General features: G+C 73.0%; 116 protein-coding genes, 4 tRNA genes and 1 pseudogene (2 of these 121 running past the window's edge). 92 read left to right on the top strand and 29 right to left on the bottom strand.

The window, feature by feature from the left end; translation table 11 throughout:
* The 5 genes from AC6CH9_RS08195 to htpX all read left to right on the top strand — a co-directional run.
* Positions 1–664: the 3' end of a type VII secretion EssC family protein gene (locus AC6CH9_RS08195; protein ID WP_498154418.1), read on the top strand. Its footprint begins 3,815 nt before the window's first position; only the last 664 of its 4,479 coding nucleotides appear in the window; its start codon lies off the left edge, out of view; it ends in the stop codon at positions 662–664.
* Positions 665–799: 135 nt separating this feature from the next.
* Positions 800–1,072, top strand: coding sequence for a WXG100 family type VII secretion target (locus AC6CH9_RS08190; RefSeq protein WP_021482523.1), 273 nt, complete (start codon positions 800–802; stop codon positions 1,070–1,072).
* A 180-nt stretch (positions 1,073–1,252) separates the two neighbouring features.
* Positions 1,253–1,726, top strand: a complete 474-nt coding sequence (locus AC6CH9_RS08185) for an LpqN/LpqT family lipoprotein (protein WP_498154417.1) — start codon at positions 1,253–1,255, stop codon at positions 1,724–1,726.
* A gap of 217 nt (positions 1,727–1,943) precedes the next feature.
* Positions 1,944–3,356 carry an FAD-dependent oxidoreductase gene (locus AC6CH9_RS08180; RefSeq protein ID WP_498154416.1) on the top strand — a complete coding sequence of 471 codons (1,413 nt, stop codon included), beginning with the start codon at positions 1,944–1,946 and terminating at the stop codon, positions 3,354–3,356.
* Positions 3,357–3,546: 190 nt separating this feature from the next.
* Positions 3,547–4,431, top strand: a complete 885-nt coding sequence (gene htpX, locus AC6CH9_RS08175) for a zinc metalloprotease HtpX (protein ID WP_498154415.1) — start codon at positions 3,547–3,549, stop codon at positions 4,429–4,431.
* Between the two features lie 53 nt (positions 4,432–4,484).
* Here htpX and AC6CH9_RS08170 read toward each other — a convergent pair whose 3' ends face one another.
* Genes AC6CH9_RS08170 through rarD form a run of 4 tightly spaced genes read right to left on the bottom strand, consistent with a single transcriptional unit; the run spans position 4,485 to position 8,936 of the window.
* Positions 4,485–6,338, bottom strand: coding sequence for a hypothetical protein (locus AC6CH9_RS08170; RefSeq protein WP_498154414.1), 1,854 nt, complete (start codon positions 6,336–6,338; stop codon positions 4,485–4,487).
* 37 nt (positions 6,339–6,375) lie between these two features.
* Positions 6,376–7,344, bottom strand: coding sequence for an HAD family hydrolase (locus tag AC6CH9_RS08165; protein WP_498154441.1), 969 nt, complete (start codon positions 7,342–7,344; stop codon positions 6,376–6,378).
* Positions 7,345–7,358: 14 nt separating this feature from the next.
* The gene (locus AC6CH9_RS08160; RefSeq protein WP_064317053.1) at positions 7,359–7,853 is read right to left on the bottom strand and encodes a YajQ family cyclic di-GMP-binding protein; all 495 of its coding nucleotides are present in this window, start codon (positions 7,851–7,853) and stop codon (positions 7,359–7,361) included.
* Positions 7,854–7,910: 57 nt separating this feature from the next.
* Positions 7,911–8,936, bottom strand: a complete 1,026-nt coding sequence (gene rarD, locus AC6CH9_RS08155; protein WP_498154413.1) for an EamA family transporter RarD — start codon at positions 8,934–8,936, stop codon at positions 7,911–7,913.
* A gap of 141 nt (positions 8,937–9,077) precedes the next feature.
* Here rarD and AC6CH9_RS08150 point away from each other — a divergent pair.
* The 6 genes from AC6CH9_RS08150 (at position 9,078) to AC6CH9_RS08125 (ending at position 10,791) form a co-directional block, all read left to right on the top strand.
* Positions 9,078–9,159 (top strand) — tRNA-Tyr (locus tag AC6CH9_RS08150).
* 242 nt (positions 9,160–9,401) lie between these two features.
* Positions 9,402–9,474, top strand: a tRNA-Thr gene (locus AC6CH9_RS08145).
* A 62-nt stretch (positions 9,475–9,536) separates the two neighbouring features.
* Positions 9,537–9,613 (top strand) — tRNA-Met (locus tag AC6CH9_RS08140).
* A gap of 86 nt (positions 9,614–9,699) precedes the next feature.
* Positions 9,700–9,870: a 50S ribosomal protein L33 gene (gene rpmG, locus AC6CH9_RS08135; RefSeq protein WP_021482899.1), complete on the top strand. Its 171-nt coding sequence runs from the start codon at positions 9,700–9,702 to the stop codon at positions 9,868–9,870.
* A gap of 28 nt (positions 9,871–9,898) precedes the next feature.
* Entirely contained in the window at positions 9,899–10,360 is a 462-nt protein-coding gene (locus tag AC6CH9_RS08130) for an FAS1-like dehydratase domain-containing protein (protein WP_389279029.1), read from the top strand.
* Entirely contained in the window at positions 10,357–10,791 is a 435-nt protein-coding gene (locus AC6CH9_RS08125) for a MaoC family dehydratase (RefSeq protein WP_498154412.1), read from the top strand. Before AC6CH9_RS08130 ends, AC6CH9_RS08125 begins: the two co-directional genes overlap by 4 nt.
* Positions 10,792–10,880: 89 nt before the next feature.
* Here AC6CH9_RS08125 and AC6CH9_RS08120 read toward each other — a convergent pair whose 3' ends face one another.
* Complete coding sequence (locus AC6CH9_RS08120) at positions 10,881–11,912, bottom strand: hypothetical protein (RefSeq protein ID WP_498154411.1); 1,032 nt, start codon at positions 11,910–11,912, stop codon at positions 10,881–10,883.
* The gene (locus tag AC6CH9_RS08115; protein ID WP_498154410.1) at positions 11,909–12,562 is read right to left on the bottom strand and encodes a SigE family RNA polymerase sigma factor; all 654 of its coding nucleotides are present in this window, start codon (positions 12,560–12,562) and stop codon (positions 11,909–11,911) included. Before AC6CH9_RS08115 ends, AC6CH9_RS08120 begins: the two co-directional genes overlap by 4 nt.
* A 161-nt stretch (positions 12,563–12,723) precedes the next feature.
* Here AC6CH9_RS08115 and AC6CH9_RS08110 point away from each other — a divergent pair, with 161 nt between their 5' ends.
* Positions 12,724–14,259, top strand: a complete 1,536-nt coding sequence (locus AC6CH9_RS08110; protein WP_498154409.1) for a Tat pathway signal sequence domain protein — start codon at positions 12,724–12,726, stop codon at positions 14,257–14,259.
* A 20-nt stretch (positions 14,260–14,279) separates the two neighbouring features.
* Here AC6CH9_RS08110 and AC6CH9_RS08105 read toward each other — a convergent pair whose 3' ends face one another.
* Positions 14,280–15,419, bottom strand: coding sequence for a LacI family DNA-binding transcriptional regulator (locus AC6CH9_RS08105; protein WP_498154408.1), 1,140 nt, complete (start codon positions 15,417–15,419; stop codon positions 14,280–14,282).
* Positions 15,420–15,491: 72 nt separating this feature from the next.
* Here AC6CH9_RS08105 and AC6CH9_RS08100 point away from each other — a divergent pair, with 72 nt between their 5' ends.
* The 3 genes from AC6CH9_RS08100 to AC6CH9_RS08090 all read left to right on the top strand — a co-directional run bounded on the left by AC6CH9_RS08100 (position 15,492) and on the right by AC6CH9_RS08090 (position 20,088).
* On the top strand, positions 15,492–17,156 hold the full coding sequence (locus AC6CH9_RS08100; protein WP_498154407.1) for an MFS transporter: 1,665 nt from the start codon (positions 15,492–15,494) through the stop codon (positions 17,154–17,156).
* Positions 17,153–18,460, top strand: coding sequence for an MFS transporter (locus AC6CH9_RS08095; RefSeq protein WP_498154406.1), 1,308 nt, complete (start codon positions 17,153–17,155; stop codon positions 18,458–18,460). Before AC6CH9_RS08100 ends, AC6CH9_RS08095 begins: the two co-directional genes overlap by 4 nt.
* Positions 18,461–18,840: 380 nt before the next feature.
* Positions 18,841–20,088: a UDP-N-acetylmuramate dehydrogenase gene (locus AC6CH9_RS08090; protein WP_498154440.1), complete on the top strand. Its 1,248-nt coding sequence runs from the start codon at positions 18,841–18,843 to the stop codon at positions 20,086–20,088.
* An 80-nt stretch (positions 20,089–20,168) separates the two neighbouring features.
* Here the strand turns inward: AC6CH9_RS08090 and AC6CH9_RS08085 are convergent, their stop codons facing one another.
* From AC6CH9_RS08085 to AC6CH9_RS08075, 3 genes are all read right to left on the bottom strand, one after another.
* Positions 20,169–21,203 (bottom strand): L,D-transpeptidase family protein, encoded by a 1,035-nt coding sequence (locus tag AC6CH9_RS08085; RefSeq protein ID WP_498154405.1) that lies wholly within the window; start codon positions 21,201–21,203, stop codon positions 20,169–20,171.
* A gap of 243 nt (positions 21,204–21,446) precedes the next feature.
* Entirely contained in the window at positions 21,447–21,848 is a 402-nt protein-coding gene (locus tag AC6CH9_RS08080; RefSeq protein ID WP_498154404.1) for a GntR family transcriptional regulator, read from the bottom strand.
* Positions 21,835–22,812: a hypothetical protein gene (locus AC6CH9_RS08075; RefSeq protein WP_498154403.1), complete on the bottom strand. Its 978-nt coding sequence runs from the start codon at positions 22,810–22,812 to the stop codon at positions 21,835–21,837. Before AC6CH9_RS08075 ends, AC6CH9_RS08080 begins: the two co-directional genes overlap by 14 nt.
* 131 nt (positions 22,813–22,943) lie before the next feature.
* On the opposite strand from AC6CH9_RS08075, the gene AC6CH9_RS08070 reads away from it, so the two are divergent.
* Both AC6CH9_RS08070 and AC6CH9_RS08065 read left to right on the top strand, forming a co-directional pair.
* Positions 22,944–24,305 carry a phosphotransferase family protein gene (locus AC6CH9_RS08070; protein ID WP_498154402.1) on the top strand — a complete coding sequence of 454 codons (1,362 nt, stop codon included), beginning with the start codon at positions 22,944–22,946 and terminating at the stop codon, positions 24,303–24,305.
* A gap of 64 nt (positions 24,306–24,369) precedes the next feature.
* Positions 24,370–24,783: a hypothetical protein gene (locus AC6CH9_RS08065; RefSeq protein ID WP_498154401.1), complete on the top strand. Its 414-nt coding sequence runs from the start codon at positions 24,370–24,372 to the stop codon at positions 24,781–24,783.
* 101 nt (positions 24,784–24,884) lie between these two features.
* Here AC6CH9_RS08065 and AC6CH9_RS08060 read toward each other — a convergent pair whose 3' ends face one another.
* The 8 genes from AC6CH9_RS08060 to AC6CH9_RS08025 form a co-directional block, all read right to left on the bottom strand.
* Positions 24,885–25,553, bottom strand: a complete 669-nt coding sequence (locus AC6CH9_RS08060; RefSeq protein WP_498154400.1) for a response regulator transcription factor — start codon at positions 25,551–25,553, stop codon at positions 24,885–24,887.
* On the bottom strand, positions 25,550–27,244 hold the full coding sequence (locus AC6CH9_RS08055) for a sensor histidine kinase (RefSeq protein WP_498154399.1): 1,695 nt from the start codon (positions 27,242–27,244) through the stop codon (positions 25,550–25,552). Before AC6CH9_RS08055 ends, AC6CH9_RS08060 begins: the two co-directional genes overlap by 4 nt.
* On the bottom strand, positions 27,241–27,582 hold the full coding sequence (locus AC6CH9_RS08050) for a hypothetical protein (protein ID WP_498154398.1): 342 nt from the start codon (positions 27,580–27,582) through the stop codon (positions 27,241–27,243). Before AC6CH9_RS08050 ends, AC6CH9_RS08055 begins: the two co-directional genes overlap by 4 nt.
* A 51-nt stretch (positions 27,583–27,633) precedes the next feature.
* Positions 27,634–28,653, bottom strand: coding sequence for an adenosine deaminase (locus AC6CH9_RS08045; protein ID WP_498154397.1), 1,020 nt, complete (start codon positions 28,651–28,653; stop codon positions 27,634–27,636).
* 98 nt (positions 28,654–28,751) lie between these two features.
* Positions 28,752–29,423: a response regulator gene (locus AC6CH9_RS08040; protein WP_498154396.1), complete on the bottom strand. Its 672-nt coding sequence runs from the start codon at positions 29,421–29,423 to the stop codon at positions 28,752–28,754.
* Positions 29,420–30,739, bottom strand: coding sequence for a sensor histidine kinase (locus tag AC6CH9_RS08035; RefSeq protein WP_498154395.1), 1,320 nt, complete (start codon positions 30,737–30,739; stop codon positions 29,420–29,422). The genes AC6CH9_RS08040 and AC6CH9_RS08035 overlap by 4 nt, the downstream gene beginning before the upstream one ends.
* Complete coding sequence (locus AC6CH9_RS08030) at positions 30,726–31,598, bottom strand: ABC transporter permease (RefSeq protein WP_375810081.1); 873 nt, start codon at positions 31,596–31,598, stop codon at positions 30,726–30,728. Before AC6CH9_RS08030 ends, AC6CH9_RS08035 begins: the two co-directional genes overlap by 14 nt.
* On the bottom strand, positions 31,595–32,611 hold the full coding sequence (locus AC6CH9_RS08025) for an ABC transporter ATP-binding protein (protein ID WP_498154394.1): 1,017 nt from the start codon (positions 32,609–32,611) through the stop codon (positions 31,595–31,597). The genes AC6CH9_RS08030 and AC6CH9_RS08025 overlap by 4 nt, the downstream gene beginning before the upstream one ends.
* A gap of 205 nt (positions 32,612–32,816) precedes the next feature.
* Here AC6CH9_RS08025 and AC6CH9_RS08020 point away from each other — a divergent pair.
* The 5 genes from AC6CH9_RS08020 (at position 32,817) to rplA (ending at position 35,627) form a co-directional block, all read left to right on the top strand.
* Positions 32,817–32,889, top strand: a tRNA-Trp gene (locus tag AC6CH9_RS08020).
* A 160-nt stretch (positions 32,890–33,049) separates the two neighbouring features.
* Positions 33,050–33,277: a preprotein translocase subunit SecE gene (secE, locus tag AC6CH9_RS08015; RefSeq protein ID WP_052877722.1), complete on the top strand. Its 228-nt coding sequence runs from the start codon at positions 33,050–33,052 to the stop codon at positions 33,275–33,277.
* 117 nt (positions 33,278–33,394) lie between these two features.
* Positions 33,395–34,210: a transcription termination/antitermination protein NusG gene (nusG, locus tag AC6CH9_RS08010; RefSeq protein ID WP_498154393.1), complete on the top strand. Its 816-nt coding sequence runs from the start codon at positions 33,395–33,397 to the stop codon at positions 34,208–34,210.
* A 98-nt stretch (positions 34,211–34,308) separates the two neighbouring features.
* The gene (rplK, locus tag AC6CH9_RS08005; protein ID WP_047233799.1) at positions 34,309–34,740 is read left to right on the top strand and encodes a 50S ribosomal protein L11; all 432 of its coding nucleotides are present in this window, start codon (positions 34,309–34,311) and stop codon (positions 34,738–34,740) included.
* A 170-nt stretch (positions 34,741–34,910) separates the two neighbouring features.
* Positions 34,911–35,627 carry a 50S ribosomal protein L1 gene (gene rplA, locus AC6CH9_RS08000; RefSeq protein ID WP_034653773.1) on the top strand — a complete coding sequence of 239 codons (717 nt, stop codon included), beginning with the start codon at positions 34,911–34,913 and terminating at the stop codon, positions 35,625–35,627.
* Between the two features lie 99 nt (positions 35,628–35,726).
* Here rplA and AC6CH9_RS07995 read toward each other — a convergent pair whose 3' ends face one another.
* Complete coding sequence (locus AC6CH9_RS07995; RefSeq protein WP_498154392.1) at positions 35,727–37,004, bottom strand: glycosyl hydrolase family 18 protein; 1,278 nt, start codon at positions 37,002–37,004, stop codon at positions 35,727–35,729.
* A 453-nt stretch (positions 37,005–37,457) separates the two neighbouring features.
* Between AC6CH9_RS07995 and AC6CH9_RS07990 the strand changes: the two genes are divergently transcribed.
* From AC6CH9_RS07990 to AC6CH9_RS07780, 43 genes are all read left to right on the top strand, one after another.
* The gene (locus AC6CH9_RS07990; protein WP_237841950.1) at positions 37,458–38,093 is read left to right on the top strand and encodes an RNA polymerase sigma factor; all 636 of its coding nucleotides are present in this window, start codon (positions 37,458–37,460) and stop codon (positions 38,091–38,093) included.
* Entirely contained in the window at positions 38,090–38,587 is a 498-nt protein-coding gene (locus AC6CH9_RS07985; RefSeq protein ID WP_313664069.1) for a hypothetical protein, read from the top strand. Before AC6CH9_RS07990 ends, AC6CH9_RS07985 begins: the two co-directional genes overlap by 4 nt.
* Before the next feature lie 145 nt (positions 38,588–38,732).
* Positions 38,733–40,553 carry a S8/S53 family peptidase gene (locus AC6CH9_RS07980; protein ID WP_498154391.1) on the top strand — a complete coding sequence of 607 codons (1,821 nt, stop codon included), beginning with the start codon at positions 38,733–38,735 and terminating at the stop codon, positions 40,551–40,553.
* 174 nt (positions 40,554–40,727) lie between these two features.
* On the top strand, positions 40,728–43,148 hold the full coding sequence (locus tag AC6CH9_RS07975; RefSeq protein WP_498154390.1) for a CHAT domain-containing protein: 2,421 nt from the start codon (positions 40,728–40,730) through the stop codon (positions 43,146–43,148).
* Positions 43,149–43,742: 594 nt separating this feature from the next.
* The gene (gene rplJ / locus AC6CH9_RS07970) at positions 43,743–44,273 is read left to right on the top strand and encodes a 50S ribosomal protein L10 (protein ID WP_021483443.1); all 531 of its coding nucleotides are present in this window, start codon (positions 43,743–43,745) and stop codon (positions 44,271–44,273) included.
* Between the two features lie 114 nt (positions 44,274–44,387).
* Positions 44,388–44,777, top strand: a complete 390-nt coding sequence (gene rplL / locus AC6CH9_RS07965; protein ID WP_021483444.1) for a 50S ribosomal protein L7/L12 — start codon at positions 44,388–44,390, stop codon at positions 44,775–44,777.
* 522 nt (positions 44,778–45,299) lie between these two features.
* Positions 45,300–48,812 (top strand): DNA-directed RNA polymerase subunit beta, encoded by a 3,513-nt coding sequence (rpoB, locus tag AC6CH9_RS07960; protein ID WP_498154389.1) that lies wholly within the window; start codon positions 45,300–45,302, stop codon positions 48,810–48,812.
* Positions 48,813–48,928: 116 nt separating this feature from the next.
* Positions 48,929–52,810, top strand: coding sequence for a DNA-directed RNA polymerase subunit beta' (locus tag AC6CH9_RS07955; RefSeq protein WP_498154388.1), 3,882 nt, complete (start codon positions 48,929–48,931; stop codon positions 52,808–52,810).
* Between the two features lie 454 nt (positions 52,811–53,264).
* Positions 53,265–53,639, top strand: coding sequence for a 30S ribosomal protein S12 (rpsL, locus tag AC6CH9_RS07950; protein WP_021479869.1), 375 nt, complete (start codon positions 53,265–53,267; stop codon positions 53,637–53,639).
* On the top strand, positions 53,639–54,109 hold the full coding sequence (gene rpsG / locus AC6CH9_RS07945; RefSeq protein ID WP_047233808.1) for a 30S ribosomal protein S7: 471 nt from the start codon (positions 53,639–53,641) through the stop codon (positions 54,107–54,109). Before rpsL ends, rpsG begins: the two co-directional genes overlap by 1 nt.
* Positions 54,110–54,226: 117 nt before the next feature.
* Complete coding sequence (fusA, locus tag AC6CH9_RS07940; RefSeq protein WP_498154387.1) at positions 54,227–56,329, top strand: elongation factor G; 2,103 nt, start codon at positions 54,227–54,229, stop codon at positions 56,327–56,329.
* A gap of 128 nt (positions 56,330–56,457) precedes the next feature.
* A complete protein-coding gene (gene tuf, locus AC6CH9_RS07935) occupies positions 56,458–57,654 on the top strand; it encodes an elongation factor Tu (RefSeq protein ID WP_047233810.1) in 1,197 nt (398 codons plus the stop codon).
* Positions 57,655–58,144: 490 nt separating this feature from the next.
* The gene (gene rpsJ / locus AC6CH9_RS07930) at positions 58,145–58,453 is read left to right on the top strand and encodes a 30S ribosomal protein S10 (RefSeq protein WP_012867945.1); all 309 of its coding nucleotides are present in this window, start codon (positions 58,145–58,147) and stop codon (positions 58,451–58,453) included.
* Positions 58,454–58,467: 14 nt separating this feature from the next.
* Positions 58,468–59,130: a 50S ribosomal protein L3 gene (gene rplC / locus AC6CH9_RS07925; protein ID WP_047233811.1), complete on the top strand. Its 663-nt coding sequence runs from the start codon at positions 58,468–58,470 to the stop codon at positions 59,128–59,130.
* A 5-nt stretch (positions 59,131–59,135) separates the two neighbouring features.
* Complete coding sequence (gene rplD / locus AC6CH9_RS07920) at positions 59,136–59,840, top strand: 50S ribosomal protein L4 (RefSeq protein WP_047233829.1); 705 nt, start codon at positions 59,136–59,138, stop codon at positions 59,838–59,840.
* The gene (rplW, locus tag AC6CH9_RS07915) at positions 59,837–60,127 is read left to right on the top strand and encodes a 50S ribosomal protein L23 (protein WP_021479876.1); all 291 of its coding nucleotides are present in this window, start codon (positions 59,837–59,839) and stop codon (positions 60,125–60,127) included. The genes rplD and rplW overlap by 4 nt, the downstream gene beginning before the upstream one ends.
* A gap of 31 nt (positions 60,128–60,158) precedes the next feature.
* Positions 60,159–60,995: a 50S ribosomal protein L2 gene (gene rplB / locus AC6CH9_RS07910; RefSeq protein WP_047233812.1), complete on the top strand. Its 837-nt coding sequence runs from the start codon at positions 60,159–60,161 to the stop codon at positions 60,993–60,995.
* A 15-nt stretch (positions 60,996–61,010) separates the two neighbouring features.
* On the top strand, positions 61,011–61,292 hold the full coding sequence (gene rpsS, locus AC6CH9_RS07905; protein ID WP_047233813.1) for a 30S ribosomal protein S19: 282 nt from the start codon (positions 61,011–61,013) through the stop codon (positions 61,290–61,292).
* A 58-nt stretch (positions 61,293–61,350) separates the two neighbouring features.
* Positions 61,351–61,722, top strand: a complete 372-nt coding sequence (gene rplV, locus AC6CH9_RS07900) for a 50S ribosomal protein L22 (protein WP_021479879.1) — start codon at positions 61,351–61,353, stop codon at positions 61,720–61,722.
* Complete coding sequence (rpsC, locus tag AC6CH9_RS07895) at positions 61,722–62,567, top strand: 30S ribosomal protein S3 (RefSeq protein WP_047233814.1); 846 nt, start codon at positions 61,722–61,724, stop codon at positions 62,565–62,567. The genes rplV and rpsC overlap by 1 nt, the downstream gene beginning before the upstream one ends.
* A gap of 3 nt (positions 62,568–62,570) precedes the next feature.
* Positions 62,571–62,990 carry a 50S ribosomal protein L16 gene (rplP, locus tag AC6CH9_RS07890; protein ID WP_047233815.1) on the top strand — a complete coding sequence of 140 codons (420 nt, stop codon included), beginning with the start codon at positions 62,571–62,573 and terminating at the stop codon, positions 62,988–62,990.
* Positions 62,990–63,226 carry a 50S ribosomal protein L29 gene (gene rpmC, locus AC6CH9_RS07885; RefSeq protein WP_021480429.1) on the top strand — a complete coding sequence of 79 codons (237 nt, stop codon included), beginning with the start codon at positions 62,990–62,992 and terminating at the stop codon, positions 63,224–63,226. The genes rplP and rpmC overlap by 1 nt, the downstream gene beginning before the upstream one ends.
* An 11-nt stretch (positions 63,227–63,237) precedes the next feature.
* Complete coding sequence (rpsQ, locus tag AC6CH9_RS07880; protein WP_047233816.1) at positions 63,238–63,528, top strand: 30S ribosomal protein S17; 291 nt, start codon at positions 63,238–63,240, stop codon at positions 63,526–63,528.
* A 205-nt stretch (positions 63,529–63,733) separates the two neighbouring features.
* Complete coding sequence (gene rplN, locus AC6CH9_RS07875) at positions 63,734–64,102, top strand: 50S ribosomal protein L14 (RefSeq protein ID WP_021480431.1); 369 nt, start codon at positions 63,734–63,736, stop codon at positions 64,100–64,102.
* Positions 64,103–64,104: 2 nt separating this feature from the next.
* Entirely contained in the window at positions 64,105–64,446 is a 342-nt protein-coding gene (gene rplX, locus AC6CH9_RS07870; protein ID WP_021480432.1) for a 50S ribosomal protein L24, read from the top strand.
* A complete protein-coding gene (gene rplE, locus AC6CH9_RS07865; protein ID WP_047233817.1) occupies positions 64,446–65,015 on the top strand; it encodes a 50S ribosomal protein L5 in 570 nt (189 codons plus the stop codon). The genes rplX and rplE overlap by 1 nt, the downstream gene beginning before the upstream one ends.
* A gap of 1 nt (position 65,016) precedes the next feature.
* Positions 65,017–65,202, top strand: coding sequence for a type Z 30S ribosomal protein S14 (locus tag AC6CH9_RS07860; protein ID WP_021480434.1), 186 nt, complete (start codon positions 65,017–65,019; stop codon positions 65,200–65,202).
* 82 nt (positions 65,203–65,284) lie between these two features.
* The gene (rpsH, locus tag AC6CH9_RS07855; protein ID WP_021480435.1) at positions 65,285–65,683 is read left to right on the top strand and encodes a 30S ribosomal protein S8; all 399 of its coding nucleotides are present in this window, start codon (positions 65,285–65,287) and stop codon (positions 65,681–65,683) included.
* An 18-nt stretch (positions 65,684–65,701) separates the two neighbouring features.
* Entirely contained in the window at positions 65,702–66,238 is a 537-nt protein-coding gene (gene rplF, locus AC6CH9_RS07850) for a 50S ribosomal protein L6 (protein ID WP_047233818.1), read from the top strand.
* Positions 66,239–66,240: 2 nt separating this feature from the next.
* Positions 66,241–66,612, top strand: coding sequence for a 50S ribosomal protein L18 (gene rplR / locus AC6CH9_RS07845; RefSeq protein ID WP_047233819.1), 372 nt, complete (start codon positions 66,241–66,243; stop codon positions 66,610–66,612).
* 40 nt (positions 66,613–66,652) lie between these two features.
* Complete coding sequence (rpsE, locus tag AC6CH9_RS07840; RefSeq protein WP_021480438.1) at positions 66,653–67,309, top strand: 30S ribosomal protein S5; 657 nt, start codon at positions 66,653–66,655, stop codon at positions 67,307–67,309.
* Positions 67,309–67,491, top strand: a complete 183-nt coding sequence (rpmD, locus tag AC6CH9_RS07835; protein WP_021480439.1) for a 50S ribosomal protein L30 — start codon at positions 67,309–67,311, stop codon at positions 67,489–67,491. Before rpsE ends, rpmD begins: the two co-directional genes overlap by 1 nt.
* Before the next feature lie 2 nt (positions 67,492–67,493).
* Positions 67,494–68,060 carry a 50S ribosomal protein L15 gene (gene rplO, locus AC6CH9_RS07830; protein WP_082379566.1) on the top strand — a complete coding sequence of 189 codons (567 nt, stop codon included), beginning with the start codon at positions 67,494–67,496 and terminating at the stop codon, positions 68,058–68,060.
* Positions 68,061–68,369: 309 nt separating this feature from the next.
* Complete coding sequence (gene secY / locus AC6CH9_RS07825; protein WP_047233820.1) at positions 68,370–69,668, top strand: preprotein translocase subunit SecY; 1,299 nt, start codon at positions 68,370–68,372, stop codon at positions 69,666–69,668.
* A complete protein-coding gene (locus AC6CH9_RS07820; RefSeq protein WP_290444891.1) occupies positions 69,665–70,276 on the top strand; it encodes an adenylate kinase in 612 nt (203 codons plus the stop codon). Before secY ends, AC6CH9_RS07820 begins: the two co-directional genes overlap by 4 nt.
* Positions 70,277–70,316: 40 nt before the next feature.
* The gene (map, locus tag AC6CH9_RS07815) at positions 70,317–71,153 is read left to right on the top strand and encodes a type I methionyl aminopeptidase (RefSeq protein ID WP_498154386.1); all 837 of its coding nucleotides are present in this window, start codon (positions 70,317–70,319) and stop codon (positions 71,151–71,153) included.
* Positions 71,154–71,430: 277 nt separating this feature from the next.
* Positions 71,431–71,652: a translation initiation factor IF-1 gene (gene infA / locus AC6CH9_RS07810; RefSeq protein ID WP_012867920.1), complete on the top strand. Its 222-nt coding sequence runs from the start codon at positions 71,431–71,433 to the stop codon at positions 71,650–71,652.
* A 95-nt stretch (positions 71,653–71,747) separates the two neighbouring features.
* Positions 71,748–71,861 carry a 50S ribosomal protein L36 gene (rpmJ, locus tag AC6CH9_RS07805; RefSeq protein WP_003956441.1) on the top strand — a complete coding sequence of 38 codons (114 nt, stop codon included), beginning with the start codon at positions 71,748–71,750 and terminating at the stop codon, positions 71,859–71,861.
* A 237-nt stretch (positions 71,862–72,098) separates the two neighbouring features.
* Positions 72,099–72,473 (top strand): 30S ribosomal protein S13, encoded by a 375-nt coding sequence (rpsM, locus tag AC6CH9_RS07800; protein ID WP_021479758.1) that lies wholly within the window; start codon positions 72,099–72,101, stop codon positions 72,471–72,473.
* A 113-nt stretch (positions 72,474–72,586) separates the two neighbouring features.
* Positions 72,587–72,991, top strand: a complete 405-nt coding sequence (rpsK, locus tag AC6CH9_RS07795) for a 30S ribosomal protein S11 (RefSeq protein WP_021479759.1) — start codon at positions 72,587–72,589, stop codon at positions 72,989–72,991.
* Positions 72,992–73,208: 217 nt separating this feature from the next.
* On the top strand, positions 73,209–74,228 hold the full coding sequence (locus AC6CH9_RS07790; protein ID WP_021479760.1) for a DNA-directed RNA polymerase subunit alpha: 1,020 nt from the start codon (positions 73,209–73,211) through the stop codon (positions 74,226–74,228).
* 74 nt (positions 74,229–74,302) lie between these two features.
* Positions 74,303–74,866, top strand: a complete 564-nt coding sequence (gene rplQ / locus AC6CH9_RS07785; protein ID WP_498154385.1) for a 50S ribosomal protein L17 — start codon at positions 74,303–74,305, stop codon at positions 74,864–74,866.
* A 226-nt stretch (positions 74,867–75,092) separates the two neighbouring features.
* Positions 75,093–75,908 carry an alpha/beta fold hydrolase gene (locus AC6CH9_RS07780; protein ID WP_498154384.1) on the top strand — a complete coding sequence of 272 codons (816 nt, stop codon included), beginning with the start codon at positions 75,093–75,095 and terminating at the stop codon, positions 75,906–75,908.
* Between the two features lie 5 nt (positions 75,909–75,913).
* On the opposite strand, the gene AC6CH9_RS07775 is transcribed toward AC6CH9_RS07780, so the two are convergent.
* Entirely contained in the window at positions 75,914–76,684 is a 771-nt protein-coding gene (locus tag AC6CH9_RS07775) for an ROK family protein (protein ID WP_498154383.1), read from the bottom strand.
* 146 nt (positions 76,685–76,830) lie between these two features.
* Between AC6CH9_RS07775 and truA the strand changes: the two genes are divergently transcribed.
* Positions 76,831–77,736 (top strand): tRNA pseudouridine(38-40) synthase TruA, encoded by a 906-nt coding sequence (gene truA, locus AC6CH9_RS07770; RefSeq protein WP_498154439.1) that lies wholly within the window; start codon positions 76,831–76,833, stop codon positions 77,734–77,736.
* A gap of 19 nt (positions 77,737–77,755) precedes the next feature.
* Here truA and AC6CH9_RS07765 read toward each other — a convergent pair whose 3' ends face one another.
* A complete protein-coding gene (locus AC6CH9_RS07765) occupies positions 77,756–78,157 on the bottom strand; it encodes a DUF5709 domain-containing protein (protein ID WP_498154382.1) in 402 nt (133 codons plus the stop codon).
* A gap of 137 nt (positions 78,158–78,294) precedes the next feature.
* On the opposite strand from AC6CH9_RS07765, the gene AC6CH9_RS07760 reads away from it, so the two are divergent.
* From AC6CH9_RS07760 to AC6CH9_RS07720, 9 genes are all read left to right on the top strand, one after another.
* Entirely contained in the window at positions 78,295–78,855 is a 561-nt protein-coding gene (locus AC6CH9_RS07760; RefSeq protein ID WP_498154381.1) for a DUF937 domain-containing protein, read from the top strand.
* A gap of 109 nt (positions 78,856–78,964) precedes the next feature.
* Positions 78,965–80,659, top strand: coding sequence for an ABC-F family ATP-binding cassette domain-containing protein (locus AC6CH9_RS07755; protein ID WP_498154380.1), 1,695 nt, complete (start codon positions 78,965–78,967; stop codon positions 80,657–80,659).
* 42 nt (positions 80,660–80,701) lie between these two features.
* Positions 80,702–81,622, top strand: coding sequence for an oxygen-dependent tRNA uridine(34) hydroxylase TrhO (gene trhO / locus AC6CH9_RS07750; protein ID WP_498154379.1), 921 nt, complete (start codon positions 80,702–80,704; stop codon positions 81,620–81,622).
* Between the two features lie 170 nt (positions 81,623–81,792).
* Complete coding sequence (gene rplM / locus AC6CH9_RS07745) at positions 81,793–82,236, top strand: 50S ribosomal protein L13 (RefSeq protein WP_047234564.1); 444 nt, start codon at positions 81,793–81,795, stop codon at positions 82,234–82,236.
* A 45-nt stretch (positions 82,237–82,281) separates the two neighbouring features.
* Positions 82,282–82,770, top strand: a complete 489-nt coding sequence (gene rpsI / locus AC6CH9_RS07740) for a 30S ribosomal protein S9 (protein ID WP_047234563.1) — start codon at positions 82,282–82,284, stop codon at positions 82,768–82,770.
* 146 nt (positions 82,771–82,916) lie between these two features.
* Positions 82,917–84,278 (top strand): phosphoglucosamine mutase, encoded by a 1,362-nt coding sequence (gene glmM, locus AC6CH9_RS07735; RefSeq protein WP_498154378.1) that lies wholly within the window; start codon positions 82,917–82,919, stop codon positions 84,276–84,278.
* On the top strand, positions 84,275–84,910 hold the full coding sequence (locus AC6CH9_RS07730; protein WP_498154377.1) for a peptide deformylase: 636 nt from the start codon (positions 84,275–84,277) through the stop codon (positions 84,908–84,910). Before glmM ends, AC6CH9_RS07730 begins: the two co-directional genes overlap by 4 nt.
* 59 nt (positions 84,911–84,969) lie before the next feature.
* Positions 84,970–87,516, top strand: coding sequence for an ATP-dependent helicase HrpB (gene hrpB, locus AC6CH9_RS07725; RefSeq protein ID WP_498154376.1), 2,547 nt, complete (start codon positions 84,970–84,972; stop codon positions 87,514–87,516).
* Positions 87,517–87,767: 251 nt separating this feature from the next.
* Positions 87,768–88,619: a DedA family protein gene (locus AC6CH9_RS07720; protein ID WP_498154375.1), complete on the top strand. Its 852-nt coding sequence runs from the start codon at positions 87,768–87,770 to the stop codon at positions 88,617–88,619.
* Between the two features lie 62 nt (positions 88,620–88,681).
* On the opposite strand, the gene coaA is transcribed toward AC6CH9_RS07720, so the two are convergent.
* Both coaA and AC6CH9_RS07710 read right to left on the bottom strand, forming a co-directional pair.
* The gene (gene coaA, locus AC6CH9_RS07715; RefSeq protein WP_144425440.1) at positions 88,682–89,671 is read right to left on the bottom strand and encodes a type I pantothenate kinase; all 990 of its coding nucleotides are present in this window, start codon (positions 89,669–89,671) and stop codon (positions 88,682–88,684) included.
* A 143-nt stretch (positions 89,672–89,814) separates the two neighbouring features.
* The gene (locus tag AC6CH9_RS07710; RefSeq protein ID WP_498154374.1) at positions 89,815–90,723 is read right to left on the bottom strand and encodes a DUF72 domain-containing protein; all 909 of its coding nucleotides are present in this window, start codon (positions 90,721–90,723) and stop codon (positions 89,815–89,817) included.
* A gap of 126 nt (positions 90,724–90,849) precedes the next feature.
* Between AC6CH9_RS07710 and glmS the strand changes: the two genes are divergently transcribed.
* From glmS to AC6CH9_RS07690, 4 genes and pseudogenes are all read left to right on the top strand, one after another.
* Positions 90,850–92,727 carry a glutamine--fructose-6-phosphate transaminase (isomerizing) gene (gene glmS / locus AC6CH9_RS07705; RefSeq protein WP_498154373.1) on the top strand — a complete coding sequence of 626 codons (1,878 nt, stop codon included), beginning with the start codon at positions 90,850–90,852 and terminating at the stop codon, positions 92,725–92,727.
* A gap of 114 nt (positions 92,728–92,841) precedes the next feature.
* Complete coding sequence (locus tag AC6CH9_RS07700; protein ID WP_498154372.1) at positions 92,842–93,192, top strand: holo-ACP synthase; 351 nt, start codon at positions 92,842–92,844, stop codon at positions 93,190–93,192.
* Between the two features lie 61 nt (positions 93,193–93,253).
* Positions 93,254–93,532, top strand: a pseudogene (locus tag AC6CH9_RS07695) (type IV toxin-antitoxin system AbiEi family antitoxin domain-containing protein); the annotation flags it as partial.
* 243 nt (positions 93,533–93,775) lie between these two features.
* A complete protein-coding gene (locus AC6CH9_RS07690) occupies positions 93,776–94,315 on the top strand; it encodes a putative endonuclease domain-containing protein (protein ID WP_498154442.1) in 540 nt (179 codons plus the stop codon).
* A gap of 88 nt (positions 94,316–94,403) precedes the next feature.
* Here AC6CH9_RS07690 and AC6CH9_RS07685 read toward each other — a convergent pair whose 3' ends face one another.
* Positions 94,404–95,453 carry a TIGR03560 family F420-dependent LLM class oxidoreductase gene (locus AC6CH9_RS07685; RefSeq protein ID WP_498154371.1) on the bottom strand — a complete coding sequence of 350 codons (1,050 nt, stop codon included), beginning with the start codon at positions 95,451–95,453 and terminating at the stop codon, positions 94,404–94,406.
* Positions 95,454–95,563: 110 nt separating this feature from the next.
* Between AC6CH9_RS07685 and AC6CH9_RS07680 the strand changes: the two genes are divergently transcribed.
* Positions 95,564–97,306 (top strand): NAD(P)H-hydrate dehydratase, encoded by a 1,743-nt coding sequence (locus tag AC6CH9_RS07680; RefSeq protein ID WP_498154370.1) that lies wholly within the window; start codon positions 95,564–95,566, stop codon positions 97,304–97,306.
* A 31-nt stretch (positions 97,307–97,337) separates the two neighbouring features.
* Positions 97,338–98,246 carry a pseudouridine synthase gene (locus AC6CH9_RS07675; protein ID WP_498154369.1) on the top strand — a complete coding sequence of 303 codons (909 nt, stop codon included), beginning with the start codon at positions 97,338–97,340 and terminating at the stop codon, positions 98,244–98,246.
* A 45-nt stretch (positions 98,247–98,291) separates the two neighbouring features.
* On the opposite strand, the gene AC6CH9_RS07670 is transcribed toward AC6CH9_RS07675, so the two are convergent.
* Entirely contained in the window at positions 98,292–98,507 is a 216-nt protein-coding gene (locus AC6CH9_RS07670; RefSeq protein ID WP_498154368.1) for a hypothetical protein, read from the bottom strand.
* On the opposite strand from AC6CH9_RS07670, the gene AC6CH9_RS07665 reads away from it, so the two are divergent.
* From AC6CH9_RS07665 to AC6CH9_RS07640, 6 genes are all read left to right on the top strand, one after another.
* Positions 98,493–98,993 (top strand): helix-turn-helix domain-containing protein, encoded by a 501-nt coding sequence (locus AC6CH9_RS07665; RefSeq protein ID WP_498154367.1) that lies wholly within the window; start codon positions 98,493–98,495, stop codon positions 98,991–98,993. The two genes, AC6CH9_RS07670 and AC6CH9_RS07665, sit on opposite strands and share 15 nt — an antisense overlap.
* A gap of 131 nt (positions 98,994–99,124) precedes the next feature.
* On the top strand, positions 99,125–100,360 hold the full coding sequence (gene alr / locus AC6CH9_RS07660; RefSeq protein WP_498154438.1) for an alanine racemase: 1,236 nt from the start codon (positions 99,125–99,127) through the stop codon (positions 100,358–100,360).
* Positions 100,357–100,917, top strand: coding sequence for a tRNA (adenosine(37)-N6)-threonylcarbamoyltransferase complex ATPase subunit type 1 TsaE (gene tsaE / locus AC6CH9_RS07655; protein WP_498154366.1), 561 nt, complete (start codon positions 100,357–100,359; stop codon positions 100,915–100,917). The genes alr and tsaE overlap by 4 nt, the downstream gene beginning before the upstream one ends.
* A gap of 47 nt (positions 100,918–100,964) precedes the next feature.
* Positions 100,965–101,696, top strand: a complete 732-nt coding sequence (gene tsaB, locus AC6CH9_RS07650; RefSeq protein WP_498154365.1) for a tRNA (adenosine(37)-N6)-threonylcarbamoyltransferase complex dimerization subunit type 1 TsaB — start codon at positions 100,965–100,967, stop codon at positions 101,694–101,696.
* Positions 101,693–102,244 carry a ribosomal protein S18-alanine N-acetyltransferase gene (gene rimI, locus AC6CH9_RS07645; protein ID WP_498154364.1) on the top strand — a complete coding sequence of 184 codons (552 nt, stop codon included), beginning with the start codon at positions 101,693–101,695 and terminating at the stop codon, positions 102,242–102,244. The genes tsaB and rimI overlap by 4 nt, the downstream gene beginning before the upstream one ends.
* Before the next feature lie 71 nt (positions 102,245–102,315).
* Entirely contained in the window at positions 102,316–103,164 is an 849-nt protein-coding gene (locus AC6CH9_RS07640; RefSeq protein WP_498154437.1) for a sulfurtransferase, read from the top strand.
* Positions 103,165–103,249: 85 nt separating this feature from the next.
* Here AC6CH9_RS07640 and AC6CH9_RS07635 read toward each other — a convergent pair whose 3' ends face one another.
* Complete coding sequence (locus AC6CH9_RS07635; protein WP_498154363.1) at positions 103,250–103,870, bottom strand: malonic semialdehyde reductase; 621 nt, start codon at positions 103,868–103,870, stop codon at positions 103,250–103,252.
* 129 nt (positions 103,871–103,999) lie between these two features.
* Here AC6CH9_RS07635 and tsaD point away from each other — a divergent pair, with 129 nt between their 5' ends.
* Both tsaD and AC6CH9_RS07625 read left to right on the top strand, forming a co-directional pair.
* A complete protein-coding gene (tsaD, locus tag AC6CH9_RS07630) occupies positions 104,000–105,049 on the top strand; it encodes a tRNA (adenosine(37)-N6)-threonylcarbamoyltransferase complex transferase subunit TsaD (RefSeq protein WP_498154362.1) in 1,050 nt (349 codons plus the stop codon).
* Positions 105,046–106,119: a hypothetical protein gene (locus AC6CH9_RS07625; RefSeq protein WP_498154361.1), complete on the top strand. Its 1,074-nt coding sequence runs from the start codon at positions 105,046–105,048 to the stop codon at positions 106,117–106,119. The genes tsaD and AC6CH9_RS07625 overlap by 4 nt, the downstream gene beginning before the upstream one ends.
* A gap of 17 nt (positions 106,120–106,136) precedes the next feature.
* On the opposite strand, the gene AC6CH9_RS07620 is transcribed toward AC6CH9_RS07625, so the two are convergent.
* Positions 106,137–107,285: a glutamate--cysteine ligase gene (locus AC6CH9_RS07620; protein WP_498154436.1), complete on the bottom strand. Its 1,149-nt coding sequence runs from the start codon at positions 107,283–107,285 to the stop codon at positions 106,137–106,139.
* A gap of 5 nt (positions 107,286–107,290) precedes the next feature.
* On the bottom strand, positions 107,291–108,580 hold the full coding sequence (locus AC6CH9_RS07615; RefSeq protein ID WP_498154360.1) for a THUMP-like domain-containing protein: 1,290 nt from the start codon (positions 108,578–108,580) through the stop codon (positions 107,291–107,293).
* A 242-nt stretch (positions 108,581–108,822) separates the two neighbouring features.
* On the opposite strand from AC6CH9_RS07615, the gene groES reads away from it, so the two are divergent.
* Positions 108,823–109,119: a co-chaperone GroES gene (gene groES / locus AC6CH9_RS07610; RefSeq protein ID WP_047233053.1), complete on the top strand. Its 297-nt coding sequence runs from the start codon at positions 108,823–108,825 to the stop codon at positions 109,117–109,119.
* Positions 109,120–109,283: 164 nt separating this feature from the next.
* Here the strand turns inward: groES and AC6CH9_RS07605 are convergent, their stop codons facing one another.
* Entirely contained in the window at positions 109,284–109,574 is a 291-nt protein-coding gene (locus AC6CH9_RS07605) for a WhiB family transcriptional regulator (protein ID WP_031316449.1), read from the bottom strand.
* A 267-nt stretch (positions 109,575–109,841) separates the two neighbouring features.
* Here AC6CH9_RS07605 and AC6CH9_RS07600 point away from each other — a divergent pair, with 267 nt between their 5' ends.
* Positions 109,842–110,975, top strand: coding sequence for a MerR family transcriptional regulator (locus AC6CH9_RS07600; RefSeq protein ID WP_498154359.1), 1,134 nt, complete (start codon positions 109,842–109,844; stop codon positions 110,973–110,975).
* Between the two features lie 82 nt (positions 110,976–111,057).
* On the top strand, positions 111,058–112,195 hold the 5' portion of the coding sequence (gene guaB, locus AC6CH9_RS07595; protein ID WP_082141239.1) for an IMP dehydrogenase. 392 nt of this gene lie beyond the right edge of the window; the window shows 1,138 of its 1,530 coding nt (coding positions 1–1,138); the start codon lies at positions 111,058–111,060; the stop codon falls past the right edge of the window.

Below are 112,195 nucleotides of genomic sequence, written 5' to 3'. Positions count from 1 at the left end.
GCTCCCGGACAGCTTCGCGCTGGACTCGCTGCCCGAGGTGACGGGCGGCCGGCCGACCATCGGCCTCGACGACCTGGACATCGCCCCGGTCGCGCTGCCGGCCCGGGGGACGTTCATGCTCTCGGGCCCGCCCGGGGGCGGTCGCACGACGGCGCTCGTCACCATCGCCCAGGCCGTGCGCCGGGCGCGCGCGGGCCGGGTCGTGTACCTCTCGCCGCGCCGCACGAGCATCTCGGCGCTCGACGCCTGGGACACGGCGGCGACGTCGCCCGAGGAGGTCGTGACGCTCCTCGAGTCGCTCACGCAGGCGCTCGACGGGGGCTCGCTGCGCCCGGGAACGCTCACTGTGCTCGTCGAGTCGGTGACGGAGTTCACGGGGACGCCGGCGGAGCAGCCGCTCGTCGCGTTCGTCCGGGCCGCCACGCGTGCCGAGCAGCTCGTCGTGGGCGAGGCCGAGTCGTCGACCTGGGGGCAGGCGTGGGCGATCGCGCAGCCGTTCAAGGCCGGTCGCAGCGGTCTGCTCCTCACCCCCGGCGACCTCGACGGCGACACCTTGCTCGGGACCGGTCTCGGCCGGATCCGGCGCGCGGACTTCCCGCCGGGACGCGGCTTCCTCGTGGTCTCCGGGAGGGCGCGCAAGCTGCACGTCGCGCTGCCGCGGTAGCGACGTGACGCCCGCGGGGACCTCATGGGGACACCTCCCCATCGACGGGGCACGCGGGCCGATGGTTGAGTGAGGCCATCGACAACGGGACGACGTCCACGCAGGGTGGGGGTCGAGACACAGAAGGAGAACACCATGGCTGGTGGCATGTGGGGCGCGAACGTCGAGGAGCTGCGTGGGCTCGGTCAGACGCTGCAGCAGAAGGCGGACGAGATCCGCACGACCATGCAGAACCTGAACTCGCAGATCCAGAGCGTGCCGTGGGAGGGCCCCGACGCCCAGCAGTTCAAGGGCAGCGACTGGCCGGCCGCGCAGACGCAGCTCAACAACGTCGCGCAGACGCTGACGGACGCGGGCCAGAAGGCCACGCAGAACGCGCAGCAGCAGGAGCAGGCTTCGAACAGCTGATCCGCTGAGCTCCACCGAGGGCGCGGGACCCGGGACGGGTCCCGCGCCCTCGGCGTGCCCGGGGTCGGGCGTGGCCCGCCGACGGGCCGGCCGGGCGGTCGGGGCTCCGCCGGTCTGCGAGACTGCTGGCGCGCCCCGCGCCGCCGGAGCGCGACGAGAACGACCGAGAGGACCTGACGCATGGCCGAGCTGCGCTACCCGAGCGACGACTTCCCCGCGCCCGTGGGGGTGCGGCTCGACGCGCCCGACCGCTGGGTCCCGCTGCCCCACGTCGCACTGCCGCTCGCGGTCGGGCGCGAGGTGGAGGAGGGGGAGTTCAACCCGAACGTCATCGTCGTGGTCTCGCGCATCCGCGCCGAGCAGACGTTGGACGACGCGCACGCCGAGGTGCTGCGCAAGCTCAAGCCGCTGCCGCGGCTGCGCCAGCTCGACGGCGGTGACGTGGACGTGGACGGTCTGCCGGGGCGGTGGGTCGAGGCGTCCTTCAAGGGCGGCGGGGGAGCGGTGCTGGTGCAGTCGGTGCGGACGGTCGTCGTCCCGCGCGGGCCGGTGGCCGACCTCGTCCAGACGACGGGGACGTGCACGCTCGTCCAGCACCCGTGGGCCGCCGCGGAGATCCGCGCGGTGCAGGAGAGCCTCCGCGTCGACCGTTGACCCACGGCGTTACATTCGCCCGGATCACAAGACGAGGTATCCACCAGGCGAGACCGGTGAGACCCTGGTCATGGAGGAGAGGGCCCGAGTGAGGCAACCCTCACCCCAGTCGTACAATCGAGAGGTCTCCTGCGGCCGGTACCCACCGGTCGACGCGGAACGGCCCGTCGGCCGCGCGGGAGAGACCCCCGTCCTCGACCGGAAGGCGCCCTGTCCTGTGAGCAGCATCCGTCCACTGCGCGTCGCGATCGTCGGCGCTGGTCCCGCCGGGATCTACGCCGCGGACATCCTGTCCAAGACCGACCTCGACGTGAGCATCGACCTGTTCGAGCGCCTGCCCGCGCCGTTCGGCCTCGTGCGCTACGGCGTCGCGCCGGACCACCCGCGCATCAAGCAGATCATCGTGGCGCTCCACAAGGTGCTGAGCCGTGGTGACATCCGCCTCCTCGCGAACGTGGACTACGGCGTCGACCTCAAGCTGGACGACCTGCGCCAGTACTACGACGCCGTGATCTTCTCGACCGGTTCGATCCGCGACGCGGCCCTGCCGATCGAGGGCATCGACCTGCCGGGCTCGTACGGCGCGGCCGACTTCGTGTCCTGGTACGACGGCCACCCCGACGTCCCCCGCACGTGGCCGCTCGAGGCGCAGCAGGTCGCGGTCCTCGGCGCGGGCAACGTCGCGCTCGACGTGGCGCGCGTGCTCGCCAAGCACGCGGACGACCTGCTGCCGACCGAGGTCCCGCAGAACGTCTACGAGATCCTCAAGTCGTCGCCCGTCACCGACGTGCACGTCTTCGCCCGCCGCGGGCCCGCGCAGGCCAAGTTCTCGCCGCTCGAGCTGCGCGAGCTCGGACACGTCCCCGACGTCGACGTCATCGTCTACCCGGAGGACTTCGAGTTCGACGAGGGCTCGATGGCGGCCATCAGCTCCTCGAACCAGACCAAGCAGGTCGTCAAGACGCTCACGGACTGGACGCTCAAGGACCCCAGCGAGAACACGGCGTCGCGTCGTCTGCACCTCCACTTCCTGCACGCCCCGGCTGCGGTCCTCGGCGACGGCAAGGTCGAGGCGCTGCGGACCGAGCGCACGCAGCTCAACGGCGACGGCACCGTCTCCGGCACGGGCGAGTTCCACGAGTGGCCCGTCCAGGCCGTGTACCGCGCGGTCGGCTACTTCGGGTCGCCGCTGCCCGAGATCCCGTTCGACGAGCTCAAGGGCGTCATCCCGAACCGCGAGGGCCGGGTCATCGACATCGACGGCGAGCACATCCCCGGCGTGTACGCGACCGGCTGGATCAAGCGCGGCCCGGTCGGCCTCATCGGGCACACCAAGTCGGACGCCTCGGAGACGATCCGCCACCTCGTCGAGGACGTCACGGGGGCCGGTGACGGCGGCGACGTCGCGGCGGCCGACCTGGCCGCAGGGCGCGTCGCGCCGCTCGGCGACCCCGAGGCCGTCGTGGACTTCCTCCGCGAGCGTGGGGTCGACCACATCGAGTGGTCCGGGTGGGAGCTGCTCGACGCGTACGAGCGCTCGCTCGGCGAGCCGCACGGCCGCGAGCGCATCAAGGTCGTGCCGCGCGAGGACATGATCCGCGTGGCGCGCGGCGAGTCGCAGGTCGGCTGACCCGGCGGCTGCGCTTGAGCACCTGAGCCACGTCCGACGGCGCCCCACCCTCCGCGGGTGGGGCGCCGTCGTCGTCCCCGGGAACGGGACGGTCGCCTCGGGCGTTCATCAGGTGGGCGCCGACGGGGTCGGCGCCCGTCGGGCGCCCGGTGGACCACGCGGGTGCCCGCGGCGCGGAAGGGAGCACAGCGTGGGGCGTCAGCACTTCAACGGTCTCAAGACGGCCGGCCTGTTCGGCGTCATGTGGGCCATCGTCCTGGGTCTCTGGGCGCTGTTCGGCGCCCGGGCGAACCTGCTGTGGCTGTTCGTCGGCATCGGCCTCGTGACGACGTTCTACGGGTACTGGAACTCGGACAAGATCGCGATCCGCGCGATGCACGCGCGCCCCGTGAGCGAGCTCGAGCAGCCCGCCATGTACCGGATCGTGCGCGAGCTCTCGACCGAGGCGCGCCAGCCGATGCCCCGCCTCTACGTCTCGCCGACGCAGGCGCCCAACGCGTTCGCGACGGGCCGCAACCCCAAGAACGCGGCCGTGTGCTGCACGGAGGGCATCCTGCGCCTCCTCGACGAGCGCGAGCTGCGCGGGGTGCTCGGGCACGAGCTCATGCACGTGTACAACCGCGACATCCTCACGTCGTCGGTCGCGGGCGCGCTCGCGGGCGTCATCACGTCGCTCGCGCAGTTCCTGCTGATCTTCGGCGGCGACCGCGACCGCGGCGGCAACCCGCTCGCGGCGATCGCGATGGTCGTCCTCGCGCCCGTCGCGGCGATGCTCATCCAGCTCGCCATCTCCCGCACGCGCGAGTACGACGCCGACGAGGACGGCGCCAAGCTCACCGGCGACCCGCTCGCGCTCGCGTCCGCGCTGCGCAAGCTCGACGCCGGCACGCAGCGGGCCCCGCTCCCGCAGAACCGCGACCTCGTGGACGTCTCCCACCTCATGATCGCCAACCCGTTCCGCGGCGCGGGCGTCGGCAAGATGTTCGCGACCCACCCCCCGATGGCGGAGCGCATCAAGCGGCTCGAGGCGATGGCCGGCCACGGCCCGGGCTACGGCGGCATCACCTACCACTGACCGGCGCTGCACCGGCTCCGACGCCCGCACCGTCGGCGCGGCGCGTGCCCGGATCAGGCACCGAGGACGACACCGGCGACGAGCGTCAGCCCTCCGAGGACGGCGACGACGGCGTCACGGCTCGGTCGGCGCCGGGACTCGGTGCCCGTCGAGGTCGAGACCGCGCGCGCTGCCAGGAGGGTGTCCCGTGCGACGAGCGGGTCGACCACCCCGCGCAGGTACCCGCCGAGCGGGCATTCGCTGATCACGAGCGCCTCCTCGGCGTCCAGCATCGACGGCGCGAGACGCACGACGAGCGCTCCCTGGCGGGCGCTCACGCTCGTCACGCGCGACCAGGGCACGAACGTGTCCCGCAGAGGACCGCGGACGACGAGCGCGACCGCCGTCGTGGACAGCGCGGGGTGCGCGGCGGACGACCACGCGTGCAGCGCCCCGCCGACACCCACCGACCCGGCCAGCGCGGCGAACCACGAGGCCTCGGGTGCGGCCCACAGCGCGAAGGCCAGCACCACGGGGAGGGCGGCCCACGGACCGACCACCCCGGTGGAGCGCGCGAGCGACGCCCATCGGCCGGGCCGTGCGTCCTGTGGCGGGAGCGCGTCTGCGGCCAGGTCGTCCCCGTCGGCCGTGCTCAGGCTGCTCTCCGAGAGGGGCGCGTGACGGCGCGCCCGGGGTGGGGCCGACACCTCCGTGTCGGTGACGTACCAGCGGTCGTCGGGCCCGCGGACGGCGACGGGCCAGCCGTCCGCGCGGAGCCCGACGACGAGCAGCCGGGTGCCGTGCCAGGTCGGCGGGGACCCCTCCCACGAGGGCTCGTCGCGGGACTCGTCGCCCGTGCCCTCCTCGGCGCGCGCCCGGGCCACGAGCTCGTCGTCGGACAGCACGCTCACGTCCCGGTCGAGGTGGTCGTCGTCGTGCCAGGCCTCCTCCGGAGGCTCCGACAGCAGCAGGAGGTCCCGCGCGACGGCGATCGGTGCGGCGTGCACCGAGGGCAGGATCAGCGCGCCGTGCTCGTGCCACGTCGCGTACGCCGTCGTCGCAGGGCCGCCGTGGAGCAGCAGCCGGCGCACGCGCCGACGCCGGGCCGCCTCGTGCGCCAGGAGCGCGGTGCCCGTCAGAGCCCCGGCGCCGGCGGGGAGGAGGAGGAGCGACGGGTCGGCGACGTCGTCGACGAGCTCGGCCCGGCCGCTGCCGTCGTACCGCACCCCGACGACGTCACCGACCTCGACGGACGCGAGCTCGAGCGGGACGTCGAACCGCAGCCCGTCGACCTCGACGACCGCGTCCAGGCCGTCCTCCTCGACCACCGTCCCGGGCGCCTCGAGCGCCCCGCTGCGGAACGCGTGCGCCGCGGCGAGGTCCCGCGCGAACCACGCGCCGCACACGACGGCCGCGACGAGGCAGGCGACCGCCGCCACCGTCCGGCCTCCGCGCCACCGCGCGGCGTAGGCGCGCGCCTCGGGCAGCCCGTCCGGCACCACGGGTCCCGCGGAACCTCCCCACGTGGCGGACGCCTCCCGCTGCCGGACGCGGGCCCGCGACTGCGAGAGCGCGAGGAGCGCCAGGACCGCGGCGCCGCCCAGGGCCGTGGCCGCGGCGGGCAGCGGGGTACCGACGGCCGCGACGGCCGTCACCACGGCGCCGGCCCACATGCCGACGCGCGGGCAGAGCCACACGAGGAGGAGTGCGCCGACCGCGACGCCCGCCAGCAGGCCGGTCGACCAGTACTCCGGGTCCGCCGCCTCCTCGGCCGTGAGCACGTCCGGGTCGGCGGACAGGACGATGCTCAGCGCGACGTACGCCGTCCACGTCGCGACGAGTACCACGGTGCCCGTCGCGGAGAGGGCGCGCCGTGAGGGACGGCGACCCCACGCGGTCAGGTCCGCCTCGGCCAGGGGAGGATGCACGTCGGGAGGTGTAGGGGCTGGGGCGCGGTGGCCGCGCTCAGCCGCGCGTCGACGTCCTCCCGGGCTCCCGGTGCAGGGACTCGACGGCGTCGAGCAGCACCCGTGCGACGCCGTCGTCGTCGTTCGAGGCCGTGCGGTCGGTCGCCGCCGCGAGCACGTCGGGGTGCGCGTTCGCGACGGCGAACGAGCGCCCCGCCCAGCGCAGCATGGGCAGGTCGTTGGGCATGTCGCCGAACGCCCAGACGTCGCGCGGTTCGACGCCGAGGCGCGCGCACCAGCGCGCGAGCGCGGCGTCCTTGGTGACCGTGGGGGCGAGCAGCTCGGCGAGCCCCGCCGCGCCGGAGTAGGCGAGGTGGGCCCGGTCGCCGACGGCGTCGCGCACGCGTGCGAAGAACGACTCCTGCGCCGTCGTCTGCCCGTCCGCGACGACGACGGGCTGCGTCGCTGGGGCGTCCTCGACCGGCGCCCCGGGGTCCCGCGCGAGGATCTTGCCGACCGGCTGTCGCGCCGCGTCGTCCGGCACGGCGCCGTGACCGAGCGTCGACTCGACCACGGCGACGACGTCGGCGTCGTCGTCCGGGGTGGAGCGGAAGCCCGGGTCGAACGTCGGCCCGTCGACGCGCTCGAACGCGAGCGCGACGCCCGGCACCGCGGCACGCAGGTCGGCGACCAGCGCCGAGGCCTGGTCCGCGGTGAAGCCGCACACGTCGAGCGCGCTCGCGGTGGCCAGGTCCCACACGGCCGCGCCGCCGAGGCAGATCACGTGCCCGTGGCCGCCCACCACGTCCGCGAGCTGGTCGAGCCAGCGCGGCGGTCGCGCGGTGACGAACACCACCTCGACCCCGGTGTCCTCGGCGGCTCGCAGCGCGGCGCGCGTGCGCTCCGAGACGGTCCCGTCGGACCGCAGGAGCGTGCCGTCGAGGTCGGTCGCGACGACGCGCGGGAGCGCGCTCGACGACGCGGCAGGACGGCCCGGCGCGACCGGGCGCGGGCCGCCGTCGGGCAGGGCCACGGCGGGGGTTACCGGTAGTTGGTGAACTGCAGCGCGACGTCGAGGTCGGCGCTCTTGAGCAGCGCGATGACGGTCTGGAGGTCGTCGCGCGACTTGCTCGTCACCCGGACCTCGTCGCCCGTGATCTGCGTCTTGACGGCCTTGGGCGCCTCGTCACGGATGATCTTGGTGATCTTCTTCGCGTTCTCGCTCGACAGGCCCTCCTTGAGGGTGGCCGCGAGGCGGTACTCCTTGCCCGACGCCTTGGGCTCCTTGTCACCCGTGTCGAGCGACTTCAGCGAGATGCCGCGCTTGACGAGCTTGGTCTCGAGGACGTCGAGGATGGCGAGCACGCGCTCGGCCGAGTTCGCGACCATGAGGATGCTCTCGCCGCTCCACGCGATCGAGGCGCCGACGTTGCGGAAGTCGTAGCGCTGCGCGACCTCCTTGGCCGCCTGGTTGAGCGCGTTGTCGACCTCCTGGCGGTCGACCTTGCTGACGATGTCGAACGAGGAGTCGGCCATGGGTAGGTCCTCTCTGGGCCGGGAAGGGGTGCTGGGTCCCACCGTAGTCGAGCGGGCTCAGGGACGGCTCGCGAGGCGCGTCGCGCGGGCCGCGCGCAGCCCGTCGACCGAGAGCACGACGAGCGCGAGCCAGACGAGCCCGAAGCCGGCCCAGCGGGTCGGCGACATGGGCTCGTGGAAGACGAGGAGGCCGAAGAGGAACTGGAGCGCGGGGCCGAGGTACTGGAGCAGGCCGACGACGCTCAGCGGGAGGCGCCGCGCGGCGGCGCTGAACAGGAGCAGCGGCAGGGCCGTGACGATCCCGGCGGACGCCAGCAGGAGCGCGTGGCCGACGCCCTCGGCGCCGAACGTGCCGACTCCCGTGGCGGCGAGCCACACCAGGTACGCGAGGGCCAGCGGCGTGAGCACGGCGGTCTCCACGGCGAGGCCGGGGAGCGCCTCGACCGTGCGCCCGACGCGGTTCTTCACGAGGCCGTACAGGCCGAACGACGCCGCGAGGACGAGCGCGATCCACGGCAGGCCGCCCGAGCCCGTGCTGATGACGACGACGGCGGCGGCGCCGATCCCGACGGCCGCCCACTGCGCGGGGCGCAGCCGCTCGCGCAGCACGGCCACGGCGAGCAGGACCGTGACGAGGGGGTTGATGAAGTACCCGAGCGCGGCGTCGAGCACGTGACCGCTGAGCACGCCGTACACGTACACGGTCCAGTTGGTGACGATGAGGACGGCCGCCACGGCGAGGACGCCGAGCGTGCGCGGGGTGCGCAGCGCGGTGACGAACCCGCCGAGCTGGCGCGTCGCGGCGAGGAGCACGAGGCAGAAGAGCAGGCTCCACACGACGCGGTGCGCGATGATCTCGAGCGGCGCCGCCGGTTCCAGGAGCGGGAAGTAGAGGGGCATCGCGCCCCACAGGAAGAACGCTCCGGCACCGAGCAGCAGCCCCCAGCGGTCGGTCGGGGCGGGTGCGCCGCGCGGGCTGCCCGACGGCGCAGCCGGGGCGGGCGAGGACGGTGCGTCGGTGGGCGCGGGGCCGGGGTTCCCGGTGCCGGGGAGGTGGTCCGGCGCGGGGGAGGGGTGGGTCACCGGACCACTGTACGGAGGGACGCGCGGACGGTCGTCGGGACCTGGATTTCGCACCTGGTCCGGCGGGGTTGTATCGTTGGCTCGCCCGCACGGCAGGGGCTGCACCCCGTGCAGTCCGTCCGGCGAGCGACAACTCCACACGGCAGGTTGCCCGAGCGGCCAAAGGGATCTGACTGTAAATCAGACGGCTCAGCCTTCGGGGGTTCGAATCCCTCACCTGCCACCGGAGCGACGGGGCGTCACCTGCGGGTGGCGCCCCGTCGTCGTCTGCCCCGGAGCCCGGAGCCCGGAGCCCGGAGCCCGGAGCCCGGCGCCCGGCGCTCGTCACGAGGTCTCCCGGCGCACGGCGCGGCCCGTGCCGTCGGGCGGTGCGCGACCCGGCGTGGGCGGTGCCGAAGGGCTCAGGAACGGCGGAACGGCGCCGATTTCGTTCGACGCCGTGTTCCGTGTAGAGTTTTCCGCGCTGCCCCGATAGCTCAGTCGGCAGAGCGTCTCCATGGTAAGGAGAAGGTCAAGGGTTCGATTCCCTTTCGGGGCTCTGTGGTGACGCGGGGTCGTCTTGCTGGAATACTGGCGAGACGGCCTCGCGTTCAGTCACGCGGCGGGGTAGCTCAGATGGTTAGAGCGCACGACTCATAATCGTGAGGTCGCGGGTTCGATCCCCGCCTCCGCTACCACTTTCGACAACCTCGTACGGCGGCCGGCGTCGTGCGACCTGCACAGCACATGCGCCCTCCGGAGGCGCGAGAGGTGGCTCACAACCGTGGCAAGCAAGAGCGCTGACGTTCGCCCCAAGATCACGCTGGCCTGCGTGGACTGCAAGGAGCGCAACTACATCACGAAGAAGAACCGTCGCAACGACCCGGACCGCCTGGAGCTCGCGAAGTTCTGCCCGCGCTGCGGCAAGCACACCGCGCACCGCGAGACCCGCTGAGCCTCCGGCTCCGCGCCCGCGCACCGCAGTGAGCGTCAACCTGGCCTACGTCGGCCGCGAGTACCCCGCCAACGCGCCGTACTCGGTGGGACGCGAGAAGCTGCGGGAGTTCTCCGGCGCCGTCGGCGCCACCCACCCCGTGCACCACGACCTCGTGGCTGCGCGGGGTGCGGGCTATCCGGACCTCGTCGCACCTCCGACCTTCGCGGTCGTCGTCGCCCAGCGCGCGGAGGGGCAGCTCATCGAGGACCCCGAGGCGGGCATCGACTTCTCGCGCGTCGTCCACGCCGACGAGCGCTTCACGCACCACCGGCCGATCGTCGCGGGCGACGAGCTCGTGACCGTGCTGCACGTGGACTCGATCGTCGAGCGGGCCGGCCTCGCGATGGTCACCACGCGCTGCGAGATCGCCGCGGTCCTGCCCGACGGAGGCACCGAGCCGGTCTCGACCGTCACCTCCACCCTCGCCGTCCGCGGGGAGGGCGCATGAGCACCGACGTCACCCGCCCCGTCCTCGCGGACCTCTCCGTCGGCGACGTGATCGGGACGCGCACGGTCGAGGTCGACCGCGCACGCCTCGTCCGCTACGCCGGCGCGAGCGGCGACTTCAACCCGATCCACTGGAACGACGCCTTCGCGGCCGAGGTCGGCCTGCCGGGCGTCATCGCGCACGGCATGTTCACCATGGGCGCCGCCGTCGCGTTGATCGAGGACTGGGCCGGCGACCCCGGCGCCGTCGTCGACTACCAGACGCGCTTCACGCGCCCCGTGCCCGTGCCGAACCCCGGCGTCGCGACGCTCGAGGTCACCGGGACCGTCGGCGTGGTCGACGCCGACGCCGGCACGGTCCGCATCGACCTCACGGTCACGTTCGAGGGCGCGCGCGTGCTCGGCAAGACCCAGGCGGTCGTCCGCCTCTGAGCGTGGTCGCCCTGGGCGACCACGCGCTCCTGACGCCACGAGGGCGCCGCACCCGGCCGGGTGCGGCGCCCTCGTCGTCCCGCGGGGACTCAGCAGGTCTTCCAGCAGTCGGGGCCGCCGCTCTCGGGGGGCGGCCCGTCGACCTCCCCCTCGTCGAGGTACGTGGTGCGGTCCACGACGTGCTGGAGCGCAGCGGCACCCTCGTCGCCCGACCCGGTGGTCGGGGCGTCGGCGGTGGGCTCGGAGCCGGACGTGCCGAGGTCGACGTCGAAGGTGAGCTCGAGGAGCCGGTGCTCGGCGGTGTCGTAGACGAGGCGCACGATCCGGTTGCTCTGGTCCTCGCCGACCCACTCGAGGCCCTCCCCGGCGCGACCCTGCGTGTCCTGGACGGTGCCGAGCGGGGTGCTGGCACTCAGCCCGGTCAGCGTCGCCCAGAGCCCGTCGCGCACGGCGGGCGACGTGGGCCCGTTCTGCAGGAGGTTCCACGTCTTCTGGGCGAGTGCGTCCTCGTTCACCGACCCGACCTCCGCCTCGATGCTGTCGCGCAGGAGCGCGTCGAGCGCCGCGGGGTCCGTCGGGAGCGCGGCGAGCGCGTCCCAGCCGAGCCGGACGAACTCGCCGTCGACGACGAGCGACCCGAACGTCGAGCCGGGCGCGGGCTCCACGGACTCGTCCCCCTCGAAGGCTCGGTACGAGTCGCCCTCGGGGTCGCGCGCGGTCCAGTACGTGATGCCCTGCGAGCGCTCCTCGGTCCGTCCGTCGCTGGTCGTCTCCGTGCTCGTCGTCAGGGTCCGGACGCGCCAGTACGGCCCGTCGGCCGGGCCGTTGCCCTGCGGCCTCCCGTCGGTGCCCGGGGCCGCGGCGTCGCCGCCGCTCGCCGGGGCGATCTGCGACGGGTGGGTGGGAGTGGGCTCCGCCCAGTAGGACGCCGCACCCACCCCGCCGGCGACGACCGCGAGCGCGCACAGGCCCGAGACGACGGTGCGGCGCCGTCGTCGCTCGCGACGGGCCGTCGGGAGCACGCGGTCGGTGTCGACGTCGATGCGGGGGGCGAGCGTGTCGACCCGCGCGCGCAGCGCGCGGACGAACGTCTCGTCGTCGGTCGGAAGGGTGCCGGTCATGGCTGCCTCCTGTCGGTCCGGTCGGTGGAGGAGTGGCGCGGCGCGCGGGCGAGCCCCGGCGTGCCGCCCTGTGCGTCGACGGGTTCGGCCGCGCCGAGGACCGCGCGGAGCTGCGCCAGACCCCGGGACGCCGTGGACTTCACGGTGCCGACGGAGACGCCGAGGTCGTCGGCGACCTCCTTCTCGCTCAGCCCGACGAGGTGGCGCAGCACGACGATCCGGCGCTGACGGGCCGTGAGCGCCGCCAGTGCGCGGACGAGGAGGTCCCGCTCGGCGTGCTGGTCGGCCCGGGCGTCGCTCGCTGTCTCGGGGAGGTCGGGCGGGGCGACGAGCACCTCGCGGCGTCGTCGCCGCCACGTGTCGACCCGGAGGTTCGCGAGCGTGCGGCGGGCGTAGGCGTACGGGTCGCGCTCGCGTGCCGTGCGCCAGTGCAGGTACGTGCGGGTCAGGGCCTGCTGGACGAGCTCGTCGGCCAGGTGCTCGTCGCCGCACAGCAGCCACGCGGTGCGCGCGAGCCGGGGGGCGGCGCTCGCCATGAAGTCGCTGAACTCCTGCTCCTGCGACGTGACCACCCGCACCACGGGGAGGAGGGTGTCGGGTGGTGGGCTCTCGTCGGGTTCGTCGTCGGCCGAGAGGGCGATCGCGTTCACGGTCATGACTGTCACACGCGCTCGGGCCCCGGAAGGTTGAGTCTCGAACGGGCGAGCGGCGCGCACGATTCGACATCGTTCGCCACGGCCCGCCCTCTTTCGCCATGGGAACGCTCCCACTACCGTGGGTCGCGCACCTCACGACGTCGAAGGAGACGCTCATGACCCAGCACGGTGGACGACCCGCACCCCACGACCCTCGCGACCACAGCCCTGCGCCCGTGCCCCCGCGGGGGCTCGACCGACGCACCGTCCTCGCGCTCGGCGGGGCGCTCGCGCTCGCCGGGCTCACGGCGACCCCGGCCGCAGCACGTCCGGGCGTGGCCCTGCCCGCGGCGACGGGCGCCGTCGGGCGGACGGCCGGTGGCCCGGCGCGGGGCCGCGCGGCGTCGGTCCAGCGCGCCCACGGCTTCCTCGCCGCGGCGACCGACGCCTACCCCGACGTCAACCCCGGCCCGCGGCTCGCCCAGTCGTACGCCGACCAGCTCGGCCTGTTCTCCACCGCGTTCGTCTACGACAACGCCCTCGCGATCCTCGCGACGCTCACCGCCGGCCGGCGCTACCTCGACCGCGCGCGGGCGCTCGGCGACGGGCTCGTGTTCGCCCTCGAGAACGACCCCGCCCACGACGACGGCCGGCTGCGCCAGGCGTACAACGTCGGGCCGTACACCTTCTACGACGGCACGCCGCAGGAGCACGGGCTCGTGCTGCCGGACGGCACGGCGAACGTCGGGTGGCAGTTCGGCTTCCTCGGGACGGCGGTGGGAGACATGGCCTGGCCGGGCATCGCGCTGCTGCACCTGCACGCGGTGACGCGCGAGCGCCGCTACCTGGACGCCGCCCGGCGGATCGGCGAGTGGATCGTCGCGAACACGTGGTCGCAGGCTCCCCTCGGCGGGTTCTCGTTCGGCGTGGACGGCGCGAACACCCCGATCCCCAACGGCTCGACCGAGCACAACGTCGACTGCGTCGCGTTCTTCCGCCAGCTCGGGTCCGTGACCCGTGACCGCCGCTGGAGCCGTGCCGCCGAGCACGCGCGCGCGTTCGTCGACCGCATGTGGGAGCCCGACGGCAGCTACCTGTACACCGGCACGAACGACGGCACCGAGATCAACCGGGACCCGCTCCCGCTCGACCCGCAGACGTGGGGGTGGCTGGCGCTGCGCGAGCGGCGCTACGCCCGCGCGCTCGACTGGGCGGACGACGCGCTGGCCGCGCGCGACGTCGCGGGCGAGGGGGTGTCGCAGCTCCCCGCGGGCACGGTGGTCGAGGGCGTGACGTTCTCGAGCGCGAGCCTGACGTCGACCGCGTCGTACAACGGGCTGCCGGTGCACCAGCAGGGGGTGTGGCTCGAGGGGACGGCGCAGCTCGCGTCGGCGCTCGCGGACCGCGGGGCACGAGGGCGCGGGAACCGCGACGACCGGCGGCGGGGGCGCCGCGGCTGCGAGCGGGACGACGACCGGGTCCGCGCCGAGGGCCTGCTGCGGGAGGTGCAGGGCGCGCAGGAGGGCGTCGGGGCCGGTCAGACGATCGGCGGCGCCGCCCTGCCGGACCGCGGTGGCGTCGTCGCCGCGTCGAGCCTGCTCGACTCGGGGTTCGGGTTCGGGTACTTCCAGGTGCAGCACGTCGGGGCGACGTCCTGGTATCTCCTGGCGGCCGCGCGGGCGAACCCGCTCCAGCCGGGCCGGCTCGGCTGACCCTGTCCGAGCGGCCGGTGTCAGGCGGTGGGGGCGGGGCCCGTCGTCGTCCCCACCACCAGCTCGACGTCGAGCTCGACCGTCGTCGGGGCGTCGCCCGCGAGCTGCCGGATCACGGCGAGGCCCAGCTCGGAGCCCTTGCGGGCGAGCGGCTGGTGGACGCTCGTGAGGACGTCCGGGGCGAGCCACGGCAGGTCCAGCCCGTCGAACCCGGCGACCGAGACGTCGTCGGGCACGCGCAGGCCGAGCTCGCGCGCGGCGAGCAGCGCACCCGCGGCGAGCAGGTCGGAGTGGGCGATCACGGCGGTCGGGCGCGTCGCGGGGTCGGCGGCCTGAGTCGTCCCGTCCGCGGCGGTGCTGCCCAGCAGGGCGAGCGTGGCGGAGCGGCCGTGCTCGACGAGCGACGCCTCGGTCTCCCAGCTCGCGACGGGTTCGACGACGTCGCGCACGCCCGCGAGCCGGTTGGCCGTCGGCGTGCGGTCCACCTGGGCGAGCCGCCGTGCGTCGATCGGCCCGCTGCGGTCGGAGCTGTCGAGGGGCAGCGAGACCTCCGCGACGCGCGTGTGGCCGAGGTCGACGAGGTGGCGCACGGCGTCGGCCGTCCCGACCCGGTCGCGGATGGCGACCAGCGGGGTGCCCTCGACCGCGCGTCCCTCCCCGATGACCACCGGCACGCCGCGGCGCTGGAGCGCGGCGAGCGTCGCGTCGTCGGACCCGACGCCCCACACGAGGACGGCGACGTCCATGGCTGCGCTCTCGACGAGCGGGTCGACGGCGCGGGCCGGGTCGTCGGACGGGATGCCGGGGATGAGGAGGACGCCGAGGCCGTTCTCGCCGAGCGTCGAGACGAGCCCGTCGAGCACCTGGACGGCGACGGGGTCGCGGAAGGCGCGGCGGAGCTGGTCGCCGACGACCACGCCGACGACGCCCGACCGGCCCGACCGGAGCTGCCGGCCGAGCGGGTTGGGGCCGGTGTACCCGAGCTCCTTCGCGGCGTCGAGCACGCGCGCCCGCGTCTCCGGGGTGATCGGGCCCGCGCCGGAGAAGGCGAGCGACGCCGTCGAGACGGAGACTCCGGCTCGCTCGGCGACCTTCGCGAGCGTGGGGCGGTGGGCCGACGGCCCGGCCGCGGGCTCCCGGTTCCCGGGGGTGTCGCTCATCACGCTCCCTGCCTCCCGCGCGCGCGGGATTCTCGATTGACGCGCGGCCAGCGTACCCGCACACTGGTGACCATGCCTCGAATCGATTCGAAGCGCACTCTCGTCCGTCGGATCGAATCGATTCGAGGAGGTGCTGCGCAGTCGCCGTCCGACCTCCTGTCCGACCCTCGCGCCCTGGCCCGGGCACGCTGGGTCCTCCTCGGCGTGTTCGCGCTCAACGGCGTCATGATGTCGAGCTGGCTCGCGCGCATCCCCTCGGTGCGCGACGCGCTCGGCCTCACCCCCGCGGACCTCGGCGTCGTGCTCCTCGCCGGAGCCGTCGGCGCGCTCCTCACCGTCACCGCCGCCGGCCCCTTCGTCACGCGATTCGGCGGCCGGGTCGCGTTCGGCGTCTCCGCGGTCCTGTTCGGCGTCGCGTTCGTCCTGCTCGGCCTCGGCCCCGCGACGGGCTCCGTCCCCCTGCTCGCGGCGGGCATCTTCGTCAACGGGATGGCGTTCTCGCTCGGCAACGTCCCGATGAACGTCGAGAGCGCGGGCATCGAGCGGCGGGTCGGGCGCACGATCCTGCCCCAGTTCCACGCGGCGTTCTCGATCGGTGCCGTCGTCGGCTCGCTCGTCGGTGCCGCGTGCGCCCACGCGCAGGTGCCGGTCCTCGTCCAGTTCGTCGCGACCGGCGCCGTCGCGACCGTCTGGCGCCTCGCCGCGATCCCCGCGACGGTCCACGACACGCTCCCGTCGCGGGCTCCCGCGACGTCCGAGGCGCCCGCCGCGGCTCCGGCCCCGGTCGAGGCGCTCGGCGACGCGGTCGTCGACGTCGAGACGGCCGGGCTCCGCGCCCGTCTCGCGCGCCGCGGCGCCCGGCTCGGGGCGGCGCTCTCGGCGTGGCGCGAGCCGCGCACGCTGCTCATCGGCCTCGTCATCCTCTCCGCCGCGCTGTCCGAGGGGTCGGCCAACGACTGGCTCTCGCTCGCCGTCGTCGACGGGTTCGCGCAGACCGAGGCCGTCGGCGCCGTCGTGTTCGGCACGTTCGTCGCGGCCATGACGGTCATGCGCCTCGCGGGCACCCGACTCATCGACCGCTTCGGGCGCGTCACCGTGCTCCGCGCCTCGGGCGTCGCGTCGATCGTCGGGCTGCTGCTCTTCGGGTTCGCGCCGACGCTCCAGCTCGCCGGCGTCGGGGTCGTGCTCTGGGGCTTCGGCGCGGCGCTCGCGGTGCCCGTCGGCATCGCCGCCGCGTCCGACGAGCCGCTGCGTGCCGCGAGCCGCGTGTCCGTCGTGTCAGCGTTCGCGTCCATGGCGTCGCTCGCCGCGCCGCCGCTGCTCGGCCTCGCCGCCGAGGCCATGGGCGCGCGTCACGCGCTCGTGCTCATCGTCGCCGCGATGGTCCTCAGCGTCCTCCTCGCGCGCCAGGTCACGCCCCTGCGGACCCCGGCCGCGCTCGCCGCCCGGGCGCCGCGTCCCCCGGTGGGTGCGGACGACGGCGTGCCCCCCGGGGTGGAGGATGGTCCCGAGACCGACGTGGCGGTCGTCGCGGACGCCACCGGCCGGTCGGGCGGTACCGACCAGGACAGCTCGATCGGCGCCGTCCCCGACGAGGCCGTCGACGCGCGACGTCCCCGCCGCTCGCGCCGGCCCCGCGCGACGACCCGCACCGGGACGTCCGCCACCGCCCACCGTGCCTCCGCACGCCGTCCCCGAACCCGCCCGTCGCACCGCCGCGAGGAGACCTCCGCATGACCACCGCCCGCACCGACCGCCGCGTCGTCGCGCTCGCCACCTGGGCCGTCTTCGCGGTCTTCTTCCTCAACGGGTTCAACTTCGCGACCTGGGCGTCGCGGCTGCCCGCGGTCCGTGACTCGCTCGGGTTCACCGAGGCGCAGATGGGACTGCTGCTGCTCTTCATGGCCGTCGGGTCGCTGCTCGCGCTGCCGCTGTCCGGCATGGTCGTCCAGCGGCTCGGCGCCTCGAAGGCCGTCACGCTGTTCGCGGTGACGAACGTCGTCGGCCTCGTCACCGCCGTGACCGGAGTGGCGACGGGGGAGGACGTCGTCGTGCGCGTCGGGCTCTTCCTCGCCGGCATCGGCACCGGCGTCTGGGACGCCGCCATGAACCTCGAGGGCGCCGCCGTCGAGCAGCGGCTCGGCAAGGCGATCATGCCCCGCTTCCATGCCGGCTTCTCGTTCGGCACCATGGCGGGCGCGGGCGTCGGGGCGCTCATGGCCGCCCTGCACGTCCCGGTCCAGGTGCACCTCACGGCCGCCGTCGTGCTGAGCCTCCTCGGCGTCCTGTGGTGCGTGCGGTTCTTCCTGCCGGCCGGGCAGGTGGAGCACGTCGTCGACGCGGCCGAGGACGCCGCCGGGTCCGACCCCGCCGCCGCGGCGGGCAGCGGCGCACCCCTCACCGCGTCGGAGAACGCGCGCGGCGCGCTCAGCGCGTGGACCGAGCCCCGCACCCTCCTCATCGGGCTCGTCGTCCTCGCCGCCGCGCTCACCGAGGGCGCCGCGAACGACTGGGTGAGCCTCGCGGTCGTCGACGGCTTCGAGACGTCCGATGCCATGGGCGCCGTCGGCCTCGCCGTGTTCCTCACGGCCATGACCGGCATGCGCCTGCTCGGCACGGGCCTGCTCGACCGGTACGGTCGCGTCACCGTGCTGCGGCTCGGTGCGGCGCTCGCGCTCGTCGGCCTGCTCCTCTTCACGCTCTCGCCGAGCATCTGGCTCGCGCTGCTCGGTGTGGTCGCGTGGGGCATGGGTGCGGCGCTCGGGTTCCCTGTCGGGATGAGCGCGGCTTCCGACGACCCCGCACGCGCCGCCGTGCGCGTGAGCGTCGTCGCGACCATCGGCTACTCCGCGTTCTTCATGGGCCCGCCGCTCATCGGGTTCCTCGCCGAGCACGTCGGCTACCGCGCCGCGCTCCTGGTGATCGCGGTCCCGGTCGTCGTCGGCCTGCTCGTCGTCGGCGCCACCCGCCCCCTGCCGACCGCGGCCGGCTCCGCAGGCCAGCAGGCCGCCCAGCGCTCGGAGGAGACCCCCAACCGCTGACCCGCACCCACCGCGCGAGGTAGAGCCCTGGTCGCGCGAGGTAGAGCCCTGGTCGCGCGAGGTAGAGCCGTGGTTCTTGTGCTCGACGGCGCGTGGTCGCCCTGGGTGGCCGGGGTGGCACCACCACCCACCCCGCCCGGCGTCGTCTCGCCTCGGTCTACGCGCACCCAGGTGCGACTGCCCGCGGGGTCGGTTTCGTCAGCCCCGTTCCCCTTCGCCGCGTGCGGTCGCCGCACGACACCGCCCCACGCGCCGACGCCCCGCGCCCCGACCCCGGGGCCCGAGTCCGACCGCGCGAACGTCGGCGGCGGCGAGCCCGGGCTGGGGCGAACTACGCTGGGGCGGTGACGTGCGAACCCGCTGCCCCCGTCGACCGTGACCTGCCCGAGATCGTCCGGACCGCCCCGGGCCTGCGCCCGGACGCCGTCGGCGCGCCGTCCCTGGCAGAGCTGACGACGCTGCGCGTGGGCGGCCCCGCGGACCGGTACGTCGAGGCGCACAGCGAGGCCGAGCTCGTCGACACCGTGCGCGCGGCGGACGAGGTCGGCGAGCCGCTGCTCGTGATCGGTGGCGGGTCGAACCTGCTCGTCGGGGACGAGGGCTTCGGTGGCGTCGTCGTGCGCGACCTGCGGCGCGGGATCACGGTGGACGCCGAGGACTCGTGCGGCGGCGCGAGCTTCCACGCACCGGCCGGGCAGGACTGGGACGAGCTCGTGGCGCGCGCGGTCGCGGAGGAGTGGGTGGGCGTCGAGGCGCTCTCCGGCATCCCCGGCACGGTCGGAGCCGCGCCCGTCCAGAACATCGGCGCGTACGGGCAGGAGGTCGCGGGCGTGATCTCGACCGTGCGCGTCTGGGACCGTCGGCGGTCGCGCGTGCGCACGCTCGCGCTGGGCGAGCTCGCGTTCGGGTACCGCACGTCTTTGCTCAAGCGCAGCATGCACGCCGGAGCGGGCGAGCCGAGCGGTGAGACGGACGGCCCGTGGTACCCGTCGCCGCGCTACGTCGTGCTCGACGTCGGCTTCCAGTCCCGTCTCGGCTCGCTGTCCGCCCCGGTCGGCTACCCGGAGCTCGCCCGGACGCTCGGCGTGCAGGTCGGTGACCGGGCACCGAGCGCGGACGTGCGTGACGCCGTCCTCGCGCTCCGGGCCGGCAAGGGCATGCTGCTCGACGGCGTCGGCCCGGGCGTCGCGCCCGTGGCGACGGGGGACGCCGCGCCGGGGGAGACGGGACCGGACCACGACCGCTGGAGCGCCGGGTCGTTCTTCACGAACCCCGTCGTCCCGGCCGACCAGGCCGACCTGCTCCCGGCGCAGGCCCCGCGCTACCCGGTGCGCTCCGCGACGCCGTCCCGCACGACCGGCCCGAGCCTGGGCGAGATCGACCCGACGCTCGTCAAGACGTCCGCGGCATGGCTCATCGAGCACGCGGGCTTCACCAAGGGCTTCGGTGTCCACGGCCCCTCAAGCCTTGCGCGGCTGTCGACCAAGCACACCCTGGCGCTCACCAACCGGGGCGGGGCGAGCGCGGAGGACCTGGTGGAGCTCGCGCGCGCGGTCCGCGACGGAGTCCTCGACGCGTTCGGTGTCGAGCTCGTCCCCGAGCCGGTCCTCGTCGGCGTCTCCCTCTGACGACCCACCGGTTGTGGGCATGGAATGGGCCCGGTTCCAGCCTCGGAACCGGGCCCATCCCATGCCCACAACCCGTGGGGTCAGTAGACGAGGACCGTCGTGCCCGGGTCGGCGTGCCAGGAGTCCCAGAGCCAGTTCATCGCGGAGTTCGCGACGCGCACGCAGCCGTGGGACGCGGGCCACGGCGGGATCGAGCCCGAGCCGTGCACCGCGATGCCGCCCGTGAAGAACTTGGGACGCCACATGTCGCCGAGCTCGAGGCTCGACGAGTGGTTGCCGTCGACCTGCCGGCCCACGTGGAAATCGCCGCGCGGCGTGCTGGCGCGGTAGGTGCGGCCCTTCGCCTCGTACGACTCCCCGTTGCCCGACGACGCGTTGATCACCGTGACGACCCGGCCGTCCTCGACCGCGAGCAGGAGCTGGCGGTCCAGGTCGATCTCGATGACCTTGCCCGACCCGCTGCGCGGCTGCGGGGTGACGCCCTCGTCGAGCGCAGCCTGCGTCGCGGGGCCCACGACGCCGTCGCGAGAGAGCCCCGCGGCCTTCTGGAGAGCCCACACGGCCTGCTGCGTCCCGCCGCCGAAGTCGCCGTCGGGCGCGCCGATGAAGTAGCCGAGGTCGGCGAGGCGCTGCTGGAGCGCGACGACGCGCTCGCCGGTCGCGCCGCGTGCCAGCTCGACGGGCGCGGGCGGCGGCTCGGGGGTCGGCTCCGGCGCGGGCGGGGGCGTGCTCGGCGCGGGCGCCTCGGTCGGCGCCGGGTCCGGGGTCGGCTCGGGCTCCGGCGTCTCGGCCGGCTCCGGAGCGGTCTCCGTCGGGCTGGGGCTGGGGCTCGGGCTCACGGGCTCCGTCGTCGCGGGTCCGTCCGCGGTGGCCGACGGCGTCCGGCCCGGCTCGAGGTCGGGAAGCCCGGCGTGGCAGCCCGCGAGCACGAGCGTCGCGACCAGCACGGTCACGGCGGCGCGCGCCGCTGCCCGCGCACCGCGACGGTGCCCGTCCTGACCCGGCGGCCGGGCCGCCGCGGTGCCGCCCGACGCGCTCGCGCTCGTCGCTCCGGTCGCGTACGTCCCCGTCGTCGCGCGAGTCCGCGCACCGGTCCCCGTAGCCGCGTCCTTCACCTGTTCCCCCTTCGCACCTCCGCGGCCTCCGCCGCGGAGACCATCATGCGCCCCGACCTGGCCGCGGAGGGCCCGGGTCGGCGCCTGTCGACGGATCGTGACCCGGTCGTGACACGACCGCACCCCCTCGTCACCTCGTCGTCGGTCAGGACGCTCCGCCCCCACGGAGCGGTGCGCACCGGGGCGCCAGCACGGTCACGACCCGGGCGCCGGCTGCGAGCCCCGGTCGCGCGGACGCGGTCCTCAGTGCGGGGCCGGACCGGTACCCGGCGGCTCGTCGAGCAGCGCCCCGCGCACGACGTCGAGGATCTCGTCGTCGGACAGCCCTGCCTCACGGCCGGCGCGGACCAGCTCGTGCGCCGCGTGGCGCGCGGCGACGTCGGTGGGGGAGACGCCGTCGGACACGACGGTCCCGGCACGGCGCCGCGTCGTGACGACGCCGGCCGCCTCGAGCTCGCGGTACGCGCGGGCCACGGTCCCGGGCGCGAGCCCGAGGTCGGTGGCGAGGGCGCGGATCGTCGGGAGCCGGTCTCCGACGCGGAGGCGCCCCGCGGCGACGTGCGCGACGACCTGGCGCCGGATCTGCTCGTACGGCGCGAGACCCGACCCCAGGTCGATCTCGACACGTAGCTCAGCCGGCGGCATGGCCGCGTCCCGCCGCGGTCGGCGCGCCCGCGTGCTCGTCCGCCCAGGCGTCAGGGTCCGGGGCGGGCCGCACGACGACCGCGATCGCCGCCAGCGCCAGACAGACCGCGACGACCACCAGGACGACCGCCCCCGGGTAGCCCGCCCGCGCCGCGGCGTTCGCGCCGACGCCGAGCATCCCCGCAGCCGTCAGCCCGAGCGCGAGCTGCGCGCCCCGCAGGACGCGGTGCGCAGAGGCGCGGCGCAGGGCGACGTCCCACGCCTCGTCGACCTGCGCGACCGCCGGGCGGCGCGCGACGAGGCGCAGCACGCCCTCGGCACCCGCGACCACCAGCACGGCCGCGAGCGCGAGCCACACGCCGTAGAACGCGCCGGGGTAGGGGCTCGCGGTCGAGGTCGAGGCGCCCGCGACGCGCGTCACCGACCGGCCGTCGTCGCCCGCCGTGAGCGCGCCGACCACCGCGAGCAGCACGACGAGCACCCCGAGCGACCAGGCGAGGCGACGCAGACCCCGGGGTGCGACGTCGTCGACGGTCCGCGGCCGCAGCGTGGCCGCGCGGACCGCGGTCCGCTGGCGCGGCCAGGTCCGCTCGCCGACGGCGTGCGCGCCGAGGAACGTGAGCCCGACGACCGCGGGGGAGAGCCCCACGAGCACGCCCTCGGCGAGACCGTCGACGGCGCTCGCGGCGGCCTGGGCGACGACCACGCCGACGAGGAGCGCCGCCACCACCGCGGCAGCGCTCACGGTCGTCGCGTGCCGCCGGGCGGCGCGGCGCACGGGGTCCTCCTGGGCGAGCCCGTGGAGCGAGGGCTCGGGCGCGCGCGTCGCCGCCCGGACGACCAGCACGACGGCGACGCCGAGCCCCACGAGCACGGCCAGCACGGCAGCGCTCCACAGCAGGTCGTAGCCCGCCGGGAGGAAGAGGTCGACGCCCTGCGGCTCCTCGGGCGAATTTTGTATCAACACATCAGTACATTCCCACGGCGACCCGGGTCGGTCAAGACCGCCGGGCGCCGCGCCGTCCGGCGCCGCGCATGAGAGGTCTCTCATGCACGTCTCACGGCCGACCCACGCGCCTACGGTGCGCTGGGCTCATGACGCTCGCCCCTCCCGCGCCCGACCAGCGCGCCTGGCTCGACCTGCTCACCGCCCCCGAGGCGGGGGAGCTGCTGGCCGTGGCGCTCGGCGCCGACGGCGCGAGCCTCGACACGTGGCGCGTCCACCAGGTGCACGCACGTCCCGGCGCGGAGGTCACCGTCGGGTACGACGTCGTCGCGCGCCGGGCGCTCGCTGCACGCCCGGACTCGGCGGCCGCCACGGTCGACGCCGCCGAGTACCTGCTCGCGACGACGGCGCCCCTCTCCCCGGACGCGGCCGGACCCGGCGTGGTCCGCCTCGCGGACGGGCCGCGCGTCGTGCACGTGTGGCGGCACCCCGCCGACCCGATGCTGCCCGGCCTCGCGGCGGCGTGCGACGCGGGCGAGCTCACGCGCCGGCTCGCGGTCTCGGGTGCGCTCGTGCCAGGCGAGGCCGTCGAGTCGGTGACGATGGTCGCCTACCGCCCCCTGCGGCGCGCGGTGCTGCGCGCGCGGACGTCCTCGCGCACGGTCTACGTCAAGGTGGTCCGGCCGGACCGGGCGCGCGCGCTCGTCCGTCGGCACGACCTCTTCCGGTCCACCACCGTGAGCGCCCCGCGCTGCCTCGCGTGGGACGACGACGGCGTGGTCGTCCTCGAGGAGGCGCGCGGCCCGTCGCTCGCGCAGCACCTCGCGGCGCTCGGCCCGGACGACCAGCCCGGCGCGATCGACCCGCGCGAGCTCCTCCGCGCGCTCGACGCCCTCCCGGCGCGCGCGACGACCCTGCGCCGCCGCCCGGCATGGGCAGAGCGCGTCGAGCACTACGCGGCGTCGGCGCTCGCGGTGCACGGGCTCGACGCCGACCGGGTGGACCGCGTCGCGCGCGGGGTCCGGACGGCCGTCGCGTCGCACGACCCCGGGCCGGTCGTCGCGACCCACGGCGACTTCTACGAGGCGAACGTCCGCCTCGACGTCCCGCCGGCACCCGGCGACCCGGCCTCGCGGGGACGAGCCCGCGTCGGCGCCCTGCTCGACGTCGACACGCTCGGCCCGGGGCACCGCGTGGACGACCTCGCGTGCCTCGTCGCGCACCTCGCCGTGCTCCCGACGCTCGCCCCCGCGACGTACGGCGGCGTGGGGGCGCTGGTCGACCGCTGCCTGGCCGTGTTCGACGAGCGCGTCGACCCCGCGGCGCTGCGGGCGCGCGCGGCAGGCGTCGTGCTGTCCCTCACGACGGGCGCGGTGTCGCGCGACCTCGCGGACGCGTGGCTGCGGGTCGCGGAGGGGCTGCTGGACGCGACCCCCGGGACGCTCGTCGACGATCTCGCCCCCGTTCCTGAGAGCACTCTCATCGGCGCCTCCTCGGCATCTCACGCGTGACCGAGAGGCTCGGGGCATGCGCGGCCGAGGGGTCGTGCGCACCATCGGACGAAGGAGAAGGATCATGAAGGCACGCAGCGCATGGATCGTCACCGGGGCGCTCGGCGCGGTCGGTCTCGGGGCCACGGTGGCCACCGCCCAGGGCGCGTTCGACGCCCCGCAGCCGGCGACCGTCTCGCCGTCGGTCCAGGTCAGCACGTCGAGCACGCCGACCAGCTCGCCGACCGATGCCCCCGCGACGTCCGCGACGCCCAGCCCGACCGACGTGCAGAACGGGACGTCGATCACGACGGTCACGGCGAACACCTCCGCCTCCCCGAACACCGCGGGCTCGGCGAACACGTCCGGCTCGGCCGTGACGAGCCAGACCCCGAACACGCCGAACACCCCGCCGACGGCGAACACGGCGAACACGCCGCAGACGCCGAACACCCCGCCCAGCCCGGTCACGCCGCCGTCGCCGCAGTCGGCCGACTGACCTCGGCGCCCGACGGATCGACCGGACCGCGCGAACGCCCGAACCCGGGTCTGCGGGTCACGAGGAGCCACCTCGCGACCTGCAGGCCCGGGTTCGGCGCGTCAGCGGGTGGCGTCAGCCAGGCGATAGCCCATGCCGCGCACGGTGACGAAGTGCTCGGCCCCCAGCTTGTTGCGCAGGTAGCGCACGTACACGTCGACGACGTTCGAGCCGGGGTCGAAGTCGTACCCCCACACGCGCGACAGGAGCTGCTCGCGGCTGAGCACCTGGCCCGGGTTGCGCAGGAAGGCCTCGGCGAGGGCGAACTCGCGCGCGGAGAGGTCGACCTCGCGGTCGGCGGTGCGTGCGCGGCGCGTGCGCAGGTCGAGGCTCAGGGCGCCGTGCGTGAGCACCGTGACCTCGCCCGCGGGTTCGGTACGCAGGCGCAGCCGGATGCGCGCGAGCAGCTCCTCGAACCGGAACGGCTTGGCCATGTAGTCGTCCGCGCCGCCCTCGAGCCCGGCGACGGTGTCCGTGACCGACGTGCGCGCGGTGAGGATGATGACGGGGATCGGGTTGCCCGTCTCCCGCAGGCGGCGCAGGACGGTGAACCCGTCCTGGTCGGGCAGACCCAGGTCGAGCACGAGCAGCGCGAAGTCGCCGGTGCTGGCGAGGTCGAACGCCTCCCGCCCCGTCCCGACGGTCGTGCTGGCGTAGCCCGCGGAGCGCAGGCCCTTCGCCACGAACGACGCGATGCGGGTCTCGTCCTCCGCGACGAGGATCTGGCTCACCGGGTGGTCCTTCCGTCGGGGGCGGGGTGCGCGGGTGGGTGCTGGTCGTCCGGCCCGACGGCGTGCGGCGCGCCCGGCGCGGGCCCGGAGGCCGACGGGGGCAGGGAGGGGGTGGCGGCCGACGGCGCGCTCGGCACGGTCGGCGCAGCGAGCGCACCCGGTGCCTGCACGTGCCGCCCGTCGAGCGCGGGAGCGTGCGGGCCGACGGCGTCCGCACGCCCCTGGGAGGACGGGCCCGCGGCCGGGACGAGCGGGAGGTCGAGCGTGAACGTCGACCCGACGCCCGGCGTCGACGCGACGAGCACCCGGCCACCGTGCCCCTCGGCGATCGCCGCGACGATCGCGAGCCCCAGCCCCGCGCCCTCCGGGTGGGTCGCGCCGGGCGTGGTGGCCTGGGCGAAGCGCTCGAAGATCCGCTCCTGCTGCTCGGGCGCGATCCCGACGCCCTCGTCGCGGACCCACACGCGCACGCGCGCGCCGTCGTCGGACACCGCCGAGCCGAGCGCGACGACCGAGCCGGGCGCCGAGAACTTCACCGCGTTCGCCGCGAGCTGGAGGAGCGCCTGGGTGAGGCGCTGACCGTCCGCGAGGAGCGCGACGTCGGCGCGCGCGTCGACGAGCCAACGGCGGTCGCCGAGCGTGCGGACCTTGTCGTGCACGTCGTCGAGGAGGCGACCGAGGTCGGTGTCGCCGGGGCGGACGAAGTCGGGCCGGCCGGCGGTCGCGAGCGTCACGAGGTCGTCCACGAGGCGGTTCATGCGGTCGAGCTCGTCGAGCGCGAGGTCGCGCGTCTCGGCCGCGTCGGCGGCGTCGCGCGGGTCCATGAGCTCGAGGTGCCCACGCACCACGGTGAGCGGAGTGCGCAGCTCGTGCCCGACGTCGTCGATGAGGCGCCGCTGCGACTCGAACGACCCCTCGAGCCGGTCGAGCATGCCGTTCACGGTGCGTGACAGGTCCGAGAGGTCGTCGTTGCCGGTCACGGGGATGCGGGCGGACAGGTCCGTCTCGCCGATGCGCTGCGCGGTCCGCGAGAGCGTCCGGATCGGCTCGAGCAGGCGCCCCGCGACGACCCAGCCCACGACGCCGATGAGCACGAGCGCGCCGAGCGCGACGACGGCGTAGGTCCGGAAGACCTGCGCGAACTCGGCGTGCTCGGCCGAGCGGTCGTAGGCGAGCACGAGCGCCGCGGGCGCCTGGCCGGGCGACGTCCCCACCCCGCCGATCGCCTGGACGGGGGCGACGAGGGCGCGATAGTCGGCCGTCGCGGTCCGCGGGGAGCGCAGCACGACGTCGTCTCCCGCGACGAGCGGCGCGAGCGCGGCGACGAGCTCCGGGTCGTCCTCGAGCCGCAGCCGCACGTCCTGCTGCGAGACGAGCGGCGTGCGACCCTCGCGGAGCCCGAGGATGCCCTCGTTGTGCGCGGGCACCGTGAGCTGGATCGAGGCGACGACGACGTCCTCGGCGGACGTGAACGGCTCGCCGGTGACCGGGTTGACGCCCGAGGCCGCGAGCGTCTCGAGCTCGTTGGCACTCCGGGTGAGGCTCTCGTCGATGCGCGCGTCGATCTGCCCGCGCTGGAGGAACCAGGCGGCGCCGCCCGCGAGCAGCAGCGCCAGGGCAGAGAGGCCGAGGAACGCCGCGAGCATGCGGGTGCGGACGGTCAGGCCGGCGCGGCGCGTCCCGGTGCTCATCCGTCGCCCTGGTCGGAGCCGCTGCGGTCGTCCCCGTCGTCGTCGGACCCGCCGTCGTCGCCCGACCCGTCGTCGTGGTCGTCGTCGTCGCTCGACGGCGGGGCGGGCGTCACACGGTCGTCGTCGTCATCGTCGTCGTCATCGTCGTCGTCCGGCGAGGTGGACGGTGACGGGTCGCCGGTGGTCGTCGGGGCGGGGGTCGTGGGCGCGGGCGTCACGATCACCGCGCCTCCGACCTCGCGGTCCTGCGGGCGCGAGGCCAGCGCGCCGGCGGCAGCCGCGCCCCCGAGCACGAGCACGAGCGCCCCCACGAGCCACGCGACGGTCCGACGAGTCATGGGCCCAGTATCCGAGAGCAGGATGAGACGCACATGAGAAGGCGGCGGCCGTCAGCCCCCCGCGAGCCAGTCGTCGACGCCGGTCAGCAGACGCTGCTTCGTGCCGCTCGACGCCCGGCTCGCCCGGATCGACGACCGGGCGAGCGCGGCCAGCTCGTCGTCGGAGAACCCGTGCTCGTGGCGCGCCGTCTCGTACTGCGCGACGAGCCGCGAGCCGAAGAGCAGGGGGTCGTCCGCGCCGAGCGCGACGCGGGCACCGGCGTCGACGAGCGCCCCGAGGGGGACCTGCCCGGCGTCCTCGTAGACCCCGAGGGAGACGTTGGACGCGGGGCAGACCTCGAGCGCGATCCCGCGGTCCACGACGTCGTCCAGCACGTGCCGGTCCTCCGCCGACCGCACGCCGTGGCCGAGGCGGTCCGGGACGAGCTCGCGCACCACCTCGTGCACGTGCGCCGGCCCCAGCAGCTCGCCCCCGTGCGGCACGGACGCGAGCCCTGCCCGCCGCGCGATGGCGAACGCGCGCGCGAACTCCGCCGTGTCCCCGCGGCGCTCGTCGTTGCTCAGGCCGAACCCCACGACCTCGCCCGCGCCCTCGCCCGCGTACTGCGCCGCGAGGCGCGCGAGCGTGCGCGCGTCCAGCGGGTGCCGCATGCGCGACGCCGCGACGACCACCGCGACCTCCGTCCCCGTCGCGGCGCTCGCGGACCGTGCCGCGTCGAGCACGATCTCCACGGCCGGGGTGATGCCGCCGACGAACGGCGCGTACGACGTCGGGTCCACCTGGATCTCGAGCCGGCCCGACCCTTCCGCGGCGTCGTCCTGCGCGGCCTCCAGCACGATGCGGCGCATGTCGGCCTCGGAGCGCACGCACGCGCGCGCGGCGTCGTACAAGCGCTGGAACCGGAACCAGCCCCGCTCCGTCGGCGGCAGCCGCAGCGGGTCGCCGTCCACGAGCGCGTGGGGGAGCCGCACGCCGTACTGCGCGGCGAGGTCGCGCAGCGTCTCGGGGCGCATCGACCCGGTGAAGTGCAGGTGCAGGTGGGCCTTGGGAAGCGTCGCCAGGTCTCGCACACGGGGAGTCTGTCACGCGGACCCGGCCCGCGCGTCGCGCACGGGGCCGGGTCCCGAGGGCGGCCGCCCCCGCACAGGCCCGTCACCCCGGACGCCGGTCAGGTCCCGGTGAGGAACCCGCGTCGCATGGCGACCGTGACCGCGGCGGTCCGGTCGTCCACGCCGAGCTTGGCGAACGCGCGGAGCAGGTGGGTCTTCACCGTCGCCTCCGTGATGAACAGCTCGCTCCCGACGGCCGCGTTCGACAGCCCGCGCGCGACGAGGCGCAGCACCTCGGTCTCCCGGTCCGTGAGCCGGTCCGCGCCGCGGACCGACGTGACCAGGCGGGTCGCGACGCTCGGCGCGAGCACGGTCTGCCCGCGCGCCGCGGCGCGCACCCCCGCGACGAGCTCGTCGCGCGGCGTGTCCTTGAGCAGGTAGCCGGTCGCCCCGGCCTCGACCGCGCGCAGGATGTCCGCGTCGGTCTCGTACGTCGTGAGCACGACGACGCGCGGGTGGCCCGCCGCGCCGCCGCGCCCCGCGCCCCGGCCCGGCGCACCGACGATGGCGGCCGTCGCGCCGACGCCGTCGAGCACGGGCATGCGCAGGTCCATGAGCACGACGTCGGGCGCCAGCTCGCCCGCGAGCGCGACCGCCTGCTCGCCGTCACCCGCCTCGCCCACGACCTCCAGGTCGGGCTCGGCGGCCAGCATGCCGATGATGCCCGAGCGCACGACCGGGTGGTCGTCCACGACGAGCAACCGGACGACGCCGTTCCCGGGCGCGCTCATCGGGCGTCTCCCGCCCGCGTCGTCGCGCGCGCGCCCGTGGTCGGTCCGTCCGGCGACGCACCGGCGGGCAGGCGGACCACGACGCGCGTGCCGCCGCCGGGGGCCGGACCCACCTCGAGGCTCCCGCCCTCCGCGGCCACGCGCTCCCGCATGCCCCGCAGGCCGTACCCCTCGGTGAAGCCGGACGCGTCGGCAGGCAGGCCGCGCCCGTCGTCGGTCACCTCGAGCACCGTCCCCGCCCGGTCCTGCCGGAGGTCGACGCGCACGGCCGACGCGTCCGCGTGGCGGCGGACGTTCGTGAGCGCCTCCTGGGCGGACCGCAGGAGGACGACGTCGTCGGCGCTCGACAGTCGCAGGGCCCCCGGCGCCGTGAGCTCGACGCGCGTCCCGGTCTCCTCCGCGAACCGGTCCGCGAGCCGGCTCAGCGCCTCGCCGAGCGTGCCGCCCTGGAGCGGGGCGGGGGCGGAGGCGGCGACGAGGGCGCGGGCCTCCGCGAGGTTGTCGCGCGCCGTCGACTCCACGAGGGCCAGGCGTTCGCGCGCCGCGTCCGGGGCGTCCCGGTCGAGGTCGGCGCTCGCGGCCTGGGCGAGCATCACGACGCTCGTGAACCCCTGGGCGAGCGTGTCGTGGATCTCCTGGGCGACGCGCTCGCGCTCGGCGAGCACCCCCGCCTCGTGCGAGGCCCGACCGAGCTCGGCCTGCGTGGCGCGCAGCTCGTCGACGAGCCGCGCGTGGCGCTCCGCCTGGCGCATCGTGTGGGCCGTCCACAGACCGAGGCTCAGCGCGAACGCGAGCGCGACGCCCATCTGCGGTGCCGAGCTCGCGAGCTCGTCGGGCTCGACCCGACCCGTCGCCGGGTCGAACGCGAGCGCGAGCGCGGTGCCTGCGGCGAGCGCGACGCACAGCACCACCTGGGCCCACAGGTGCTCCGACAGCATCCAGATCTGCGTGAACACGGCGAACAGGAGGAGCGTGCCGAGCGCGTCCTGCCCGACGACGACCAGCGTGCACGCGACCGCGACGACGAGGTACGCGTGCGCCGTCACCTGGTCCCGTGTCCGCGCGGCCCGTCGTCCCCAGCCGAGGTACCCGACGAGGATCACGGCGACCGCCGCGAGCGAGACCGCGAGCGACGGTCCGCGGACCCCTGCCGTGAGCAGCGCGAGCGCGCTGAGCACGACGATGACGTAGAACGCCACGTCCCACCAGCGCACGTCGCGGGCCCAGGTGCCGTCGAGCTGGGCGGTCGCGGCGTCGGCGGCGTCGACCACCCCCGCGACCGCCCCGCCCGGCGACGGCGTCTCAGCCGTCGTCACGGCGCCGCCACCGGAACGAGCGTGCACCGACCACGAGCCCCACGACCAGCCATGCGACCAGTACAGCAGCGGTCGCGCCGTGCTGCCACGACCCCGACGGCTCGAGCGCCGCCGCCTGCTCGGGGAGGAACACCGAGCGCATGCCCTGCGCCATCCACTTGAGGGGGAACAGCGACGCGACGGTCTGCATCCAGGACGGCAGCGCGAAGAACGCGAAGAACACACCGGAGATGAACTGGAGCACGAGCACGACGGGCGTGACGACCGCCGTCGCGGACTTGCCGGACCGCGGCAGCGACGAGAACGCCACGCCGCACACCGCGCCGGTGGCGCACCCGAGCACGAACACCCACGCGAACGTCGCGAGGCGCGCGCCGCCGTCGGGCATCTCCCACGGCATGGGGACGTCGTAGACCGTCGCGGCGAGCGCGAGGAGCAGACCGGTCTGCACGACCGACGTCAGCAGGACGAGCCCGATCTTGCCGTAGAAGTACGCGGACGGCGGCAGCGGGGTGGAGCGCAGGCGCTTGAGCGAGCCGTCGTCGCGCTCGACCGCGATCGAGATCGCGAGGGACTGGAAGCTCGTGAGCATGACGCCGGTCGCAATCATGCCGGGAAGGAAGTACTGCGCGAACGGCACGGAGTAGGCGGCCGTGCCCTGGTCCTGCCCGTCGAACACCGTCGCGAAGATCGCGAGCATGATGAGCGGGTACGTGAAGATGAAGATCACGGCGTCGCGCTCGCGGAAGAACGCGCGCAGCTCGGCGCGGGTGCGCTCGATCCCCAGCCGGCCGGCGCCGGGAAGGGCCGCGGCGCGGGGCGGTCGCGTCGTCCGGGCAGCGGTCGGGGCGGTGGTCACGGTCGGGCCTCCTCGGGGACGACGGCGGTCGTGCCGTCGGGCGTGTGATCCTCGGCGGGCGCGTCGAGGGAACCGGGTGCGGTCGTGGGGGCAGGCGCGGCGCCGGGCGCCGTGGCCGGCTCGCCGATGAGCTCGAGGTAGACGTCCTCCAGGCTCGGGCGGGTGACCGCGAGGCCAGGGACCTCGCCGTCGGGTCCCGCGTACCGCGCGGCGAGGGCCGCGACGAGAGCGGTGGGGGAGTCGGTGCGCTCCGACCGCCAGGCGCCGTCGTCGAGCCAACGGACCTCCGGACGGCGCGCGTCCGGGCCGCCGAGGCGGTCGGGCGCGTCGAGAGCGACGACCCGGCCCGCACGCACGACGGCGGCACGGTCGGCCAGGTGCGCGGCCTCGTCCAGGTAGTGCGTCGTGAGCAGGATCGTCGTGCCGTCCTCGCGCAGCGAGCGGACCAGCGCCCAGAACGCGCGGCGCGCCTGCGGGTCGAACCCGGTCGTCGGCTCGTCGAGGAACAGCAGCTCCGGGCGCCCCACGATGCCGAGCGCGACGTCCAGCCGCCGCCGCTGGCCGCCGGAGAGCTGGCGCGTGCGGGTCCGGGCCTTCTCCCGCAGCCCGACGGCGTCGATCACCTCGTCGGGGTCGCGCGACGCCGGGTAGAACGTCGCGAAGTGGCGGACGATCTCCGCGACCGTGAGCTCGGCCTGGTCGCGCGAGTCCTGGAGCACGACCCCGATGCGCGAGCGCCACGCGCGGCCCGCGGTCTGCGGGTCCTCGCCGAGCACGCGGACCTCGCCGGCGTCGCGCCGCCGGAAGCCCTCGAGGATCTCGACGGTCGTCGTCTTGCCGGCACCGTTGGGCCCGAGGACGGCGAAGATCTCGCCGCGCTCGACCCGCAGGTCGATGCCGTCGACGGCCTGCTTGGCGCCGTAGCGCTTGCGCAGGCCGCGCACGTCCACGGCCGGGCCGCTCGACCCGGGACCGGCGGTGCGGGAGCCGGTGGGGAGGGGTGTCGTCGTCATGGGACCAGCCTGTCGGCGGGGTCCCGTCGCCCGCGACGGCCGTTCGTCCGGACCTCGTGTCCACCGTTCGGTGGACGGCGGTTCGACCAGGGGCCTTGCGTCGCGTACAGTGATCCCTCGGTGGTTGACGCCCGCCACGCTGGTCCGCGCCCGTGAGACGTGTTTCGTCTCGGGGTCGGGGCTCGTACGGCGTCGTCGAGCACGAAGGGTAGTGGCGCAATTGGTAGCGCAGCGGTCTCCAAAACCGCAGGTTGCAGGTTCGAGTCCTGTCTACCCTGCACGGCGTGGCTCTCGTGGGACCTTCCCCGGAACCGCGCGCGGCCCGGCACCGGGTCGCACCGAGGGTTCGAGCAGGTCCCGTACGTGAGCGATGGGGAAGAACGAGTGAGCGAATCGCCGTCAGAGGCCGTGGGTGCAGGCGGCGCACGCGCCGACGAGGTGAAGAAGAAGGGCGGTCCGTCCGCGGACAAGAAGCCCAACATCTTCGCGCGCATCGCCCTTTTCGTGCGCCAGGTGGTCGCCGAGCTCCGCAAGGTCGTCACGCCGACGCGCTCGGAGCTCATCACCTACACGACGGTGGTCCTGGTCTTCGTGGTCGTGGTCATGGCCTTCGTGACCGTGCTCGACCTCGGGATCGGCAAGGCCGTCATGTGGGTCTTCGGCTAGCGAGCGCACCTCCGCCCGGTCACGCCGGGCCTCATCACGGCAGCCGGCGCCCCTCGGGGCGCCGTCGGCGCTTCCAGAAGAAGTCATCGAGCAGTTCGTCAGAAAGCAGGTTCGTTCGTGTCCCAGGAGTCGCTGGACCAGACGGAGAACGTCGACCCGACGCAGCCCGAGGGTGCCCAGGACGACGTCGAGGAGACCACGGACGCCCCGGCGGTCGACGAGGCTGACGAGACGGTCGACGAGAACGCCTCGGAGGACGAGGCGGACGAGGACGCGTCGGACGACGAGGTGTCGGAGGACGACCGCCCGGTCGACGAGGACGGCGACGTCATCGAGGACCCGGTCGCGGAGTTCAAGCGCACGCTGCGCACGCAGCTCGGCGACTGGTACGTCATCCACTCGTACGCCGGCTACGAGAACCGTGTGAAGGCCAACCTGGAGAACCGCATCCAGAGCCTGAACATGGAGGACTACATCTTCCAGATCGAGGTCCCCATGGAGGAGGTGGCCGAGATCAAGAACGCGCAGAAGAAGATCGTCCGACGCGTGCGTATCCCCGGCTACGTCCTCGTCCGCATGGACCTCACCGACGAGTCGTGGGGCGCCGTGCGCCACACTCCCGGTGTCACCGGCTTCGTCGGCCACACCCACCAGCCCGTGCCGCTGACGCTCGACGAGGTCTTCTCGATGCTCGCGCCGATGCTTGCCCCCGCGCCGGAGCCCGGCAAGCCCGCCCAGGCCACCGCGAAGGCTCCCGTCGAGGTCGACTTCACGGTCGGCGAGTCGGTCACCGTCACGGACGGCCCGTTCGACACGCTGCCGGCCACGATCTCCGAGATCAACGTCGAGAACCAGAAGCTCAAGGTCCTCGTCTCCATCTTCGGCCGGGAGACCCCGGTCGAGCTGTCGTTCAACCAGGTCGCCAAGATCTGACGCGCCGCACGGCACCGGCCGTGCGCGCGTGAGCGCAGTACTGCAACCGGGTCATCGCCCACGGCGTCGGCCCACGAGAAGAAAGTCAGGGAAGAGTCATGCCTCCCAAGAAGAAGGTCTCCGGCCTCATCAAGCTCCAGATCCAGGCCGGTGCGGCGACGCCCGCCCCGCCGATCGGCCCCGCGCTCGGTCAGCACGGCGTCAACATCATGGAGTTCTGCAAGGCGTACAACGCGGCGACCGAGTCGCAGCGCGGCAACGTCATCCCCGTGGAGATCACGGTCTACGAGGACCGTTCGTTCACGTTCGTGACGAAGACCCCGCCGGCCGCGGAGCTCATCAAGAAGGCCGCGGGCGTGCAGAAGGGCTCGGCCACGCCGCACACCGTCAAGGTCGCGAAGATCACCGCCGACCAGGTGCGCGAGATCGCCCAGACCAAGCTCGAGGACCTCAACGCGAACGACCTCGACGCCGCGTCGAAGATCATCGCCGGCACGGCCCGCTCGATGGGCATCACCGTCGAGGGCTGAACAGCCCACGAATGACCTCGTCCTCGGCGCGCCGCACGGTCGCCCGGGGACGGACTGAGGCCGGCACGCACCGCGTGCCGGCCTCGGGCACGACGTCGATCCGCACCTCGCGGACGACGGTGGCAGGGTCCGCGCGGACCCGCAGACCACGACTGCAGAAGGAGAAGCAGATGGCAACGCGCAGCAAGGCGTACCGCAACGCCGAGGAGAAGATCGACCGCGAGCGTCTCTACGCGCCGCTCGAGGCGATCCGTCTCGCCAAGGAGACGTCGACCGTGAAGTACGACGCGACCGTCGAGGTCGCGTTCCGCCTCGGTGTCGACCCGCGCAAGGCGGACCAGATGGTCCGTGGCACGGTCAACCTGCCCCACGGCACGGGCAAGACGGCCCGGGTCATCGTCTTCGCGAACGCCGCGAAGGCGGAGGAGGCCCGTGCGGCCGGTGCCGACGAGGTCGGCGGCGACGACCTCATCGAGAAGGTCGCCGGTGGCTACACCGACTTCGACGCCGCCGTGGCGACGCCGGACCTCATGGGCAAGGTCGGTCGTCTGGGCAAGGTGCTGGGCCCCCGTGGTCTCATGCCGAACCCGAAGACCGGCACCGTGACGATGGACGTGGCGAAGGCCGTGTCCGACATCAAGGGCGGCAAGATCGAGTTCCGTGTCGACAAGCACGGCAACCTGCACTTCATCATCGGCAAGGTCTCGTTCGACGAGAAGGCGCTCGTGGAGAACTACGCGGCGGCCCTCGAAGAGGTCCTGCGTCTCAAGCCGTCGTCCTCGAAGGGCCGGTACATCACCAAGGCCACGCTGACGACGACGATGGGCCCCGGCATCCCGCTGGACCAGTCCAAGACGACGAAGCTGCTCGAGGACGACGCCGCCTGACGGCAGTCCTCCCGCGGGTGGTCCACACCCGCACCACGCACGACGGCGCGGCACCCTGGGAGGGTGCCGCGCCGTCGTCGTCTCAGGAGGAGGACCGGGTCAGCAGGCGCCGAGGTCCTTCCAGACGCCCCACTGCCCGCTCTGGGTCGGGTTCTCGTTCGTCGTCCACCACTTCGCCTCGTAGGTGTGGCCCTGGAGCGAGACGCGGTTGCCGCCCGTGTACACGGCCGAGGCGGACCACGCCGGGGCGGTGCAGGTGCCCGGGTCGGTGGGGTCCGTGGGGTCGGTTGGGTCCGTGGGGTCGGTGGGGTCGGTCGGCGTGGTCGGGCCGCTGGCGAGGCGCGAGCCGATGACGGACGCGACCTGGTAGCTGTTCGTCTTGTCCCAGTTGATCGACCAGGTCATGACCCCGCCGATCTTGCCGTACGGCTTCGCGGGCTTGAACGCGCCGCAGCCGGTGCCGACCTCGAGGCAGTCGACGGCCTTCACCACGTTGGCGAGCGGCTGGTACCCACCCCCGGCGGCCTTCTGGACGGCGGGCACGCCGATGCCGACCTGGTCGGTGCGCAGCCCCATCTCGAGCTGGATGCAGGTCAGTGCGGTGAGGAAGTCGACGGTGCCCTGCGAGTAGACCTGCTGGTTGCAGCCCATCATCGAGCCCGAGTTGTAGTACTGCGTGTTGACGATCGTGAGGATGTCCTTGATCGCCAGGGTGAGCTGGTAGTACCCCATGCTCGTCGCCTGGTAGTCGATCGTCTGCGGCGCCATGGTGAGGATGAGACTCGGGCCGGCCTTCGCGGAGAGCTGGTGCAGGGCGCTCGACATGTACGTCGCGTTGATGCCGTGCTCGAGGTCGATGTCGACGCCGTCGAAGCCGTACTCCTGCATGAGCCCGTAGGCGGTGTCCGCGAAGTTCTTGGCCTCCGTCGCGTTGGAGACGATGACGTTGCCCTTCTCACCGCCGACGGAGAGCACGACCTTGCGGCCCTGCGAGCGGATCGTCGCGACGTCGGCCTTGAACTGCGCCTCCGTGTAGCCGCCCAGCTCGGCGCTGGAGAGGTTGAACGTGATGCCGCCCGGCGTGCCGGTCAGGTTGTCGGCGAAGGCGATCGCGACGAGGTTGTACGCCTGCGGGATCTCCGAGAGGCGCATCGTCACCGAGCCGTTGTCGAAGTTGTGCCAGTAGCCGGTGAGCCACTGCGTGCTGCTCGCCGCCGCGGCGGCGGGTGCAGCGACGGCCGGCGCGGGCGTCGCGGTCGCGGGCGCGGCGGCGAGGGTGCCGCCGGCGGCGACGGTCGCGGCGGCGACGACGGTGGCCAGGGCGCGCAGCGCGCGCCCCGTGCGGCCGCGCGTGCGGCCGGAGAGGACTGTTCTCACGGAAGTGCTCCTCGTGCTCGGGCGGGCCGCGACGTCGCGCCCCGCCGGTCCGCACCCGCGGTGGGTGCAGGGGTCGTCTGCACGCTAGGAGCCCGCGCCGCGCCGCGGCATGAGGGATTCCCCGGCAGTTCCCGGGCCTCGCATACGGGGGAACACCTAGACGACGACCCCGCCGTACGGCGATCCTGAGCCCGTGGGCGGCGTCGCGCAGACCTGTAGGCGACGGATGTATCAGACGAGCGACCCGTCCCTCTTGTCCGGGTGGAGGAGCGTCGGCCCGACGCTCCGACCCGTGTGTCGAAGGAGCGAGATGGGACGCAGCCGCACGAGCCAGGAGGGGTGTGACCAGTGACGATGGTTGTCGACCCCACCGGCCCGGCCCTAGAATCAGGCGCTTCCGGGGACCCCCCGCTGATGCCTGACCGGACGGACGTGCCGAGGACGGTGCCCCCCATGACGAGAACGACCGACGAGGTGACCGACACCGACGAACCGGGCCTGAGCCTGGGGGACCGGGGTGCGCTCGCGCTCCTCGAGTACCGGGACGGTCGCCCCCACGCCCTCGGCGAGTTCGTCCGCGAGGCGACGCCGCTGCTGTGGCACACGGTGCGGGCCCAGGGCGTCGAGCGTGAGCAGGCAGACGACATCGTCCAGACCGTGTGGGTCGCGCTCGTGCGCAACGCGATGACGATCAAGGAGCCCCACGCCGTCCTGAAGTGGCTGCTCATCACGGCCAAGCGTGCCGCGTGGGAGGCCGTGCGCAAGCACCGCGACGAGGCGAGGCGCCGCACCGAGCTCCCCGACGACACGGACGAGGGCGTGCCGGAGCTCCCCTCGGGAGACCCGACGCCGGACGTCGAGGTGCTCCGCAACGAGCGCGACCGCACGCTGTGGGCCGCGCTGGACCAGCTGCCGGACCGGTGCCGGCGGCTCCTGCGGCTCGTGTCGCTCGCCGACCGACCCGACTACAAGGCCATCTCGGCCGCGATCGGCATGCCCGTCGGGAGCATCGGCTCCACGCGCGGCCGCTGCCTCGCCAAGCTGCGCGACATCATCGACGACCAGGGGGAATCGTGGGAAGCATCATGAGCACCGAGCCGACGCACAGCCCCGACGAGCCGCTCGACGCCGTCGACCTCGCGCTGCTCGCGGAGCTGGCGCGCATCGCCGAGGAGATCGACCCCGTGCCCGACGGCCTGGTGGAGCGGTCGCTGTTCGCGATCACCCTCGCGGGCCTCGAGGCCGAGGTCATGGAGCTGGAGTACGTCCAGGTCCCCGAGATGTCCGTGCGGGGCGACGCACCTCCCGTCGAGGCGCGCACCATCACGTTCACGTCCGAGTCCGTCACGGTCATGATCTCGCTCTCGCCGACCGACGACGGCCGCATCCGCATCGACGGCTGGGCCGCCCCGGCGACGGCGCTGCGCGTCGAGCTGCACCGCCCCGGGTCCGTGAGCGAGACGACGAGCGACGACGACGGCCGCTTCGTCTTCGACGCCGTGGACCGCGGCCCGGCGAGCCTCGTCGTGCGCCGCGCCGACGGTGCCGGCGGCGCCGTGAGCACCCCGGTCATCGAGCTGTAGCCGTCGTCGTGCCGCGGGCGATCTCTCGCCCGCGGCGCGACGACGTCCCGACCCCCATTCCTTCCGCGCCCCCGTGCGCGAGCCGCTGTCCGTCGACGACGACGCCCGCGGCACCGACTGAACGTCATCCCTCGAGGAGGAGCACGTGAGCGAGACCCCCGGAACCCCCGCGCCGAGTCCGCAGAGCGGCCGGTACTACGGCGACCGCCCGAGCCGCCTGCAGTGGCGCACGAGGACCATCGACCCCGTCAGCGCACCGCGGCGGTCGGGACAGCAGTCGCCCCATCCGACCTGGTACGTCGGTGACAGGCTGCTCTTTCCCGGGTCGCGGTGCGGTGAGCAGCGCATGCGCCGACTCCGCGACGCCGCGGCGCAGTTCGACCTCGACGTCGAGATCGAGCCGGAGAGCGAGCACGACGCAGCCCTGGTGCGGCGCGCCGACCTGGACACGGAGACGACGGAGGATCTGCTACGTGTGTTCGGAGTCTCGTTGCGGCTCACTCCCCGTGGCGGCTCCGCCCGCTCTCTGCCGGACGCCTGGCAACTCCTAGAGCACCTGGGCGGCGTCGTCGAGGGGGACGATGCCGACCGCGGTCGGGCTCGGATCGGTCTCGACCACATCATCGTCCCTTCGGTCGGCGGATTCATCGGAGGCCAGCCGGCTGCGCAGCCGACAGCCTTCGCCCATGCCCAGCCCTACGGTCAGCCGTTGCCCTACGGTCAGCCTCTTCCCTACGGTCAGCCGTTGCCGTACGGTCAGCCTCTTCCCTACGGTCAGCCGTTGCCGTACGGGCAGCCCCTGCCTTTCTCCGGGACTGCCGAGTACGCCGTTCCTGGGTCAGGGGGCCGAACGCCTGTGAACTGGGTCGGTGCGGAACCGCGACGTGACCACGCGCCTGGAGACGATGCATGGACGGCCTCCGACGGAACACGCCGTCCCGTCGTCGCAGTCCTCGACTCGGGCGTCGGAGAGCACGCCTGGTTCGACGAGACACCTGGGCGTGGCAGGGTCGTGGTTCGGGATCCCGAGCTCCTGGGTGAACCGCTCTCCGTGCTGCCGCGCCCCGAGTACGAGTACGAGGACCCTGAGATCGGAGGCGTCTCGGTCTCCCCGCTCACGGGCCCTCTCGACCCGGTGGCTGGACATGGCACGTTCATCGCAGGCCTCGTGCACCAGAAGTGTCCCGACGCAGTCATCCTCGCGCCGCGCCTGTACGGAGGTTCCGGCGTGATCCCGGAACGCGACATGCTGCGCGCGCTGCGTCGACTTCTCCTGTGGCACGTGCTCGGACTGGTCGGCCGTGGCGGCTACGCACCGGTCGACATTGTCGTGCTCTCCTTCGGGTACTACCACGAGCGGCCGGGTGACGCCGACTTCGATGCCCCGCTGGGTGCCGTGCTCGACGCGCTGCGCCGATACGGGGTGCTCGTCGTCGTCTCGTCGGGAAACGACGGTCAGACCCGTCCGATGTTCCCCGCGGGCTTCGCTCCCCGCGTCCGGCGTGCCGATGGCCGCGCGACGGCGCTCGACCCGCGCGAGGTGCCGCTCGACAAGCCGCCGGTTCTCGCGGTCGGTGCGCAGAATCCCGACGGCACAACCTCGCTCTTCAGCAACGATGGCCCGTGGATCACGTGCGTCCGCCCCGGGGCCGCGCTGGTCTCCACGGCTCCGAAGACAATCGACGGTGCGGTGGCTCCCTCGCGGAGCGTCAAGGAACTGTGGTCCGACGGCCGCCGTGCGACGATCGACCCGGAGGGATTCCAGAGCGGCTTTGCCACGTGGAGCGGGACCTCCTTCGCTGCGCCGGTCCTGGCCGGAGAGCTCGCCGCGCTACTCTTGGCGGATGCGGCGCAGGATCCGACACACCAGGCATCGGTGCAGCCAGGTGTCGGTTCGCCCGAGCGATGTGCCTGGCTGTGGACGGCCGTCAGCGCCGCGACCGGTCTTGAGCCGACGATCGTGTAGTCCACGCAGGCGAGGATGACGCGGGCAACCCGGCCAGGTGCGGCCGCGGCGCATCTCGCTCGGGCCATCGGCGCGTCCCAGCAGGGTCGCTATGCGCTTGCGATCCGCCACTACGAACGCGCTCTGGTTTCGAGCGGGGACCGGTGGACCACCTCGGAGCAGCGCTATGTCGTCGTGCGCAGCACCATCGGCGCCGCCGCCTGCGGGTTCGAGCTCGACGGCGACGTCCGCGCCGCTCGTCAGCGCATCGAGGCGATGCGTGCTGTGCTCGACCAAGAGCCGGAGGAACGAGAACGGCTACGGTTCGCGCTACTGGTCGAGGGTCAGGCAGCCTTCTTGGACTGGCGCACCGGAGATCTCGACCAAGCGCACGAGAAGCTGTCGGTCGCGGTCGCCCTCGCCCGGCGCCTGGGCGACCCGGACACCGCGACGATCCTGCTCAACCGAGGATCGTTGCGCCTCGATCTCGGCGATGTCGACGGCGCGACCGCAGACCTGAGCGAGGCCGTCGGGAGCGGCGACGCTGCGGGCGACGTCCTGCTGGCCTCGAAGGCTCGCCACAACCTGGGGTATGCCGAGTACCTCCGTGGCGATCTCCCGGTCGCGCTGCGTGCGATGGACGAGGCCGCGGAGCAGGCGCCGGACCGGCACGCCGCGGTCGGTCTGATCGATCGCGCGCAGGTCCTGCTCGACGCTGGCCTGCTGACCGAGGCCGACGACGCGCTGCGCGAGGCGCGCGAGCACCTCTCGCGCTACCGCATGCTGCGCGACCTCGCCGAGGTTGAGCTGGTGCGGTCGCGCGTCGTGCTCGGCCTGCGACGCTACGCCGACGCCCGCCGCCTGGCCCGGTCGGCGTCGCGCCGGTTCGACCGGCTCGGGAACACCCCGTGGATGCTGCGAGCCCGCGTCGCCGAGCTGCAGGCGGCGCTCACGGAGCACCGGTCGGACGGTGTGACGCCGACGACGGCACGGCGGCACGCCGGCTGGGCGCTCGCCCTCGCGCGCGAAGGCGAGGCGCTCGGCGGAGCCGCCGGTCTCGGCGTGACGATCCCGGCCCAGCTCCTCGCGGCCGAGTGGCTCGTGACCGCGGGGGACGTTCCCGCCGCGCAGGACGTCCTGGCGCAGGTTCCCGGGCGGCTCGACCGCGCCCCGCTTCCCGTGCGGCTGCAGCACGAGGCCGTGCTCGCTCAGCTCGCGTTCGCGGCCGGGGACCGCCGGGGCGGCGTGCGGGCCGTGCGGCGCGGCCAGTCGGCCCTCGCCGAGCACCGCGCGCGGCTCGGCTCCGTGGACGCGGTGACGGCGTCGGCCGTGCACGGGGTCCGGCTCGGCAACGTGGACGTGGCGGCAGCGCTGCGGACGCGGCGCCCGGGGACGATCTTCGACGCGGTCGAGCGGGGCCGCGCGGCGTTCGCCGGAACCGGCCGTGTGCGGCCTCCGTCGGACCCGGTCCTCGCGGGCCTCCTCGCCGCGGCGCGCCGCGAGGTCGAGGCCGCCCGCGCGCTCGGCGTGCCCTCGGACCCTTCGCACCTCGCCCGTCGCCAGGACCACCTGCGGTCGGCGCGTCGGTTGCAGGACGACGCGCGCCGCCGCGCCTGGCAGCACGGGGGAGAGGCCGCCACCCCGCTAGCCACGACGGAGCGCCGGCTCCGGGCCGCGCTCGCCGCGGCGGGCTCCGACGCCGTGGTCGCCGACCTCGTGGTCGAGGGCGACGACGTCCTCGCCGTCCGCGTGTCCGCGGCGGGGACGCGGCTCGTGCGGCTCGCACCGCGCGCGACAGTTGCGGAGCAGGTTCGCCGGGCCCGGGCCGACTTCGCGGTCCTCTCGAACGTGCTCATCCCCGTCCCGATGCGGGAGGCGGCGGTCGCGTCGCTCACGCGCACCCTGACCGCGCTCGACGACGCGCTCGTCGTTCCCCTGGAGGTCGACGGCGACCTGCACCTCGCCGCGCGCGACCTGCTGCTCGCGCTCCCGTGGGCCTCGCTGCCCTCGCGGCGAGGCCGGAGGACGTGGGCGAACTCGTGGGTGGACCTGCGGGTCGGGGAGCCGACGCGGCGTGCGGACGAGGCGCTCGTCGTCGCGGGCCCCGGGCTGCGGTTCTCGGGCGCGGAGGCCAAGCTCGTCGCGTCGGTCTGGGAGGGCTCCGAGGCCCTCGCAGGCGAGGACGCCACGTGCGAGGCGGTGGCCGAGGGCCTCCGGAGCGCGGGGGTGGTCCACCTCGCGGCGCACGGGACGCACGAGACCGACAACCCGCTCTTCTCCTCGCTGCGGCTGGCCGACGGCCCGCTGTTCGCGCACGAGCTGGACGGGATCGACCTGCACGGTGTGGTCGTGGTCCTCTCGGCGTGCGAGGTGGGGCTCTCGACGCCGCGTATCGGCGGCGAGTCGCTCGGCCTGACGAGCGTCCTCCTGCGGCTCGGCGCGCGCGCCGTGGTCGCGAGCGTGGCCCCGTTGCGCGACGACGTCGCCGCGCGCGTCATGCCGTCGCTCCACGCCGAGCTGCGCGACGGCGCGATGCCCGGCTCGGCGCTCGCCCGTGCGGTCGCCGACGAGCCCGAGCCCGTCCCGCTCGTCTGCTTCGGCCCGCTCGTCGTCTAAGTACCCGTAGGGCGACAACGACGCGCTTTGCCACCGAAGGGTCTTGACCTGCTCCAAGCCGTTCGCCAAGATCGGTCTGCCACCAACAGATGGTGGAAACCGAAGCAACCTGGGGGACCACATGAAGATCCGTTCCGTTCGCCTCGCAGTCACGGCTGCTCTCACGACGGCCTCGGTTATCGCGGGGGCCGTCGTGGCTGCCGCTTCTCCGTACACGCAGGGCCTCTGAGTTCGTTCTCGCTCAGTAGAACACTCTGCCCCGGTTCCCCCCACGGGGGGTCGGGGCAGAGTGTTCTTTCAGAGCCGCGACTCGGCCGCTAAGCGGCCGTCCCCGAGCAGCGGTTTGGAGCACCCGCCGTCGTCCCGTACGATGGGCGTGTACCCAAGACCGCCGGTCGTCCGATGCTGCCCGCAGACTCCGTCTGCAGGACGTGACGGATCGAAGTCCCACCACGAGGTGGAGGCCAGCGCAGGTAGCGAATCGACGACGTCCGCCCGGCCCCGCCGCGCGTGCGACTGCGAGCCCCGCGCCTGCGCGGGGCTCGTTCTCGTTCCGGGACGGACGCCGGTGGTACCACCACCGGAAGGATTGCCATGGCGAGGCCGGACAAGGCAGCCGCAGTCGCCGAGATCTCGGACAAGTTCCGCGACTCGAACGCTGCCGTGCTGACCGAGTACCGCGGGCTCACCGTCGCGCAGCTCAAGCAGCTGCGTCGGTCGCTCAGCGGCAACGCAACCTACGCCGTGGTGAAGAACACGCTGACCGCTATCGCGGCCAAGGAGGCCGGTGTCGAGGGACTCGACGCCGACCTTCAGGGCCCGTCGGCAATCGCCTTCGTCACCGGGGACCCGGTCGAGGCTGCCAAGGGTCTGCGTGACTTCGCCAAGGCGAACCCCGCGCTGGTCATCAAGGGTGGTGTCCTCGACGGGCGCCCCCTGACCGCCGCGGAGGTCACGAAGCTCGCGGACCTCGAGTCCCGCGAGGTCCTGCTGGCCAAGGCGGCCGGCGCGATGAAGGCCAAGCTCTTCCAGGCTGCCTACGTCTTCACCGCGAACACCGCCCAGGCCGCCCGCGTCATCGATGCCCTGCGTCAGAAGCAGGAATCGGAGGGCGCTGCCGCCTGATCCCGCGCCCGGGGCACGCCCCGGTCTCGTGATCCACGCAGCGCAAGCACACACCCCGCTTCTGGCAGGCCCGCACCGGGCCGCTGCCGAGCACCGACCGAAAGGAACGCCATCATGGCGAAGCTCAGCACCGACGAGCTCATCGAGCAGTTCAAGGAGCTCACCCTCATCGAGCTCAACGAGTTCGTGAAGGCCTTCGAGGAGACCTTCGAGGTCACCGCCGCCGCCCCCGCCGCCGTCGCGGTCGCCGCCCCCGCGGGTGGCTCGGGCGACGCCCCGGCCGAGGAGGAGAAGGACGAGTTCGACGTCATCCTCGAGGCTGCCGGCGACAAGAAGATCCAGGTCATCAAGGAGGTGCGCGCGCTCACGTCCCTCGGCCTGAAGGAGGCCAAGGACCTCGTGGACGGTGCCCCGAAGCCGGTCCTGGAGGGCGCGAACAAGGAGACGGCCGAGAAGGCCAAGGCTGCCCTCGAGGGCGCCGGCGCCACGGTCACCCTCAAGTGATCTCGCCGGCCCCGTCCTGACGGGGCCGGTCAGCACGCCGCACGAGGCCCGCACCCCGCCCGGGGTGCGGGCCTCGTCGTCGTTCGTGCCGCCCGACGGCGCGGGCGGGCCGGGGAGCGCGGCGCAGACGTGGGCGTGCACGTCGTCGGGCACCCGGGCGGGCGCACCGGCTTCACGGAACGGCCACGAGTGTGCCACCATGTGCGGGTCGACGACGCAGGACAGCGAGGTCGACGGCAGCAGGTTCGCGACCCGCACGACGGGTCGGAGGCGGGCGACGAGGCCCGCGCGAGTACCGGTGAGACGCGAGGCGTCTGGGTCCGGGCGGGGTCGCACGCCCCGGGGTTGTGTTGCGATGCGTGGTGCGCTATGCTCACGCTTTGCGCTGTCCTGTGCCCCCGATCTCAAATACCCCCGACCCCCTCGTCGACGTACGTGCGCGTCCGCGAGGTGTCGTGGCGGCGGTGATCGTGTCCAGCCCGGCGGTGCAGCGTTCTTTCGATCTGCAGGGAAGGACCCCTCTTGGCTGCCTCGCGCACCCCTTCTGCTCCGACCGCCGACGCCATCGCGAACCGCACCGCATCGCGTCGCCTCTCCTTCGCCAAGATCTACGAGCCCCTCGAGGTCCCTGACCTGCTGGGCCTCCAGACCGAGAGCTTCGACTGGCTCCTCGGCAACGAGGCGTGGCAGGCGCGTGTCGCCGCCGCGGCCGCGGCCGGCCGCCAGGACGTGCCCTCGACGTCGGGCCTCGAGGAGATCTTCGAGGAGATCTCTCCGATCGAGGACTTCGGGTCCTCGATGTCGCTGTCGTTCTCCAACCACCGTTTCGAGCCGCCGAAGTACACGGCCGACGAGTGCAAGGAGAAGGACTTCACGTACGCCGCGCCGCTCTTCGTCACCGCGGAGTTCGTCAACTACAACACCGGTGAGATCAAGAGCCAGACGGTCTTCATGGGCGACTTCCCGCTCATGACCGAGCGCGGCACCTTCATCATCAACGGTACCGAGCGCGTCGTCGTCTCCCAGCTCGTCCGGTCGCCCGGCGTCTACTTCGAGCGCGCGGCCGACAAGACGAGCGACAAGGACATCTTCTCCGCGAAGATCATCCCCTCGCGCGGCGCCTGGCTCGAGTTCGAGATCGACAAGCGCGACGCCGTCGGCGTGCGCGTCGACCGCAAGCGCAAGCAGTCCGTCACGGTGCTGCTCAAGGCGCTCGGCCTGACCGAGTCGGAGATCCGCGAGCAGTTCGCCGACTTCCCGTCGGTGCTCGACACGCTCGAGAAGGACCACGTCCACACCCAGGACGAGGCCCTCGTCGACCTGTACCGCAAGATCCGCCCGGGTGAGCCGCCGACCGTCGAGGCCGGCCGCGCGCTGCTCGAGAACTTCTACTTCAACCCCAAGCGCTACGACATGGCGAAGGTCGGCCGCTACAAGGCGAACAAGAAGCTCGGCATCGACGCGCCGCTCACGGACTCCACGCTCTCCGTCTCGGACGTCGTCGCGACGATCAAGTACCTCGCCGCCCTGCACGCCGACCACGCGTCCATCCCGGGCACCCGGAACGGCGAGGCCGTCGAGGTGCGCGTCGAGACGGACGACATCGACCACTTCGGCAACCGTCGCATCCGTGCGGTCGGCGAGCTCATCCAGAACCAGGTCCGCACGGGCCTGTCCCGGATGGAGCGCGTCGTGCGCGAGCGCATGACGACGCAGGACGTCGAGGCGATCACGCCGCAGACGCTCATCAACATCCGCCCGGTCGTGGCGTCCATCCGCGAGTTCTTCGGCACGTCGCAGCTCTCGCAGTTCATGGACCAGAACAACCCGCTCGCGGGCCTGACGCACAAGCGTCGCCTCTCGGCCCTCGGCCCGGGTGGTCTGTCGCGCGACCGCGCCGGCATGGAGGTCCGCGACGTCCACCCGTCGCACTACGGCCGCATGTGCCCGATCGAGACCCCTGAAGGCCCGAACATCGGTCTGATCGGCTCGCTCGCGTCGTACGGGCGCATCAACCCGTTCGGCTTCATCGAGACGCCGTACCGCAAGGTCGAGGCGGGCAAGGTCACCGACGAGGTCGTCTACCTCACGGCCGACGACGAGGACCGCCACGTCATCGCGCAGGCGAACCAGGTGCTCAACGTCGACGGCTCCTTCGCGGACGAGCGCGTGCTCGTGCGCACCAAGGGCGGCGAGGTCGAGATCGTGCCCGGCGCGCAGGTGGACTACATGGACGTCTCGCCGCGCCAGATGGTGTCGGTCGCGACCGCGCTCATCCCGTTCCTCGAGCACGACGACGCCAACCGCGCCCTCATGGGTGCCAACATGCAGCGCCAGGCCGTGCCGCTGGTCCGCTCCGAGGCCCCGCTCGTCGGGACCGGCATGGAGTGGCGCGCGGCCGTCGACGCGGGCGACGTCGTCGTCGCGTCGAAGCCCGGTGTCGTCACCGAGGTCTCGGCCGACCTCGTGCTCGTCGCGAACGACGACGGCACGACCGGCAGCTACCGCATCGCGAAGTTCCGCCGCTCCAACCAGGGCACGAGCTACAACCAGCGCGTGCTCGTCGACGAGGGCCAGCGCATCGAGCCCGGCTCCGTCCTCGCGGACGGGCCGGCGACGGACGAGGGCGAGCTCGCGCTCGGCCGCAACCTGCTCGTGGCGTTCATGTCGTGGGAGGGCCACAACTACGAGGACGCGATCATCCTCAGCCAGCGTCTCGTGCAGGACGACGTGCTCTCCTCGATCCACATCGAGGAGCACGAGGTCGACGCGCGCGACACCAAGCTCGGCCCCGAGGAGATCACGCGGGACATCCCGAACGTCTCCGAGGACGTCCTCGCGGACCTCGACGAGCGCGGCATCATCCGCATCGGCGCCGAGGTCGGCGCGGGCGACGTCCTGGTCGGCAAGGTCACCCCGAAGGGCGAGACCGAGCTGACCCCGGAGGAGCGCCTGCTCCGCGCGATCTTCGGCGAGAAGGCGCGCGAGGTGCGCGACACCTCCCTCAAGGTGCCCCACGGCGAGTCCGGCACGGTCATCGGCGTGCGCGAGTTCAACCGCGAGGACGGCGACGAGCTGCCCGCGGGCGTGAACCAGCTCGTGCGCGTCTACATCGCGCAGCGCCGCAAGATCACGGACGGCGACAAGCTCGCCGGCCGTCACGGCAACAAGGGCGTCATCTCCAAGATCCTGCCCGTCGAGGACATGCCGTTCCTCGCGGACGGGACGCCGGTCGACGTCGTCCTCAACCCGCTGGGCGTCCCCGGCCGCATGAACGTCGGTCAGGTCCTCGAGACGCACCTCGGGTGGGTCGCGAAGCAGGGCTGGGACATCTCGCTGGCCGAGGGCAAGGACCTCTCCTGGCGGGAGAACGTCCCGGAGATCGCCGCGACGTCCGAGCCGGGTCGCCCCGTGGCGACCCCGGTCTTCGACGGCGTCCACGAGGACGCGCTCACGGGCCTGCTCTCGACGACGATCCCGAACCGCGACGGCGACCGCATGGTCGGCGCCGACGGCAAGGCGCGTCTCTTCGACGGCCGCTCCGGCGAGCCGTTCCCCGAGGCCGTGTCGGTGGGCTACATGTACATCCTCAAGCTCCACCACCTGGTCGACGACAAGATCCACGCGCGCTCGACCGGCCCGTACTCGATGATCACGCAGCAGCCGCTGGGTGGTAAGGCGCAGTTCGGCGGACAGCGCTTCGGCGAGATGGAGGTGTGGGCCCTCGAGGCGTACGGCGCGGCCTACACGCTCCAGGAGCTCCTCACCATCAAGTCGGACGACGTCCCCGGTCGCGTCAAGGTCTACGAGGCGATCGTCAAGGGCGAGAACATCCCCGACTCGGGCATCCCGGAGTCCTTCAAGGTCCTCCTCAAGGAGATGCAGTCGCTGTGCCTGAACGTCGAGGTGCTCTCGAGCGACGGCGTCTCCATCGAGATGCGGGAGTCGGACGACGACGTGTACCGCGCAGCAGAAGAGCTCGGCATCGACCTGTCGCGCCGCCCGAACGCGGCGTCCAGCGTCGACGAGATCTGATCTCGGGCAGGCGGGAGCGGGTCTCCCCGCTCCCGCCGACGACCCCCACACCAACCGTCTTTATGGCGTCGGCACCGGCCCCGGCCGGTCCCGGCAGACGAAGGAAGTAGGACAACTTGCTCGACGTCAACGTCTTCGACGAGCTGCGCATCGGCCTGGCCACGGCCGACGACATCCGTGCGTGGTCGCACGGAGAGGTGAAGAAGCCCGAGACCATCAACTACCGCACCCTCAAGCCCGAGAAGGACGGCCTCTTCTGCGAGAAGATCTTCGGCCCCACCCGGGACTGGGAGTGCTACTGCGGCAAGTACAAGCGCGTGCGCTTCAAGGGCATCATCTGCGAGCGCTGCGGCGTCGAGGTGACGCGCTCGAAGGTGCGTCGTGAGCGCATGGGCCACATCGAGCTCGCCGCGCCCGTCACGCACATCTGGTTCTTCAAGGGTGTGCCCTCGCGCCTCGGCTACCTGCTCGACCTCGCCCCGAAGGACCTGGAGAAGGTCATCTACTTCGCGGCGTACATGATCACCTCGGTCGACGAGGAGGGCCGCCAGGAGGACCTCCCCAACCTCCAGAACGAGATCGACCTGGAGAAGAAGGAGATCGCGGACGCCCGCGACAACGACATCAACTCCCGTGCCCAGAAGCTCGAGGCCGACCTGGCCGAGCTCGAGGCCGAGGGCGCCAAGGCCGACGCGCGCCGCAAGGTCCGCGACTCGGCCGAGCGCGAGATGGCGCAGATCCGCAAGCGCGCGGACGCCCAGCTCGACCGCCTCGACCAGGTGTGGGACCGCTTCAAGAACCTCAAGGTCGCCGACCTCGAGGGCGACGAGATGCTCTACCGCGCCCTCCAGGACCGTTACGGCACCTACTTCGAGGGCTCGATGGGCGCCGCGGCGATCCAGAAGCGTCTCCAGGACTTCGACCTGGAGGCGGAGGCCGAGTCCCTGCGCGAGACCATCCGCTCGGGCAAGGGGCAGCGCAAGACGCGTGCCCTCAAGCGCCTGAAGGTCGTCAACGCGTTCCTCACCACGACGAACTCGCCCACCGGCATGGTGCTCGACGCCGTCCCGGTCATCCCGCCGGACCTGCGCCCGATGGTGCAGCTCGACGGTGGCCGCTTCGCGACGAGCGACCTGAACGACCTGTACCGCCGCGTGATCAACCGGAACAACCGCCTCAAGCGGCTGCTCGACCTGGGCGCCCCGGAGATCATCGTCAACAACGAGAAGCGGATGCTCCAGGAGGCCGTGGACTCGCTGTTCGACAACGGTCGTCGTGGCCGTCCGGTCACGGGTCCGGGCAACCGTCCGCTGAAGTCCATCTCGGACATGCTCAAGGGCAAGCAGGGTCGTTTCCGTCAGAACCTGCTCGGCAAGCGCGTCGACTACTCGGGCCGTTCGGTCATCGTCGTCGGCCCGCAGCTCAAGCTGCACCAGTGCGGCCTGCCGAAGCAGATGGCGCTCGAGCTGTTCAAGCCGTTCGTCATGAAGCGGCTCGTGGACCTCAACCACGCGCAGAACATCAAGAGTGCCAAGCGCATGGTCGAGCGTGCCCGCCCGGTCGTGTGGGACGTGCTCGAAGAGGTCATCACCGAGCACCCGGTGCTGCTCAACCGTGCGCCGACGCTGCACCGCCTCGGTATCCAGGCGTTCGAGCCGCAGCTCGTCGAGGGCAAGGCGATCCACCTGCACCCGCTCGTGTGCGCCGCGTTCAACGCGGACTTCGACGGCGACCAGATGGCCGTCCACCTGCCCCTGAGCGCCGAGGCGCAGGCCGAGGCCCGCATCCTCATGCTCTCCAGCAACAACATCCTCAAGCCGTCGGACGGTCGTCCGGTGACCATGCCCTCGCAGGACATGATCATCGGTCTGTACCACCTGACGAGCGACCGCAAGGGCGCCGAGGGCGAGGGCCGCGCGTTCGGCTCGGTCGCCGAGGCGATCATGGCGTTCGACCAGGGCACCCTGGACCTGAACGCCGAGGTGAAGATCCGCACGACCGACCTCGTCCCGCCGGTCTCCGGCTTCGAGGCTCCCGAGGGCTGGGAGGAGGGTCAGCCGATCCTCTTCGACACCACGCTCGGTCGCGCGCTGTTCAACGAGACGCTCCCCGTCGACTACCCGTACGTGAACTCGGTCGTCGACAAGAAGCGCCTCTCGGCGATCGTCAACGAGCTCGCGGAGCGCTACCCGAAGGTCGAGGTCGCGGCGTCGCTCGACGCGCTGAAGGCCGCCGGCTTCCGCTGGGCGACCCGCTCGGGCGTCACGATCGCGATCTCCGACGTCGCCACGCCGGCGGCGAAGGCCGAGATCCTCGAGCAGCACGAGGAGCGCGCGCTCAAGGTCCAGCAGCAGTACGACCGTGGTCTCATCACGGACGACGAGCGCCGTCAGGAGCTCATCGAGATCTGGACCCAGGCGACGGACAAGGTCGCCTCCGTCATGCGCGAGAACCTCGAGGCGAACGACCGCAACACCGTGTACCGCATGGTCGGCTCGGGTGCCCGTGGTAACTGGATGCAGGTCCGTCAGATCGCCGGTATGCGCGGTCTCGTGGCGAACCCGAAGGGCGAGATCATCCCGCGCCCGATCAAGTCCAACTACCGCGAGGGCCTGTCCGTCCTCGAGTACTTCATCGCGACGCACGGCGCCCGCAAGGGTCTGGCGGACACCGCTCTGCGGACCGCCGACTCGGGCTACCTCACGCGTCGTCTCGTGGACGTGTCGCAGGACGTCATCGTCCGCGAGGAGGACTGCGGCACCGAGCGCGGCCTGACCCTGCCGATCGCGGAGGAGCTCGCGGGCAAGCTCGTGCGCCACCCGAAGGTGGAGACGAGCGTCTACTCCCGCACCCTCGCGGCCGACCTGGTCGACCCCGACGGGAACGTCGTCGGCAAGGCCGGCGACGACGCGGGCGACGTCCTCATCGACGCCGCGGTGGCCGCGGGCGTGCGCGAGGCCAAGGTCCGCTCGGTCCTCACGTGCGAGTCGCGCGTCGGCACGTGCGCCAAGTGCTACGGGCGCTCGCTCGCCACGGGCAAGCTCGTCGACATCGGCGAGGCGGTCGGCATCATCGCCGCCCAGTCGATCGGTGAGCCGGGCACCCAGCTGACGATGCGTACCTTCCACACCGGTGGTGTGGCCTCCGCGGACGACATCACGCAGGGTCTGCCGCGTGTCACGGAGCTCTTCGAGGCCCGCACCCCCAAGGGTGAGGCGCCCATCGCGGAGTTCTCGGGCCGCATCGCGATCGACGACTCGGAGCGCTCGCGCCGTCTGGTCCTCACGCCGGACGACGGCTCGGAGGAGATCGCGTACCCGGTGACGAAGCGTGCCCGCCTGCTCGTGCAGGACGGCGACCACGTGAACGTCGGCACGCAGCTCGTCCAGGGTGCGGTGGACCCCAAGAAGGTCCTGCGCATCCTCGGCCCGCGCGCTACGCAGAAGCACCTGGTGGACGAGGTCCAGGAGGTCTACCGCTCCCAGGGCGTGGACATCCACGACAAGCACATCGAGGTCATCGTGCGGCAGATGCTGCGTCGCGTGACCGTGCTCGACTCGGGCGACTCGCACCTCCTGCCGGGCGAGCTCGCCGAGCGCGGCCGCTTCGAGGACGCGAACCGTCGCGCGGTGGCGGAGGGTGGCCAGCCGGCCTCCGGCCGTCCCGAGCTGATGGGCATCACGAAGGCGTCGCTCGCGACGGACTCGTGGCTGTCGGCGGCCTCCTTCCAGGAGACGACGCGCGTGCTCACCGAGGCGTCGATGAGCGGTCGTCGCGACCCGCTCCTCGGCCTCAAGGAGAACGTCATCATCGGTAAGCTCATCCCGGCCGGTACCGGTCTGCCCCGGTACACCAAGGTCCAGGTCGAGCCGACCGAGCAGGCCAAGACGGAGCTCTACCCGAGCTTCGGCTACGACGAGATCGACTTCCCGGCGCTCGGCATGGGCTCCGGCGAGGCGATCCCGCTCGAGGACCTGGACTTCGGCGACTACCGCTGACGTCCCCGACGGCCGGACGGGTGCCCGACGGCGTCCCGCACCTCGTGTGCGGGCGCCGCTGGGCACCCGTTCGGCGTCCCGGGGGAGCGCACCACCCGCCGACGGCGGGCCGTGACCTGCTCCTTTGACTACCTGCCGGACGGCAGGTAACCTGGTAAACCGTGCCCGCGCCGTCGGGCCCTCCGTGATGTCCCTGGCGGGGCGGTGTCAGCGAGCGATCGCTCCCACCTCCGCGCAGCGGGCTCCGGACGGGCCGATGTGAGTGCCCGGGCGCTCCGGATCCCGGTCCATGCGGCGCCTTCGTGCCCGCGGGCGGGGGACGGACCATCGAGCCGGTGGTAGGTGGCTGCTGCAGCGTGTCTCGCGCTGCGGGTGCCTCGTGCGATCGGCTCCAGCAGCCAGCACGACCACCATCGGGGATAGCCCCGGTAGCTCGAGAAGACACGGAGACGTAGTGCCTACGATCCAGCAGCTCGTCCGCAAGGGGCGGACCTCGAAGGTGGGGAAGTCGAAGACCCCCGCCCTCAAGGGCTCCCCGCAGCGGCGCGGTGTGTGCACGCGCGTGTACACCACCACCCCGAAGAAGCCGAACTCCGCGCTGCGCAAGGTCGCTCGCGTGAAGCTCTCCTCCCAGGTCGAGGTCACGGCCTACATCCCCGGCGTCGGCCACAACCTCCAGGAGCACTCCATCGTGCTCGTGCGCGGCGGTCGTGTGAAGGACCTCCCGGGTGTGCGCTACAAGATCGTGCGCGGCGCGCTCGACACGCAGGGCGTGAAGAACCGCAAGCAGGCCCGCAGCCGCTACGGCGCCAAGAAGGAGAAGAGCTGATGCCTCGCAAGGGCCCGGCCCCGAAGCGGCCGCTCATCGTCGACCCCGTCTACGGGTCGCCCGTCGTCACGCAGCTCATCAACAAGGTGCTGCTCGACGGCAAGAAGTCCACCGCCGAGTCGATCGTCTACGGCGCCCTCGAGGGCGTCCGTGCGAAGACCGACGGCGACCCGGTCGTCGTCCTCAAGCGCGCGCTCGAGAACGTCCGCCCCGCGCTCGAGGTCCGCTCGCGCCGCGTCGGTGGCGCGACCTACCAGGTCCCCGTCGAGGTGCGTCCCGCGCGTGCCACGACGCTCGCGCTGCGCTGGCTCACGGACTACTCGCGCGCGCGTCGTGAGAAGTCGATGACGGAGCGCCTCATGAACGAGATCCTCGACGCGAGCAACGGCCTCGGCGCCGCGGTCAAGCGTCGCGAGGACATGCACAAGATGGCGGAGTCCAACAAGGCCTTCGCCCACTACCGCTGGTAGTCCGCCCGACCGGCCTCGGGGACCTCACGGTCCCCGGGGCCGTCGGCGGGTCTCCGGCCGGCCACCCCGGTCCGAGCAGCGCCCCCGACTCAACCCACCTAGCGAGGGAAACAGACCGTGGCACTTGACGTGCTGACCGACCTGAACAAGGTCCGCAACATCGGCATCATGGCCCACATCGATGCCGGGAAGACCACGACCACCGAGCGCATCCTGTTCTACACGGGTGTGAACTACAAGATCGGTGAGACGCACGACGGCGCGTCGACGATGGACTGGATGGAGCAGGAGCAGGAGCGCGGCATCACGATCACGTCGGCCGCGACGACCTGCTACTGGAAGAACAACCAGATCAACATCATCGACACGCCCGGCCACGTCGACTTCACGGTCGAGGTCGAGCGCTCCCTGCGCGTGCTCGACGGCGCCGTCGCCGTCTTCGACGGCAAGGAGGGCGTGGAGCCGCAGTCGGAGACGGTGTGGCGCCAGGCGGACAAGTACAACGTGCCGCGCATCTGCTTCGTCAACAAGATGGACAAGCTCGGTGCGGACTTCTACTTCACCGTCGACACCATCATCAACCGCCTCAAGGCGAAGCCGCTGGTCATCCAGCTCCCGATCGGCTCGGAGAACGACTTCACCGGCGTCGTCGACCTGCTCGAGATGAAGGCCCTCGTCTGGCACGGGGAGACCAAGCTCGGCGAGGCGTACGACACCGAGGAGATCCCGGCCGACCTTCTCGAGAAGGCCGAGCAGTACCGCAGCGAGCTCATCGAGGCCGTCGCGGAGGCTGACGAGGAGCTGCTCGAGAAGTACCTCGGTGGCGAGGAGCTGACGATCGCGGAGATCAAGTCCGGGATCCGCAAGCTCGTCATCGCCGGCGAGGCCTTCCCGGTCCTGTGCGGGTCCGCGTTCAAGAACAAGGGCGTGCAGCCCATGCTCGACGCGGTCATCGACTACCTGCCGTCGCCGCTCGACGTCCCCGCGATCGAGGGCCACGACGTCAAGGACGAGGAGAAGATCGTCGAGCGTCACCCCGACGCCACCGAGCCTTTCTCCGCGCTCGCGTTCAAGGTCGCGTCGCACCCGTTCTTCGGCAAGCTCACCTACGTCCGCGTCTACTCGGGCAAGGTCGCGCAGGGCGCCCAGGTGCTCAACTCGACCAAGGGCAAGAAGGAGCGCATCGGGAAGCTCTTCCAGATGCACTCCAACAAGGAGAACCCGGTCGAGGAGGCGAGCGCGGGTCACATCTACGCGTTCATCGGCCTCAAGGACGTCACGACGGGTGACACGCTGAGCGCGCTCGACGCGCCCGTGATCCTCGAGTCGATGACCTTCCCCGAGCCCGTCATCGACGTGGCGATCGAGCCGAAGACGAAGGCCGACCAGGAGAAGCTCTCGACGGCGATCCAGAAGCTCGCCGAGGAGGACCCGACGTTCCGCGTCAAGCTGGACGACGAGACCGGCCAGACCGTCATCGGCGGCATGGGCGAGCTCCACCTCGACATCCTCGTCGACCGCATGCGTCGCGAGTTCAAGGTCGAGGCGAACGTCGGCAAGCCGCAGGTCGCGTACCGCGAGACGATCCGCCGCAAGGCCGAGAAGATCGAGTACACGCACAAGAAGCAGACCGGTGGTTCCGGGCAGTTCGCCAAGGTCCAGGTGACCTTCGAGCCGCTCGACACGGCCGAGGGGGAGCTCTACGAGTTCGCCAACGCCGTCACCGGTGGTCGCATCCCGCGCGAGTACATCCCGAGCGTCGACGCCGGTATCCAGTCCGCGATGGAGCTCGGCGTGCTCGCCGGCTTCCCGCTGGTCGGGGTCAAGGCGACGCTGCTCGACGGCGCCTACCACGAGGTCGACTCCTCGGAGATGGCGTTCAAGATCGCCGGCTCGATGGTCCTCAAGGAGGGCGTCAAGCGGGCGGACCCGGTTCTGCTGGAGCCGGTGATGGCGGTCGAGGTGCGTACGCCCGAGGAGTACATGGGCGACGTCATCGGCGACCTGAACTCACGTCGTGGAATGATCCAGTCCATGGAGGACGCGACGGGTGTGAAGGTCGTCCGGGCCCAAGTACCGTTGTCAGAGATGTTCGGGTACATCGGTGACCTCCGGTCCAAGACCCAGGGTCGTGCCGTGTACTCGATGCAGTTCGACAGCTACGCCGAGGTTCCTCGGAACGTTGCCGAAGAGATCATCAAGAAGACCCGGGGCGAGTGAGTCCCCACAGGTCGAAGACCCGCACAACCATCAACCTGTAGGAAAACCGCAACGCCCCGCGGATGTAGGATCTCTCGGTCGACATTCGCAACGTTCGGCACATCTACCCAAGTCCCAGGAGGACCCCAGTGGCTAAGGCCAAGTTCGAGCGGACCAAGCCGCACGTCAACATCGGCACCATCGGTCACGTCGACCACGGTAAGACGACGCTGACGGCGGCGATCTCGAAGACGCTCGCGGACACGTACCCGGACCTGCCGGCGAACGTCCAGCGCAACTTCGACGAGATCGACGCGGCTCCCGAGGAGAAGCAGCGCGGTATCACGATCAACATCGCGCACATCGAGTACGAGACGCCGAAGCGCCACTACGCGCACGTCGACGCCCCGGGTCACGCCGACTACATCAAGAACATGATCACCGGTGCCGCCCAGATGGACGGCGCGATCCTCGTGGTCGCCGCGACCGACGGTCCGATGGCCCAGACGCGCGAGCACGTCCTGCTCGCCCGTCAGGTCGGCGTTCCCTACCTGCTCGTCGCGCTGAACAAGTCCGACATGGTCGACGACGAGGAGATCCTCGAGCTCGTCGAGATGGAGGTGCGCGAGCTCCTCTCCTCGCAGGAGTTCGACGGCGACAACGCGCCCGTCGTGCGCGTGTCGGGTCTCAAGGCGCTCGAGGGCGACCCCGAGTGGACCTCGAAGATCATCGAGCTCATGGAGGCCGTCGACGAGAACGTGCCCGAGCCCGTCCGCGAGCTCGACAAGCCGTTCCTCATGCCCGTCGAGGACGTCTTCACGATCACCGGTCGTGGCACCGTCGTCACCGGCAAGGTGGAGCGTGGCACGCTCGACCTCAACTCGGACGTCGAGATCGTCGGCATCCGCTCGCCCCAGAAGACCACGGTCACGGGCATCGAGACGTTCCACAAGCAGATGGACCAGGCTCAGGCCGGCGACAACACCGGTCTGCTCCTGCGCGGCATCAAGCGTGAGGACGTCGAGCGCGGCCAGGTCGTTGTGAAGCCGGGTTCGATCACCCCGCACACGCAGTTCGAGGCGCAGGTCTACATCCTGGGCAAGGACGAGGGTGGCCGCCACAACCCGTTCTACTCGAACTACCGTCCGCAGTTCTACTTCCGCACGACGGACGTCACCGGCGTCATCACGCTGCCCGAGGGCACCGAGATGGTCATGCCCGGCGACAACACCGAGATGACGGTCGAGCTCATCCAGCCGATCGCCATGGAGGAGGGCCTCGGTTTCGCCATCCGTGAGGGTGGCCGCACCGTCGGCTCGGGCCGCGTCACCAAGATCCTCAAGTGATCTGACGCTGCCTCCGCAGCACTCGTCGAAGGCCCGGTCCCGTCCGCGGGGCCGGGCCTTCGGCCTGCACCACCGTCCCTGCGGTCACCGTCACAGCGCCCGTCCCGGTCTCGACTTGGCCCGGGCGGCCTTCGTGTGGCAGACTGTTCAGGTTGCCTGTTACGGGTGCGCTCTTTCACGTGTCGAACAGTGTGTTGAACCGGTCCTCTCGAGGAGGACCAGGACCCCGGGACCTCGTCCCGGGTCTGCGGGTTGAGCTCTCTGTCGCCATGGATCGAGTACCCCGCGGAACACACGTTCCGACCAGGCTCGCACAAACGTTGTGGTCCGCTCCGCGGAGCCGTGCGTCAGCACGGTGCGGACGCCGGTCCACATATCCAACGGCCCTGCGCCTCTCGGCGTGTGCGCCCAGGTGCGTCGCGACTACGCGACACGCCCGAGCGCGGGGGTCGGACAGCTAGCGGTTCGAGAGAGAGAGTCAGACGACGCCATGGCGGGACAGAAGATCCGCATCCGGCTCAAGTCCTACGACCACGAGGTCATCGACAGCTCGGCGCGCAAGATCGTCGACACGGTGACGCGCGCTGGTGCAACGGTCGTGGGTCCGGTGCCGCTGCCGACGGAGAAGAACGTCTTCTGCGTCATCCGGTCGCCTCACAAGTACAAGGACAGCCGCGAGCACTTCGAGATGCGCACGCACAAGCGGCTGATCGACATCATCGATCCCACGCCGAAGGCCGTCGACTCGCTCATGCGTCTCGACCTGCCTGCCGACGTGAACATCGAGATCAAGCTCTGAGGCTGGAGGACATCATGACTATTCCCCAGCAGAACGCGCGTCCGGTCACCGCGGTGCTCGGCACGAAGCTCGGGATGACGCAGCTCTGGGACGAGGCCGGTCGCCTCGTGCCCGTGACCGTCGTCGCCGTCGGCACGAACGTCGTGACGCAGGTGCGCACGGCCGACGCCGACGGGTACGCCGCCGTGCAGCTCGCCTACGGGCAGATCGACCCGCGCAAGGTCACGAAGCCGCTCAAGGGCCACTTCGAGAAGGCCGGCGTCACGCCGCGCCGTCACGTCGCCGAGGTCCGCACCACCGACGCCGCCGAGTACTCGCTCGGCCAGGAGATCACCGCGGAGGCCTTCGAGGCCGGCGCCGTGGTCGACGTCGTGGGCACGACCAAGGGCAAGGGCACCGCCGGTGTCATGAAGCGCCACGGCTTCTCCGGCGTGGGCGCCTCGCACGGTGCGCACCGCAACCACCGCAAGCCGGGCTCGATCGGTGGGGCCTCGACCCCGTCGCGCGTGTTCAAGGGCCTGCGCATGGCCGGTCGCATGGGCAACGCCCGCCAGACCACCCAGAACCTGACCGTCCACGCGGTCGACGCCGAGAAGGGTCTGCTGCTCGTCAAGGGCGCGGTTCCCGGCCCCAAGGGCGGCGTCGTCCTCGTGCGCAGCGCCGCGAAGGGAGCGTGAACACCATGTCCGCTCTGACCGTTGACGTGCTGGACCCCAAGGGCAAGAAGGCCGGCACCGCCGAGCTCCCCGCCGAGGTGTTCGACGTCGAGCTCAACGTCCCGCTGATCCACCAGGTCGTCGTCGCCCAGCGTGCCGCTGCACGCCAGGGCACCCACGACACCAAGAGCCGCGGCGAGGTCCGCGGTGGTGGTCGCAAGCCGTACAAGCAGAAGGGCACCGGCCGCGCCCGCCAGGGTTCGACCCGTGCGCCGCAGTTCGCCGGCGGTGGCACCGTCCACGGCCCGACGCCGCGCTCGTACGACCAGCGGACGCCCAAGAAGATGAAGGCCGCCGCGCTCCGCGGTGCCCTCTCGGACCGCGCCCGCAACGGCCGTGTCCACGTCGTGACCGGCTTCGGCGTCGACGGCCTGCCGTCGACCAAGACCGCCGTCTCGACGCTCGCCAAGCTCTCCGAGCGCAAGCACGTCCTCGTCGTCACCGAGCGTGGCGACGAGCTGACGATCAAGTCGCTGCGGAACGTCGAGCAGGTCCACCTCCTGGTGGCCGACCAGCTCAACACCTACGACGTGCTCGTCTCCGACGACGTCGTCTTCACGCAGGGCGCGCTCGACGCGTTCCTGGCGGGCCCGGCCACGGGTCGCTCCGCGAAGGCCGTCGCCACCTCCACCGAGGCGGACGAGACTGCTGCCGAGGAGGCCGCGAAGTGACCACCGTGACCAAGGACCCCCGTGACGTGATCCTCGCGCCGGTCGTCTCCGAGAAGAGCTACGGCCTGCTCGACGAGGGCAAGTACACGTTCGTCGTCGACCCGCGGGCCAACAAGACCGAGATCAAGATCGCCGTTGAGCAGATCTTCTCGGTCAAGGTCGCCTCGGTGAACACGATCAACCGCAAGGGCAAGACGCGTCGCACGCGTTTCGGCCTGGGCAAGCGCAAGGACACCAAGCGTGCGATCGTCACCCTCCGCGAGGGCACGATCGACATCTTCGGCTGAGCCGACGAGAGCAGATTGAGGACAGATCCCCATGGGAATCCGTAAGTACAAGCCGACGACGCCCGGCCGCCGCGGCGCGAGCGTCGCCGACTTCGCCGAGATCACGCGCTCGCAGCCGGAGAAGTCTCTGGTCCGCCCGCTCTCGAAGAGCGGCGGCCGCAACAGCTCCGGCCGGATCACCACCCGTCACAAGGGTGGTGGCCACAAGCGTGCGTACCGCGTGATCGACTTCCGTCGCCACGACAAGGACGGCGTGCCCGCCAAGGTCGCGCACATCGAGTACGACCCCAACCGCACGGCGCGTATCGCGCTCCTGCACTACGCGGACGGCGAGAAGCGCTACATCATCGCGCCGGCGAAGCTCAAGCAGGGCGACGTCGTCGAGAACGGTGCGGGCGCGGACATCAAGCCCGGCAACAACCTGCCGCTGCGCAACATCCCGACCGGTACGGTCATCCACGCCATCGAGCTCAAGCCCGGTGGCGGCGCGAAGATCGCCCGCTCGGCCGGTGCGTCCGTGCAGCTCGTCGCCAAGGACGGGCCGTACGCGCAGCTGCGCATGCCCTCCGGCGAGATCCGCAACGTCGACCTGCGCTGCCGCGCGACGGTCGGCGAGGTGGGCAACGCCGAGCAGTCGAACATCAACTGGGGCAAGGCCGGCCGCATGCGCTGGAAGGGCAAGCGCCCGACCGTCCGTGGTGTCGCCATGAACCCGATCGACCACCCGCACGGTGGTGGTGAGGGCAAGACGTCCGGTGGTCGTCACCCGGTGAGCCCGTGGGGCCAGCCGGAGGGTCGTACCCGCCGTCCGAACAAGCCGAGCGACAAGCTGATCGTGCGTCGTCGCCGTACCGGCAAGAAGCGCTGATAGGAGCCTGGAGACATGCCTCGTAGCCTGAAGAAGGGCCCCTTCGTCGACGGCCACCTGCAGAAGAAGGTGGACGCTCAGAACGAGAAGGGGACCAAGAACGTCATCAAGACCTGGTCCCGTCGGTCGGTCATCACGCCCGACTTCCTCGGTCACACGTTCGCCGTGCACGACGGTCGCAAGCACACGCCGGTGTTCGTCACCGAGTCGATGGTCGGCCACAAGCTCGGCGAGTTCGCTCCCACGCGGACCTTCCGCGGCCACGTGAAGGACGACAAGAAGGGTCGTCGCCGCTGACCCCCGGGTCAGTCTGGTGACGACCTGGACGGTCAAGAGACAAGAAGGCAGGACAGCAATGGAAGCCAAGGCGCAGGCGCGGTTCGTCCGTGTCACGCCCCAGAAGGCCCGGCGCGTCGTGGACCTCATCCGTGGCAAGCAGGCCTCCGAGGCCGTCGCGGTGCTGAAGTTCGCACCGCAGGCGGCGAGCGAGCCCGTCCGCAAGGTCGTGGAGAGCGCGATCGCCAACGCCCGGGTGAAGGCGGACCGTGCGAGCGAGGCGTTCGAGGAGCAGGAGCTCGTCGTGCGTGAGGCGTTCGTCGACGAGGGCCCGACCCTCAAGCGTTTCCGCCCGCGGGCCCAGGGCCGTGCGAACCGCATCCTCAAGCGCACCAGCCACATCACCGTGGTCGTCGCTCCGCGTGAGAACACGAAGGGAAGTGCCCGATAGTGGGACAGAAGGTTCACCCGCACGGGTACCGCCTCGGCATCACCACCGACCACCGGTCGCGCTGGTTCGCCGACAGCACCAAGCCCGGACAGCGGTACCGCGACTACGTCCGCGAGGACGTCCAGATCCGCAAGCTCATGAGCACCGGTCTCGAGCGCGCAGGCATCTCCAAGGTCGAGATCGAGCGCACCCGTGACCGCGTCCGCGTGGACATCCACACGGCACGCCCGGGCATCGTCATCGGCCGCCGTGGCGCCGAGGCCGACCGCATCCGCGGCGAGCTCGAGAAGCTCACGGGCAAGCAGGTGCAGCTCAACATCCTCGAGGTGAAGAACGCCGAGACGGACGCGCAGCTCGTCGCTCAGGGCATCGCCGAGCAGCTCGCGAGCCGCGTCTCGTTCCGCCGTGCGATGCGCAAGGGCATCCAGTCGGCCCAGCGCGCCGGTGCCAAGGGCATCCGCGTGCAGGTCGCCGGCCGCCTCGGCGGCGCCGAGATGAGCCGGTCGGAGTTCTACCGCGAGGGCCGTGTGCCGCTGCACACGCTCCGTGCGTACATCGACTACGGCTTCTTCGAGGCCCGCACGACCTTCGGCCGCATCGGCGTGAAGGTCTGGATCTACAAGGGCGACGTCACCGAGAAGGAGTTCGCCGCGCAGCAGGCCACGGCCGCTCCGCGCCAGGGCCGTGGTGGCCCGCGCGGTGAGCGCGGCGGCGACCGTCGTGGTGGCGGCCGTCGTCCCGAGCGTTCGGCCGAGCGGACCCCCGCGTCCGAGTCGCCGGCGGCGCCCGAGCAGGCTGCTCCCGCCGCAGAGGCGAAGGCCCCTGAGACCGGAACGGAGGCCTGAGTCATGCTGATCCCGCGCAGGCTCAAGCACCGCAAGCAGCACCACCCGTCGCGTTCCGGCGCGGCGAAGGGTGGCACGCAGATCGCGTTCGGCGAGTACGGCATCCAGGCTCTCGAGCCGGCGTACGTGACGAACCGCCAGATCGAGGCTGCTCGTATCGCGATGACCCGCCACATCAAGCGTGGCGGCAAGGTCTGGATCAACATCTACCCGGACCGTCCCCTGACCAAGAAGCCTGCCGAGACCCGCATGGGTTCCGGTAAGGGTTCGCCCGAGTGGTGGGTCGCCAATGTCAAGCCCGGCCGGATCGTCTTCGAGCTGGCCGGTGTCCCGGAGGACCTGGCTCGCGAGGCGATGCGCCGCGCGATCCACAAGCTCCCGATGAAGTGCCGTTTCGTGGTGCGCGAGGGTGGTGGCAACTGATGGCAATCGGAACGAAGGGGCTCGCCCCCGTCGACCTCGACGCCATGGACGACGAGACGCTCGTCGCCGAGCTCAAGAAGGTCAAGGAGGAGCTCTTCAACCTCCGCTTCCAGTCGGCCACCGGCCAGCTGGAGAGCCACGGGCGCCTCAAGGCCGTCCGCCGCGACATCGCGCGGATCTACACGATCCTGCGTGAGCGCGAGCTCGGCATCCGTACCGCGCCGAGTGCCGAGTGAGTGAGGCTGGAATGAGCGAGAACGCAACGAACGCGCCCGAGGCGGCCGAGGAGCGCGCGAACCGCAAGACGCGCCGCGGCTACGTCGTGAGCGACAAGATGGACAAGACCGTGGTGGTCGAGGTCGAGGACCGGGTCAAGCACCCGCTCTACGGCAAGGTCATCCGCCGCACGAGCAAGGTCAAGGCGCACGACGAGCAGAACTCTGCCGGCGTGGGCGACCTGGTGCTCATCATGGAGACCCGCCCGCTGTCCGCGACCAAGCGGTGGCGCCTCGCGGAGATCCTCGAGAAGGCCAAGTGATCCACCGGTCGTGACGGGCGAGCCCGGCTCGCTCGTCACGACCGCTCTCGTGCCGCACCGCGGTGCGGCAACCAGTGAGGACAGGTCGGGCGGGTCCACCGCCCGGTCCTGGCCGGTTCACCCGCGAGGGACCCGGCACTGACAGCTATCCGTTCGGCAAGGCTCGCCTCGCGCGAGAACCGGCTCGACGACAGGAGTTCATTACATGATCCAGCAGGAGTCGCGACTTCGTGTCGCCGACAACACGGGTGCCAAGGAGATTCTCTGCATCCGTGTTCTCGGTGGCTCGGGCCGTCGCTACGCCGGAATCGGCGACGTCATCGTCGCAACCGTCAAGGACGCGATCCCGGGCGGCAACGTGAAGAAGGGCGACGTGGTCAAGGCCGTCGTCGTCCGCACCGCCAAGGAGCGCCGTCGTCCGGACGGTTCCTACATCAAGTTCGACGAGAACGCCGCCGTGATCCTCAAGAACGACGGCGAGCCGCGCGGGACGCGCATCTTCGGCCCGGTCGGGCGCGAGCTGCGCGACAAGCGGTTCATGAAGATCATCTCGCTGGCTCCGGAGGTGCTCTGACCATGGCCAAGATCAAGAAGGGCGACCTCGTCGTCGTCATCGCCGGCAAGGACAAGGGCAAGCAGGGCCGCGTCCTCGAGGTGCTCACCGACCGTGACCGCGTCATCGTCGAGGGCGTCCAGCGCGTCACCAAGCACACCAAGGTCGGCCAGTCGCAGCGCGGCACGCGGACCGGTGGGATCGAGACCGTCGAGGCCCCGATCCACATCAGCAACGTGATGGTCGTCGACCCGGAGACCAAGAAGGGCACCCGCGTCGGGTACCGCACCGAAGAGGTCGAGCGTGACGGCCGCAAGCGCACCGTGCGCGTGCGCGTCGCCAAGCGCTCCGGGAAGGACATCTGATGAGCACCGAGATCGTCGCCCCCGAGGTGCCCCGTCTGAAGCAGCGCTACCGCGAGGAGATCGTCTCCGGTCTGCGCGAGGAGTTCGGGCACGAGAACGTCAACCAGGTCGCCCGCGTCACGAAGATCGTCGTGAACATGGGTGTCGGTGACGCCGCCAAGGACTCGAAGCTCATCGAGGGCGCCATCCGCGACCTGTCCGCGATCACCGGCCAGAAGCCGCAGGTGACCAAGGCCCGCAAGTCCATCGCGCAGTTCAAGCTGCGCGAGGGCATGCCGATCGGTGCGCACGTCACGCTGCGCGGCGACCGCATGTGGGAGTTCCTGGACCGTCTCCTGTCGATCGCCCTGCCGCGTATCCGCGACTTCCGCGGCCTGTCGCCCAAGCAGTTCGACGGGCACGGCAACTACACGTTCGGCCTCACGGAGCAGTCGATGTTCCACGAGATCGACCAGGACAAGATCGACCGTGTCCGCGGTATGGACATCACGATCGTGACCACGGCGACGACCGATGACGAGGGCCGCTCCCTGCTGCGCCGTCTCGGCTTCCCCTTCAAGGAGAACTGACATGGCGAAGAAGGCCCTGATCAACAAGGCGGCCGCCAAGCCCAAGTTCGCGGTCCGCGCCTACACCCGGTGCCAGAAGTGCGGTCGTCCGCACTCGGTGTACCGCAAGTTCGGCCTGTGCCGCATCTGCGTGCGCGAGATGGCCCACCGTGGTGAGCTTCCCGGCGTCACCAAGAGCAGCTGGTAACAACTACGTCGTAGGTCCTGGCGGAGCGCGCCGCACGGCGCGCCTCCGCCCGGATACCACGTCGAGGAAGGGCTAGAGCCCGATGACGATGACCGACCCGATCGCAGACATGCTGACGCGTCTGCGGAACGCGAACTCGGCTTACCACGAGACGGTGACCATGCCGTACTCGAAGCTGAAGTCGCACATTGCCGAGATCCTCCAGGCCGAGGGCTACATCTCCGGCTGGAGCGTCGAGGACGCGACGGTGGGCAAGAACCTCACCATCCAGCTGAAGTTCGGCCCGAACCGTGAGCGCAGCCTCGCCGGCGTGCGCCGCGTGTCCAAGCCGGGCCTGCGCAAGTACGTCAAGTCCACGGAGCTGCCGAAGGTTCTCGGCGGCCTGGGCGTGGCGATCCTGTCCACGTCCTCCGGCCTGCTCACCGACAAGCAGGCCGCCACGAAGGGCGTGGGCGGCGAAGTCCTCGCCTACGTCTGGTAATCGGAAAGGAGATACGCCATGTCTCGAATCGGCAAGATCCCCGTTCCGGTTCCCGCCGGAGTGGACGTCACCATCAGCGGCGCGCTCGTGACCGTGAAGGGCCCCAAGGGCTCGCTCGAGCACCACGTGCCCGCCCCCATCCAGGTCGCCCAGGAGGACGCCACGCTCGTGGTGTCGCGCCCGGACGACGAGCGCGAGTCCCGCGCGCTGCACGGCCTCACGCGCACCCTCCTGGCGAACATCGTCGAGGGCGTGACGCAGGGCTACGAGAAGAAGCTCGAGATCGTCGGCACCGGTTACCGCGTGACGGCCAAGGGCTCGGACCTCGAGTTCGCCCTCGGCTTCAGCCACCCGGTCGTCGTGACGCCGCCCGCGGGCATCACGTTCGCGGTCGAGAGCCCGACGAAGTTCTCGGTCTCCGGCATCGACAAGCAGCAGGTCGGCGAGGTCGCAGCGAACATCCGCAAGATCCGCAAGCCCGAGCCGTACAAGGGCAAGGGTGTGCGTTACGCCGGCGAGGTCGTCCGCCGCAAGGTCGGAAAGGCTGGTAAGTAACGATGGCTCTGAAGGTTCTCGGCAAGGGCAAGGCCGTCGCGCGTCAGCGCCGCCACCTGCGCCTGCGCAAGAAGATCAAGGGGACCGCCGCTCGTCCGCGCCTCGTGGTGACGCGCTCCACGCGCCACATCACGGCCCAGGTCGTGGACGACACGATCGGTCAGACGGTTGCGTCGGCCTCGTCGCTCGAGGCGGACCTGCGTGCGCTCGACGGCGACAAGAGCGCCAAGGCCCGCAAGGTCGGCGAGCTCGTCGCCGAGCGTGCGAAGGCCAAGGGCGTCGACGCGGTCGTCTTCGACCGTGGCGGCAACAAGTACCACGGTCGGGTCGCTGCGGTCGCCGACGGCGCCCGCGAGGGCGGTCTGTCCCTGTGACGACGCCGACCATCCCCACACGGAAGCAAAGGATTCTCTGATGGCTGCAGGGCAGCGCAGCAACACCGGCGCCCCCACGGGTGCCGCCAACGAGTCGAGCGACCAGAACGCGCGCGGGGGGCGCCGCGACGACCGTCGCGGTGACCGTCGCGACGGTCGCCGTGGCGACGCAGCCGAGAAGAACGCCTTCGTCGAGCGCGTCGTCACCATCAACCGCGTCTCCAAGGTCGTCAAGGGCGGCCGCCGCTTCAGCTTCACCGCGCTGGTCGTGGTGGGCGACGGCGACGGCACCGTCGGTGTCGGCTACGGCAAGGCGAAGGAGGTGCCCGCGGCGATCGCCAAGGGTGTCGAGGAGGCCAAGAAGAACTTCTTCAAGGTCCCGCGCATCCAGGGCACCATCCCGCACCCCATCCAGGGTGAGGCCGCCGCCGGCGTCGTGTTCCTCCGCCCGGCCGCTCCCGGTACCGGTGTGATCGCCGGTGGTCCGGTGCGCGCCGTGCTGGAGTGCGCGGGCATCCACGACGTGCTGAGCAAGTCGCTCGGCTCGTCCAACGCGATCAACATCGTGCACGCGACCGTCGAGGCCCTGCGCAACCTGGAGCAGCCTGAGGCTGTCGCCGCGCGCCGTGGTCTCCCGCTCGAGGACGTGGCCCCGGCCGCGCTCCTGCGTGCCCGTGCTGCGGGGGTGAACGCCTGATGGCCAGGCTCAAGGTGACCCAGACGAAGTCCGCCATCGGCGGCAAGCAGAACCAGCGCGACACGCTGCGCACTCTGGGCCTCAAGCGGATCGGCGACACCGCCGTGAAGGAGGACCGCCCGGAGATCCGCGGCATGGTCGCGACGGTGGCGCACCTCGTCACCGTTGAGGAGGTCGAGTGACCATGGCTGAGAAGGCCACCAAGGAGACCGCCGAGGCTCCGAAGAAGAAGGCTGCTGCGAAGGCCCCCGCGAAGGCGGAGTCCGCGGCTGCTGCGAAGCAGTCGGGCAAGCAGACCGAGGGTGCCGGCGGCACGCTCAAGATCCACCACCTGCGTCCGGCTCCCGGCGCCAAGAAGGCCAAGACCCGTGTGGGTCGTGGCGAGGCGTCGAAGGGTAAGACGGCGGGCCGCGGTACCAAGGGTACGAAGGCTCGTTATCAGGTTCCCGAGCGCTTCGAGGGCGGGCAGATGCCTCTGCACATGCGCCTCCCGAAGCTGCGCGGCTTCAAGAACCCGTTCCGCACCGAGTACCAGGTCGTGAACCTGGACAAGCTCGCGGCGCTGTACCCCGAGGGTGGCCAGGTCACCGTCGAGGACCTCGTCGCGAAGGGCGCGGTCCGCAAGGGCCAGCTCGTCAAGGTGCTCGGCACGGGCGAGATCACCGTCAAGCTCGAGGTCGCGGTCGACGCCCTCTCGGGCGCCGCTCGCGAGAAGATCCTCGCGGCCGGCGGTTCGGTCTCGGAGGACTGACACCCCTGGACAGGGCCGGTGGCGCGCTCGCGCCGTCGGCCCTGTCCGTGTCTGGGGAGGGCCCTCCCGTACGACCCGTGGTCCGTCCGGCAGCGCGCCACGGTTAGACTCTCCGACGGTTGTCTCCCCGCACCCCGGGGTGACCGCCGTCACTCGCAGGTCCGCGGTCGGTCCGTCCGGTCGTCGGGACCGACTTGCCGTTCGACGCGGCGCTACGGCTAGGGTGCCTCTTGGCGCCGGTGCCGTGCGTCACACCTCGCCGGGCCTCCCGGCGACACGACATCCCGCCTCGGCGGGCCAGGAGGATAGGTGCTCAGCGCATTCGCCCGGGCTTTCCGGACGCCCGACCTGCGGCGCAAGCTGCTGTTCACGATCGCGATCATGGCGATCTTCCGGGTGGGGTCGTTCATCCCCACGCCGGGTGTGGACTACCCCAACGTGCAGCAGTGCATCGCGGAGACCGCCGACGGCAACGACCTGCTCGGCCTCGTCAACCTCTTCAGCGGTGGTGCACTGCTCCAGCTGTCGATCTTCGCGCTCGGCATCATGCCGTACATCACCGCGAGCATCATCGTCCAGCTGCTGCGCGTCGTGATCCCTCGCTTCGAGGCGCTCCACAAGGAGGGCCAGTCCGGCCAGGCGAAGCTGACGCAGTACACGCGCTACCTGACGATCGCGCTCGCCATCCTCCAGTCGACGACCGTCATCACGACCGCGCGCAACGGCCTGCTCTTCCAGGGCTGCTCCGTGGACGTCATCCCCGACGGCAGCTTCGTGACGATGGCGCTCATGGTCATCACCATGACCGCGGGCACCGGCCTCATCATGTGGCTCGGCGAGCTCATCACCGAGCGCGGCGTCGGCAACGGCATGTCGCTCCTCATCTTCACGTCGATCGCCGCGAGCTTCCCGACCGCGCTGTGGTCGATCGCGGGCGGCGCGAACGGCGCGACGAACTTCATCATCATGATCGCGGTCATCGTGGTCGTCATCGGCCTGGTCGTGTTCGTCGAGCAGTCCCAGCGCCGCGTGCCGGTCCAGTACGCCAAGCGCATGGTCGGGCGCCGCATGTACGGCGGCTCGAGCACCTACATCCCGATCAAGATCAACATGGCCGGCGTCATCCCGGTGATCTTCGCGGCGTCGCTGCTCGCCGTCCCGGGCCTCATCGCGCAGTTCGGCGACCAGAGCGCCGACTGGGTGATCTGGGTGAGCACGAACCTTGCCGACCCGGCCGCGCCGCTGCACATCGTGCTGTACGTGCTGATGATCCTGTTCTTCTGCTTCTTCTACACGTCGATCACGTTCAACCCGGACGAGGTCGCGGACAACATGAAGAAGTACGGCGGCTTCATCCCCGGCATCCGTGCCGGCCGGCCGACCGCCGAGTACCTCGACTACGTCATCACCCGCATCACGTCCGCGGGCTCCATCTACCTCGCGCTCGTCGCCCTGCTGCCGACGCTGGTCCTCATCGGGCTCGGCGTGAGCACGAACATCCCGTTCGGTGGCTCCTCGATCATCATCGTCGTCGGCGTCGGCCTGGAGACGGTCAAGCAGATCAACTCCCAGCTGCAGCAGCGCCACTACGAAGGGTTCCTCCGTTGAGCAACGCCACCGACGGCCAGTCCACCTCGCGTCCCGCGCGCCTCGTCATCATGGGTCCGCAGGGCGCGGGCAAGGGGACGCAGGCCGCCCGGCTCGCCGAGCAGCTCGCCATCCCCGCGATCTCGACCGGAGACATCTTCCGGGCGAACATCAAGGGCGGCACGGAGCTCGGTCGGCTCGCGCAGGAGTACACCGCGAAGGGTGACCTGGTACCCGACTCGGTGACGAACGCGATGGTGCGCGACCGCCTCGCCCAGGACGACGCGGCGCAGGGGTTCATCCTCGACGGCTACCCGCGCAACGCGGCCCAGGTCGTCGAGCTCGACGCGATCCTCGCGGACCTGGGTGTGGCCCTGGACGGCGTCGTGGAGCTCACGGCGGACCGCGACGAGCTCCTCGCCCGCCTGGCGAAGCGCGCGGAGATCGAGGGCCGCGAGGACGACACCGAGGAGGCCATCGCGCGCCGACTCGACATCTACGCCGAGCAGACGGCGCCGCTCACGTCCGCCTACGACGAGCGCGGCCTCCTCGTCCGCGTCGACGGCATCGGCGACGTCGACGAGATCACCGGGCGCATCGTCTCGGCGCTGACCGCGCTGGTCGGCTGAGCGCCGGTCGTCCGTCGGTCAGGTTCTGGGGAGCAGCAGGGTGTTCGGTCGCGAGCGCATCGAGTACAAGACGCACGACCAGGTCCGGTCCATGCGCAGCGCCGGCCTCGTGGTCGCGCGAGCGCTCGAGACGGTCCGTGAGACGGTCCGGCCGGGCATGACGACGGCCGACCTGGACGCGCTCGCCGCGGCGGTGATCGCGGACGCCGGCGCGACGCCGTCGTTCCTCGGCTACGAGGGCTACCCGGCGTCGCTGTGCGTGTCGGTGAACGACGAGGTCGTGCACGGCATCCCCGGTCCCCGCGAGCTCCGCCCGGGTGACATCGTCTCCGTGGACTGCGGGGCGATCGTCGACGGCTGGCACGGCGACTCGGCCGTCTCCTTCGTCCTCGGTGAGGGCGAGCCGCAGGACGAGGCCCTCGTGGAGGCCACGCGGCGTGCGATGTGGGCGGGCATCGCCGCGCTCGCGACGAGCGAGCGGCTCGGCGACGTGGGTGCGGCCATCGAGGACTCGGTCCGGCTCTCGGCCGAGTCCGACGGTGTCGCCTACGGGATCGTCGAGGAGTATGTGGGCCACGGGATCGGCTCCGCGATGCACCAGCCGCCCGACGTCCCGAACTACCGCACGCGCGAGAAGGGTCCGCGGCTGCGCCCGGGCATGTGTCTCGCGATCGAGCCGATGGTGACGCTCGGCGACCGGTTCACCGAGGTGTGCGAGGACGACTGGACGGTCGTGACCGACGACGGCGCTCGTGCCGCGCACTGGGAGCACAGCGTCGCGATCCTCGACGAGGGGATCTGGGTCCTCACCGCGCCCGACGGCGGGGCGGCCGAGCTCGCACCGCTCGGCGTCCGTGTCGCACCTCTCGCTGCCTGAGCCCTCGGTTCGTCCGACGCGTGGGGCCTCCCGGCTCCCGCGGGGGAGTGGCGCGTCGCACGGTTCCCGACGCACGCCCCGGTTTCGCGACTCTTGCCGGATGCCGTAGGATGGTCCGTCGGGTGTAGTCCGTGCACGTCGTTCAACCGGCCCCCGTCCCTCGGGACCCGGGCGACCGACCCCCGCACGCGGCTCCACGCACCTCCCACGAACGGACGACCCGCGGGTCGGGCGTGCGCGGGAGTATCAGCAGTTCAGACGAGAGTTAGCGGAGGACATGGCAAAGAAGGACGGTGTCATCGAGATCGAGGGCAGCGTGGTCGAGGCCCTGCCGAACGCGATGTTCCGCGTGGAGCTGGCCAACGGTCACAAGGTTCTCGCGCACATCTCGGGCAAGATGCGCCAGCACTACATCCGGATCCTCCCCGAGGACCGGGTCGTGGTCGAGCTGAGCCCGTACGACCTGTCCCGCGGCCGGATCGTCTACCGCTACAAGTAGTCGCCACGCGTCCACCCACTCACCCGCCTCGCCACCCGGATCCCGGGACCGCTCGTCGGTCGCGCCCGGAGCAGGGCACCACTGAGGGAACGAAGATGAAGGTCAAGCCCAGCGTCAAGAAGATCTGCGACAAGTGCAAGGTGATCCGCCGGCACGGTCGCGTCATGGTGATCTGCGACAACCTGCGGCACAAGCAGCGCCAGGGCTGAGCCCGCGCCTGCGCCACGGGTGACGGTCCCTCGGGACCGCGGTCACCAGGCCGCCCGTCACGACGACGGCCGGCCACCAGCGCACCACCACGAACCTGCTCGGCACCCCGGACGCGAGTCCGGGAGGAGAACGCCACAGGCAGGGGAACCCCCGGCTCGGAGGCCGGGGCCCACGGAGCTCCCCGTGGGAGGGCGGTGCGACAGACCTCCGACGAAGCACGAGGAGCCGAAAGGCACATGGCACGTCTCATCGGCGTCGACCTCCCCCGCGACAAGCGGCTCGAGGTCGCGCTCACCTACATCTACGGCGTCGGCCGTACCCGCGCCCAGCAGACGCTGGCCGCGACCGGCATCAGCCCGGACGCGCGCGTGAAGGACCTCGGCGACGCCGAGCTCGTCGCGCTCCGCGACTACCTCGAGGGCAACTACAAGCTCGAGGGTGACCTCCGTCGTGAGGTGGCCGCCGACATCCGCCGCAAGGTCGAGATCGGCACCTACCAGGGCCTGCGTCACCGCCGCGGCCTGCCCGTGCGCGGCCAGCGCACCAAGACCAACGCGCGCACGCGCAAGGGACCCAAGCGCACCGTGGCCGGCAAGAAGAAGGCCCGCTGAGCCAGTCCGCAGGGCGGGCCCCGCTCGGGTGCTGACGTCGGCCGTACGGTCCACGTCGTCCCGGTCGGAGATCCCCGCGGTCAGACCACCTCAGACCAGGAGAGAAACGAAAGATGCCTCCCAAGACTCGCGCCGCCGCTGGGCGCAAGCCTCGCCGCAAGGACAAGAAGAACGTCCCCGCCGGCCAGGCGCACATCAAGAGCACGTTCAACAACACGATCGTGTCGATCACGGACCCGTCGGGCGCCGTGATCGCGTGGGCCTCCGGCGGCGACGTCGGCTTCAAGGGCTCGCGCAAGTCGACCCCCTTCGCCGCCGGCCTCGCGGCCGAGGCCGCTGCCCGCAAGGCGCAGGAGCACGGCATGAAGAAGGTCGACGTCTTCGTCAAGGGCCCGGGCTCCGGTCGCGAGACCGCGATCCGCTCGCTGCAGTCGGCCGGCCTCGAGGTCGGCTCGATCCAGGACGTCACGCCGCAGGCGCACAACGGGTGCCGCCCGCCCAAGCGTCGTCGCGTCTGACCCTCGTCGTCGGCGTGTCGTCGACGGGCCGCCCGGTCACCGACCGGCCGAGCCCGTCGACGGCGCCCGTCACGGGGCAGACGCCTCCTGACGGGGTCGACGCACCCTTCCCGGCCGGGTGGACAGAGTCCCGGCCAGGACCGCGTGCCGCAGGCACGCACCTCGCCTTGAACCGTGCAGCGTCATATGGCGGACGCTCACCGAAAGGAAACCACCAGTGCTGATCGCACAGCGCCCCACCTTGACCGAAGAGGTCATCTCGGAGAACCGTTCGCGCTTCTCCATCGAGCCGCTGGAGCCCGGCTTCGGCTACACGCTCGGCAACTCGCTGCGTCGCACGCTGCTGTCGTCCATCCCGGGCGCGGCGGTCACCTCCATCCGCATCGACGGTGTGCTCCACGAGTTCACCACCGTGCCGGGTGTGAAGGAGGACGTGACCGAGGTCATCCTCAACATCAAGAACCTCGTCGTCTCCTCGGAGAACGACGAGCCCGTCGTGATGTACCTGCGCAAGCAGGGTGCTGGTGCGGTCACCGCGGCGGACATCGTCCCGCCCGCGGGTGTGGAGGTCCACAACCCCGAGCTGCACATCGCCACGCTCAACGACAAGGGCAAGCTCGAGATCGAGCTCACCGTCGAGCGCGGCCGTGGGTACGTCTCGGCCTCGCAGAACAAGTCGTTCGACGCCGAGATCGGGCGCATCCCGGTCGACTCGATCTACTCGCCGGTCCTCAAGGTGACCTACAAGGTCGAGGCGACGCGCGTCGAGCAGCGCACGGACTTCGACAAGCTCGTCGTGGACGTCGAGACGAAGCCGGCGATCTCGCCGCGCGACGCGCTCGCGTCGGCCGGCAAGACGCTGGTGGAGCTCTTCGGCCTCGCCCGCGAGCTCAACGTCGAGGCCGAGGGCATCGAGATCGGCCCGTCGCCGACGGACGCGGCCCTGGCCGCGGACCTGGCGCTGCCGATCGAGGAGCTCAACCTCACGATCCGCTCGTACAACTGCCTCAAGCGCGAGGGCATCCACCAGGTGGGCGAGCTCGTCGCACGCAGCGAGGCGGACCTGCTGGACATCCGCAACTTCGGTGCGAAGTCCATCAACGAGGTGAAGGAGAAGCTCGCCGAGCTCGGCCTGTCCCTCAAGGACTCGCCGCTCGACTTCGACCCGTCGGCCGCCGCGTACTACGACGGCGACGACGACGAGGCGACGTTCTCGGACACCGAGCAGCAGTACTGAGCCTGCGGCTCTAGACACCTCAGCGCGTCCGGGTCCGCACCTGCGGCGCGAACACTTCCCAAGGAGCACATCCCATGCCTACCCCCGCCAAGGGCCCCCGGCTCGGCAGCGGACCGGCTCACGAGCGTCTGATGCTCGCGAACCTGTCCACCCAGCTCTTCGAGCACGGCCGCATCACGACCACCGAGACCAAGGCGAAGCGCCTGCGCCCGGTGGCCGAGCGCCTCATCACGTTCGCCAAGCGCGGCGACCTGCACGCGCGTCGTCGCGTCCTGCGCGTCGTGCGCGACAAGTCCGTGGTGCACACGCTGTTCACCGAGATCGCCCCGCAGATGGCGGAGCGTGAGGGCGGCTACACCCGCATCACGAAGGTCGGCACGCGCAAGGGCGACAACGCGCCCCTCGCCGTGATCGAGCTCGTCACCGAGCCCGTCAGCCCCAAGCAGGCCGTCGTCCGCGAGGCGGAGAAGGCCGCGGAGAAGGCGAGCAAGAAGAAGGCTGACAAGCCGGCCAAGAAGGCCGACGCGGTCGAGGACGCTCCCGTCGAGGACGCTCCCGCCGCCGTCGAGGACGCTCCCGCCGAGGACGTCCAGGACGCGCCCGTCGAGGACGCCACCGAGGAGAAGAAGGAGGCCTGAGCCTCCTCGATCGACTCTCGGGGTCCTCCGCGACCCCACGCCGCAGGGCCCGGGACCGTACGGTCCCGGGCCCTGCGGCGTTCTGCCGTCCCGACGGCGTCCGCTTGCGTCCGGCCGTGAGGGCGGCCGCGCGCGTTCGACCCGTACTGCGCGGGATCGACCGGCAGAGGGCCGATCTCGCGACGCACGGGTCGATCTCGCGGCGGGGAGGGCCTACCGTCGAGGGGTGACGGGTGTCGATTCCTCCCTGGCGGCGTGGCCCCCGGTCGTCCTCGTGCACGGCTCGCGCACGTCGCGGTCGATGTGGCGCGACCAGCTCGCGGCCCTGCGCCGTGCGGGGGTCGACGCCCTCGCCGTGGACCTGCCGGGGCACGGGGCGCGGCGCGGCGAGGCGTTCACCCTGGACGGTGCCGTCGAGGCCGTCGCGGCCGGGATCGACGCCGTGGGGGCTCGCGCGCTCGTCGTCGGCCTGTCGCTGGGCGGCTACGTCGCGATCGAGACGCGAGCGCGGCACCCCGAGCGCGTCGTCGGCCTCGTGGCCGCTGCCTGCTCGACCCCGCCTGCCACACGGCTGCGCGGGGGCTGGCTCCTCGTCGCGCGCGGCATCGAGCGGCTGCCCGACGGCGGAGCGGGGCTCAACCAGGCGCTCGTCGACCGTGCGCTCACGCGGCAGGGCGCGGCCGACCTCGCGGCGGGCGGCTTCGCGCTCGACGTGATGAGCGCGATCCTGCGCGAGGTCGAGGCGGTCGACCCCGTGACAGCCCTCGCCGCCACGGACTCGCCCGTGTGGCTGGTCAACGGCCGGTGGGACCACTTCCGGATCGGCGAGCGCGGCTTCGTGGAGGCGGCCCGGCGCGGGGGAGCGCCCGTGCGGCTCGTGGTCGTCCCGGGCGCCCGGCACCTCGTGAGCCTCGACGCACCGGTCGCGTTCAACCGGGTCCTGCTCGACGCCCACCGCGCGGTCGCGACGGGAGGTCCGGCGCCCGGGACGGACGGGGCGGCGCCCGCAGGCGTCGCGCCGCGCCGCGCCGTCGCGCGCTGAGGCGGTCAGGCCGGCGGCAGGTCCCAGGCACGTGCCCCGCCGACGAGCGCCGCGGAGTTGGGCACGACGACGACGTCGTCGCCGAGGCGGTCGAGGACGCTCGGGGTGATCTGGCGCGAGTTCCCGCCGCCCAGGTACAGCCGGTCCCACCAGAAGACGGGCCGCAGGCCCTCGACGACCGCGAGCACGCGGCGTGACCACAGCCCGTTGCCGAGCCGGCGCCGCTCGGGCTCGCCGACGTACTCGTCGTAGGTCGTGCCACGGCGCACCGGGGCGCGCGACCACTCGAGGTGCGGCGCGAGCCGTCCGCCGTGGAACAGCGCCGAACCCAGCCCTGTCCCGAGCGTCAGGACGAGCTCCAGCCCGGACGCCGCGACGACGCCCGCGCCGTGCACCTCGGCGTCGTTGAGCACGAGGGCGGGCACGCCGAGACGTGCGGCCACCGCGGCCTGGACGTCGAAGCTCGTCCATGCCTCGACGAGTGCCGGGTCCACGCGCGAGCGGGGGCCGCTGCGCGTGACGTAGTGCGGCGTGTGCACGACGACGCCGCGCCGGATCATGCCGGGCATGCCCACGGTGACCCGGTCGGCAGCGGGCAGCGTGGCCGCGATATCGGCGATGGTCCGGACGAGCAGCTCGGGCGGCAGCGGGTACGGCGTCGGGACGCGGACGGCGGCGGCGTGCGCGGTGCCCGACGCGTCGAGCACGTTCGCCTTGATCCCGCCGCCGCCGCAGTCCACGGCGAGGGTGCGGACGTCTGCGCGGTCGCCGGTCATGGGCGGCAGCGTAGGCACGACGGCGAGCGCGCCGCACGGCCGGGCGACTACGGTGAACTCCCGTGAGCGACGCCCCTGCCCCCGACGCACGCCCCGACGACCCCGCACCCGACGCGCCGGGTGGGGCCGCGGCCTCCGGGCCGAGGGTGCAGCAGGATCTGCCCGACGGCGTCGTGCGCGTCCGCCTCGACCTCGCCTACCAGGGGACGGAGTTCGCCGGCTGGGCTCGTCAGCCCGCGCTGCGCACCGTGCAGGGCGCGGTCGAGGACGGGCTGGCGACGCTCCTGCGCGGCCCGGCGCCGCGCCTCACCGTCGCGGGCCGCACGGACGCGGGGGTGCACGCGCGCGGGCAGGTCGCGCACGTCGACCTCACGCGGGACCAGTGGGCGGCCCTCCCCGGGCGCTCCGACCGCACACCCGGCGACGCGCTCGTCGCGCGGCTCGGCGGGGTGCTGCCGGGCGACGTCGTCGTGCACCGCGCGGCGCCCGCGCCCGCGGGCTTCGACGCGCGGTTCTCCGCGCTGCACCGCGCCTACACGTACCGGGTCGCGGACGACCCGGCACAGCGCGACCCGCTGCGGCGGGCGTGGGTCCTGTGGAACCGGCGCCCGCTCGACGTCGCCGCGATGGACGCCGCCGTGCGGCCGCTGCTCGGGGTGCGCGACTTCGCCGCGTTCTGCAAGCCCCGGCCCGGGGCGACGACGATCCGCGAGCTCCAGCACCTGTCGTGGTCGCGGCCGGTGGACGGGCCCGACGCGGGCCTCGTCGTCGCGCACGTCCGCGCGGACGCGTTCTGCCACAACATGGTGCGCGCGCTCGTCGGCGCGTCGCTCGCCGTGGGCGAGGGCCGGCGCGGGGTCGACTGGCCTGCGCAGCTCCTCGCGAGCCGACGGCGCGACGCGGGGGCCGGCGTCGTCCCCGCCCACGGGCTCGTGCTCGAGGAGGTCACGTACCCGCCCGACGACGAGCTGGCCGCCCGCGCCGACCGGATCCGCGCCGTCCGGAACGAGGAGGACGTCTGGGACGAGGGCGCGTCGCGCGACCCGGGCTGATCGGCGTGGCGCTACGCCGTCACGGCTCCTCGACGACGTGCACGGCGGCCTCCTCGGCGCCCGCGGCGCCCCCGGAGATGCCCTCGTCGTCGGCGTAGGTGTCGTTCTGACGCCCGTCGAGGGCGTCGGGGTCCGCGACGAGGCGGCCCGAGCGCGTGTCGTCGGGCCGCTCGAGCGGGTCCTGGTCCCACTCCTCGGGCTCCTCCTCGGCGAGGCGCTGGTCGAGCGTCTCGCCGTGCACCTCCTCCCACGGCGTCTCGCCGAAGTGGTTCGTGCGGGGGCGGTCGGGCGGGGAGTAACCCTCGTCGAGGACGTCGTCCACGCCGCGGTCGAGCAGCGTGTCCTCGGCCTGGAGCTGGTCGTTGTCGCCCTCGGCGCCGGTCTCCGGGTCCGGGCTGGTGCCGGTGGTGTCTTCGCTCATGCGTCCACAGTGTCACCTCGTGCGGTCGGACGCAGCATCTGCGCCCCGACCTGCACCGACGTGCCGCCGGCGATACCGTGGGACGGGTCGCGCGCGTCGCGGCCACCCGTGAACGAGCCCGAGAACCGAGGACCACCATGGCCGGCATCGACGACATCCTGTCCACCATCCCGCTCGACCAGCTCGCCGGCCGGCTCGGCGTCGACGAGGCGACGGCGCAGCAGGCCGTGGGCGCGGCGCTCCCCGCGCTGCTCGGCGGGCTCCAGGCGAACGCGCAGGACCCTGCGGGCGCGGCGTCGCTCGGCAAGGCCCTCACGCAGCACGACCCGTCGCTCGTGGAGGGCGGGGTCGACCTCGACGACGTGGACACCGCCGACGGCGAGAAGATCGTCCGCCACGTGTTCGGCTCGAACGAGGAGGCCGTCGTCGCGCAGCTCGCCGACTCGACGGGCACGCAGCAGGGGCTGCTGTCGAAGGTGCTGCCCGCGCTCGCTCCGATCGCGCTGGCGTTCCTCGCGAAGCAGCTCGGGGGCAAGGACTCCGGCGCCGAGTCCTCCCCGACGGCGCAGGAGAGTGCGGGCGGCGGTCTGGGGGATCTGCTCGGCGGACTCCTGGGCGGCGGCTCCAGCGGGTCCGGGGGCGGCCTCGGGGACCTCCTGGGTGGCCTGGGCGGCCTCCTCGGGGGCGGCCGGCGCTGAAGACCGGGGGCGACGACGGTCGTCCCCTCGGGCCGGACCGAAGGTCGAGCCGTCGGGGGTGCGCGGAATCCGCGTGACCCGGCGGGCCCGCCCGGGGGACGATGGCCTCGTGGGACACCTCGACCTCAGCGACGTCACGTATCACCTGCCCGACGGGCGCACGCTCCTCGACGGCGTGAGCCTGCGCGTCGCGGACGGCGCGCGGGTCGCACTCGTCGGGCCGAACGGCGTCGGCAAGTCGACGCTGCTGCGCATCGTCACGGGCGACGTCGCGCCGCACGGCGGAGCGGTCGTGCGCAGCGGCGGCCTCGGCGTCATGCGGCAGGACGTGGGGCGCATCGACGACGACCGCACGGTGCGCGACCTGCTCGTCGAGCTCGCGCCGGCCGCGGTCAAGGAGGCGGCGCTCGAGCTCGCCGCGGCGGAGCACGACATCATGACGGTCGACGACGAGCCCGCCCAGCTCCGGTACGCCCAGGCGCTCGTCGACTGGGCCGACGTCGGGGGCTACGACGCCGAGACGGCGTGGGACGAGGTGACCGACGAGGTCCTCTCCGTCCCGTTCGAGAAGGCGCAGTGGCGTGACGTGCGCACGCTGTCCGGCGGTGAGCAGAAGCGCCTGGCGCTCACGGCGCTGCTCCGCGGGCCCGAGGAGGTGCTGCTGCTCGACGAGCCGGACAACCACCTCGACGTGCCGACCAAGCGCTGGCTCGAGGAGCGGCTCGTCGCGTCGCCCAAGACGGTCCTCTACGTCTCCCACGACCGCGAGCTGCTGTCGCGCACGGCGACGCAGGTGGCGACGCTCGAGCCGACGCCGGGCGGCGGGACGGTCTGGGTGCACGGCGGCGGGTTCGCGACCTACGGGCAGGCGCGCGCCGACCGGCGCGAACGGCTCGCCGAGCTCGCGCGGCGCTGGGACGAGGAGCACGCCAAGCTGCGCGAGCTCGTGCAGACGCTCAAGACGAAGGCCGCCTACAACGACGGGCTCGCGAGCCGGTACCAGGCGGCGAAGACGCGCCTGCGCAAGTTCGAGGAGGCGGGCCCCCCGGAGATGCTCGCGCGCGAGCAGCGCGTCACCGTGCGGCTCGCGGGCGGGCGCACGGCGAAGCGTGCCGTGACGTGCCGGTCGCTCGAGCTCACGGGGCTCATGAAGCCGTTCGACCTCGAGGTGTTCTTCGGCGAGCGCGTCGCGGTGCTGGGCTCCAACGGGTCGGGCAAGTCGCACTTCCTGCGGCTCCTCGCCGCGGGCGGCAGCGACCCCGAGCCCGGGGTGGTGCCCGACCCCACGACGTCCGACGGTGTCCGGCCCGACCCCGTGGCGCACACGGGTCGCGCAGTGCTCGGCTCGCGCGTGCGGCCCGGCTGGTTCGCCCAGAACCACGACCACCCGGAGCTGCGCGGGAGGACCCTCCTGGAGATCCTCCACCGCGGCGACGGGCACCGGGCCGGGATGGGGCGCGAGGGCGCGAGCCGCGCGCTCGACCGGTACGAGCTCGTCGGCCAGGCGGAGCAGCGCTTCGAGACCCTCTCGGGCGGGCAGCAGGCGCGGTTCCAGATCCTCCTGCTCGAGCTCGACGGCGCGACCCTCCTGCTGCTCGACGAGCCGACGGACAACCTCGACCTGCACTCCGCCGAGGCGCTCGAGGCCGGCCTCGCGGCGTTCCAGGGGACGGTGCTCGCCGTGACGCACGACCGGTGGTTCGCGCGCGGGTTCGACCGCTACCTGGTGTTCCGCGGCGACGGGGAGGTCGTCGAGGCCCCGGAGCCGGTCTGGGACGTCGAGCGGGTGCAGCGGGCACGGTAGCCGGGTACGGGGGCAGGCGCCGCCGTCCCTATCCTGGTGGGCATGGCCGTCCACAAGATCGTGCTCTTCTACGCCTTCACGCCGTTGCCGGACCCCCGCGCGGTGCAGCTCTGGCAGCGGGCGCTGGGGGAGCGGTGGAACCTCACGGGGCGCGTGATCGTCGCGGAGCACGGGATCAACGCGACGCTGGGCGGGACGGTCGAGGACCTCAAGCAGTACGTGAAGTCGACCCGGCAGTACCCCGGCTTCGCGGACGTCGACGTCAAGTGGTCCGACGGCACGGGCCGGGACTTCCCGCGCCTGTCCGTGAAGGTGCGTCCCGAGCTCGTGGCGTTCGGCGTCCCCGACGAGGTCGTGGTCGACGAGAGCGGCGTCGTGGGAGGCGGCACGCGGCTGAGCCCGCAGGCCCTGCACGACCTCGTGGCCGAGCGGGGCGACGACGTCGTGATGTTCGACGGCCGGAACGCGTTCGAGGCGGAGATCGGACGGTTCCGCGGGGCGGTGGTGCCCGACGTCGCCACGACGCGCGACTTCGTCGCCGAGATCGACTCGGGCCGCTACGACGACCTCAAGCAGCGGCCGGTCGTCACGTACTGCACCGGCGGCGTGCGGTGCGAGGTGCTGTCCGCGCTCCTGACCGCCCGCGGCTTCGAGGAGGTCTACCAGCTCGACGGCGGCGTCGTGCGGTACGGCGAGGAGTTCGGGTCGCAAGGGTTGTGGGAGGGGTCCCTCTACGTGTTCGACGAGCGCATGCACGTCGACCTCGGCCCGGGGTCGACCCCGCTCGGCGCGTGCACGGGGTGCGGGGCGGCGACGGCGAAGTACGAGAACTGCTCCGACCCGAGCTGCCGGACGCTGCGGCTGTACTGCCCGGACTGCGTGCACGTCGCGCGCTCGACGCGGTGCGAGACGTGCGTGGGTGAGCGCCCGGCCGCTTTGACCGGTGGCCTGCCCCGCGGGTAGTCTGGTGAGTCGTTGTGCTCATCTCACGACGCCCGTGTCGCTAGCGCGCCCACTCGCTGCCGGCCAAGGAGCGGGTGTCGACCGAGCCCGCCGCGCAACGACCTGCCCTCTCGGCCGCACGCTTCAGCGGCCGAAGAAGACATTCTGAGACAGAAACGAAGGCTACGACCGTGCGTACGTACACCCCGAAGCCCGGCGACGTCCAGCGCGACTGGTACGTCATCGACGCGACCGACGTCGTCCTGGGCCGCCTGGCCACCCACGTGGCCACCCTGCTGCGCGGCAAGCACAAGCCGACCTTCGCTCCGCACGTCGACGGCGGTGACTTCGTCATCGTCATCAACGCCGGCAAGGTCGCCCTGAGCGGCAACAAGCGCGAGCAGAAGATGGCCTACAACCACTCCGGGTACCCGGGTGGTCTGCGTGCCGTCGCCTATGGCGACCTGCTCGACAAGCACCCCGAGCGTGCTGTGGAGCGGGCCGTGCGCGGCATGCTCCCCAAGACCACCCTCGGTCGCGCCCAGTTCGGCAAGCTCAAGGTCTACGCGGGTGCCGAGCACCCGCACGCCGCGCAGCAGCCGAAGCCGTTCGAGATCACCCAGGTCGCGCAGTAATCGCCGCCCAGGCGTAGCGCACAGAGAGACGCGAGGACACCACCCGTGGCCGAGACCACCGTCGACACCGACACCCTGGGCGACGAGACGCCCAGCACCTACACCTCTGAGTCCGCCGCCCCCACGGGCCGCGGCCAGAGCATCACCGCCCCCGGCCAGGCCCTGGGCCGCCGCAAGGAGGCCGTGGCGCGCGTGCGCCTCGTCCCCGGGACCGGGCAGTGGAAGATCAACGGGCGCTCGCTCGAGGACTACTTCCCGAACAAGGTTCACCAGCAGCTCGTGAACTCGCCGCTCAAGCTGGTCGACGTCGAGGGTCGCTTCGACGTCGTCGCCCGCATCAGCGGCGGCGGCACCTCCGGCCAGGCCGGTGCGCTGCGCCTCGGTATCGCGCGTGCGCTCAACGCGATCGACGCCGAGCACAACCGCCCCGCGCTGAAGAAGGCCGGCTTCCTCACTCGCGACGCCCGCGTCGTCGAGCGCAAGAAGGCCGGTCTCAAGAAGGCCCGTAAGGCACCGCAGTACTCCAAGCGCTGATCCGCGCTGTGCGCTCGTCGGCCCCGGTGGACCTCGTCCACCGGGGCCGACGTCGTTTGTGAGGGACGGTGACCAAGGCTCGCCGAGGGCGGGCGGGGGCAGGCGGTCGTACGGTCGACGTACGGCCGGTCGAGGAAGGACTTTCCATGGGACGGCTTTTCGGCACCGACGGGGTGCGCGGGCTGGCGAACGGCAACGTGACGGGCGAGCTCGCGCTCGACCTCGGCGTCGCGGCGGCTCGCGTGCTCGCGAGCGGGCAGGAGGAGGGCCACCGTCCACGCGCGGTGGTGGGGCGTGACACGCGCGTCTCGGGCGAGTTCCTGGGCGCGGCGCTCATCGCCGGGCTCGCGAGCGCGGGCGTCGACGTGAAGGACGTGGGCGTGCTGCCGACCCCGGCCGTCGCGTACCTGACGAGCACCATGGACGTCGACTTCGGCGTCGTGATCTCGGCCTCGCACAACCCGATGCAGGACAACGGGATCAAGTTCCTCGCACGCGGCGGCGTCAAGCTCGACGACGCGGTCGAGGACCGGATCGAGAGCCTGCTCGGGCAGGACTGGCAGCGACCGACGCACGGCACGGTCGGCCGCATCTCGCCCGACCGTGGCCGCGCGGGCGGCGCGTACGTCGAGCACCTCATGGCGAGCATCGGCGCCGACGAGGACCACAAGCCGCTCGCCGGCCTGCGCATCGCGGTCGACTGCGCGAACGGCGCGGCGAGCGACGTCGGCCCCGCGGCGCTGCGTGCGGCCGGCGCGGACGTCGTCGTCATCAACGCGAGCCCCGACGGCCGCAACATCAACGCCGCGTGCGGCTCGAACCACCCGGAGCAGCTCCAGGCCGTCGTCGTGGCGTCCGAGGCGGACTTCGGCGTCGCGTTCGACGGCGACGCCGACCGCTGCATCGCGGTCGACCACGGCGGCACCGTCGTCGACGGCGACCAGATCATGGGCGTCCTCGCGCTCGCGCTCAAGGACGAGGGCGAGCTCCCGCACGACACGCTCGTCGTGACGGTGATGAGCAACCTGGGCCTCCTGCTCGCGATGCGCGACGCCGGGATCACCACCGTCCAGACGGCGGTCGGCGACCGGTACGTCCTCGAGGAGATGCGGGCCCACGGGTACGGGCTCGGGGGCGAGCAGTCGGGGCACATCGTGCTGTCGCGCTACGCGACGACGGGCGACGGCGTGCTCACGGCCCTCCAGCTCGCGGCACGCGTCCGGGCGACGGGCCAGAAGCTCGCCGACCTGGCGAGCGTCGTGCAGCGCCTCCCGCAGACGCTCCTCAACGTCTCCGGCGTGGACAAGGCGCGCGCGTCGAGCGACGAGGCGCTGCTCGCCGCCGTCGCGGACGCGGAGCGGACCCTCGGCGAGACGGGTCGCGTGCTGCTCCGGCCGTCGGGTACCGAGCCGCTCGTGCGCGTCATGGTCGAGGCCGCGACGCAGCAGCAGGCCGACGCCGTCGCCGCACGGCTCGCCGGCGTCGTGCGGGACCGGCTCGCGCTGTGAGCGCGACGGGGCGGACGACGGGCGTGCGGCAGGGGGTCGACGAGGCGCTGCGCGAGCACGTCGTCGCGCTCCTCGACGCGTACGACGACGGCGTCCTGCCGATCGTGCAGGCGGGTCAGCCCGTGCTGCGCACGCCGGCGGTGCCGTACGCCGGCCAGCTCGGGGACGTGCTGCCGCGGTTCCTCGACGCGATGCGCGCGACGATGCACGCTGCGCCCGGCGTCGGCCTCGCGGCGCCGCAGGTCGGGGTCGGTCTCGCGGTCGCCGTCGTGGAAGACCCGGGCACCCCCGACGCGGACGACGAGCGTGAGCGCCCGCCGCTCGCGTTCCGGGTGCTCCTCAACCCGCGGTACGAGGCTGTCGGCGACGAGACCAGGACGTTCTTCGAGGGGTGCCTCTCGGTGCACGGCTGGCAGGCGGAGCGGACGCGCGCCCGCTCGGTGCGCCTCACCGGGCAGGACGAGACGGGCGAGCCTTTCGACGACGTGCTCACCGGGTGGGCGGCGCGGATCGTCCAGCACGAGACCGACCACCTGCGAGGCGAGCTGTACGTGGACGGGGCCGACCTGCGCACGCTCTCGTCCACGCTCGGGGTCGCGCGGCTCCCGGGCGCTTCGCGCGAGGCGGGCTGACCGGGTCACGCGGCCCTGAGCGGCGCGGCGCGGTTGCGTCGGCGGGGCAGACTACGGGGGTGGACCCGCTCAGCCGACTCCTCGCCGCGCCGCCCGACCTGCCGGTGGGGAGCCACCTCCCCGAGGTGGTCGGCGCGGTGCGGGCGGTGGGGGCCGTCGTCGTGCAGGCACCGCCCGGCACGGGCAAGACGACACTCGTGCCGCCGGCCCTCGCCGTCGCGCTGGGGGACGCCCCGGACGGGCGCGTCGTCGTGACGCAGCCCCGCCGGCTCGCTGCCCGGGCGGCGGCCCGGCGGCTCGCGACGCTGCTCGGCGAGGACCTCGGCGGCACCGTCGGCTACACCGTGCGGGGCGAGTCGCGGACGTCGCGACGCACCCGGGTCGAGGTCGTCACGACGGGCACGCTCGTCCGCCGGCTCCAGCGCGACCCCGAGCTGCGGGGCGTGGCGGGCGTCGTGCTCGACGAGGTGCACGAGCGCCACCTCGAGGACGACCTCGCGCTCGCGCTCCTGGCGGACGTGCGCGAGAACCTGCGCGACGACCTCGCGCTCGTCGCGATGTCCGCGACGGTCGAGGCCGGGCGGACCGCCCAGGCGCTCGGCACGGGCGCCCGGGCGGTGCCCGTCGTCGAGGTCGAGGGCGGGCTCCACCCGGTCGACGTCGTCTGGTGCCCGGGACGCGGTCCGCGCACCGACGCGCGGGGCACCGCGCCCGCGCTGCTCGACCACGTCGTCGCGACGACGCACCGCGCGCTGCGCGAGCGGCCGGGCGACGTCCTCGTGTTCGTCCCCGGCGCGCGCGAGGTGGACACCGTGGCCGGCCTGCTGGCACGCGGGCGGTCCGACGTGGACGTGCGCCCGCTGCACGGCCGCCTGCCCCCTCGCGAGCAGGACCGGGCGCTCGAGCCCGGGCCACGGCGCCGCGTCGTGGTCTCGACGGCGGTCGCGGAGTCGTCCCTCACCGTGCCGGGCGTGCGCGTGGTCGTGGACGCCGGCCTTGCGCGCGAGCCGCGCACGGACGTGCGGCGGGGACTGCCCGGTCTGGTGACGGTGGCGGTGAGCCGGGCGGGCGCCGAGCAGCGCGCAGGGCGCGCCGGTCGCGAAGGGCCGGGTGCGGTGTACCGGTGCTGGTCGGAGGGCGACCATGCGCGTCTCGCGCGGCACCCGGAGCCGGAGATCCGCACGGCCGACCTCACCGGGTTCGCGCTGGAGCTCGCGTGCTGGGGCAGCCCCGACGGTGCGGGGCTCGCGCTGCTGGACCCGCCGCCCGCGGCGGCCTGGGCCGCCGCGCGCGACGTGCTGCACGGGCTGGGGGCCGTGCGGCCCGACGGGGTGACGCCGCTCGGGCGCCGCATCGCCGCCGTCCCCGCCGACCCGCGGCGCGCCCGGGCGCTGCTCGACGCCGTCCCCGAGGTGGGCGCAGCGCGCGCAGCGGAGGTCGTGGCGCTGCTCTCGGAGGACGTGCGCGTGCCGGGCGCCGACCTGCCGGCGGCGCTGCGCACGCTGCGCCGCGGAGGTCCCCGCTCCGGGGCGTGGGCCGCGCAGCGGGACCGGCTCGAGCAGGTCGCGCGGACCGTCGCGGCGGACGACGGCCCTCGCGCCGAGGCGGGTCCGGCCGCACGGCACAGGCCGACCGACGACGTCGCCGTCGGGCACGTCGTCGCGCTCGCGCACCCCGACCGGTTGGCCCGCCTGCGACCGGGCGGCGAGACGTACCTCCTGGTCTCGGGGGCCGGCGCGCGGCTGCCGCCGGGCTCGCCGTTGCAGGGCGCGCCGTGGCTCGCGGTGGCGGACGTGGACCGCGCAGCGGGCCGCGCCGATGCCGTCGTGCGGTCCGCCGCCCCGGTCGACGAGGCGACGGCGCGGGCCGCTGCGGCGCCAGAGCTGCGGTCGACCGGCGTCGCCGAGTGGTCGGGCGGTCGTGTGCGCGCCGCCCGGGTGACGTCGCTCGGCGCGATCGAGCTCGCGCGCGAGCCGTGGCGGGACCCGCCCGCGGACCTGCTGGCGGCGGCCGTGCGCGACGGGCTGCGCCGGGACGGTCTCGAGAGCCTCCCGTGGTCCGACGCCGCGCGCCGGCTGCGCGACCGACTGCGGTTCCTGCACCGCGTCCTGGGAGACCCGTGGCCCGACGTCGGCGACGAGGCGCTCCTGGAGCGCCTGGACGCGTGGCTGGGCCCCGACGTCCCCGCCGTCGCCCGGGGTGAGCCTCCGGACCTCGGGGGTGCGCTGCGCCGTCTGCTGCCGTGGCCCGAGGCGGCGCGCCTCGACGCGCTCGCGCCCGAGCGGCTCGAGGTCCCGAGCGGGTCGCGCGTCGCGGTGGCCTACGACCAGGACCAGCCGGTGCTCGCGGTCCGGCTCCAGGAGACGTTCGGCTGGGCGAGCACGCCACGCGTCGCGGACGGGCGCGTTCCCGTGCTGCTGCACCTGCTCTCCCCGGCAGGGCGCCCGGCCGCGGTCACCGCGGACCTCGCCTCGTTCTGGGTGCAGGGCTACCCGCAGGTGCGCGCCGAGCTGAGGGGCCGCTACCCCAAGCACGCGTGGCCGCAGGAGCCGGGCACCGCCCAGCCGCTGCGGGGGACGCCGCGCCCGCGCCGGCGAGACGCCTGAGCAGGGCCCTGGTCCTCGCGACGTACGGCCCCGTCACGAGAAGTCGTTCGTCGGGATGACGCGTCGGCGGCCGCGGCACGGAAGACTCGTCCCCGGGCGCGGCGCTGCCGGGCGGGAATCCTCAGGGGCCAACCGGGGGTTTCCCTGATGGTCGACGTCGTCGCGCTCCGTAGGCTTGTCGTGGCGCAGGACGCCCGACCTGCCGCCGCCGCCAGTCTGGCCTCCCCGCCAGCCGACGAACGAGGACGCCGTTGCCCGACGCCGTGTCGACCTTCCTGGAGAATCTGGAGACCTGGATTCTCGCCCTCGCGGCGTCCGCGTGGATCTACCCCGCGCTGTTCGGCTTCGCGACGATCGACGGGTTCTTCCCGCCGATCCCGAGCGAGTCCGTCGTCATCACGCTCGCCGTGTCCGCGCACGCGACCGGCGAGCCGAACCTGCTGCTCGTGCTCCTGGTCGCCGCGGCGGGCGCGTGGACGGGCGACCAGATCGCGTTCTCGATCGGCCGCGCCGTCGGCACCGACCGCGTCCGGTTCTTGCGCTCACCGCGGGGTCGCAAGGCCGTGGCCTGGGCGGAGCGGGCGCTCGCGCACCGCGGGGCGTCGTTCATCCTCGCCGCGCGCTACATCCCCGTCGGCCGCGTCGCGGTGAACATGACGGCCGGGGCCGTCGGGTACCCGCGCCGTCGCTTCATGGCGTTCTCGGGGATCGCCGCCGTCACGTGGGCGGTGTACTCGGTGCTCATCGGTCTCGTCGCCGCCCAGTGGCTGGGACACGAGCCGCTCCTCGCGATGGTCGTCGGCGTGGTCCTCGGCGTGGCCACCGGCTTCGTCATCGACCGCGTGCTCATGATGCGCGCGCGGCACCGGGGCGAGCTCCCGGTGGTGGTCCCCGTGCCGGAGGCGCCGACGAACGGCGACCGGGTCCAGCACGAGGCGAGCGCGCAGGTGACCGGCACGGAGGTGACCGGCACGGAGGTGACCGGCACGGAGGTGACCGGCGCCGACGAGGGCGTGTCGTCCGGTGTGCCGGGGGCGACGCCGTCGGGGAGCACGGGCGGGCCGGGCACGCCGCGCACGCCGGGCGCGGCACCCCGCGGCTGAGCCGACCCGCCGCGGGGGGGGGTCCCGATGACCGGCCTCGCCCGCCACGGCGTCGCGCGGGCTCAAAGCTTGCGCAGCCGCACGCGCTGGACCGAGTGGTCCGACCCCTTGGTGAGGACGAGCGTGGCGCGGCCGCGCGTCGGCAGGATGTTCTGCTCGAGGTTCGGGGCGTTGATCGCGTCCCAGATCGACTTCGCCTTCTCGACCGCCTGCTCGTCCGTGAGGTCGGCGTAGCGGCGGAAGTACGACTCGGGCCGGGCGAACGCCGTGCGACGCAGGGCGAGGAACCGGTCGACGTACCACTGGCGGATGTTGCGCGTGCGGGCGTCGACGTAGATCGAGAAGTCGAAGAAGTCGGAGACCGCGACCGTGGACTCGTCGTGCGCGCTCGGCCGGGCCGGCTGGAGGACGTTCAGCCCCTCGACGACGAGCACGTCGGGCTTGCGCACGACCGCCTCCGCTCCGGGCACGATGTCGTACGTGAGGTGGTCGTACACGGGTGCCTTGACCTCGGCGTGGCCCGCCTTGACCTTGGACAGGAACCGGATGAGCGCGCGGCGGTCGTAGGACTCGGGAAAGCCCTTGCGGTCCATGAGGCCGCGGCGGGCCAGCTCCGCGTTCGGGTACAGGAAGCCGTCGGTCGTGATGAGCTCCACGCGCGGCGTCTCGGGCCAGCGGGCCAGCATCTCGCGCAGGACGCGAGCGGTCGTGGACTTGCCCACCGCGACCGAGCCCGCGACGCCGATGACGTACGGCGTGTTTCCCGTCTCCTCCCGGAGGAACGTCGACGTCGCCTCGTGGAGCCCCGACGTCGCGGTCACGTAGAGGTTGAGCAGGCGCGACAGCGGGCGGTAGACCGCGTCGACCTCCGCGAGGTCGATGGGGTCGCCGAGGCCGCGCAGCCGGGTGACGTCGTCGTCCGTCAGGGGGAGCGGCGTCGACTCCGACAGGCGGCTCCACACCGCGCGGTCGAGATCGACGTACGGCGAGGACGACGGTGCCGCGAGATGAGCCGGCAGGAGGTCGGACGGGTCGTCGACGGGGAAGGACACCCGCCCGATTCTGCCGGATCCGCGGCGGTGCCGGTGCACGAGGGCCGTCGGGCCCGGTTCCGGCCGCACCGGCGCGGCGCAGCCCGTCGGCCTCGGGCGCGTCCGGCGAACCGTCCCTCCCCGCGAACGCGCCGGGGCGGTGCTCACCGCGGAGCGGCCCCGGCGTCGCGCTCCCGGGGCGCGGCACGACGACGACGCGACGCGGGCTCGACGGCCGGGCCGGGGCCGACGAGCGCGAGACCGGGCAGCCGCGCCATGAGGGCGAGCGCGTCGGCAGGGGCGTGCGCGTGGACGTCGTTGTCGAGGTAGACCTCGACGTCGTGACCGGCCTCGCACCAGGTCCGGACGCGCTCGGCCCACGCGTCGAGGACGCGTGGCCGGTAGCCGCTCGTGTACAGCTCCTGGTCGCCGTGGAGCCGCACGTACACGAGGCGGCTCGTGACCGCCTCCACGAGCGGCCAGCGGCCCGCACCGTCCGAGATCGCGAAGGCCACCCGGTGCCGTCGCAGGAGGTCCAGCGCCTCGGCGCTCGCGAAGGACTCGTGGCGCGGCTCGAGCGCGTGGACCAGCGGACGGTCGGCGTCCACGTCGGTCCAGGCGGGTGCGCGCAGGCGGTCGTCGTGGTCGCCGGCGAGGCGGGCGGCCTCGGCCGTCGTCCGGGGCAGGAGGGCGAGGAACTCGTCGAGCAGCGCGGCGTCGAAGGTCGTGCGCGCCGGGAGCTGCCACAGCACAGGCCCGAGCCGGTCGCCGAGGGCGAGGACGCCGCTCGCGAAGAAGTTGGCGAGGGGCGTGCGTACGTCCCGCAGCCGCTTCATGTGGGTGACGAAGCGCGGGCCCTTGACCGCGAAGGTGAACCCCTCGGGCGTCTGCTCGCGCCACGCGACGAACGAGGACGGCCGCTGCAGCGAGTAGAAGGACCCGTTGAGCTCGACCGCGGGGAACACGGACGCGACGTGCTCGAGCTCCCGGCGCTGGGGGAGGCCGACCGGGTAGAACGGGCCACGCCAGTCGGCGTACCGCCATCCTGAGAGACCGATCCGTACGGTGGGCACGAGGTCCACCCTCACCGGGCAGGGCGTCGTTCGCCCGCGGGGGCGGTTTTGGCAGCGGACCTCACGAAAAACCGCGGGATCGTGCGGCTCCGGAGTGGCGCACGTCCGTGGCTAGACTCGATCACCATGTGCGGAATCGTGGGCTACGTAGGCCCTGGAACCATGGTCGGAGAGGCCTCGGGGCGACCCCTCGACGTCGCTCTCGAAGGACTCGGCAGGCTCGAGTACCGCGGCTACGACTCGGCCGGGGTGGCGCTCGTCGCGCCCGGGATCGACGCCGTCGCGTTCGCCAAGAAGTCGGGCAAGCTCGCGAACCTCGTCGAGGAGATCGACCTGCACCCGCTGCCCGCGGCGACCGCGTCGATCGGACACACGCGGTGGGCGACGCACGGCGGCCCGACCGACACGAACGCCCACCCGCACCTCGCGGACGACGACCGCCTCGCGGTCATCCACAACGGGATCGTCGAGAACTTCGCGACGCTCAAGTCCGAGCTGCTCGCCGAGGGCGTGCGGTTCCGGTCGGAGACGGACACCGAGGTCGCGGCGCAGCTCCTGGCCCGCGCGTACCGCGAGACCAAGGACCTCACGCTCGCCATGGGGCAGGTCGCGCGCCGCCTCGAGGGCACGTTCACGCTGCTCGCCGTGCACGCCGACTCCCCGGACACGGTCGTGGGCGCGCGGCACGACTCGCCGCTCGTCGTCGGGCTCGGCGAGGGGGAGAACTTCCTCGGCTCCGACGTCGCGGCGTTCATCTCCCACACCAAGGAGGCGCTCGAGCTCGGGCAGGACCAGATCGTCACGATCACCCCGACGGCCGTCGAGGTGACCGACTTCGACGGCAACCCGGCCGAGGCCAAGCGCTACACGGTCGACTGGGACGCCGCGGCGGCGGAGAAGGGCGGCTACTCGTCCTTCATGGACAAGGAGATCCACGACCAGCCGCACGCCGTCGCGGACACGCTGCTCGGCCGGACGGACCCGTCGGGCAAGCTCGTGCTCGACGACCTGCGCATCGACGAGGCCGTGCTGCGATCGGTCGACAAGATCATCGTGGTCGCGTGCGGCACGGCGGCGTACTCGGGCCACGTCGCGAAGTACGCGATCGAGCACTGGTGCCGCATCCCGGTGGAGGTCGAGCTCGCGCACGAGTTCCGCTACCGCGACCCGATCGTCGACGAGAAGACGCTCGTCGTCGCCGTGACCCAGTCCGGCGAGACCATGGACACGCTCATGGCCGTGCGCCACGCGCGCGAGCAGGGCGCGAAGGTCATCTCGATCGTCAACACGCACGGGTCGACGATCCCGCGCGAGTCCGACGCCGTGCTCTACACGCACGCCGGGCCGGAGATCGCGGTCGCCTCGACGAAGGCGTTCCTGTCGCAGATCACCGCCGCGTACCTGCTGGGCCTCTACCTCGCGCAGCTGCGCGGGAACAAGTTCCCGGACGAGATCTCGGCGATCCTCGAGGACCTGCGCGAGATGCCCCGCAAGATCCAGACGGTCATCGAGCGCGGCGAGTACGTGCGTGCGACCGCCCGGTCGATGAAGGACGCCTCGTCGGTGCTGTTCCTCGGGCGCCACGTCGGCTTCCCCGTCGCGCTCGAGGGCGCGCTCAAGCTCAAGGAGCTCGCGTACATCCACGCGGAGGGCTTCGCGGCGGGCGAGCTCAAGCACGGGCCGATCGCGCTCATCGACGAGGGGCAGCCGGTGTTCGTCGTCGTGCCGTCGCCGAAGGGCCGCGAGGGCCTGCACTCGAAGGTCATCTCGAACATCCAGGAGATCCGGGCCCGCGGGGCGCGCACGCTCGTCATCGCCGAGGACGGGGACGACGCCGTGCGCCCCTACGCGGACGAGATCTTCTGGATCCCCGAGTCGCCGACGCTGCTCTCGCCGTTGCTGGCCGTCGTGCCGCTGCAGATCTTCGCGATGGCGCTCGCGACGGCGAAGGGCCTGGACGTCGACCAGCCGCGCAACCTCGCGAAGTCGGTCACGGTCGAGTAGCCCCTTCGCCGCCGAGCATGTGCTTGTGGCCCGTCCGGACGTCCGGACGGGCCACAAGCACATGCTCGGCAGAGGAAGGCGCATGCTCGGCCAGGCCGGTCATAGGGTGGGCGAATGATCAAGGGCGTGGGGATCGACGTCGTGGACGTCGCGCGGTTCATGGAGACCCTCGAGCGGACGCCCCGGTTGCGGGAGAAGTTGTTCACGCCCGTCGAGCGCGACCTGCCGCCCGCCTCGCTGGCCGCCCGGTTCGCCGCCAAGGAAGCCATCGCCAAGGCGCTGGGGGCTCCCGCGGGCATGCGCTGGCACGACGCGACCGTGCACCGCGTCGTCGGAGGCCCGCCGGAGGTCGAGATCACGGGCACGGTAGCGGCGCGCGCGGACGCGCTGGGCATCACCGCCTGGCACCTGAGCATCTCCCACGACGCCGGCATCGCCTCGGCCATGGTCATAGCCGAGGGTTGACGCCCACACCGCCGAGCACGCGGTTGCCGCCCGTCGGCGCGACGGGCCGAGGTCGAACCGCATGGTGGGCGGGCGCTGTCGCCAGGTTCGGCGCGTGGCGTCGCCGTCCACAGGTCCGGTCCTCGCGGTCACGATCCACAGCGCACCGCCCCGGTCCGACGGCGAAGGCTCCTCGTGCGATGGGGTGGCACCTGTGCGTCGTGCCCAGCTCCCCCCGACCCTTCTCGCCGTCGCGGCGGGCCAGGGCGGTCTCGTGTCCATCGACCAGTGCCGGGGCCACGGTCTCAGCGACAGGGACGTCGCCGGCCTCGCGCGGCGGGGAACCCTCGCGCGTGTGACCCGTGGCGTCTATGACGTCACCGCAGTCCCGTTCGTCGGCCGGTCATGGGACGAGCTCCGAGCTCGCGCTGCATGGACGGGCCTGCTCGCCTTCGGCCACGACGCGGTAGCGGTCGGCTCGTGCGCACTCGTCCTCCACGGCGTGCGGGGACTGCCGGCGACGGTCCGACCCGAGGCGGCCGTGCCTCGTGGGCGGAACCGGCGCGATCGTGACGGGGTCGCGCTGCGCCAGTTCGACGCGGGCATGACCACGACCGAGATCGGCGGGCGGAGAGTCGCGACGCTCGACTGGGCCCTCGCGCAGGCCGTGCCTGAGCTCCCGCGCGCGAACGGCCTCGCGGTGCTCGACTCGGCGCTCCACCAGGGCCTCACGGACACGGACGGGCTGCACCGGGCGCACGAGCACGCGCGCGGGAGGCGCGGTGTCGCCAGCCGCCACACGTTGTGGGCGATGGCCGACGCTCGGGCCGAGTCACCGCTCGAGTCCTTCGCCCGGCTCGACTGCGTCGACGAGGGCGTGCCGCCGCACACGCTGCAGCTTCCCGTCCTCGATCACGAGGGAAGGGCCGTCGCGCGGGGTGACCTCGCCTGGCGGTACCGCGACGGTCGATGGCTCGTCGCCGAGCTGGACGGTCAGGACGTGCACAGCACCCCGCACGCAGTGTTCGCGGACCGGTCCCGACAGAACCGGCTCGTCGCGACGGGGCAGATCGACGTCCTTCGCTTCACCGGTCGAGACGTCGGGACGATCGGCCGCACGGTCCGCGCGACCTTGCACCGGTGACGACACGCCGAACATGCCGTTGTAGACCGTCGGGTCGCTCTGACGGGGGACAACCGCATGTTCGGCGGGGGTGGGGGGCGAGAGAGAGTCAGGGGTGGAGGGCGGGGATGACCTGGCGCTGGAAGAGCTCGAGCTGGTCGCGGTCGGTCGCGGCGAAGGGGAAGTAGCCGATCGCGTAGCCGAGGCCCTGGTCGCGCAGGCCCGTGAGCGTCTCGACGATCTGCTCCGGCGTCCCGACCAGCGGGCCGTTCCGCCACGACGCGACGTTGTCGTCCGCCTTCTCCGGGAACCAGCGGCGCGCGTGCTCCTCGATCCGGTCCAGACGGTCGGCGACGTCCTGCTCGGTCTCGCCGATGACGACGTTGTAGTTGGCCGAGCGCGTGATCTCGCCGAAGTCGCGGCCGAGGTCGCGGCAGTGCTGCTCGAGCACGGCGGACTTGTGCGCGAAGCCCTCGGGCGAGCCGTCGAAGTTCGTGTACTGCGCGTGCCGGGCCGCGATGCGCAGCGTCTTCTTCTCGCCGCCGCCGGCGATCCACAGCGGGATGCTCGGCTTCGCGCCCTCGCCGTCCACGACGACCCGCTGGAGGGGCTGCGGGTAGCAGAGCGCGCCGTCCACCTGGTAGCGCCGGCCCTCGAACGTGCCCGACGACCCCGTCCGCCACATGCGCGCCATGATCTCGACGCCCTCGTCGAGCGCGCGCAGGCGCTCGCCCGCGCTGGGGAAGCCGTATCCGTACGCGCGCCACTCGTGCTCGTACCAGCCCGCGCCGATGCCCATCTCGAGCCGGCCGCCGGAGACGTGGTCGACGGTCGCGGCGACCTTCGCCAGGTACGTCGGGTCCCGGTACGCCATGCACGTGCACATCTGACCGAGACGCACGCGCTGCGACGCCGCCGCGAACGCGGCCATGAGCGTCCACGCCTCGTGCGTCGCCTCGGTGCTCGGGGTCGGCGTGGTGTGGAAGTGGTCGTAGACCCACACGCCGTCCCATGCGAACTCGCCGCCCGGCAGGGGCTCGCCCGCCGCGGCGTTGTCGGCGTAGTGCAGCAGGGAGAGCATGGTCTTCCAGTGGTCCTCGGGCGCGACGTCGACGAGGTCGTAGCGCCAGCCCTGGGGGATGAACAGTCCGAATCGCATGGTCGTCACCCTATGCGGGGCCGCGCCGAGAGCCGCCCTGTGAGGTCTGCCGTCTCACCCTGCGGCGGTCCGCGCAGGCGACGGGGGCACGGGGTCGGCAGGATGAGGTCATGATCGAAGCCTGGTCCGCGGCCGACGTGCGTGCCGCCGAGGAGCCCCTGCTCGCGGCGGGCGTCCCGCTCATGGAGCGAGCGTCGTTCGCGCTCGCGACGATCGTCGCGCGCGACCTCGCGCGACGGCGCTCGGTCGCGCTGCCCGACGGCGGGCGTCGGGACGGGCGCGTGAAGGGCGCCCGGGCGGTCCTGCTCGTGGGCTCGGGCAACAACGGCGGGGACACGCTCCACGCGGGCGCGTACCTCGCGCGCCGGGGCGTCGAGGTGCTGGCCGTCCTGACCGGCGAGCACGCGCACGCGGGCGGGCTCGCGGCGCTCCTCGACGCGGGCGGGCGCGTCGAGGTGCTCGTCGGCAGCCCCGACGGCACGACGCGCGCCGACCGGCCGCACGAGCACCTGGACCCGCACGTCGCCGACCGGGTCGCCGCGCAGGTCGCGCGCGCCGACGTCGTGCTGGACGGCCTCGTCGGCATCGGCGCCCGCGGGCCGCTGCGCGGCGTCGCGGCGGACCTCGTGCGGCACGTCTCCGCGGTGCTCGACGGCGACGCGCACGCGGGCGGGGAGCCCGGCGGCCACGGCGTGCCCGGGGACGGCGCGCGCTCTTCCGAGTCCGGGTCCGGGGCGCGCGGGCGCCCCTGGGTCGTCGGGGTCGACGCGCCGAGCGGAGTCGGCGTCGACGACGGCACGGTCCCCGGACCGGTGCTGCGGGCCGACCGCACGGTGACGTTCGGCGCGGCCAAGCCCGGTCTCCTCCTGCCGCCCGCGACGCACCTCGCCGGGCACGGCGCGGTCGTGGACATCGGGCTGCGCCTGGGTGCTCCCGCCGCGGACGGTGGGGCGCCACGGCCGGTCGTGCGGCGTCTCGAGCCCGCCGACGTCGCGGCTCGGTGGGTCGTGCCGGGGCCGACCGACCACAAGTACACGCGCGGCGTCGTCGGCGTCGTCGCGGGCACGCCGACCTTCCCGGGCGCGGCGGTGCTCGTCGCGAGCGCCGCGGTCCGCACCGGCCCGGGGATGGTCCGCTATCGCGGGCCCGACGACGTCACGCGCGCGGTGCTCGCGGCCCGGCCCGAGGTGGTGCCGGCCGCGGGCCGCGTGCAGTCCTGGGTGCTCGGGCCCGGCGTGCCGCCCGTCCCGGGCCCCGACGACGGCCCCGTGGACGACGGCGGCCAGCACGAGCGGGTCCGGTACGCGCTCGCGGCAGCGACGGGCGAGCTCGCGGCGGACGTCGTGGGGGAGCGGGTGCCCGTGGTGGTCGACGCCGGGTCGCTGTCCCTGCTGCCCGAGCGCTGCCCGCCGTCGGTCGTCCTCACCCCGCACGCGGGGGAGCTCGCGACGGTGCTGCGGTCGCGCGGCGACGACGTGACGCGCGCGGACGTCGAGGCGGAGCCGCTGCGGTGGGCGCGGCGCGCGCACGAGACCACCGGGGCGACGGTGCTGCTCAAGGGGTCGGCCACCCTCGTCGTCGGGCCGGAGGGGGCGTGGTCCCAGGCGGACGCGCCGGCCTGGCTCGCGACGGCGGGTGCGGGGGACGTGCTCGCGGGGATCCTCGGCACGGTGCTCGCCGCGCACGCCGAGCGGGTCGTGCGGGAGCCGGGGCTGGCCGCAGAGCTCGCTGCCGCGGCCGCCGTCGTGCACGGCCTCGCGGCGGCGCGGGCGAACCCGGGCGGCCCGGTCGCGGCGCTGGACGTCGCCGACGCGATCCCCGCCGTCGTCGCCGAGCTCCTCGCGGCGCGCTGAGCGCGGGACCCACGCCGGTACCGTGGTGGGCGTGGTCCCCCTCCCCGTGCGCGACGGTCTCAACCCGACGCGCCTCGTGCTGCCGCACGACGCCGAGAGCGTCGCGCGGTACACGCGCACCCTCGACTACGTGCGGCACCGCTTCCCGGACGACGCCGTGCGCCTGGCGGAGAAGGTCGCGGCGGGCGAGGTGGTCGACGGTCGCGGCCGGCCGGTCGACGCGACCACTCCGTACGAGCCGCGCGGCTTCGTGTTCCTCTACCGGGACCCGCCGGAGGAGCCCGAGGTGCCGTTCGAGGTCCGCGTGCTGCACCGCGACCGGGACCTGCTCGTCGTCGACAAGCCGCACTTCCTCGCGACGATCCCGCGCGGGTCGTACGTGGCGCGCTCGGTGCTCGTGCGGCTGCGGCGCGACCTCGACCTGCCCGACCTCAGCCCCGCGCACCGCCTCGACCGCGTGACGGCCGGCGTCCTGCTCCTCACGCTGCGCCCGCAGGTGCGCGGCGCGTACCAGGAGCTCTTCGCGCGGCGGGAGGTGCGCAAGGCGTACGAGGCGGTTGCGCCGTGGGACCCGGCGCTGGACCTGCCCGCGACCGTGCGCAGCCGCATCGTCAAGCGACGCGGCGTCATGCGCGCCGAGGAGGTCGACGGCGAGCCCAACGCGGAGAGCCGCGTCGACGTGATCGAGGCCGACGTGGCCCGCGGCCTCGCGCGCTACCGGCTGGAGCCGCACAGCGGCAAGACGCACCAGCTCCGGCTGCACATGGCGCGACTCGGCGTGCCGATCGTGCACGACAACTTCTACCCCGAGCCGTACGACGTCGCGCCGGAGGACTACACCCGTCCGCTCCAGCTCGTGTCGCGCTCGCTCGCGTTCGTCGACCCGCTCACCGGGCGTGAGCGCCGCTTCGAGACGGACCGGCCGCTCGGCGCCTGGTGAGCACGCCCCGGTGACCCGGCCCGGTGCGCCCGCCGGGCGGACCGGTCACGGTCGGAGCGCCACGCCCGGCGTCGGGACGTGCAGGACGTCGGACAGCCCGGCGGCCGCGAACGCCCGCGCGACGTCGGCGACCGACTCGCCGAAGTGCGCCCATCCCTCGGCGTGCACGGGGACGACGACGCGCGGCCGCAGGAGCCGCGCGACCTCGGCCGCTCCCGCGCCGTCGAGCGTGAGCGCCGCGCCGTCGTGCGCCACGACCACGGCGCGCGGGTCGCCGCGCGGGTCGCGCGGGCGCTCGTGCTCGCGCCCCACCGCACGGGCGGGCAGGCGCAGTTCGTCCCCGCGCCGGTCCCGCCGCAGGACACCGCCGACCCGGTGGAGCTCGCGATGGTCTGGGCGCGCGCGCACCTGGACGAGCCGATCTCGCTGGACGCGTGGGCGCGCGCGGCGGGGACGTCGCGGCGCACGTTCACCCGCCGGTTCGCCGCGCGCACCGGCCTCAGCCCGGTGCGGTGGTTGCTGGACCAGCGCGTCGACCGGGCGCGCGAGCTCCTCGAGACGACCGACCTCGCCCTGGACCGGGTCGCGGAGGCCGCGGGCCTCGGCTCGGCGGAGTCCTTGCGTCACCACTTCCGGGTCCGGCTGGGGACCAGCCCGTCGCGGTACCGGGTCGAGTTCGGTGGCACCACGACCAGCCGCCCCGACGACGTCGACCCGGCGCGCCGGCTCGCCGGGCGACGACGGTGAGAGAATCGTCCACCGTGAGCGACACCCAGCGCACGACCCCGGCCGGCTCACCCGCCGGCGCCCCTGGCCCCGCCACGTCCCCGGTCCCCGCGGACGCTGACCTCGACTACCCCGCCCGCGCCGTCGTCGACCTGGCCGCGATCCGGGACAACGTCCGCGCCCTCGCGGGGCACGCGCCGTCGGCCCGGGTGATGGCGGTCGTCAAGGCCGACGCATACGGGCACGGCCTCGTGGCGAGCGCGCTCGGGGCGCTCGCAGGCGGCGCGACGTGGCTCGGCACCGCGCAGCCGAGCGAGGCGCTCGCGCTGCGCGCCGCCGGGATCGGGCCCGAGCGGGCCCGCGTCCTCACGTGGCTCTACCCGCCCGGCGCCCCGCTGCGCGCGCTCGTCGAGGCGGACGTCGACGTCTCGCTCGCCGCGCGCTGGGCGGTCGACGAGGTCGTCGCAGCGGCTCGGGCCGCAGGAAGGACCGCGCGCGTGCACCTCGCGGTCGACACGGGCCTGGGGCGCAACGGGATCATGCCCGCCGACCTGCCCGACGTGCTGGACGCCGTCGCGCGCGCCCAGGCCGAGGGCGCGGTCCGCGTCGTCGGGATCTGGTCGCACCTCGCGTTCGCGGACGAGCCAGGGCACCCGAGCGTCGTCGCGCAGGCCGACGTGCTCGACGAGGCGGTCCGGCTCGCCGAGCGCGCGGGCGTCGCGCCCGAGCTGCGCCACCTCGCGAACTCGGCCGCGACGCTGACCGCGCCGCGCACCCACTACGACCTCGTGCGACCCGGCCTCGCGGTGTGGGGCATGACGCCCGTGCCGCAGCTCGGGCCACCGTCCCGGTACGGACTGCGCCCCGCGATGACGCTCGAGGCGCGCCTCGCGACGGTCAAGCGCGTGCCCGGCGGGCACGGCGTCTCCTACTCGCACCACTACACGACCCCGCAGGACACGACGCTCGGCGTCGTCCCGCTCGGGTACGGCGACGGGATCCCGCGGCACGCCTCGGGCGGCGGCCCCGCGGGGGCGCCCGGCGGTCCGGTCCTCGTCGGTGCGCGCCCCGGCGACGCGGGTCGGGTCCTGCGCGTCGCGGGGCGCGTGTGCATGGACCAGCTCGTGCTCGACCTCGGTCCGGACGCGGCCGAGCGCGCGGGCGACGTCGTCACGCTGTTCGGCGCGGGCGACGGCGTCGAGCACGACGGTGTTCCCACCGCCGAGGACTGGGCCCGGGCCGCCGGGACCATCAGCTACGAGATCACGACGCGCCTCGGCGCGCGCGTGCCGCGCGAGCACGTGGGGACCCACGTGCTCGACGACGCCGCGCGGGCGCTGCTCGCGCACGAACAGCACCCCAGCACGGAAAGGACGGTCCGCGCATGAGCGACGACCCCACCCCCTCGACGCCCGCCGGGCCCCCCGCCGACGTGGCCGACACGCACGGCGTCGTCGTGCTGTCCGACGCCGACGCGACCCGCGCGTTCGGCCGCGCCCTCGCGGGCGTGCTGCGCGCGGGCGACCTCGTGATCCTCACGGGCGACCTCGGCGCCGGGAAGACGACGCTCACGCAGGGCATCGGCTCCGGGCTCGGCGTGCGCGGCCAGGTCGCGTCGCCGACGTTCATCGTCGCGCGCGAGCACCCCCCGCTCGGCGACGGCCCGGCGCTCGTGCACGTGGACGCGTACCGCCTCGGCTCGCTCGACGAGGTCGACGCGCTCGACCTCGACTCGAGCCTCGACGACTCGGTGACCGTCGTCGAGTGGGGCAGCGGGCTCGTCGAGTCGCTCGCGGGCGACCGCCTCGAGATCGTGCTCGAGCGCCCGCGCGGCGGCGCCGACCCGCGGTCCGACGACGCTCCCGAGGCCGGGGAGCGACGCGTGACCGTGCGCGGGGTCGGGGCGCGCTGGTCCGACCTCGACGTCGCCGCGCTGACCCGGTAGCGCACCGCGAGGAGAACAGTCCCTGTCCCGGCCGTAGGCTGGGGGCCGTGGCTGTTCTCGCGCTCGACACCTCCGCCTCCGTCACCGTCGCCGTCGTCTCCGACGACGGCGCCCGTCTCGCCCGCCGCGACGTCCCTGAGCGTCGCCGACACGCCGAGGCGCTCGCCCCGCTGGTCGAGGAGGCGCTCGCCGAGGCCGGAGTCGACCGCCGCGACCTCACGGCCGTCGTCGTCGGCACGGGCCCCGCGCCCTTCACGGGCCTGCGGGTCGGGCTCGTCACCGCACGCACGCTCGGCTTCGCCCTCGGCATCCCCGTGCTCGGCGTCCCGAGCCTCGACGCGATCGCGGCCCAGGCCGTGAGCGACCTCGGCCTCGAGCCCGACGACGAGCTGCTCGTCGCGACCGACGCCCGCCGCCGCGAGGTGTACTGGGCGCGCTACCGCGTCGTCGCGCACGAGGGCCCGCACGCCGCGCCGGTGCTGGAGACCGTCGCGGGTCCCGACGTCGGGCCGGCGGCCGCGGTCGCCCAGCACGCCGCCGGCGCGGTCGTCGTGGGGGAGGGGGGCGAGCTCTACCCGGACGCCCTCGACGGCGCCGACGACGCGCCGCTCGTCCCCGACGCCGCCGTCCTCGCGCGGCTCGCGATCGCGCGCCGCGCCGCGGGGACCGACCAGCCCACCGAGCCGCTGTACCTGCGCCGCCCGGACGTCCACGAGGCCGCCGCGCGCAAGCGCGTGAGCGACACCACGCCCGCTCCGGCGCCCGAGGCGTCCCGATGAGCGCGCGCCGCTACGAGATCCGCCTGCGCCCGCTAAAGGCCGCCGACCTCGACCGCGTCGTCGAGCTCGAGCGCGAGCTCTTCGGACGCGGCGCCTGGACGTACGGGATGCTCGCGGACGAGCTCGCGGGCCTCGGGCGCTGGTACGTCGCCGCGGAGCCCGTGCGGCTCTACGCCGCGGGGCCCCAGCCCGTCGTCGGCTACGCGGGGCTGTGGTTCGACGGCGACGTCACGCAGGTCATGACCCTCGGGGTCGACCCCGCGTTCCAGCACCAGGGCGTCGGCTCCACGCTCCTGGAGGCGCTGATCGCGCGTTCCCGCGACCTCGGCGCGAGCGCGGTGCTGCTCGAGGTGCGGGTCGACAACGACCCGGCGCTCGCGCTCTACGCGAAGTACGGGTTCGAGCAGCTCGGCATCCGCAAGCGCTACTACCAGCCCGAGGACGTCGACGCCTACACGATGCGGCTCGAGCTCGGCGCGGCCGGGGCGCCCGGCGGTCCCGACGCGCCGGACTACGGCACGGCGCCCGACACCGGCGTCCTCGCGTGAGCGCGCCCGCGCCGCGGAGCGTTCGCACCGGCACGGCCGGGCCCGGGTCCGACGCCGCGCGTCGAGACCGGGTGCTCGTCGCCGCTCCAGGGCTGGCGGAGGCGCTCGCGGGCGACCGCCCGCCCGTCGTGCTCGACGTGCGCTGGGCGCTCGGCGTCACCGACGGTCGCGCGCAGCACCGCGCGGGGCACGTCCCGGGCGCCGTCTACGTCGATCTCGAGACCGAGCTCGCGGCGCCGCCGTCGCCCGCGGCGGGCCGGCACCCGCTGCCCGACCCGGCCGACCTCCAGGCCGCGGCGCGGCGCTGGGGCGTGCGCGCGGACCGGCCGGTCGTCGTCCACGACGCCGTGGGCGGCACGTCCGCCGCGCGCGCCTGGTGGCTGCTGCGCTGGGCGGGTCACCACGACGTGCGGATCCTCGACGGCGGGCTCGCCGCCTGGCAGGCGGCCGGGTACCCGCTCGAGGAGGGCGACGTGCGGCCCGAGCCGGGCGACGTCGTGGTCACGCCGGGCGGGATGCCCGTGCTCGACGCCGACGGCGCGGCCGACCTCGCGACGTCGGGCGTGCTGCTCGACGCGCGCGCGGGCGAGCGCTACCGCGGCGAGGTCGAGCCGGTCGACCCGCGCGCGGGACACGTCCCCGGCGCGGTGAGCGCGCCGACCACCGACAACCTCGCCGCCGACGGGACGTTCCTGGACGCGGCCGCACTGCGGGAGCGGTTCGCTGGGCTCGGGGTCGTGGAGACGACGGCGGAGGCCGAGGCAGCGGACGATCCTCCCGTCGTGGGCGTGTACTGCGGCTCGGGCGTGACCGCGGCGCACGAGGTCGCCGCGCTCGCGACGCTCGGCGTCGAGGCGGCGCTCTACGCCGGCTCGTGGTCGCAGTGGTCGAACGACCCGGCACGGCCCGCCGCGACCTGACCGCACCGCGCCGCGGACGCCGCGAGGCGGCACCCGGTGGGGTGCCGCCTCGGCGGACGTGCGGGTGCGGCGGGGCCGCGGGGGGTCAGACGGTCGCGATGGCCTGCTCGGGCGTGAGGCGCGGCGAGCGCGGGTAGGGCGTGCCGACGCCGTCGGCCACGCCGACGTTGATGACGAGCATCGACTTCCAGCCGTTGTCGGCGAAGAACTCGGCGTCGATCCCGGCGCGGTCCATGCCGTTCATCGGGCCCGCGGCGAGCCCGGCGGCACGCAGGCCGACGACGAGGTAGCCCGCCTGGATGTGGGCGTTGTCGCGCGCCATGCCGTCGCGGACGTCGGGGACGCCGTGGAGGTTGTCACGCATGCCGGGCACGTGGGGGAACAGCGTGTCGAGGTGCTCGTGGAACGCGGGGTCGTACGCGACGACGAGCGAGAGCGGGGCGTTCGCGACGCGCTCCTTGTTGCCGTCGTTCATGTGCGCGACGAGGCGCTCGCGGGCCTCGGGCGTGCGCACGGCGAGGATGCGCAGCGGGACGGTGTTCATGGCCGTCGGACCCCACTTGACGAGGTCGTAGACGGCGGCGAGCTGCTCGTCGGTCACCTCGGCGTCGGTGAACTGCGCGGTGGTGCGCGCCTCGCGGAAGAGGCGGTCGGCCGTGGTCTCGTCGATCTGCAGGCTCTCGGGAGCCAGGGTGTCGGTGCTCATGACCGGGGCAACGGTTGAGCATTGAACCATCTTCCCGACAGACGGTGTGACGTGCGCGACACGGCGCGGGCCTACCCCGCGCGCGACTACCCTGGACGCCATGGTTCCCTCTGTGCCCGTGAGGTCTCTGTGAGCGCCGGCGAGCCCCTGGTGCTCGGCATCGAGACGTCCTGCGACGAGACCGGCGTCGCGCTGGTCCGGGGTCGCGAGCTGCTCGTCGACACCGTCGCGAGCTCGATGGACGAGCACGCGCGCTACGGCGGCATCATCCCCGAGGTCGCGTCGCGCGCCCACCTCGAGGCGATGATCCCCACGATCGAGCGCAGCCTCGGCACGGCGGACGTCGACCTGTCCGAGGTCGACGCGATCGCCGTCACCGCCGGGCCGGGTCTCGTCGGCCCGCTGACGATCGGCGCGTCGGCCGCCAAGGCGCTCGCGCTCGCGCTCGGCAAGCCGCTCTACGGCGTCAACCACGTCATCGGGCACGCCGCCGTGGACGAGCTCGTGCACGGCGCGTTCCCGGAGCGCGTCATGGCGCTCGTCGTGTCCGGCGGGCACAGCTCGCTCCTCCTGGTCGACGACGTCGCGACGTCGGTCACCGAGCTCGGCTCGACGCTCGACGACGCGGCGGGCGAGGCGTTCGACAAGGTCGGGCGCCTGCTCGGCCTCCCCTACCCGGGTGGTCCGCACATCGACCGCCTCGCGCGGGAGGGCGACCCGACGGCGATCCGCTTCCCGCGCGGCCTCACGGCGCGCAAGGACCAGGAGAAGCACGCGTACGACTTCTCCTTCTCCGGCCTCAAGACGGCCGTCGCGCGCTGGGTCGAGGCCCGGCAGGACGCGGGGGAGGAGATCCCCGTGCACGACGTCGCGGCCTCCTTCGCGGAGTCCGTCGCCGACGTGCTCACCGCCAAGACCATCGCGGCGTGCGAGCAGCACGGCGTGTCGACGCTCGTCGTGGGCGGCGGGTTCAGCGCGAACTCGCAGCTGCGCGACATGGCCGCGAAGCGCTGCGCGGAGGCCGGGATCGAGCTGCGCATCCCGCCGATCCGCTACTGCACGGACAACGGTGCGATGATCGCCGCGCTCGGGTCCGCCGTCGTGCGGGCCGGCGTGGCGCCGTCGAGCCTCGACATCGGCGTGGACTCGTCGATGCCGCTGACCGTGACCCACGTGTGACCTCCGAGCCCGGCCTCACGCCCGACGAGGCGCTGCGCCGCGCGCACGCGTGGGCCCAGGCCGCCGCAGCGTCGCGCCCCGGGCCGGAGCGGGCCCAGGCGGAGCAGGCTGCGGCGTACTGGACGGCGCGGCACCGGGCGCTCCTCGCGCCGGTGCCCGTCCCTGCCTACGGGACGCCGGCCGCGACGATCGTCGCGCCGTACGGCCGATCCTCCGGCGCTCCCGCGACCCAGCCCGCGTACGGGTCTCCGGCGGCGACCGCACCCGCGTACGGGGCGTCCACCGTCTCGTGGGAGGTGCCACGCCGCCGTCGGGGTCGTGCCGGGTGGGTGGTGATGTTCGTCCTGGTGCTCGTGGTGTCCGTCGTCGCGTACCTCGTCAACGACGTGCGCGAGGCGCGGGACGACGGCGCGGTCCTGCCCACCGAGCAGGAGGGCGCCGTGCCGCCCCCCACGGTCTGGGAGGACCCGAGCCCCGACGCGACCGCGTCGGCGACCGGCATGGAGGCCGCGTGGAAGGCGGGCGAGTACGCCGAGCCGCTGCCCGACCCCGTGCCGGGCGCGACGCAGACCACGCCCTTCCTGCCCGACCACCCCGACCCCACGGCCTGGCTGCTCGCCCTCAACCCCGCCAACGAGGGCGTGCAGGTCGTGTTCACCGACGACCCGACGCTCAACTGCGGCATGGAGCACGTCGCGGAGCACGACGCGTACGCGACCGGCTCGGCGGGCTGCTTCCAGCCCGCCCACCCGACGGTGCTGTTCGTGTGGTGGGGAGAGGACTCCGACCCGGCGACCAAGCAGGTGCTCCTCGCGCACGAGCTGTCCCACATGCTCCAGTGGTGGCACGAGTTCGACCTGCTCCAGTCGGCGGTCGACTCGGGGTTCGCGGAGGACGAGGAGTGGACGCACGCGCTCGAGACCGACGCGACGTGCCGCGTGCTGTCGTGGGGCGGGTACTCGGAGACGGCGGCGGACCGCACGTCGTCGCCGTGCGACACCGACGACTGGTCGCCGACGTGGCTCGCCGACCGGGCCATCGACCTCGGCGTGGTCCTGCGCGACTACTGACCGTCCCCGGCGGACCGTCAGAGCGGGCGGCCCGCCCGCATCTCCGCGACGAGCGAGCGCACGACGGCGTCCAGCTCGCCCCCGTTGCGGCGCGCGACGGCGCGCTGGCGCTGGTAGGAGGCCCCGCGGCGCACGATCGTGCGCACGCCGTCGAGCTCCTCCAGGCACCCGAGGCGCGCGGCGACGGGCTCCAGCTCGACGAGCAGGCGCCCCACGGCGTCGGTCACGAGCTCCTCGTTGCCCTCGCGGTCGAGGATGATGATCGCGTCCATGCCGTAGCGGGCGGAGCGCCACTTGTTCTCCTGCGCGAACCACGGCGGGATGCTCGGGAGCTCGTGGCCCTCGTCGAGCAGCGTGGAGAAGTGCTCGACCAGGCAGTGCGTGAGCGCGGCGAGCGCGAGGAGCTCGGAGATGTTCGTGACACCGTCGCAGATGCGGGTCTCGAGCGTGCCGAACTGCGGGGCGGGCCGCAGGTCCCAGCGGATCTCGTCGAACGCGTCGATGACGCCGGTGTGCAGCATGTCCGCGACGTAGCCCTCGAGCTCCTCCCACGTGCCGAACTGGAACGGGAGCCCCGCCGTGGGGAGCTGCTGGAACATGAGCGCGCGGTTCGACGCGTACCCGGTGTCCTTGCCTCCCCAGAACGGCGAGCTGGCCGAGAGCGACTGCAGGTGGGCGAAGGTCGTGAGCATCGCGCGCTGGATCGGCAGCACCTTGGCGCGGTCCTCGATGCCGACGTGCACGTGCACGCCGTAGATGAGCATCTGCCGCCCCCACCACTGCGTGCGGTCGATGAGCGTGGTGTAGCGCTGCTTGTCGGTGACCTTCTGCTGCGCCCAGCGTGCGAACGGGTGCGTGCCCGCGCTCATGAGCTCGACGCGCAGCGGGTCGGTCACGGCCCGGAGTTCCTCGATCGAGCGTTCGAGGTCGCGACCCGCCTCGCCGACGGTGCGGCACACGCCGCTCACGACCTCGACCGTGTTGAGCAGCAGCTCCTGCTTGATCGACGGGTGCGCCCCACCGCCCTCGGGCCGCACGGCGTCGAGCACGGTCTGCGCGACCTGGCGCAGGTCTCCCGAGTCGGCGTCGACGAGCGCGAGCTCCCACTCCAGCCCGACGGTCGAGCGCTCCGACCGCGCGAACGGGATCGCGGTGCGCCGCGGCAGGACGCTCACCGCGGACCCTCCTGGGCGTCGTTCTGCGGGGCGCCCGTCGAGGGGACGGCGAGCGGCTCGACGACGAGGACCTGCTGGGACCCGCCCACACGCGTCAGGACGATCGTGGCGGTCCGGTCGCCCGTGAGGGCGAGCTGGCGTCGGAGCTGCTCGGGCGTGACGGCCGTGCCGCGCTTCTTGATCGTCAGGCGCCCCACGCCGCGCTCGCGCAGGTAGGAGCGCAGCCGCTTGAGGCCGAACGGCATCGTGTCGAGCACGCGGTACCCGCGCGCGAGGCCGTCCGCGAGCCCGGTCGCGTCGAGGGGTGCGGGGGAGTCGGTCGTCACGTACGCGATCGTCCGGTCGAGCAGCCGCCCGCCGAGCCCGCGGGCCGCGTGGGCGACGAGCCCCGCACGGATGACCGCGCCGTCGGGCTCGTAGAGGTACTGCCCGACGCCGCCCACGTCGGGCACGACGTCCTCGTCGCCGGGACGGTGGGCGACCCGCCGCGTCGTGGTGCGCTCGGTCCCGTCCGAGCCGGTCCACGTCGTGAGGACGAGCGCGGAGCGGCCCGGTCCCTCGGGCGCGAGCGGGCCGAACCAGAGACCCGCCTCCACCACGTCGCCGTCGACCGAGACCCACTCGGTCTCGGCGTCCTCGGGCAGGCCGTCGTGCGGGATCCCGGGACCGACCTTGATGCCCACGGCGGGGACGCGCTCGCGCAGCGCCCACACCGCGTCGAGCGGCGGGGCGTAGGCCTTCGGGTCGAACACGCGCTTGCCGCCCCGTGTCCGTCGGGCGGGGTCGGCGTACACGCCCTCGACCCGCTCGCCCTCCAGGTCGAGCGCGAGCCCGTCGCCGTGGCGCACCTCGGCCTCGGGGAAGTGGCGCAGGTTCACGGTCGCGATCGCCGCGGTGAGCTCGTCGACGTCGGTCGCGAGCACCTCGAGCTCCGCGGCGGCGAACGCGAGCGCGTCGACGCCGATCCCGCTCGTGAGGTCGGCGACGCGCCGGATCCCCGCGTCCTGGTACCGCCGCGCGTGCAGGCCCGCGACGACGAGCCGGCTCGCCTGCTCCAGTCCCGCCTGCGTGAAGAGCATGCCGTCGGCGAACGCGCCGAGCTTGCCGCGGGCGGCCGCGCGCAGCCGCGACTGCGTGAGCGCCGCGGCGGCCAGGTCCGGGTCGACGCCCTTCGCGCGCAGCCCCGCCGAGAGCACGAGCGCCTGCTGCTCGTCGTACGGCGGGAGCGCGCCGAGCAGCGCCCAGCCCTCGGGGCTGAGCAGCTTGGTCAGCGTGGCGGCGTCCATGGCGTCGATCCTTCCACGGGGGACGGGGACCCCGCGCAGCCGGGACCCGGATCGTCCCGAGGGGCGGACGTTGGCACTCGCCTTGACCGAGTGCTAACGGCGACCTAGATTTGAGGACGTGCCGCCACCGCTCGCGGAGGCGGCACCACGTGCGACCAGGCTGTCCGGCACCCGCGACGACGGCCAGCCGGGTGCGCTCGACCCATCCGTTGCAGTTCTCACCGCGAAAGGGGAGGTCCGACGTGTCGGTCCCCATCAAGCCGCTCGAGGACCGGATCGTCGTGAAGGCCCTCGAGGCCGAGACCACGACCGCATCCGGCCTGGTCATCCCGGACACCGCCAAGGAGAAGCCCCAGGAGGGCGAGGTCCTGGCCGTCGGTCCGGGCCGTGTCGACGACAACGGCAACCGCGTCCCGCTCGACGTGACCGTCGGCGACAAGGTCATCTACAGCAAGTACGGCGGCACCGAGGTCAAGTACGGCGGCGTGGACTACCTGGTCCTCTCCGCGCGCGACATCCTCGCCGTGGTGGTCGGCTGACGCCGACCTCGTTCCAGCAGCAGGGCCCGCGACCGTCCGGTCGCGGGCCCTGCTGCGTTCCGTGGCTGGTCGCCCCACCGTTCCCACGGGTCGTGCGCACGTGCTCCCGGTACGACGTCGGACCGGTGCCGTGCAGGTCTGCTGGTGGTGCCGCGGAGGGCTGGTCAGCCGGTGCGGCGAGCGCCGCCGGCGAGGATCGCCGCCCGCTCGTCCTCGCTCAGGCCGCCCCACACCCCGTACGGCTCGCGCACACGGAGCGACTGCTCGCGGCACTGCATCATGACGGGGCACGAGTGGCAGATCGCCTTCGCGGCCTCCGCGCGACGGCGGCGCGTCGAGCCGCGTTCGCCCTCGGGGTGGAAGAACAGCGTGTCGTCCGCGTCACGGCACGAGCCCTGGTACTGCCATTCCCACAACTCCATGACGGGCCCGGGGAGCCTCGAGATCTCTGCCATGGCGAACAACCTACAAGCGTTGCAGAGGTTGTTCAAGTCCCCTGTGGTGAAAAAGTGAACGGGCAGGTCGCGACCGGTTCGAACCCGCAGATGTGGGTCGCGCGGCGTCGAAGCGATCCATGGCATGCGGAGGGGCTGGCGCGATGTTGACGCGATGGCGCGTTTGCGCGTGTGGTGAACAAATGCTGCACAAGGCTGAAGCGAAGGGTGCAGGACTGTGACCTGGACGAGGTGGCGAGACCGGTGACCGGTCGGCAGAATCGATCCATGACCTCCGTCCGGTCCGCCCCCGACCCCGAGGGAGCCCGACCGAGCATGTCCACGAACCCCGGCCTCGCCGTCGCCGCCGTCGCGCGCCGGCTCGGCGTCGCGCCCGCGACCCTGCGGACCTGGGACCGCCGCTACGGCCTCGGGCCCTCCCAGCACCGCGCAGGCTCCCACCGGCGCTACACGGACGACGACGTCGCGCGTCTGGTCGTCATGCGGCGCCTCACGCTCGACGGCGTCGCGCCCGCCGACGCGGCCCGCGCGGCGCTGGCGGCCGACGACGACGAGCTCGACGCGCACCGCGGTGCCGTCTCGTTCGACGAGCACGGGGCCGAGGGGGGCGCGGACCTCGACGACGACCTCGACGCGGACGACGCGACCCCCGAGCCCGCGCCACCGTCGCGCCCGTTCCTGCGGGCGGTGCCGGGCGGCGAACCCGCGCGGGGGACGGGGCCGCGCGCCGTCGGCGTGCGGGAGGCTCCGCGCCCCACGCGCGTGTCCGACGTCGTCGACGCCGCGATCGCGTACGACCAGCGCACGTGCGACCGGCTCCTGCGGATCCCCGCAGGCGGCGACCCCGCGGCCTGGTGGTCCGACCTCGTCGAGCCGGCGCTCGAGCGGCTCGCCGAGCGCACCGTGCTCGCCGGCCCGGGGGAGGTCCCCGAGGTCGTGCTCGCCAACGCGACGCTGGGAGCGCTGCGCGAGTACACGCAGGCGAGCGAGGACGCGATCGTCGCGGCGGGGGGGCCGCCCCGCAACCACCCGAGCCGCATGCGCCGGATCGTCCTCGTGTTCGCGGCGCCGGACGAGCCGCTGCCGCTGGCCGCGCACGCTCTCGCGGCGTCGCTGGCATCCCACGGCGCGATGGCCCGCATCGTCACGGGGCCGGCGAACGTCCACCGCACGCTCGAGATCGTCACGATGGTGCGGCCCTCCGCCGTCGCCATGGTGACGACCCAGGCGCGTCCCGACCTGGGGATCGTCCATGCCGCGCACGAGGCGAACCCGAGCCTGCCGTTCTTCGTCGGCCTGCCGAGCGACGAGGCCGCCGGCGACCTCCCGCTCGCCGCGACGGTGCACCGCGTGCGCAGCTTTCCCGGGCTCCTGCACGAGCTCCTCGCGGTCGTCCGCTGAGGTCTCGGGCGGGCGGCCCACGGGGTGCCGGGCGCGGGTCGCGGCGGGAATACCGGAGAGCCCCGCGGCGTAGAATCCTGGTGTGACCGCCTCGCCCGTCCCCGCCGCCGCTCCCGACCGCGACCCCTTCGGTTTCCTGGGTCTCACCTATGACGACGTCCTGCTGCAGCCCGGGTACTCGGACCTGGCGCCGTCGGACATCGACACCACGACGCGCCTGACCCGCGAGATCTCGATCCGCGTCCCGCTCGTCTCGGCGGCGATGGACACCGTCACCGAGTCGCGCATGGCGATCGCGATGGCGCGCCAGGGCGGCATCGGCGTCCTGCACCGCAACCTCTCCATCGAGGACCAGGCGCTCCAGGTGGACCTGGTGAAGCGCACGCAGACGGGGATCATCGACAACCCGGTGACGATCGGCCCGGACGCCACGCTCGAGGAGCTCGACAAGACGGCGGGCGAGTACCGCATCTCCGGCTTCCCCGTCCTCGACGCCGAGCGCCGCCTCATCGGCATGGTCACCAACCGCGACCTGCGCTTCACGCCCGTCGCGGAGTGGGCCACGACCAAGGTCGACGAGGTCATGACGCCGCAGCCGCTCATCACGGGCCCGGCCGGCATCTCGCGCGAGGAGGCCACCGCGCTCCTGCGCAAGCACAAGCTCGAGCGTCTCCCGCTCGTGGACGCCGACGGCCGCCTCACGGGTCTCATCACCGTCAAGGACTTCGTGAAGTCCGAGCAGTTCCCGCAGGCGTCCAAGGACGGCCAGGGCCGCCTGCTCGTGGGTGCCGCGATCGGCTACTTCGGCGACGCGTGGCAGCGCGCCACGACGCTCATCGACGCGGGCGTGGACGTGCTCGTCGCCGACACGGCGCACGGCAACGTCCGCATGCTCATCGAGATGGTCGCGCGGCTGAAGTCCGACCCGGCGACGCGCGACGTGCAGGTGATCGGTGGCAACGTCGCGACGCGCGAGGGCGCCCAGGCGTTCGTCGACGCGGGTGCGGACGCGGTCAAGGTCGGCGTCGGGCCGGGCTCCATCTGCACGACGCGCATCGTCACCGGCGTGGGCGTCCCGCAGGTCACGGCGGTCTACGAGGCGTCGCTGGCCGCGCGCCCGGCGGGCGTGCCCGTCATCGCGGACGGCGGTATGCGCCACTCGGGCGAGATCGGCAAGGCGATCGTCGCGGGTGCGGAGTCGGTGATGCTGGGCTCGATGC

Source organism: Cellulosimicrobium sp. GQ32 (genome assembly GCF_059758455.1).
The sequence above is the reverse complement of the archived record's forward strand: the minus strand, read 5'-3'. Positions and strand labels throughout refer to the sequence as shown.

Bases quoted from the DNA above. Each gene is read 5' to 3' on its own strand.
- rplX (WP_021480432.1), top strand. From the start codon at position 64,105: ATGGCCAAGATCAAGAAGGGCGACCTCGTCGTCGTCATCGCCGGCAAG.
- AC6CH9_RS07615 (WP_498154360.1), bottom strand. From the start codon at position 108,580: ATGGACGCCGCCACGCTGACCAAGCTGCTCAGCCCCGAGGGCTGGGCG.
- rpsJ (WP_012867945.1), top strand. From the start codon at position 58,145: ATGGCGGGACAGAAGATCCGCATCCGGCTCAAGTCCTACGACCACGAG.
- rplV (WP_021479879.1), top strand. From the start codon at position 61,351: ATGGAAGCCAAGGCGCAGGCGCGGTTCGTCCGTGTCACGCCCCAGAAG.
- rpsE (WP_021480438.1), top strand. From the start codon at position 66,653: ATGGCTGCAGGGCAGCGCAGCAACACCGGCGCCCCCACGGGTGCCGCC.
- rplB (WP_047233812.1), top strand. From the start codon at position 60,159: ATGGGAATCCGTAAGTACAAGCCGACGACGCCCGGCCGCCGCGGCGCG.
- rpsS (WP_047233813.1), top strand. From the start codon at position 61,011: ATGCCTCGTAGCCTGAAGAAGGGCCCCTTCGTCGACGGCCACCTGCAG.
- trhO (WP_498154379.1), top strand. From the start codon at position 80,702: ATGGCCGTCCACAAGATCGTGCTCTTCTACGCCTTCACGCCGTTGCCG.
- AC6CH9_RS08100 (WP_498154407.1), top strand. From the start codon at position 15,492: ATGCCTCGAATCGATTCGAAGCGCACTCTCGTCCGTCGGATCGAATCG.
- rimI (WP_498154364.1), top strand. From the start codon at position 101,693: ATGAGCGCGCGCCGCTACGAGATCCGCCTGCGCCCGCTAAAGGCCGCC.
- AC6CH9_RS08065 (WP_498154401.1), top strand. From the start codon at position 24,370: ATGAAGGCACGCAGCGCATGGATCGTCACCGGGGCGCTCGGCGCGGTC.
- AC6CH9_RS07690 (WP_498154442.1), top strand. From the start codon at position 93,776: ATGACCACGACCGAGATCGGCGGGCGGAGAGTCGCGACGCTCGACTGG.
- AC6CH9_RS08070 (WP_498154402.1), top strand. From the start codon at position 22,944: ATGACGCTCGCCCCTCCCGCGCCCGACCAGCGCGCCTGGCTCGACCTG.
- rplJ (WP_021483443.1), top strand. From the start codon at position 43,743: ATGGCGAGGCCGGACAAGGCAGCCGCAGTCGCCGAGATCTCGGACAAG.
- AC6CH9_RS07600 (WP_498154359.1), top strand. From the start codon at position 109,842: ATGACCTCCGTCCGGTCCGCCCCCGACCCCGAGGGAGCCCGACCGAGC.
- rplQ (WP_498154385.1), top strand. From the start codon at position 74,303: ATGCCTACCCCCGCCAAGGGCCCCCGGCTCGGCAGCGGACCGGCTCAC.
- rpsH (WP_021480435.1), top strand. From the start codon at position 65,285: ATGACGATGACCGACCCGATCGCAGACATGCTGACGCGTCTGCGGAAC.
- AC6CH9_RS08125 (WP_498154412.1), top strand. From the start codon at position 10,357: ATGAGCACCGACGTCACCCGCCCCGTCCTCGCGGACCTCTCCGTCGGC.
- rplK (WP_047233799.1), top strand. From the start codon at position 34,309: ATGCCTCCCAAGAAGAAGGTCTCCGGCCTCATCAAGCTCCAGATCCAG.
- infA (WP_012867920.1), top strand. From the start codon at position 71,431: ATGGCAAAGAAGGACGGTGTCATCGAGATCGAGGGCAGCGTGGTCGAG.
- AC6CH9_RS08040 (WP_498154396.1), bottom strand. From the start codon at position 29,423: ATGAGCGCGCCCGGGAACGGCGTCGTCCGGTTGCTCGTCGTGGACGAC.
- AC6CH9_RS08120 (WP_498154411.1), bottom strand. From the start codon at position 11,912: ATGACCGGCACCCTTCCGACCGACGACGAGACGTTCGTCCGCGCGCTG.
- rplF (WP_047233818.1), top strand. From the start codon at position 65,702: ATGTCTCGAATCGGCAAGATCCCCGTTCCGGTTCCCGCCGGAGTGGAC.
- AC6CH9_RS07685 (WP_498154371.1), bottom strand. From the start codon at position 95,453: ATGCGATTCGGACTGTTCATCCCCCAGGGCTGGCGCTACGACCTCGTC.
- AC6CH9_RS07680 (WP_498154370.1), top strand. From the start codon at position 95,564: ATGATCGAAGCCTGGTCCGCGGCCGACGTGCGTGCCGCCGAGGAGCCC.
- rpmD (WP_021480439.1), top strand. From the start codon at position 67,309: ATGGCCAGGCTCAAGGTGACCCAGACGAAGTCCGCCATCGGCGGCAAG.
- AC6CH9_RS08050 (WP_498154398.1), bottom strand. From the start codon at position 27,582: ATGACTCGTCGGACCGTCGCGTGGCTCGTGGGGGCGCTCGTGCTCGTG.
- AC6CH9_RS08080 (WP_498154404.1), bottom strand. From the start codon at position 21,848: ATGCCGCCGGCTGAGCTACGTGTCGAGATCGACCTGGGGTCGGGTCTC.
- AC6CH9_RS08055 (WP_498154399.1), bottom strand. From the start codon at position 27,244: ATGAGCACCGGGACGCGCCGCGCCGGCCTGACCGTCCGCACCCGCATG.
- AC6CH9_RS08190 (WP_021482523.1), top strand. From the start codon at position 800: ATGGCTGGTGGCATGTGGGGCGCGAACGTCGAGGAGCTGCGTGGGCTC.
- AC6CH9_RS08160 (WP_064317053.1), bottom strand. From the start codon at position 7,853: ATGGCCGACTCCTCGTTCGACATCGTCAGCAAGGTCGACCGCCAGGAG.
- glmM (WP_498154378.1), top strand. From the start codon at position 82,917: ATGGGACGGCTTTTCGGCACCGACGGGGTGCGCGGGCTGGCGAACGGC.
- AC6CH9_RS08185 (WP_498154417.1), top strand. From the start codon at position 1,253: ATGGCCGAGCTGCGCTACCCGAGCGACGACTTCCCCGCGCCCGTGGGG.
- AC6CH9_RS08110 (WP_498154409.1), top strand. From the start codon at position 12,724: ATGACCCAGCACGGTGGACGACCCGCACCCCACGACCCTCGCGACCAC.
- rpsK (WP_021479759.1), top strand. From the start codon at position 72,587: ATGCCTCCCAAGACTCGCGCCGCCGCTGGGCGCAAGCCTCGCCGCAAG.
- tsaE (WP_498154366.1), top strand. From the start codon at position 100,357: ATGAGCGACGACCCCACCCCCTCGACGCCCGCCGGGCCCCCCGCCGAC.
- AC6CH9_RS08095 (WP_498154406.1), top strand. From the start codon at position 17,153: ATGACCACCGCCCGCACCGACCGCCGCGTCGTCGCGCTCGCCACCTGG.
- rpsG (WP_047233808.1), top strand. From the start codon at position 53,639: ATGCCTCGCAAGGGCCCGGCCCCGAAGCGGCCGCTCATCGTCGACCCC.
- rpmJ (WP_003956441.1), top strand. From the start codon at position 71,748: ATGAAGGTCAAGCCCAGCGTCAAGAAGATCTGCGACAAGTGCAAGGTG.
- rplR (WP_047233819.1), top strand. From the start codon at position 66,241: ATGGCTCTGAAGGTTCTCGGCAAGGGCAAGGCCGTCGCGCGTCAGCGC.
- AC6CH9_RS07860 (WP_021480434.1), top strand. From the start codon at position 65,017: ATGGCGAAGAAGGCCCTGATCAACAAGGCGGCCGCCAAGCCCAAGTTC.
- rpsM (WP_021479758.1), top strand. From the start codon at position 72,099: ATGGCACGTCTCATCGGCGTCGACCTCCCCCGCGACAAGCGGCTCGAG.
- AC6CH9_RS07775 (WP_498154383.1), bottom strand. From the start codon at position 76,684: ATGACCGGCGACCGCGCAGACGTCCGCACCCTCGCCGTGGACTGCGGC.
- AC6CH9_RS08105 (WP_498154408.1), bottom strand. From the start codon at position 15,419: ATGAGCGACACCCCCGGGAACCGGGAGCCCGCGGCCGGGCCGTCGGCC.
- rplO (WP_082379566.1), top strand. From the start codon at position 67,494: ATGGCTGAGAAGGCCACCAAGGAGACCGCCGAGGCTCCGAAGAAGAAG.
- AC6CH9_RS07605 (WP_031316449.1), bottom strand. From the start codon at position 109,574: ATGGCAGAGATCTCGAGGCTCCCCGGGCCCGTCATGGAGTTGTGGGAA.
- rpmC (WP_021480429.1), top strand. From the start codon at position 62,990: ATGGCAATCGGAACGAAGGGGCTCGCCCCCGTCGACCTCGACGCCATG.
- rplD (WP_047233829.1), top strand. From the start codon at position 59,136: ATGTCCGCTCTGACCGTTGACGTGCTGGACCCCAAGGGCAAGAAGGCC.
- rplE (WP_047233817.1), top strand. From the start codon at position 64,446: ATGAGCACCGAGATCGTCGCCCCCGAGGTGCCCCGTCTGAAGCAGCGC.
- rplN (WP_021480431.1), top strand. From the start codon at position 63,734: ATGATCCAGCAGGAGTCGCGACTTCGTGTCGCCGACAACACGGGTGCC.
- rplA (WP_034653773.1), top strand. From the start codon at position 34,911: ATGGCAACGCGCAGCAAGGCGTACCGCAACGCCGAGGAGAAGATCGAC.
- AC6CH9_RS07990 (WP_237841950.1), top strand. From the start codon at position 37,458: ATGACGAGAACGACCGACGAGGTGACCGACACCGACGAACCGGGCCTG.
- AC6CH9_RS07760 (WP_498154381.1), top strand. From the start codon at position 78,295: ATGGCCGGCATCGACGACATCCTGTCCACCATCCCGCTCGACCAGCTC.
- rplC (WP_047233811.1), top strand. From the start codon at position 58,468: ATGACTATTCCCCAGCAGAACGCGCGTCCGGTCACCGCGGTGCTCGGC.
- rplP (WP_047233815.1), top strand. From the start codon at position 62,571: ATGCTGATCCCGCGCAGGCTCAAGCACCGCAAGCAGCACCACCCGTCG.
- AC6CH9_RS08025 (WP_498154394.1), bottom strand. From the start codon at position 32,611: ATGACGACGACACCCCTCCCCACCGGCTCCCGCACCGCCGGTCCCGGG.
- glmS (WP_498154373.1), top strand. From the start codon at position 90,850: ATGTGCGGAATCGTGGGCTACGTAGGCCCTGGAACCATGGTCGGAGAG.
- AC6CH9_RS07985 (WP_313664069.1), top strand. From the start codon at position 38,090: ATGAGCACCGAGCCGACGCACAGCCCCGACGAGCCGCTCGACGCCGTC.
- rpsQ (WP_047233816.1), top strand. From the start codon at position 63,238: ATGAGCGAGAACGCAACGAACGCGCCCGAGGCGGCCGAGGAGCGCGCG.
- rplL (WP_021483444.1), top strand. From the start codon at position 44,388: ATGGCGAAGCTCAGCACCGACGAGCTCATCGAGCAGTTCAAGGAGCTC.
- AC6CH9_RS07635 (WP_498154363.1), bottom strand. From the start codon at position 103,870: ATGAGCACCGACACCCTGGCTCCCGAGAGCCTGCAGATCGACGAGACC.
- AC6CH9_RS07765 (WP_498154382.1), bottom strand. From the start codon at position 78,157: ATGAGCGAAGACACCACCGGCACCAGCCCGGACCCGGAGACCGGCGCC.
- AC6CH9_RS07700 (WP_498154372.1), top strand. From the start codon at position 92,842: ATGATCAAGGGCGTGGGGATCGACGTCGTGGACGTCGCGCGGTTCATG.